Origin of the sequence: Amycolatopsis sp. NPDC088138 (genome assembly GCF_044741685.1) — a bacterium.
GTDB lineage: Bacteria > Actinomycetota > Actinomycetes > Mycobacteriales > Pseudonocardiaceae > Amycolatopsis.
Window position 1 is genome coordinate 217,967 of record NZ_JBIUTB010000002.1, and the last position, 87,673, is coordinate 305,639.

Consider the following 87,673-nt stretch of genomic DNA (forward strand, 5'->3'; position numbering starts at 1 on the left):
CGCTCCGCGGTGCGGGACGGCATGGCGACCCTGACCTCGCTGGTGCCGCACGTGATCGACGAGCTTTCGGGCCTCGAAGAGGTGTAACTCCCTCGGCGTCGCCGAAATGGTGATCGTGGACTTTCACATCGGCGGGACCTGCGCGTGCGCCGGCTCGGCTTCGGGGCGATGTACCTGCCGACGGAGCCCGGGGCGACGCGCGAACAGGCGATCGTGGTTGCCCGTCGAGCTGGGCGTGACGCTGATCAACATCGCCCACCTCTCTGGCGGCGGCGCCAACGAGGAGCTGCTTGCCGAGGCGCTGTGCCCGTGTCCCGACGAGCTGGTGATCCCCACCAAGGCCTGAACTTCGCTCTTGAGTTGTCAAGGAACGCCTCGTGGGACACTGGGGGCATGCCGGGCACTGAACGCGACCCCCAGACCAGCAGCGAGCGGCGCCGCCGGGTCGACGAGATCTTCGGGGACGTGCTGCCCGAGACCACCTCGGACGAGTGTGACCCCGACCGGCGCACCGGCCTCCCGGACGACTGGTACCGGGAGAACCGGCCGCCGCACCACGACCGCTGAGCCGTCAGTCGCGGCGGTGGTTGCCGCCCTGGGCCTGCGCACGCAGCAGGTCGCGGATCTCGATGAGCAGCTCGACGTCGGTCGGCTCCGAGGGGCCCGGCTCCTGGCCGCGCTTGCGCCGCTCCTGCACGTGCTTCACCGGCAGCACGATCACGAAGTAGACGACCGCCGCGACCAGCACGAAGTTGATCGCCGCGTTGATCACGCTGCCGAAGTCCAGGAACGTGGCCTTGTTGTTGTCGAAGATCTGGTAGCCGAGGCCCTGCGCGGCGTCCGTGCCGCCGATCGTGCTGATCAGCGGCTTGATGAGGCCGGTGGTGAACGCCGTGACGATGGCCGTGAACGCCGAGCCGATGACCACCGCGACGGCGAGGTCGACGACGTTGCCGCGCATCAGGAAGTCCTTGAAACCCTTGAGCACTTGTTCTCCTCACGAACGGGGACGGTTGCTCCACCGCCCCGAAGCCTGCCGGGGGATGCCGTCGCCCGTCTCGGCGGGCGCGGGCTAGCGGAGAGTAACCGTTACCGGACGGTCCAGTGAAATCGCCGCCACCCGCGTCGCGATCGCCTCGGGGAGCCTCAGCAGAACGAGTGGTCCCTTGGCCGGACCGGCCATTGGACGCGCCCCGGCCGGGTCCGGCGACCCGATCGTCACCACCATCGCGCCACTGGCCAGCACGGAGGCGGACGCTCCCGGCTCCGGCGCGGCCACGACGTCGACGCGCTGTCCGGGCCGCAGCAGATCGGCGACAGCCGAATCGGCCAGCCGGACCGGCACGGTCGCCGTCGCGGGATCACCCGACGCGGGGATGGTCGTCGCCAGCCGGACGTCGGTCAGCGGTTCACCGGCGCGGACAGCGCCCGCGAGCAACCGTCCTTCGACGGCGTCGAGGGAGATCAGCGCACCCGACGGGCGTGCGTCGCCGGGGAGCTCGGTGAGCCGGACGTCGGACGCGCGGAGCGTGGCGCCGGAGGGAAGGTCGCGGGCCGCGACGACGGTCGGGGTCGTCGGTGCGCCGCGTGCGGAGCCGGGGTGCGCGACCAGCAGTGCCCCGGTCAGGACCAGGCCGACGGCGAGCCAACGGCGGAGCAGCCGTGTTCGCCGGCCCAGCAGCCGGGTGAGATCGAGTGTGCGGAGCTTCGCCAAGACGTCCACAGGTCCCCCTCGGTCGGATCGAGTGCGGCCACGTGCCGCACAAGATCGACGTTAGGAGCAGCGGACGGGCCGCCGGAAGGGCCTCGTCCGCAGCCTGTGGACAACTGGGGTGCTGTGAATAACTCCGGGCTCAGGAAGCCGCGGCGGCGGTTTTCGTCGTACCCGAGGAGGAGGATGCCGCGCCCGAGTCGGACTTGGGCTTCGACTCCGACTTGGTCTCCGACTTCGACTCGGACTTGGTCTCGCTCTTCGCCGGGGCCGCCGTGGTGCTCGACTTGCTCGCCTCACGCGAGTCCGTGCGGTAGAAACCGCTGCCCTTGAAGACGACGCCGACCGAGCTGAAGACCTTGCGGAGCGGGCCGGAGCACTGCGGGCAGACCGTCAGGCTGGGGTCCGAGAACGACTGCACGGCTTCGAACCGGTGGTCGCATTCTTTGCAGGCGTACTGGTACGTAGGCACTGAGGGCTCCTTTGCTGGCACTCATCCGACAAGAGTGCCAACTAGATTGTGCTTGAAAGCATTCCCCGAAAGCAATTCCGCGTTGCTCACATCGGCAGCTCGAGCACGCCTCGACCAGGAGTCAAGGCGCCGCTCATCCGCACGTCGTGAGGTTGCCCGGGCAGCCGGTCGACCAGCTCTTCGTCGCGGACGACGGCGAGCAGGTCCGCGCCGGCCGCGGCGAACACCAGCGAGCGATCGTAGTGGCCGGCACCCCGGCCGAGGCGGACACCCTGGCGGTCGACGGCCAGCGCGGGCACCAGGATCACCTCGGCCGCGCCCACGGCCTCGATACCCAGGCGCTTTCCGGTCGGCTCGAGGATGCCGCGCAGCCGGCCGGGCCGGAGATCGGCCTCGCCGGTGTACTCGGCCCAGTCGAGCGGACCCGGTTCCGGCCGGATGACCGGCAGCAGGACCCGGGCCCCGCCGGCGGCCAGCGCGTCGGCGAGCGCCGTCGTGCCCGGTTCGGTGCCGAAGGGCAGGTAGGCGCACACGGTCGTGGCTGTGACCTTCAACACGGCGCTGACCAGCGCGGACGCCTCCTGGGCGTGCGATTCGGGGGTCTGTTCCGCCCGCGCGCGGGTCAGCCGGGTACGCCACTCCGCCTTGCTCAGGTGCTCATTGCCCAGCGCATGCATGGCCTCACGTTAGGCTTTGCGCCCATGACGGGCGCCGCAACCTCCAAGACGTTCAGAACCGCCATCGTGCCTGCAGCCGGGCTCGGTACTCGCTTCCTCCCGGCGACGAAGGCCGTGCCCAAGGAACTGCTGCCCGTGGTGGACACACCGGGGATCGAGCTGGTCGCGGCCGAGGCGGCCGCCGCCGGGGCGGAACGCCTGGTCATCGTGACCTCGCCGGGCAAGGAAGCCGTCGTCAAGTACTTCGAGACCCAGCCCGAGCTGGAGGCGAACCTCGAGGCCAAGGGCAAGACCGAGCTGCTGGAGAAGGTCCGCCGCGCCCCCGCGCTGCTGTCCGTCGAGACCGCCATCCAGGAGCAGGCGCTCGGCCTCGGCCACGCCGTCGCGCAGGCCGAGCCGAACCTGACGCCCGAGGACGAGGCCGTCGCCGTGCTGCTGCCGGACGACATCGTGCTGCCGACCGGCGTGCTCGAGCGGATGAGCGAGGTGCGGGCCAAGCACGGCGGCAGCGTGCTCTGCGCGTTCGACATCCCGAAGGCCGAGATCTCGCCATACGGCGTCTTCGACGTCACCGACACCGATGACGAAGACGTCAAGCAGGTGCACGGCATGGTCGAGAAGCCGAAGCCGGAGGACGCGCCGTCGACGTACGCCGCGGCGGGCCGTTACCTGCTGGACCGGGCGATCTTCGACGCGCTGAAGCGCATCACCCCGGGCTCCGGCGGCGAGCTCCAGCTGACCGACGCGGTCGCGCTGCTGATCACCGAAGGACACCCCGTGCACATCGTCGTGCACCGCGGCGGACGCCACGACCTGGGGAATCCGGGTGGTTTCCTGCGCGCCGCGGTCGATTTCGCGCTTGAAACGCCCGAGTACGGTCCATCTTTACGGGCGTGGTTGACGGAACGGATCGGGACAGATCGCCCATGACGGAATCCCTCGACGAGGCGCGGCCCGAGGTGGCCGAGGAGGAGGCCGAGTTCCGCTCGGTCGACGCCCAGATCGCGATGACGCTGGACGCCGCCGTCCGGCCCCGGCCGGTGCGGGTGGCGATCTCCGAGGCCCAGGGCCTGCTCTGCGCCGAGGAGGTGGTCGCCGAGCACGCGCTGCCCGGGTTCGACCAGGCGGCGGTCGACGGGTACGCGGTGCGCAGCGTCGACGTGCGTGCGGCCGGGCAGGAGGAGGTACAGCTGCCGGTGGTCGGCGAGATCGCGGCGGGCTCGCGCCAGCCGCGGCGCCTCCAGCCGGGCCAGGCCGTGCGCGTCGACACCGGCGCGCCGCTGCCGACGCTGGCCGACGCCGTCGTGCCGCTCGCCTACACCGACGGGCACCAGGCCAAGGTCACCGTGCACCGCTCGGTGCCCTCGGCGGGGTACGTGCGCCGGGCCGGCGAGGACGTCCAGATCGGCGACGTCGCGGTCCGCAGCGGTGACACGATCGGGTCGGCCCAGGTCGGCCTGCTCGCCGCGGTCGGCCGCGCGAAGGTGCTGGTCTACCCGCGGCCGCGGGTCTCGATCGTGTCGGTCGGCGACGAGCTGGTCGACATCGACCGGACGCCGTCGGTCGGGCAGGTCTACGACGTGAACTCCTACGCCCTGGCCGCGGCCGCGCGGGACGCGGGCGCCGAGGTCAGCCGGGTCGGCATCGTGTCGAGCGAGCCCAAGCGGCTGCGCGAGATCGTCGAAGGCCGGCTGCTGATGTCGGAGATCGTGGTGGTCGCCGGTGGTGCCGGGGGCAGCACCGGCGACGAGGTCCACTCGGCGCTGTCCGACCTCGGCCGGATCGACTCGACGCGCGTCGCGATGCACCCCGGCTCCGTGCAGGGGTTCGGCAGGCTCGGGCCCGACTCGGTGCCGACGTTCCTGCTCCCGGGCAACCCGATGAGCGCGCTGGTGGTGTTCGAGGTGCTCGTGCGGCCGCTCATCCGGGCCGCTCGCGGCACGCGCAACCCGCACCGGCGGATCGTCGGCGCGCGGCTGCTTTCGCCGATCACGTCGACCGAGGGCCGTCGCGGCTTCCTGCGCGGGCAGCTCCTGCGCGACGAGGCCAACGGCGAGTACCTGGTCCACCCGCTCGGCCAGTCCGGGGCGCACCTGCTCGCGTCGCTGGCCGAGGCGAACTGCCTGATCAACGTGCCGGAGGAGATGACCGAGGTCGCCGCGGGCGAGCAGGTGCAGGTCACCTTCCTGGCGCAACGGGCCTGATGAACTCCGTGTCGGGCGTCTCCTACCCGGTCGAGAGCAGGCACCCGGGCTGGCCGGCGCGTCTCGGCCCGCTGCGGGTGCCCGCGGGGGAGGTCGCGATCCGGCCGGTCCGGCTGCGCGACGCCGGCGAGTGGAGCCGGATCCGGCTCCGGGACCGCGCGCACCTCGAGATGTGGGAGCCGACCGGCATCGGGCCGTGGCCCGAGCGCAACGCGTTCTGGTCGTGGCCGTCGCAGTGGGCGGCGCTGCGGTCGCTCGCGCGGCGCGGGCTCTGCCTGCCGTTCACGATCACCCTCGACGGCCGGCTCGCCGGCCAGATCACGGTCGGCAACGTCGTCCGGGGGTCACTGCGGTCCGCCTGGATCGGCTACTGGGTCTCGTCCGACGTCGTGCGCGGCGGGGTCGCCACAGCCGCTGTCGCCCTGGTCACCGACCACGCCTTCGTCTCGGCCGGGCTGCACCGGCTGGAGGCCACCGTGCGGCCCGAGAACGCCGCCAGCCTGCGGGTTCTCACCAAGGCGGGATACCGGCAGGAGGGGCTGTTCGAGCGCTACCTCGACGTCGCCGGCGCCTGGCGGGACCACTACTGCTTCGCGGTCACGCGCGAGGAGACCGGCGCCGGGCTGGTGTCGCGGCTGGTCGCGGCGGGTCGCGCCGACTACGCCTGACGGTGATTACCCGCCCGGGGCTGCGAGCGCGTTACCACATGCTGTGAGATTCACCTAATCCGGTGAGGCATTTCCGTGATCCAACCCGGCGAGCCTCCGTCCGATCTGTTACTCCTGTGACTAGCGTGATTTCAGGTGAAGGATTCGGGGGAGGTGACGGGGGATGCCCAGCTCCGTGATCATCGTCGCGCTCGCCGCGGCATGGCTCGTCGTACTCGTGCCCATGGTCGCGCGTCGGCGGCAGCAGGTCGCGAGGACCGCTGACTCCGCGTTGGCGGCCAGGGTCGTGCGCAGTGGTGGTGGACGCAACGAAGACCGGGAGGAATTCGCCATGTCCGACAATCCCGTGAAGTCCCGGCCCTCGGTCGAGGACGACCTCGCGGAGCTGGAGGCGGACCTCGAACTCGAGGACGACCTCGACGACGAAGAGGAGCCGGATCCACTCCCGCAGCCGACCCGCGCCGAACGGCGGGCCGAACGCGACCGCCCCGGCTACCGGCCGGGCCGAGGCGGCTTCGACCCCGAAGCCGCGGAGATCGCGGCCCGCGCGAAGTACAGCTTCCGGCAGCGCGTCGTCGTCATCCTGCTCGTCGTCGCGGTGGCCACGGCCGTCGTCGCCGGCTTCCTCGTCCCGCTCGTGTGGTGGGGCCACGGCCTCGCCGACGTCGTGCTGGTCGGCTACCTCGTCTACCTGCGCCGCCAGGTGCGCATCGAGGAGGAGATCCGCCAGCGCCGTCTCGCGCGGTTCAACAGCACCCGCGCGCCGCGTCACCCGTCGGGTCCGGCACCGGCACCCCGGTCCTCTGTTGAGGACTTCGACGCCGAGGAAGAAGCCGAGGACGCCGATCACGTGGAGGTCGTCGAGCCGGCCCGCCGCGAGGTCGTCGAGCGCCGCCCGTCGCCGACATCCCGCATCCGCCGCAGCGCGGTCGTCGTCGACCTGGACGACGAGGACCCGGCCTTCGAGGAGCTCGACGAGCCCGGGACCGGCCCGTATCGACGCGCGGTAGGCGAGTGACCCCCCGCGTGATGTGCTCGTAGGGCACTGCTAAGCTTTACGAGCACAACCAAGGGGCTGTAGCGCAGTTGGTAGCGCGTCTCGTTCGCATCGAGAAGGTCAGGGGTTCGATTCCCCTCAGCTCCACGGCACGTCAAAGGCCGTCCACAGTAGAGTGGACGGCCTTTTTCGTCGCCGTGATAGCAGCGAAGTACAGCAGTGGCGCTACTCATCGAGGCTCTCGCCAAGGCGCTTGAGCGCGTCCCGCGTCTTCTTCGAGGACGCCTGCGAGTAGATCTCCATCGTCATCGAGAACTGAGCGTGCCGCAGGATGCGCATGATCACCCGGGGGTGCACGTCAAGGTCTACCAGGAGCGTCCCGCAGGACCGCCGGCCATCGTGCACAGTGATCTTCCGGACCCCGGAGCGTGCGACGCGGTTGTCCCAGGACCGGTTGAAGTTCCGGGGTCGATCGGCAGCCCGTACTTGGTGGTGAACACTAGGTCGTTCGGGTGCCAGGCCAGCTCAGCTTCCTTCCGGTCGGCGAGCTGGTCCCGCCGGCGTGCAGGAGCGCATGGACGTGCTGGTCTTCTCTGGTGCGTTCCTGGTCGAGTAGAACGACTTGGTCCCGCTGATCCGCGAGAAAGCCACAGTGGGCGTGCAATTCCGCATCTTGGTCGGCAACGAGACCGCAGAGGCTGTCAAGCAGCGTGCGATCGAAGAGGGGACTCCGGGCGGTTTGGAGGGGCGAGTGCAGCTAATGCGTCGCTATCTCGCGGATCCGCGATAACCAAGGCATCCAATACTGGGCTGTCGGCGAACGGGAATTCGTCCAGTTGCTCGCTCATCCCTCGCTCTCCTGCCTCGAAGCGAGCGCCGGAGTGGTGCGCCACCAAGTTCACGATATCAGCCGGCCAACCGAGGTCCCGGAGGTGTCGCGCGCCGTCGAGGGGATGGAACTTTGTCAGGCCGATCTCGGGGGAGTACCCGATGTCGTGAAGCCATGCCGCGACTACCAGGTGTTCTGCCCTGTAGGGCTGCACAGCACCGGTCAGTTCGCATGCACGTGCTGCCACGGCTTGCACATGCGACCAGCGGCGCCCGAGCGGGCTAACGAGTTGCTCCGCAAGGCGTGCTGCGTCCTCAACGAGTGTGGCCATGGTCCTCGACTCTATCGTCCGTCGCGTGGCGTGATGCGTGCCTTGCGTCGTGCGTTCGCTGTTCCCTGAGCGGGGGCCGGTGGGTGCCCAAACTGGGTTCCAGTCGTCAGGGTCCGCGTCGGTTCACGGCCGTACGGTGGTGCCTCCTGACCTGCATCAACGCGCTTGGCGTACTGCCGTGAACGAGCTGCCCGAGACCTGAAAGCGGAAGGTCGCCGGTTTGACCTCCGGCCTCGGCCACGCGAGCCTTCGTCGCCGCCAAATCAGCGGCCGGTCGACGGGCCACGCGGCGGGATGAGGTGCGGCGTGTCTGGATAGTAGGCGGGTCGGCGGGCGTAAGGGTGCACGGCCCTGTGACTCCGTGCGCTCTTACGCCCTTGACCGCAATCCCGCAGCTCAAGCCCCCGGTTTCGAGGGCTCACTCTTCTGGAGTCGATTAGTCCGCGACGGGCGGAATGAATGCCTTGATCTTTTCGCGAAGTACTCGGTACTCGCGGCGGCCCACTTTTTCGACTAGTCCCATTTTCCATAGCTGGTTCATGTCGCGAGCGGGCGTTCTTTCGCCGCATACGGCGTACTTCTTTGCGAGATGAATGGTCGCTTCTGTGACTTCTTCCGGCGTGTAGACCTTCTCGGGAACCATTCTTAGCGCTACTTCTCGCTGTCGATCCCGTGCAGGGCTGGTCTGAAGACGGCTAAAGCGCTCAAAGACGTAGCTCTCCCAGTGAATTGCCAGATTTTCGGCTCGAACTCGGCCGATCTGTTCACGAATCTCGTCGACAAAACCGCGTAGTGCGTACGTGATAAAGCTGCGCACATCCTTCTGGGCTGCGTCCAGTGCCAAATAGTACGCGTTACGAGTCTTGTTGTAGTGGTCTGACAGCAGATTTGTAGTGACGATCGGAATTACGCCGGACTCGGAAAGTATTTGGACTTCGACGAGTCTGGCGAGGCGTCCGTTGCCATTGCCAAAGGGGTGGACCCATGCAATATAGAGATGTGCAAGGATTGCAGCGAGAACTGCGTTGATAAAGCGCTCTTCGCGTCGCGATTTCTTGGTGACTGTTCCGCGTAGTTCCTCTAGCCAGCTAACGAGCTGCTTGGCGAGGTCTGGTACGTCCTGCCAATCAGGCGCTCGGTATGTGCCAGCTGCCACGTTGTGTTGCCGCAACTTTCCGGGAATAACCTCCGGCTTATCAGGGATTCCTTCGAGAATTTTTCCGTTAAGGTAACACAACCTGTCTACATCAATAGGAAGACGCTCGCCGCGCTCTAATGCGTTATCTATTTCCTCCAAGCATAATGCGATATTCTTTACCTCGCGTTCCTGGTATTCACGCGATTCTGGAACCTGAGTGGAACCCTTTTGGACAATCTCTTTCACCTGCTCTTCGGAGAGCGTGTTTCCCTCTATTGCTGTGGTTGCCTGGACTCCTCGGGCGAGGTAGATAGCCGCCAGCTCCTGAGCGGCCTGGGGCTTCAGTGGGACGCCGCCAAGGTGTTCGCACTTGCTCATGGCTTCGCCGAGCATGAGCCAGTCCTCAGGCAGCAGGCTTGAAGTCGTGAACGCGAACGAGACGAACGCGTGCGTGCGTGGCGCGGGGGTCATGCAAGTAAGCTACCTAGGTTTCCGCTGGTCAGCTACCCCTTAATCCTAATCGAGATGGTTTTTCGTCCACTTAGCTGTCTAGGAGAACGTCCATAGGCCTGTACGAGCGACGGAGCGTCAGAGGGCACACAGCCACTTCACTCGTCGTGCACCCGTAAGTGAACAAGCGAACACCTAGTGTATCCGTCGACGCACCGGCTAGTCTTCGCCCTAGATCAACACTCTCGGGCGATTCGACGGGCGGAGGAGGTGGTGGACGCGTCGAAGTTGCCGCCTGAACGTCGTAGCCAGCTGCTCACCGATGTGAGCACGAGGCTGTAACCCAACGGCAAACGCGGAACGCTCTAGCGGCCCCCGCGCTTCCCCTGCGCCACCGTCTGCCAATTCGAAGGCCTAGGCGGCGCTAAGGGCGTACGGTCCGTCCTTCGGGTCGGCTCGGAGGATGCAACGGCCTGGCCGTCTGCTGTACAGCAGCGAAGTACGGCAACCACGCTGGCGCTCTGCGACCACGACCGACCAAGTTCAGCCCTGTGACCCAGGCAAAGACTGGCAGCGACCACTCCGCTGATAGTTCGCATCGAGAAGGTCAGGGGTTCGATTCCCCTCAGCTCCACGCTTTGGAGGCCCGTGCCCGCGGACCCCGCCCGGGGGCACGCCCCCGGACCCCCAGTGTGGTTGCGTTCTCGTGGTGGGTGCGGCGGGTTCGTGTGGTGGTTATGCCGGGTCTCGGTATTGGTGCAGCATTTTGTTGAAGCGGCGTAGCTTGTCCACTGCGTCTTCCGGTACTGGGTCCGGGTGGAAGTGCATGACCTTGTTGCGGACGAACCGGATCTCTTCCAGGCGGGCAATGAAGGTTGGGCGGTCCAGTGGCCACCCCAGCTTGTCCCAGACCTCTTTGTTCTCCAGGACACGCTGGTAGTCGCCCATCGAGAGCTGGTCGAAGCTGGTGATCTTCCGGTTGCACAGCCGCTGGATGGTCGGGAGGTCGACGGCTCGGTTCAAGACCCAGCGGAGCGTCTGGTCCAGCTCGCCCACCTGGAAGAACGGCGTTGCCATCTCGCCGTAGCGCTGCGCCACGTCCGCCGTGGTGACGATGCCTTTGACCGCCTGGCTTTCGTCCAGGACGAACACGAACTCGCGCTGCTGCAGTGTGGGGAGCACCTCGAAGAGGTCCCGGTCATACGCGACGAGTTCGACGTGGGGGTCGATCGCGTCGGCGACGGTGGCGTCCGGCTTTTGGTGCATGGCCTGGGCGATCGAGCGCCACGTCAGCGCGCCGCGCACGTTGCGAGGGCCATTGAGGACGGCGAGCTGCGAGTAGTCGTTCAGAAGCATCTTCGTGATCGCTTCTGTGAGCGTGCTGTTGGGATTGACGGCTTCCACGCCTTCGAGCGGGGACAGGTTCCCGACCGTGAGCCGGACGTTCAGGTCGCTGCCGCCTTCGTCGTCCTCGACGCCGGGCAGGTCGTCGACTTCCGGTGCTCCGGCCGGCGTCGTCTCCTCCGGTTCGTCGGGCGGGGTGATCAGCGATACCAGCGTGTCCAGGGTTACCGCCCGGAAGCTGGGTGACGTCATCAGGCCGTGGTTGGCCAGATCCGCTTCGATCTGACTGACCTGGTCGCCACGCTCCTTCGCGCCCCAGAGCGCCAGGAGTTCGCGAACGGAGATGCGCTCCGGGGCGCGCTCCTCGGCGCGACTGCGCGCTTGCCTCAGACGGTCGTGAACGCGCTGACGGTCGATGTCCTCGCTCTGCCGGTGCGCCACCCGGGAAATCGCCCGGTCGAGCAACTCCTGGCGTACTCCGTCCAGCAGCCGGTCCTGGCTGTCCACCCACCACGCCCGCCAGCCGTCGACCGCCCGCATGCCGGCGGCCACCATGGCGGCCCGTGACGGCGAGCGGAACTCCTCGCCTCCGGGCTCGAGACGAATCCGGCCCCGGTCGGTCACGGTCGCGTGGTAGGTCGCGCCGATGCGGACGCGTTTGAACCTGAGCTTCGTCCCGGCTTCGATCAGCCCGGCTTCCAGGAGGTCCGAGACCGTGACGCGGCGGCCGTCGATCAAGTACATGGCGCGACCGCCGAACTCGTCGCCTTCTCCTGCTGTTGTCTCAGCAGTCACTGGTGCTCACCACTTCCGCAAGCCGGCGAACCTGCGCCGGGCGCCGATCGCCTGCCTGAGGATCTTCTTCTGGAGCTCGGACTGAGACAGGCGTTCCACGCGCGTGAGCTGCAGTTCGGCTGCGACGGCGAGCAAGGTTTCCCGGTCCAGGTGCTGTGCCTTGAGGTAGGTGGCGCCTTCTGGCTCGGTCTCGATTTCGCTCAGGCGTGCGGTGATGGCTGTGACGTCGGCGCTCGGCTCCGCGGGGGCCGGCGGTGGCGGCTCCGGTGGGGCGGGCGGTTGTTCGGGCTTCTCGGCCATCGGCTCGCTCGTGGCAGGCTCCGGTTGGTCTTGGCGGGCCAGAAGATCCACTAGGGCAGGCTTCTTGAGACTCTTGTAACCGGTCAAGCCAAGCTGTTCGGCCATTTCCTTCAGCTTGGGCACCGTCAGCTTCTGAAGCTCCTGTGACCGGTCGTCGGAAGGGGCGGGGCGGTGCACCGTCAGCTTTGCCTCTCCGCTGACGATCGCCCGCAACGTCGTCTCGTCCTGTTGTTCCAGGAACTCGTAGATCCTGGCCTGCAGAACGGCGAAACTCTTCAGGTCACTCATCAACGATCACCCGACAGCGTGAGTGCGCGCAGCACCTCGTCGGTCAGCTGGTCGAACTCCTTGACGACCTCGTCCTTTCCGGACGTGCGCAGCATGGCCGGGACGCCGGTCTCGCCCGCGTCGCCGAAGTGCTTCGGGCTGTTGCGGATCTTGTTCTTCAGCACCGGCACCACCGAGTACCCGTTCACCTGCTCGATGTAGCCGTGCTGGGCCAGCGTCACCTGTTGCGAGTAGATCTGCACCATGGTGAAGACGACTCCGAGGAACGTCGGGTCTATCGGCCGGTACGTTCCGGAGTCTCGTTTGTGGTTGACGTATTCGTTGAATTGCTGCACCAGCCCCGCGCAATTGCCGGCGAGGTAGTCCAGGCCCAGCGTGGACAGGTAGTCCGCCTTGGCGGGTACGAGGATCTGTTCGCTGGCCACGATCGCCGTCTTGGTGACGAGGCCGAAGTTCGGGGCGCAGTCGATGAGCACCAGGTCGTAGTCGTCGAAGCGGTTGTCCTCCAGCGCATCCCGGAGGCAGCTGTGCAGGTCCAGGAACTTCCGCTTCGACCCGTCGAGGGTGGTGCTCCCGCCCAGCCGGGCGGCCAGCTCGAGGTCGATGTCGATCAGGCCGAGGTGGGAGGAGATCAGGTCGAGCCGGCCGGCGGAGTTCCGGAGAACGTGGTTGACCCGTTCCGGTGTGACGACCAGGTCGGCCAGGGCGATGTCCCGTCCGAGGATTTCGGAGTCGTACCACTGCTTGATCGTGCGGTTGTCCTTGAGCCGGTTTTGCCAGTCGTCGACGGTGAAGAACGAGAAGGTCAGGTTGGTCTGCGGATCGAGGTCGATGAGGAGCACACGCAGGCCGCGGGCGGCGGCCACCGCGCCCAGGTTGGCGGTGAGGGTCGTCTTGCCCACGCCGCCCTTGTAGTTCATGACCGCCACGACCCGCATACGCCACTCCCCGCTCGCCGATCCGGTCTACGACTTTCGCAGAAACCGGGCCGACGCGCGCGGGTGTCATCGAACTGACAATGCGTTGTCCCGTTTGTGTCACTATCAGGAAAGGGTCTTGAGCCAGTTCGTCACCTGGGCGAAGTACGTTCCCGCGTTCGGGGCGTAGTTGATCGCGTGGCCGTAGCCGTTCAGGATGTACGTTTGCAGGCGGGCTGCCGGAGCGAAGAACGGGGCTTCGGACGCGCGCAACGCCTCCGGGGACGAGCAGTCGCTCGCCAGGGGGCCGCAGAAGTGGGGGTCGTTGCCCACCACCAGAAAGACAGGCACCGTGATCTGCTGGGATGCCGGGATGACCACCGTGGTCATGGCGATCGTGTCCACCGCTTCTGTTGCTGCGAAGACGTCCTTTGTGGACTCGTCGTACGCGATTGCTCCCGGGTCGTTCGGGCCTGGGGTGTGGAAGGCCGTGTAGCGGGTTCCTGGCGACGTCGTCAGGTAGCCGGCGTCCAGACCTCGGCTGCCCAGCTGGGGGTCCAGCGGCGCGGGAATCATGTTCGCCAGTACCGGGATCACCGTGATGTAGTTCATCCGGTGGGTCATGTCCGTCACCAGGACGCCGTCGACGTCGTGGAACTTGGCTGCCTCGATCATGGCCATGGCCGAGCCGATCGAGTGGCCTCCGATGATCACCTTGGGGAAGCGGGCACGGATCGACTGGATCACCTGGTGTACCGCGTTCGCTTGGGCTGTTGCCGACAGCAGGGCACTCAGGGGTTTGGAGCTTGAGCCAGTGCCCAGGCGGTCGACCGCCAGCGCTGCGACGCCTGCCTGGTTCATCGCCAGGCGGAACGAGCGGAGCTCCGGGGTGTAGCCGATGTCCCAATAGGACGCGTTGTACGTCCCGCCCGGGATCAGGACCACCACCGTCTTCGCCTGGGACGGGGCGCAGAGGCGGCCGTGCATCGTGCCCAGTGGGACGGGGACGTAGAGGTCCTGGCAGGTGACCGTGTCCGCCTGGGCCGGGGTCGGCACGGACAGCGCCGCCGCGGTCAGCAGCAGGGCAGCACAAAGGCGGCGGAAGACTTGGCGAAGCAAGGAGAACTACCTCCAACTAGCGACGGACTGCCGTCATCGGCAGGCTTTCGGGGTAGGCGGCCGAGGTGAACTTCACGCGCACCGGCCGGTCCGACACCGGGACCAGCCGCCAGCGCGCGGCCACCGTGGCCACCGTGATGACGATTTCGTTCTGGGCGAAGACGTTCCCGATGCACTGGCGGGAACCCGCCCCGAACGGGACGAACGCGCCCTTCGGCGGCTGCTTCGCCCGGTCCGGGGACCAGCGATCCGGGTCGAACCGCTCCGGCGCCTCGAAACTGGCGGCGTCGTGGTGCAGGGCGTGCGGGCTGACGATCACCTCGGCACCCTCCGGGAGCCGCGTGTCGCCGAGGTCGACGTCGGTGAGGGTGCGGCGCATCAGCATCCAGAGCGGGTACTGGCGCAGCACCTCGTCGACCACCTGCCGGACGTAGGTCAGCCGGAACAGGTCGTCACCGGTGACCGGACGGCCGCCGAGCACCTCGTCGAGCTCGGCGTGCACCCGCTCCTCCACCTCCGGGTGCCGGCCGAGTTCGTGGAACGTCCAGGACAGGGCGAGCGCGGTGGTCTCGATGCCGGCCGTGAGCAGGGTGAGCACCTCGTCGCGCGCCTGCTCGTCGGTCATGCCGCCCAGCAGCAGCATCGACAGCAGGTCGCCGCGGTCGACGCCGTCGGTCCGCCACTCGCGGATCACCTCCAGCACGATCGCCTGCATCCGGGTGATCGCTTCGTCGAACCGGCGGTTGCCGGGGATCGGCAGCTTTTCGACGAATTTCGGCGACAGTGCGCGAATCATTCCCTGCTGGATGATCAAATAGATGGACCGGCGGGCTTCGGTGATCGCCGCTTTCCCCAGCTCGGTGGAGAACAGGGCCTCGCCGACGATCGTCACGGCGAGACCTTGCAGGTCTTCGTCGAGCATCCGGACGTCGCCCGGCTGCCACGAGTCGCCCATGTCGGCTGCCGCGCGGCGCATGGTCTCCACGTACCCGGCCAGGCGGTCGCGGTGGAACGCCGGCTGCATCAGCCGCCGCTGCCGCATGTGGAAGTCACCGTTCGAAAGCACCAGGCCATTGCCGACGAACGGCCGGAACTTGTCGAACATGGCGCCCTTGCGGAACTTCGGCCCGGACGTGACCAGCACTTCGTGGCTCAGCCGCGGGCTGGTGACGAAGTAGGTGGGCGAGGGGCCGAGGTAGATCTTGACGATCTCGCCGTGTTCGTGCAATGCGTCGGTGAATACGAAGCGTCGCCGCAGGAGCGCCGGGGTGTGCCCGAGAAAAGGCCACCGGCCCGGTGCGACCGGGACGGTCATGAGGACTCCTCGTTACGCCATTGTGTGGATTCCGCCAACGAGACGGCCTACGGTAGGCGCGTCCGGTCGAGTGTGACAGTGCCCGATCGGGTGGTCTGCCGTCATGCATATGGCGCAGCGAAGGAACCGTGAGGGGTCGCTAAACTCGTTGCCATTCCCGATGTGACTAGAAGGTGTTCTCTGTGACACGATCACCGGAATGGGTGCCACCGGGTGTCGATATCTCCGTGCCGAGCATGGCTCGTACGTACGACTTCATGCTGGGCGGAGGACACAACTTCGCCGTCGACCGCGCGGTGGGTGTGCAGATCGAGCGCGCGATGCCCGGCCTGCGCGAGGCCGCGCGCGTGAACCGCGCGTTCCTCGGACGGGCGGTGCGGTTCATGGTCGACCACGGGATCCGGCAGTTCCTCGACGTGGGCTCGGGGATCCCGACGGTGGCGAACGTGCACGAGGTGGCGCAGGCCTGCGACCCGGGATGCCGTGTGGTGTATGTGGATCGCGACCCGGTGGCGGTCGCGCACAGCGAACTGATGCTGGCGGGCAACGATCATGCCGCGATCGTGCAGGCCGACATGCGGGATCCGGAGAAGATCCTCGAGTCGCCGCAGGTCCGCGGCCTGCTCGACCTCGACGAGCCGGTCGGGTTGCTGATGTTGCTGATGCTGCACTGGATTCCGGACGAGTCGGATCCGCGGGACCTCGTCGGACGTTATCGCGCGGCGATGGCGGACGGCAGTCTCCTCGCCATCACCCACGTCACCGGCGACCACCAAGGCGACAATCTCACCGAGGCGACCGACGTGATCAAGGAAAGCCGCAGCCCGGACCAGGTGACTTTACGGACGCACGCACAAGTGACCGAGTTGTTCGCCGGTTTCGAAATCGTCGAACCCGGTCTGGTCGGTTGTGGCGAATGGCGGCCGGCGGGTCCGGCGGACATCTCGGACGCCTCCGACATGAACATGCTGGTTTACGCGGGAATCGGCGGCAAGAAATCGGCCGGGCACCGATAGTGACCAATTCAAGCACGCGTTTTACAAAGCAGGGCTGAGCACATGCCGAAACCCGATCACCGGCCGGACCGGCCCTCGGTGACGTTCGACCCGGCGCGCGGGCGGAACCTGCTCGCCCGCAAATGGGCGTACCTGCTCAGCGGCGTGACCGTCGTGTCGCTGGGCCGCGAAGGGCTCGAACGGGAGCTGCGCGAGCTGCTCGACACGTTTTGCACGATCTTGCTGGGCAAGCAGGCGGACGCCCCGTCCGCGGAACGGATCGGCGAGCGGCTGGTCGCGCTCGGGTACGTCGGCGAGCCGGGCCTGCGGTGCACGCTCGAGGTCCTCGGGAAGGGCCTGCCGACGCTGCCGGAGCTCCAGCCGCCGGACCGCTACGCCGGGCGGATCGTGCTCGGCCTGGGCGCGCTCTCCTGCGGGTTCCTGCTGGCGCACGAACGCAGCGTCCTCGACCAGCAGGAGATCATGCACCTGGCGCTGCTCAAGGCGGTGCGCGACGCCCAGTGGAACCTCAAGGAGAGCGAAGCCCGCTTCGACGAGGTCGTGACGTCTTCGGCGAGCGGCATCGCGGTGGTCCGGCTCGACGGCCGCATCGTGCGGGCCAACACCGCGCTCGCCGAGATGCTCGGGCATCCCTCCGGCGAGCTGACCGGGACCGGGCTCTACGACCTCGTGCACCCGGATTCCGTCGAGGTCTTCCGCGAAGCCATGCAGACGCTGCTCGAAGACGGCGGCCGCGAGCGGGTCCGGCAGTCCCTGCGGCTGCTGCGCAAGGACGGCGACGTCGCGCGCATCTCGCTCACCGCGTCCCTGCTGCGCAGCGCCGACGACCGGCCCGGCCAGTTCGTGGTGGTGGTCGAGGACGGCACCGAGCTGATGCTGCTGCAGGGCGAGCTGAGCCGGCAGGCCCTGCACGACGTGCTGACCGGCCTGCCGAACCGCCAGTACTTCGGCACCCACCTCGAAGCCGCGCTGCGGCGCGCGGACCCGGTCTTCGGCGTCACGCTGCTCCACGTGGACCTCGACGCGTTCGGCATGGTCTGCAACAGCCTCGGCCGCCGCGTCGGCGAACAGGTGCTCGTGCACTTCGCGAAGCGGCTGAAGGCCGTCGTGGCTCGCGAGCGGGCCATGATCGCCCGCTTCCACAGCGACGAGTTCGGCATCCTGATCGAGAACACGGCGTTGACGCCGGACATCAGCACCATCGTGCGCGCCATCAACGACGAGCTCGCCGAGCCGTTCTTCGTCGAGGGGCACGGACTGGCGCTGTCGGCCAGCGCCGGGGTCGTGCACCGGCCGGTGAAGGGCATCGAGCCGGCCGAGCTGCTGCGGGCGGCCGACCAGACGTTGCGGCGGGCGAAGGCCCGGCGACGCGGACAGTGGAAGATGTTCGACCCGGTGGCCGACGCCGCGGACCGGCGGGCGCAGGGGCTCGCCGTCGGCATGGCCGGGGCGTGGGAGAACGGCGAGATCACCGTGCGGTACCGGCCGATGGTGCGGCTGGCGGACGGCGGGCTGGCCGGCGTCGAAGCCCGGCTGCAGTGGGACCGGCCCGGCCGGACCCCGTTGGCCCACGACCGCTGCGCGGCGCTCGCCGAGTCGACCGGGCTGGTGCTGCCGCTGGGCGACTGGGCGTTGCGGACGGCGAGCCGGCAGGGTGAGTGGTGGCACCAGCGCCTGGACTTCGGGCTGCCGGTGGTCGCCGGCCTGACCGAGCACCAGGCGACGGACGAGGCGCTGGGCACCCGCGTCACCGGCCTGCTGGCGGACTCCGGCCTGCCGCCGGAGCAGCTGATGATCGGCGTCCCGGTCGGTGCGCTGGGGACGGCCGGGGTCGTCGAGAACCTGACCGCGCTGGCCGGGCTCGGCGTCCGCGTGCTGCTCGACGAGTTCGGCCTGGGGCCGGACGACCTGCGGGCGGTCGAGGACCTCCCGGTCGGGGTGGTGCGGGTCGCCCGGCGGCTCGCCGAATGGCAGGCGTGGACGGACTCGACGTTCCTCGGCGCGCTGGTGCCGCTGGTCCGGCAGGTCGGCGCCACGCTGGTCGTCGACGGCATCGACACCGAGGTGCAGGCGAACTGGTGGCGCGACGCCGGCGCGGACCTGGCCACCGGGGACTACTTCGGCACCGCCGGCGAGGCGGGCACGGTGGTGGAGCACTTCGTCGGCGCCTGAGCCTTCCACCGGGTGAGCGCCACCGCGGCCAGCACGACCACCATGCCGCCGACGATCCTCGGGGTCAGCGGTTCGCCCAGGACGAGCGCGCCCAGGGCCACCGAGACGACGGGGAGCAGGTAGCCGACGGTCGCGGCCGCCGTCGGGCCTTCGTCGGTGAGCACGCGGTAGTTCAGGTAGAACGTGACGCCGGTGCCGAAGACGCCCAGGATCGTCACCGCGAGCACCGCCGTCAGGTTCGGCTCGGGCGTGGGGCCGGCCAGCGGGAGGGCGACGGCCGTCAGCGCGGTCGCCGTCATCAGCTGGGCGGCCGACAACGCCATCGGGGCGCCGTTCGGCGGGAGTTTCCGGGCCATGTAGGCGAACGCGATCGCGTAGCTCAGCGCCGCTCCGACGAGCGACAGCGCTCCGGCGCCCAGCAGGCCGGACTGCTGCCAGGGCGCGAAGATCACGAGGACGCCCGCGAAACCTAGGACCAGCCCGAGGATCCGGGGTGCGCCGAGGCGGCGTTCCGTGCCCAGTGCCGCGCCGATCAGCACCGACCACAACGGTGTCGTCGCGTTCATGACGCCCGCGACGCCGGAGTCCACCGTGCGCTCCGCGATGCCGAACAGCGCGAACGGCACGGCGTTGCAGAAGAACGCCGCGACGACCAGACGGCCCCACGTGGCCCGGTCGCGCGGGAGGCGCTGGCGGCCCGCGATCGCCAGCGCCAAGAGCGTCAACGCACCCAGGGCGCACCGGATCAGCGTGAGGTGGACGGGGCTCAGCCCGGTCAGCGCCAGCTTGATCCACAGGAAGCCCGAGCCCCACAGCAGGGCCAGCACTCCGATGCGCACCCATCCACGGTTCACCGCTCCTCCGATCTCCTCCTTTCACGGTGCCGGAGGTGATCTATCAGGACAAGTGAAGAGTTCTGGACTGATCTTTAAGGGTTTCTACAGGTTTCCAGAGGCGGTCGCCGAACAGGGACAGGGCCGCGGGCAGCAGGACACCACGGACGACCGTCGCGTCGAGCAGGATCGCGAAAGCCATGCCCAGGCCCAGCATCTTGTATTCGATCGCCGCGAGGCTCAGGAAGATGCTGAACACGCCCGTCATGATCAACGCCGCGCTCGTCACGACGCCGGAACTGCTCGCCGTGCCTTCGACGATCGCCTCCTGCAGCGTGCTGCCCGCCTGACGGCGTTCGCGGATCCGGCTGAGGATGAAGATGTGGTAGTCCGTGCTCAGGCCGAACAACAGCACGAACAGGAACATCGGCAACCAGCCGAGCACCCCGCCGTAGGGGGTGAAACCCAGTAGTGGCGCGAGAAAGCCGTCCTGGAACACCAGCGTGAGGACGCCGTAGGCCGCGCCGACCGACAGCAGGTTGAGCAGGATCGACACCGCCGGTACCACCACCGACCGGAACACCAGGAGCAGCAGCACGAACGCGAGCAGCAGGATGAACCCGAAGACGTACGGCGCCCGGGCCAGGACCTGCGCGGTGAAGTCGTGCGCCTCGGCGGTCCGGCCCGCGACCGCGAAGTGGACGCCGTCGAGCTGCCCGATCGTCTGGGGCAACAGGGTTTCCCGCAACGCGGTAAGTGTGCGGTCGGCAACCTCGTCGTTCCCGTTGCTGCCGAGCGGGATGCGCACGACGAGCGCGTCGCCCACCGGAACCACGATCGCCGGCTTCGGCGTCCGGGCCGTGAGTTCCTCGACCGCCCGGCGGACGGCGGGGGTGTCGACCGGGCCGCGATCACTCCAGACGACGACGTGCGCGGGCATGGTGACGCCTGGGAAGGCGGCCTGGACGCGCGTGGCCGCGTCGATCACCGGGACGCTGCGCGGCAGGCTTTCGGTCGGCGCCGGGTCCTGCAGCCGGATCCCGGCCGCGGGCAGGGCGAGCAGGACCAGCAGCCCGGCGGCGATCCCGGTCCACAACGCCGGACGCCGCGTCACCGTCGAAGCGACGCCGGCCCAGAAACGCGAGCGCGTGCCGCGCTTGCCCAGCAGCGGGATCCGGAGGCGGTCGACGCGGGTACCGAGCAGCGAGAGCGTCGCGGGGAGCACGGTCACCGAAGCCAGCACCGCGAGCCCGACCACGAGGATCGTGCTCACGGTCAGGCCGCGGAGGTTGTCGAGCCCGGTGAACCACAGGCCCGTCACGCACAGCGCGACGGTCAGGCCCGACACGGCGATCACGTGCCCGGACGTCCGCGCGGCGATCCGGATCGACTCGCCGACACCGTGCGCGCGTTCCTCCCGGACGCGGCGCAGGAAGAACAGCGAATAGTCGACGCCGACCGCCATGCCGATCAGCAGGGTCATCGAGGAAGTGGCGCTGTTGACCGGAATCCAGTTGTCCACTGCGGACAGAAGGCCGAACGTCGCCAGCACGGTGGTGCCCGCCAGCAGCACCGGGATCGCCGCCGCGACCAGCGAACCGAAGACCGCCAGCAGGATCAGCAGGGTGAGCGGGAGCGAGCGCGTCTCGGACCGTCCGATGTCCTCCTTGATGCTCTTGTCGACCGCGCCGGACACGCTGAGGTCGCCCGCCTGCGCGAGCCGGGCGTCCGGGTGCCGGGCGGCCACCGCGTCGACGGCGGCGGTCGCCGTCGCGAGGTTGGCCCGGATTTCCGTACCGGTGCCGAGGATCCGGAAGGTGACCAGGCCGGACCGGCCGTCGGCGGAAACCTGGTCCGGATCGTCCAGCGGGCCGCGGATGTCCGCCACCGCGCCGGAGGCCGGCAACGTCGTCATCAGGTCGGCGACGGCCGGGGAATCCTTGGGTACCAGGACGTTCTCCCAGAACGGCTCGCGGGAGTCCTGGCGGTCGAGGGCGGCTTGGCCGGTGCCGGAGTCGCCGGCGGGACTCGAGCGCGCGTCGGTGCCGGGAGCGAACGTGCCGATGACCCAGGCGAGCGCGACGAGCGCCAGCCAGCCGAAGATCGCCGCGGCGCGGTGGCGTGACGACCAGTGCGCGACGCGTTCGACCACGGGCGTGCCTGCAGGCAGCATGAACTAAGGTCCTTCCGTGAAGGAGTGATCCGATGAGAGCTCGCCTTCGGGCGAGTGGGTGCTTCTTCTTCCTGGGCCGCCGAGTTGCCGCTCGGCGGCCCAGGGCCTCAGGTCAGTCGACCTCCTTGAGCACGTGCTCGATGGATCGCAGGCGGTCCTGGACGTCCCGCAGCTGCCGTTCGGTTTCTTCCTGCGTCCGGACGGCTTTCTCGGCCAGCGACCGGAATTCGGCCTCCCGAGCCAATGCGGCCTTGGCGCGCCAGGTCGAGGCCAGCTGCACGATCGCGACCGTGAGCACGACCGTGATCAGGACGAAGACCCCGGTCACGCCGATGATCTCCTGCCACTGGTGCCAGTTCATGTCCGTCCCTCCTCGCCGTCCCCGTGGACGGACTCCGGTGTGGTCAGCGTCGGCACGGCGGCCGCGATCGCCGTCGGTGTCAGCACGACGGAGAACGGGGTGAGCTCGTAGAAGCGCAGCGTCTTGCCGTCTTCGCCCACCTCGAAGCTGGCCGTGACCAGGCCCGCGGCCTCGAGCTTGCGCAGGTGCACCTGCAGCAGCGCGCGGCTGATCCGCAGCTCGCGCGCCAGCTCGCTGACGTAGGCGCGTTCGGCCAGCAGGGCCGCGACGATCCGCAGCCGGTGCGGGTTCGCCAGGGTCCCCAGCAGCCGGACGAGCTCGTCCCCGGTGGGCTCGGTCACGGCGTCCTCCACATGCAAACAAAAGCTAGCAGGTGGCGTCGCGGGGGACCATCAGGGTGATCCCTGAGTTCACATCGGGTGTTCCATCCAGACGTTCGGCTCGACGTAGGTCGCCGTGTCGTAGGCCGTCGTCGCGTAGACCGGGGCGATGCCGCCGGGGATGAAGTTCTCGCCTTCCCGCAGCTTGACGCCGGTCCACTCGCGCCAGTCGGCCAGCGAGCCCGCCAGCGTGACCGCGAACGGGCAGACCTTGACGACCCGGGCGCCCAGGCGCTCGTGGGTGCGCAGCCAGCGGTCGGCCGGCAGGCCGTCCTCGCGGCGGCGGGCCGCGTACTCCGGCATCGGGACGGCCGGCTCCTGCTCCTTGCCGATCGGGCGGACCGACACGATCAGCTTGCGCAGCTCCGTTTCCGCGGCTCGCGCCTTCAACGCCTTGAGCATCGGCGCGGACAGGCCGCTGCCACGCAGGTGCGGCGCGATCACGACTTCCAGCGCGCACAACGCGTTCGGCGCGCGGCCGTCCAGCACGTCCTGGGCGGCCCACTCGATGGCCTGGTCCCAGCCGTGGTCCGGCAGTTCCGCGCGGTTCTCCGCCGGGAAGGCCAGCGGGACCGAGAGGGCGCGGGCGATCGGGACGCCGTCGTCGTCCAGCGCGATCAGGAAGTAACGCGCCCAGTGGCGCAGGAACCGCTCGCCGGTGATCATCCGGCCGCTCGCGCCCTGGTAGATGAACCGGCCGCCGACGTCGCCGAGGTTCAAGGCCGGTTCGAGCAGGTCAGGGCGTCCGGCAAGATCAACCACGCGCATGCGCCCAGTCAAGCGGAAACGATCAACACCGGGATAGCGGCAACCGGGCGACACTCAGCGGACGGGCAGGGCCCGCCGCCGCCGGGTCAACGCGGAGGGATCGAGGTTCGCCTTCGTGCCGGCGTCGTGGCCGTCGAGGTAGCCGCTGCCGGACAGGCGCCGGGGCGCGGCCGAGCGCAGGTCGCCGTACTCCTCGTCGAACCGGTGCTGGACCAGCGCCGAGCGGTCGCGGACCACCAGCTCCGCCGAGCGCGCGCCGGGCGCGGCCGTGCGGACGGCCTCCTCCTCGGCCAGCGAAAGCCGCTCGTGGACGGCGCGCGCGAAGCCGTGCAGCCACGTGCGCCGGTACGCCGCCAGCGACTCGCCGGGGAAGAACCCGCCGGGCCGGACACGGGTCAGCTGGGTGCTCGCCTGCAGCAGGAGGCTGGTGAACAGCAGCTCGACGCGGCCGAGGTCGGACTGGTAGCCGAACACGGTGACGCTCTCGACCCTCTGGCCGACGCGGTGCAGCAGGGTCCGGCAGCGCAACGGGTAGGCGACCGAGGTGAGCAGGCTCGCCTTGTCGCGGCTGTACGGGTCGTTCATCGGGATGGTGAGCGTGCCGATGTCGTCGACGCTCGCGCCGGTCTCCGCGAGCATCGCCTGGTCGATGCCGTACCGGGCGACGAGCTCGGCGGCCTTCGTGTTGTACGCCTCGGCTTCCGCCTCGGTGACCGCCGGGTCCTCGGCCTTGGCCAGGAGCTTGCGGATGCGCTCGAGCTGCGGGTCTGACTCGGACATGGAGAGAGCTTATTCGATCAGGTGTTCGGACGTGTGCACCGGGTGAGCGTGTCGCGGCTCAAGCGCGGCGGGGGCGCGGGTTTGTCGGCAGAGGCCGGGGCCGGGGCGCCAGGGCTTCGCCGTCGGGAAGCGCTGCCGGACGGTCAGCTGCGTGATTCGGGCAAGTCCGTTCGCGAGGGAGGCGCGGACGGTGTGATGAAAACTCCTGGCCGGGGCCGGCGGGAGGGGTTCCGGCCGCCGGGAGGGCGTCACCGGGTGAGCGTGTCGCGGCTCAAGCGCCCGGGCGGACGAGCCCGGTTTCGTAGGCCACCACCACGGCCTGCGCGCGGCTCGAGATGCCGAGCTTGGTCATCAGCCGGTTGAGGTGGGTCTTCACCGTCGCCTCGCTGACGCGCAGCTCGGCCGCGATCCACCCGTTCGGGACGCCGGTGCCGACGAACCGCAGCACCTCGAGCTCGCGTTCGGTCAGCACCGACAGGCGCGTGGTGGGCAGCTGTGGCGGGGTCCGGGTGAAGGCCTCGACGAGCCGCCGGGTGATCGTCGGGCCGAACAGCATGTCGCCGCGGGCGACCGCGTGGATGCCGGCGACCAGCGTCTCCGTCGGGCTGTCCTTGAGGAGGAAACCCGCCGCGCCCGCGCGCAACGCCGTGTAGACGTACTCGTCGAGGTCGAACACGGTCAGCATGAGCACGCTCGGCCGCGGCGGCACGGCCTCGGCGAGGATCCGCTCGGTCGCCTTGACGCCGTCCAGGCCGGGCAGCCGGATGTCCATCAGGATGACGTCCGGCCGCAGCGCCGCCGCCTTCTCGACGGCCTCGAGACCGTCACGCGCTTCGCCCGCGACCTCGATGTCCGGCACCGCGCCGAGCAGCGCGGCGAACCCCGCGCGGACGAGGTCCTGGTCGTCGACCACCAGCACGCTCGTCACTCGGGCTCCTGCGGTTGGGGGACGGGCCGCGGGTACGGCAGCGTCAGCACGACGGCGAACCCGGCCGGGTCACGGGGACCGATCTCGATCACGCCACCGTACATCCGGGCCCGTTCGCGCATGCCGATCAGCCCGTGCCCGCCCGGGTTCGGCGGCTCGGACGACCGGCCGCCGGGGTCGGTGACGCCGAGGACCAGGTGCTCGGTCCCGTAGTCCAGCGTCAGCTCGGCCGAGGGGCCGCCGTGTTTGAGGACGTTGGTCAGCGCTTCCTGCGCGACGCGGAACGCGCACAGCTGCTGGCCGGGCGGCAGCGTCCGGGCCTCGCCGGTGACGCGGAGGTCGACCGCGACCCCGGCCTCGCGGACCCGGGTGGCGAGGATCCCGAGGTCGCCGAGCCCGGGCTGCGGCCGGTACCCCTCGAGCGGGTGCTGCGGCGGGCGAAGGACGCTCAGGAGGCGTCGCAGCTCGTCGAGCGCTTCGGTCGTGGTGCCGGTGATCGTGTCCAGCGCGGTCCGGGCGGTGTCCGGCGCCGAATCGAAGACGTACCGCGCGAGGTTGGCCTGCACCGCGATCACCGAAAGGTGGTGCGAGACGACGTCGTGCAGCTCGTGCGCGATCCGGACGCGCTCCTCCGCGACGGCCAGCTCCGTGTCGTGCTCGGCGTTGCGGATCCGGTGGCTGCGGACGTGGGCGGTGCGCCCGATCGCCGCGACGCCGACCGCGAGCAGCAGCGAGAGCAGGGTGTCGCCGACCGGGGAGACCGGGCTGCCGAACAGCATCGACGTCTCGTACGCGATCAGGCCGAGCACGGTGACGGCGAGCGCGTCGCGGAAGCGGCAGTGCGCCCAGACCGTGTAGGCCGCGACGATGACGGCGAGCTGGCCGAGCTGCGAGCGGAAGCCGAGCGCGTAGAAGACGCCCATCAGGGCCACGCAGGCGATCAGGGCCGGGATCGGGAACCGGCGGCGCAGCGCGAGCGGCAGTGCGCTGACGGCGGCGAGGACGAGCCCGAGCGGACGCGCGTGGGCGCCGAAGGGGTCGCCCAGCTCGGTGGCGCCGGCGAGCTGGTAGGCCGCGACGAGCACCGCGAGCACGGCGTCCACCAGCCGTGGCCGCGCTCGTAGCTCTCCCAGCAACGCCGTCACAAGGGGAAAGTTACCGGTGTACCGCGAAGGTTTACCCCGGCTACGTCGCCGGTTGCTTCCGCTGCGTGGCCGTTCGCCACTACGGTCGGCCACTGACTCGGCGGAGAGGGTGCCCCACCGGGGCCGGGGGAGGTCTCCGGAGCCCCCTCTCCGCCGGGCGTCACCCGAGGTACGCGTCGAGCGTGACGGCCAGCGCCGATTCCGGCGACGGCGCGAAGCTCGCCCCGGCCAGCCCGCCCCAGAGCCACAGCTGCGCGAGGCCGTGCAACGCGGCCCAGAGCGACGCGGCGACCAGCCGCAGGTCGGCACCGGACCGCGCGAGCGGCGTCGGCACCGCCGCCACCAGCACGGCGAAGGTGTCGAACACCGCGCTCGCCGCGGCGGAGAGCGCCGGGTCGGTCGCGTCCACCAGGTCACGGCGGAACATCAGCTCGAACATCGCCGGGTTCGTCAGCGCGAAGTCGACGTAGCTGTGGCAGGCGGCGGTCAGCCGTTCGCGCGGCGACGTCTCCGGCAGCTTGTCGCCGCGGGCGAGCAGCTCGGCGTACCCGCGCGTGGCCACGGCGGAGAGCAGCTCGGCGCGGCCGGAGAAGTGGCGCAGCGGCGCGCCGTGGGATACGCCCGCCGCCCTCGCGATCCCGCGCAGGGTCACCGCGTCGACGCCTTCGCCGGCCAGCAGCTCGGACGCGGTGTCGATCAGGCGTTGCCGGGTGCCCATGCCTCGTCCAGGCTCATCGGGAGTAGATCGGGGCGCTTCGGGAAGAAGCCGTCGCCGGGCTGGCGGCCGACCAGCCGGTTGCGTGTGCGCGTGACGGCGACCGGCAGCACTTCGCGCACCACCCAGTTCAGGTCCGCGCGCCAGCCGCCGCCGGACGGCGCGCCGGGCAGCGGCGCGAGCCAGCCGGGGTCGTGGTCGACGCCGAGCAGGCCGAGGACGTAGGCGGCGAGCCGGTGGTGCCCGTGCGTGGACAGGTGCAGCCGGTCGGCGCCGAAGTAGCGCGAATCGGTGACGGCCTGGTCCGGCCACAGGTCGACCAGCCGCGCGCCGTAGCTGACGGCGGCTTCGCGGATCGCCTCGTTGAGCGCGACGATCCGCGGCCGCATCCGCGCGCCGAGCGGCATCCGGTTCGAGATGTCGCTGAGGGTGAAGGTGACGACGGTGGGCGAGATCTCGGTGCAGGCGCGGATGGCGGCGTCGACCCGGCGGGCGACGGTCCGCGCGTCCCAGCCCCGGCTCATGACGTCGTTGCCGCCGCCGAAGAGCGCGATCAGGTCGGGTTCGAGCCTGGTCGCGGCGGGGACCTGCTCGGGCACGATCTGGTCGAGCCGCCGCCCGCGCACGGCGAGGTTCGCGTACTGGAAGCTCGGGTCCTCCTCGGCCAGCCGCGTGGCGACGAAGTCCGCCCAGCCGCGGTACTGGTGCCGCCCGGGGTACGGGTCGTCGAGACCCTCGGCGCAGCTGTCGCCGAGGACGACGAAACGGTGGTAGCTCATTCCCGATCTCCGTAACCCGTGGTTCACCTTGTGGACACTGTCTATCAAACTCCTGTAGACGCTGTCTACATCGGGGTGGCCGAGACGTGATCGTGATCCGAAGCGGGAACCCGGGCGCGGATCACGCGTCTTCTGGAGCGTTGGGGAGTTGAAGCCGGGCCATTCTCGCCCGAGCTCATTCAGGGTATTCACGAGGGGGATTCACCATGCGCGAAATCGCTGCCATTGCCGGAATCGCGGCCGGGGTCGCACTGCTCTTCCCGGCGGTCGCTTCGGCCGGGACCGCCGAGCAGAGCCTGTCGGTCAAGGTGTCCGGCACCAGCGTCACGCTGCACGGCACTTGTGTGGGGGAAAACGTTCATGCGGAAGGGAACTACGGCGTGCGCAACGGGCACGAGCCGATCGAAGCCGGTGTCATGAAGGCCGACGGTCACCGGCAGGTGATCACGTTCGAGCACATCAAGCCGGGCAAGTACATCGCTTTCATGTCCTGCGCGGATCAGCCGAGTGGAGAGTCGACGATCGTCGATTTCACCATTTCTTCCGGAAAGCCGACGTCGACGCCGACAGCGAAGCCGAAGCCGGAAACCACGACTGCCGCACCGGCCGCACCGCAGGTCGTCAAGACGCCTGCGGGGGCGCCGCAGACCGGCGGCGGGCCGGCTGACGACGGGTCCGGTCCCGGTGTGCTCGCCGTCGGCGGTTCGGCGGCCGGGCTGGCCGCGGCGGCGGGCGCCGGGTTCTGGTTCGTGCGGCGCAGGCGCGCCTGAGCGGGGGGATCCGGCGAGGTCGTGAGGGGCGGCCTCGCCGGATCAGGCCGTGCGGGCCAGGCGTCGGGACGCTTGTCCCGTGAACTGGGTCAGAGCAAGCGGGCGCGGTGGGCCGAGACCGCCGCGCGGCGGGGGTCCGCGGCCGGGAGCAGCTTCAGCAGCGTGTCCAGGACCTCGAAGTCGTCGGCGCCGCAGGCCGTCTCCCAGAAGGACCACAGGACCGCCGGGTCGGTGCTGTTCAGCGCCACCTGGCGGACCTGGGCGGTGAGCGTCTCGCGCTCCTCGCGGATCGCCGGGGCCTCGGACTCCGGCAGCAGCGGGCCGCGGAACGCCCGCAGGACGTCGGACGGGGAACCGGCGCGCAACGCCGAACGGGCCCGGACGAAGTCCGCGTCCACTTCGGCCGCCAAGCGGTACGGGCGGGTCTGCACCACCGACGCGCCCAGCTGGGAGCGCAGGCGGTGGATCTCCGCGCGGACCGTCACCGGGTTGCCCGTCTCGCCGTAGAGCTGCAGGGCCAGCCGTTCCGCCGAGAGTCCGTTCGGGTGCAACGCCAGCAGCGTCAGGATCTCCGCGTGGCGCAAGGTGAACGGCACGTCCCGACCGTCCACTGTGGTCAATCCGGCGCCGTCGGCCAGGTATTCGAGGCGCAGCCGGGGGCGGTGGCCGCCGCTGCCGCCGGACCGCAGCCGGAGGAGGTAACCCTCGGTCAGCGGTTCCACCGTCGCGAGGCGGCCGTCGGGGAGGGCGACGGTGCCGCCGCCGCGCCGGACGTCCACCGTGGCCGGCAGCAGGCACGCCTGCGCCGCCAGCACCCGCCCGCCCGCCGAAAGCAGGGCGCCGGGACGGCCGCGCAGGGCCTCCAGGTGGGGCATGTTGACGCGCCGCAGCCGTTCGTCGCGGACCGCGAGCTGGGCGCGCAGCTGCCCTTCGGCGAGCTGGGCCGTCGCCGTGACCAGGGACAACATCGCCGGGTGGACCGTGCGCAGCGGGCCGCTGACGTCGATCGAGCCGAGCAGTACGCCGGTCTCGGGGTCGCGCACGGGCGCCGCCGCGCACGTCCACGTGTGGTAACGCCGGACCAGGTGCTCGGCCGAGTAGATCTGCACCGGCTCCCCGGTCGCGAGGGTGGTGCCCATGGCGTTCGTGCCGATCGCCGACTCGCTCCACCGGGTGCCTTCCGACAGGCCGACGTGGTCGGCGCGCACCAGCTGGTTCGCGGCGCCCTCGCGCCACAGGATCAGGCCTTCGGCGTCGGTGACGATCATCACGTGCTCGGCGTCGTCGGCGATGCTCACCAGCATCTGCCGCAGCACCGGCAGCACGGGCGCCAGCGGGTGGGCCTCCCGCAGCGCGGCCAGGTCGTCCGCGTCGTAGACGAACGGGGCCTCGCCCTCGTCCGGGTCGACGTGCGCGGCCAGCGACCGGTCCCAGGACGCCGAGACCACGGAGCGTGGCGGCCGCGGCCCCGGGACGCCGGACAGCACCGCCGCGCGGACGTGCTCGAGCAGCCGCGCGTACGACTCCGGATCGCGCAGCAGTTCCGGCTCGGGCGCCTCTGCCACCTCTCCAGAGTAGAGACCCAGCTCACAGCGCTGCAACGTCCGTGCAACGTTGCCCGGCCTACGTTCGGCGGAGCCAGAGAAGAGCCGTCACTCCGAGCAATGAGGCAGGGAAGATGGTCCAGTACGCCGCACCGAACACCGAAGGCAGCGTCGTCAGCTACGAATCGCGCTACGACCACTACATCGGCGGCGAATACGTGCCGCCCGCCAGCGGCCTGTACTTCGAGAACCCGACTCCCGTCACCGGGAAGACCTTCTGCGAGATCGCCCGCGGTACCGCCCCGGACGTCGAGAAGGCCCTCGACGCGGCCTGGGGTGCGGCACCGGCCTGGGGCAAGACCTCGGTCGAGGAACGCGCCGGCATCCTGCTCAAGATCGCCGACCGGATGGAGCAGAACCTCGAGAAGATCGCGGTCGCCGAGGCGTGGGAGAACGGCAAGGCCGTCCGCGAGACGCTCGCCGCCGACATCCCGCTGGCCATCGACCACTTCCGCTACTTCGCCGGCGCGCTGCGCGCCCAGGAGGGCGGCATCTCGCAGATCGACGAGAACACCGTCGCCTACCACTTCCACGAGCCGCTCGGCGTGGTCGGCCAGATCATCCCGTGGAACTTCCCGATCCTGATGGCGGTCTGGAAGCTCGCCCCGGCGCTGGCCGCGGGCAACGCGATCGTGCTCAAGCCGGCCGAGCAGACCCCGGCGTCGATCCACCTGCTGATGTCGATCATCGGCGACCTGATCCCGCCGGGTGTGCTGAACATCGTCAACGGCTTCGGCGTCGAAGCCGGCAAGCCGCTGGCCTCCAGCAACCGCGTCCGCAAGGTGGCCTTCACCGGTGAGACGACGACCGGGCGGCTGATCCTGCAGTACGCCAGCGAGAACATCATCCCGGTGACCGTCGAGCTGGGCGGCAAGAGCCCGAACATCTTCTTCGACGACGTCGCCGCGCAGAACGACGCCTTCTACAACAAGGCGCAGGAGGGCTTCACGCTCTTCGCGCTGAACCAGGGCGAGGTCTGCACCTGCCCGTCGCGCGCGCTGATCCAGAGCGGCATCTACGACAAGTTCATGGGCGACGCCGTCGAGCGCGTCCGCAAGATCAAGCAGGGCCACCCGCTCGACACGGACACGATGATCGGCGCGCAGGCGTCCAACGACCAGCTCGAGAAGATCCTGTCCTACATCGACATCGGCAAGCAGGAAGGCGCCGAGATCCTGATCGGCGGCGGCCGCAGCGACCTCGGCGGCGACCTGTCCGGCGGTTACTACGTCGAGCCGACGGTGTTCGCCGGTGACAACAAGATGCGGATCTTCCAGGAGGAGATCTTCGGCCCGGTCGTGTCGGTGACGAAGTTCGCCGACTACGACGACGCCATGAAGATCGCCAACGACACGCTCTACGGCCTCGGTGCCGGTGTCTGGTCCCGCGACGGCAACACCGCCTACCGGGCCGGCCGCGACATCCAGGCGGGTCGCGTGTGGGTGAACAACTACCACGCCTACCCGGCCCACGCGGCCTTCGGCGGCTACAAGGCGTCCGGCATCGGGCGGGAGAACCACAAGATGATGCTGGACCACTACCAGCAGACGAAGAACATGCTGGTCTCCTACTCCGACCAGGCCCTCGGGTTCTTCTGATGGACACCCCCCGGCGGGTGGACCTGACCGAGGAATCGGCCGACCTGCTGCGCAAGCTGGTCGCCCTCCACGGTCAGGTGATGTTCCACCAGTCCGGCGGCTGCTGCGACGGGAGCGCGCCGATGTGCTACCCGGTCGGCGAGTTCAAGACCGGTCAGTCCGACGTGCACCTCGGCGACCTGGTCGTCGACGGCATCGACGACGTGCCGGTCTGGATGTCCGGGCCGCAGTTCGAGTACTGGAAGCACACCCACCTGACGATCGACGTCGTCCCCGGCCGCGGGAGCGGGTTTTCCCTGGAGGCGCCCGAAGGCGTGCGCTTCCTGATCCGCTCCCGCCTGTTCAGCGACGAAGAGTCGGCGGCGCTGAACTGAAGGCACTGAACAACGCCGTGGCGAGCACCAGCCCCTCCCGGGCGACCGGGGCGAGCAGGTGCTCGTCCGGCGCGTGCTGCAGGCACCCCGGGTAGGAGTGCGGCAGCCACAGGGTCGCCAGGCCGAGGACGTCGGTGAAGACGTGGTTGGGCAGGCCGCCGCCGAAGTTCGGCAGGACCGCGACGGGCTTGGCGGCGGCCTCGTCCAGCGCGGCCTTCGCCCAGGCGACCCACGGGTCGTCGACCGGGGTGCGGCTGGCGCGGAAGTCGCCGCCGACGCTCACCCCGACCATCGGGAACCCTTGTGCGGCAAGGTGTTCTGTGACGGCGTCGGGGATCGTCTCGACGTCCGTGCCGGCGACGTACCGCAGTTGCAGGACCGCCCGCGCGCGGCCGGGGATCGCGTTGACCGGCCGGTCGGCGTTGCCCGCGTCGAGCGCGAGGACTTCGAGGGTGTTCCAGCCGTAGAGCCGTTCCGCGGCGGTCAGCCCCGGCGCGCCCCAGCCCTCGTCCGGCACCGGGTCGCCGGGGGTGTTCGCGATCTTGAGGCCGTCCAGCGCCGCGCGGACGTTGTCCGGCAGCTCCGGCGGCAGCAGCTCGGGCACCTGGACGCGGCCGTGGCCGTCGACCAGGCTCGCGATCGCCCCGGTGAGCGTGGTGGCCGGGTTGCGCAGGACCCCGCCCCAGTTCCCGGAGTGGTAGGCGTCCGGGCGCAGGTCGACGTCGAGGGTGAACCGGATGGCGCCCCGCGCGCCGAGGAACAACGTCGGTGTCGCCGCGTCCAGGCGCGGGCCGTCGGAGGCGATGAGGACGTCGGCGTTCAGGAGGTCTTTTTCCTGTTCGGCGAACTCGGTGAGGCCGGGTGAGCCGATCTCCTCGCCGGTCTCGAAGAGGAACTTCAGGTTGAAGCCGAGTCTTCCCCGGTCGGCCAGCAGGAGCCGCAACGCCGTCAGGTTGATCAGGTGCTGGCCCTTGTTGTCCGCGGTGCCGCGGCCGTACCAGCGGTCGTCCTCGGCGGTCAGCGTCCACGGGCCGCGGCCTTCACCCCACTCGCCGGCCTCTCCGACGACGTCGGCGTGGCCGTAGCAGAGCAGCGTCGGCAGGCCGGGGTCCTCGACGCGGACGCCGACCAGGAACGGGCCGCCGGCCGGGTCCGGGTTGGCGTGCTGCGTGACCTCGCAGCCCAACGCCGTGAGTGCGGGTGTGAGGACGTCGTCGAGGTAGGCCTGGATGGCGACGCGGCCCTCGGGGGCGTCGCTCACCGTGGGGTAGGCGACGAGCGCGGCCAGTTCGGCGAAGAAGGCGCCGGAGTCGACGTGGGCGCGGGCCTGGTCGAGCAGTTCCATGACCGTCAGCCTAGAGGCAGAAAACAACACGAACGGTCGTGCTACCTTCGAGGTATGAACGTCGACAGCGTCTACGTGGGCGAACCGAGTGTGCTGGGGTACCGGCGCGAGCTGCCCGTGCTGAGCGGGATCACCAAGGCGCTGGTCACGGCGCCGGAGCTGAAGCTCACCGAGCTGAACCTCGACGGCGACCGGCAGGCCGACCTCGCCGTGCACGGCGGGCCCGACAAGGCGGTCTACGTCTACCCGGCCGAGCACTACGCGGCCTGGCGCGAGGACGGTTTCGAGGTGTCGACGGCCGACTTCGGCGAGAACATCTCCCTGTCCGGGCTCACCGAGGACGACGTGCGGATCGGGGACGTCTGGGCCTGGGGTGACGCGCTCGTGCAGGTCTCCCAGCCGCGGTCACCGTGCTTCAAGCTCGCGATGAAGACGGGCCGCAAGGACATCACCCCGGCGATGATCGACACGGGGCGTTCCGGGTGGTACCTGCGGGTGCTGCGGACCGGCATCGTGCCGACGTCGGGCGCGGTCGAGCTGGTCGAGCGCGCGGACGCGCCGACGGTCGCCGAGGTGTACGTCATCACGTTCGCGAACTACGGGCAGCTGCCACCGGAGCACGTCGGGGCCGCGCTGGAGTTCGCCGACCGCGTGCTGGCGACGCCCGCGCTGGCCGAGCAGTGGAGCTACGGGATCCAGTCCACTGTGGACCGCTGGCGGGCGCGGCATGCCGGTTGACGGGCGGCTGGCCCGCGGCGACGCGACCCGCCGCCTGGTGCTCCGGCGCGCGGTGGACGTCGCGTCGGTCGACGGCCTGGACGGGCTGTCCCTCGGCCGGCTGGCCACCGAGCTGGAGCTGAGCAAGAGCGGCGTGTTCGCGCTGTTCGGCTCCAAGGAGGACCTGCAGCTCGCGACGGTCGAAGCGGCGTTCGAGATCTTCCGCTCGCACGTCGTGACACCGGCTGCGGAGGTGCCGCCGGGGCTGCCGCGGCTGCGGGCGATCTGCGAGAACTGGCTGGACTACTCGGAGAAGCGCGTCTTCCCGGGTGGTTGCTTCTTCTTCAACGTCGGCGCGGAGTTCGACGCGCGCCCGGGCCGGGTCCACGACGCGGTGGCGGCGGCGAACGGTTCGTTCGCGACCTTCATCCGCTCGACGGCGCTGGACGCGGTGACCCTGGGCCACGTCGACACGGACCCCGAAGTCCTGGCCTTCGAACTGCACGCGCTGGGCCGCGCGGCGAACGCGGACTCCGTCCTCACGGGCACCACCACCCCCTACGCCGTGGCCCGCCGCGCCATCCACGCCCACCTGGGGTAAAGCCGTGAATGGCCCATTGAGGGACTTAGAGTCCCTCAATGGGCCATTCACGGACTTGGAGCTACTTCCAGTCGACCTGGGGGCTGCGGTAGAAGTTGATGCCTTGGAGGGTCCAGCGGGGGGACTGTTTTGCCAGGCGGAGGCGGTAGGCGTCCCAGTTGTGCGTGGACTTCGGGGACCAGCCGATCTCCGCGATGCCCGGCAGGCGCGGGAACGCCATGTACTCGATGTCGTCGCTCGTGCGGATGGTCTCCGTCCACAGTGGAGCTTCGACGCCCGCGACCTGGCTCTCGCCGACGCCGTCCACCAGCGAGGCCGGGTCCCAGTTGTAGCCGTCCTTCACCTCGACCAGCGCCGCCCAGTCCTGGCCCAGCGGGGTCGACTCGTCGTACTTCATGTCCAGGTAGGCGTAGTTCGCCGGCGACATCAGGATCTTGTTGCCCCGGGCCGCCGCGGCCGCGACGGACGCGTCCTCGCCGCCGAAGTCCCAGTACTGCGGGATCGCCGACACCGGCGGGGTGCCCTTGGCGATCTCGTGCCAGCCGGTGATCTTCTTGCCGTACTTCGCGACGATCGGCTGCACCTTCTGCTGGAAGGTCACGTAGTCGGCGGGCGGGGTCGCGTGGGCCTCGTCGCCGCCGATGTGGATGTACTGGCCCGGCGTGATGGCCGACAGCTCGCGCACGACGTCGTCGACGAACTTGTACGTGATCGGCGACGAGATGCACAGCGAGCTGTAGCCGACCTCGGTGTCGGTGCGCACCGGGACGGCCTTGCCGTCGCAGTTCAGCTCCGCGTAGGTCGACTGCGCCGCGTTCGTGTGGCCCGGCATGTCGATCTCCGGGATCACCGTGATGTGCCGCGAAGCGGCGTACGCGACGATGTCCTTGTACTGCTTCTGCGTGTAGTAGCCGCCCGGGTCGCCGTACGCGGCCGTCTTGCCGCCGACGGTCGCCAGCTTCGGCCAGCTCTTGATCTCGATGCGCCAGCCCTGGTCGTCGGCCAGGTGCAGGTGCAGCGTGTTGAGCTTGTACTGGGCGATCTGGTCGATGTACAGCTTGACCTGGTCCGGCTGGAAGAAGTGCCGCGCGACGTCGAGCATCGCGCCACGCTCGCCGAAGCGCGGGTAGTCGAGGATCGTGCCGCCCGCGACGGTCCACGTCCGGTGCTGCACGCGCTTCGCCTCGATCGCCGACGGCAGCAGCTGCCGCAGCGACTGGACGCCCTCGAAGAGGCCGTCCGCGGTGTTGGCACTGAGCTTGACGCCGTCGCGCGCGACCTTCAGCTGGTAACCCTCGGTGCCGATCCGGGCGTCGTGGCCCAGTTCGAGCGAGATCGCGGGCAGGCCCCACGCGCGGGGCACGACCGGCAGCGGGTAGCCGGTGGCCGGGCGCAGCAGGCCGCGCAGGTAGTCCGCGACCTGGCCGGCGCCGCGGTCGGCGCTGATCACGGTGAACGGCGTGAGCCGGAAGTCCGACCGGGGATCGGCCTTCGCCGACACCGGCGCGGGGACGACGTCGGTCACGCTCCGTTCAGGAGCCGCCGGCGTGGCTTCGGCGGTGGCGGCGGGCAGGCCGACTGCCGTCAGACTCACGACAGCCGCGGTCAAGACGGCTCTGGACAAGCGCATCAGGGCACCTCCGGTCGGGGACTCCCTCGCAAAGGTACAGACCAGCCGGTGAATTTGGAACGGTACTTTACGAAGTGCGCAGCGCGGCCCGGATCGCGTCCAGCACGGCGGGGTCCTCGATGGTCGACGGCACGGCCTCGTCGCGGCCGTCGGCGATCGCGCGCATGGTCTTGCGCAGGATCTTCCCGGACCGCGTCTTCGGCAGCGCGTCCACAATGGACACGTCACGGAACGCCGCGACCGGCCCGATGTCCCGGCGCACCAGCGCCACCAGTTCGTCGCGCAGCTGGTCCTCGGGTGTGTCGACGCCCGCCTTCAGCACGACGAACCCGCGTGGCAGCTGCCCCTTGAGCTGGTCGGCGACGCCGATCACGGCGCACTCCGCGACCGCCGGGTGCGAGGCCAGCACCGCCTCCATCGAACCCGTCGAAAGCCGGTGGCCGGCGACGTTGATGACGTCGTCGGTGCGGCCCATGACGAACAGGTAGCCGTCCTCGTCGAGGTACCCGGAGTCGCCGGTCAGGTAGTGGCCGTCGTAGCGGGAGAGGTAGGCCTCGCGGTAGCGCTCGTCGTCACCCCAGAGCGTCGGCAGCGAGCCCGGCGGCAGCGGCAGCTTGACCGTGATGGCGCCCTCGCGCCCCGCGGGCAGCTCGTCGCCGGCCTGGTCGAGGATCCGGACGTCCCAGCCGGGCACGGGCTTGGTCGCCGAACCGGGCTTGACGTCCATCGGCTCCAGGCCGCGGAGGTTGGCCGCGATCGGCCAGCCCGTCTCGGTCTGCCACCAGTGGTCGATCACCGGCGTGCCCAGCTTCTCGTGCGCCCAGTGGTAGGTCTCCGGGTCGAGCCGCTCGCCGGCCATGAAGAGGGTCCGGAACTGCTTGAGGTCGTACTTCTCCAGTTCGCGAGCGTCCGGGTCGACCTTCTTGATGGCCCGCAGCGCGGTCGGCGCGGTGAACAGCGCCTGGACGCCGTGCTCGGCGATGACCCGCCAGAACGCGCCCGCGTCCGGCGTCCCGACCGGCTTGCCCTCGTAGAGCACGGTCGTCGCGCCCGCGAGCAGCGGCGCGTAGACGATGTAGGAGTGCCCGACGACCCAGCCGACGTCGGAGGCGGTCCACCAGACGTCGCCGGCGTGGACGTCGTAGATCGCGTCCATCGACCAGGCCAGCGCCACGGCGTGGCCGCCGGTGTCGCGGACGACGCCCTTGGGCTTCCCGGTCGTCCCGGACGTGTAGAGGATGTAAAGCGGGTCGGTCGCCTTCACCGGCACCGGCTCGGCCGGCGACGCGTTCGCCGCCAGCTCCCGCCAGTCGACGTCCCGCTCGGACAGCTCGGCCGGGGCCTGGTCGCGCTGCAGCACGACGACGTGGTCCGGCTGGTGCTCGGTCAGCTCGAGGGCGGCGTCGATGATCGGCTTGTACTCGACGACACGCGTCGGCTCGATCCCGCAGGACGCGGCCAGGATGACCTTCGGCTTCGCGTCCTCGATCCGGGCCGCGAGCTCCTTCGGCGCGAACCCGCCGAAGACCACCGAGTGCACCGCGCCGATCCGCGCGCAGGCCAGCATCGCGATCACGGCTTCGGGGACCATCGGCAGGTAGACGATCACCCGGTCACCGCGCGTCACCCCCAGGGAACCCAGCGCACCGGCGAACCGCGCGACCTCGTCGCGGAGCTGCTCGTAGGTGAACGTGTGTTGCTGTCCGGTCACGGGGGAGTCCCAGATCAGCGCGTCCTGGCCGCCGCGGCCGGCCTCGACGTGGCGGTCCAGCGCGTTGTAGGACGTGTTCAGCTCGGCGTCCGGGAACCAGCGGTAGAAGGGCGGGTGGGAGTCGTCCAGGGCCCGTTCCGGGGCCTTCGTCCAGCTGATCGTCCTGGCCGCTTCCAGCCAGAACGCCTCCGGCTCGGCCAGGCTCCGCCGGTAGGCCTCGGAGTACGCGCCCATTCCCGCTCCTTCGCGTCGAACGTCCCGCCTGCCCCCATCATGACCCGGGGACGGCGGGCACGCCGGATTCGCGCGCCGGAAAGACCCGGCAACCCAACGGCGGCCGGGAGCGTCCTAAGCTGGACCGCGGGGAAATGCCCGCGTGAAGGTACGACAAGAACACGGACAGTGAGGGGAGCCCGGCGGTGAACGGACTCGCGAGCGCGTTGCTCTCGCTAGCCCATTCCTTGTTCGGCCCGGGCTTCTGCCCCGGCGAATGGGTCTGGGCGACGAGTGCGGCCGGCGCGCTCGTGGCGCTGCTTCCGCCGATCGGGGCGCTGGTCGTCTCGATCATCCGGAAGGGCACCGGCAACCGGTACGACCTGACGACCCTGTCGGTGTTCGGCGCGATCGGCCTGATCAGCACCCTGGTGCTGCCGTGGCTGTTGTCGAACGGCGTGTCGGGCGTCTACCGCATGGTGTTCGCCGGCGAGAAGTCCGGGCTGTCCGCGAACGAGGTCTCGACGCTGAAGGGGCCCGGTGGCTGCTGGGTCGACTCCCAGGTGAACTACCTGGGCGGCCGTCAGACCGTCTTCGACGTGCTTTCCTCCGGCAGCACCGGCGCCGACGACCTGCCGTTCTTCGTGTACCTGGTGGCTTTCGTCGTGCTGCCGGCCGGTTCGCTGCTGTTCGTGATGCTGCAGGGCCGCACGGCGTTCCGCCGCGGTCCGAAGTGGCCGTCCCGCCTCTTCTGGATCCCGTTCGTCGCGATGGCGCTGTTCAGCGTCGGCATGGAGGCGAACACCGCGCTGCACTTCTGGCTCGGGTTCCTGCCGTTCAGCGTGCTGGGCCTGATCCCGGTCGCGATGGTCGGCCCGCCGCCGTGGTCGGTCATCAACCGGCCGGACGTGCCGCCGCGCCGCGACCAGGAGCCGTACCGCCCGCCGCCGTCGCAGGTCCAGCCGCGGCCCACCCCGCCGCCTCCGCCGCCGCCCCCGATCAACAAGCCGTACCCGAAGACGGCGCTGGCGTCCGCGCCCGAGCCGCCGCCGATGGCGGGCGCGCTGGCCGCGGCGCCGGGCCCGATCCCGCCCCCGCCCGGCTCGCGCAACGCCGGCGGCAGCCGCTACCGGCGCGTCAAGCAGCTCGGCGCCGGTGGCTTCGGCACGGTCTGGCAGGCCGTCGACACCCAGCTCAACCGCACGGTCGCGCTGAAGATCGCGCACGCGCCGGACCGCGACACCGCCGAGCGCATGCAGCGCGAGGCCCGCGCGCTGGCCGTGGTCAGCCACCCGAACTGCGTCAAGGTGTACGACCTGGCCGAGGAGCCCGACGGGCTCGCGCTGGTCATGGAGTACCTCGAGGGCCGTCCGCTGGCCGAGCTGGTCGACGGGCAGGGCCCGCTCGACGACATCGCGGCCGGCCGCCTCTGGGCGACCATGTCGGGCGCGCTCGCCGCGGCCCACGAGAAGGGCGTCCTGCACCGCGACATCAAGCCGTCGAACATCGTGCTCGACCCCAGCGGCCTGGCCCACCTGATCGACTTCGGCATCGCCCGCAGCCAGGGCGACTCCAAGATGACGGCGACCGGGATGATGATCGGCACGCCCGACTTCGTCGCCCCGGAGCAGGCGATGGGCGCGACGGCGTCCCCGGCGTCGGACGCCTGGCAGCTGGCGGCGACGATCAGCTACGCGCTGTCCGGCCAGCCGCCGCGAGGCACCCGTGAGACCCCGATGGCCGCGCTGATGGCCGCGGCCCGGGCCGAACCGGTGTCCCGGCTGCCCCAGCGCAGCGCGCACGCCCGCCTGCTGGCGGCGTCCCTGGACCCCGAGCCGCGCCGTCGCCCGACGCTCAACGCCGTACGGCGTGAGGTGGAGGGCTGGCTGTCGAGGGCGGGCAAGTCCGCGGACGGCCCGGTGACCCGAGTGGTGCCCCGCCAGCACCACCGCTAGCCCGGCTTCACGGCCGAGAAGATCACCAGCTGCTTCGGCTCCAGCTGGACGTCCACCTGCCCGAAGCCGGCCTTCTCGAGGCGGGCCGGGAACGTGCCCGCGTCGACGACGTTCATCGTGTCGCCGATGTGCAGCAGGCGGAACCGCAGGTTGAGCTGGCCGTCGCTGCCGCAGTACGTGCCGCCCGGGCGCAGGACCCGCGCGGCCTCGGCGAAGATCGCGTCCTGCAGCTGCGTGGTCGGGACGTGGTGCAGCATCGTGAAGCAGACGACCGCGGAGAACCGGCCGGACTCGAACGGCATCTCCGCGCCGCTGCCCTCGACGACGTCGGCGCGGTCGCCGTACTTCGCGCGCAGCAGCTCGGTCGAGGCGTGGTCGATCTCCAGGACCGTCAGCTTGGGCACGACGTTGAGCAGCACCTTCGTCGTGGCGCCGAACCCGGGCCCGATCTCGAGGACGTCGTCACCCAGTTCCCGCTCCGCGAGCCACGGCGTCAGGCGCTCCTCGACGGTGGCCGCCCACTTCTCCGAGCTGCAGATCTTGCGGTGGATCAGGTTCATCGGCATGACTGCGACGTTAGGGAGACACCGTGGTGACCGGTAGCCGATAGGCTGCCAACCGATGTCGCAAATCGGCCAACCCCGCGCCATGCTGCTCGGCCAGGTGCCGCTGCCCGCGAGCACCTGGTTCCCGTGGCACCAGCACGAGCTGCACCAGCTCGTCTGGGCCGCCAGCGGCGTCATCGCGGTCAAGGTGGGTGACGCGGGCTGGGTCATGCCGCCGACCCGCGCCCTGTGGATGCCCGCCGGCGTCCGGCACCGGACCGGCGCGCTCGGCCGGGCGGCGCTGCGCGGGATCTACGCCCACCCGGACCGCAGCCCGGTGTCGTGGCCCGAGCCGCGGCTGGTCGCCGTCCAGCCGCTGCTGCACGAGCTGCTGGAGTACCTGACCGGTGACGGCGTGGCCCCGGACGCCCGGCTGCGCGCCGAGGCCGTGGCCTTCGACCTGCTGGAACCGCTCGACGTCGTGCCGATCGTCGTGCCGTCACCCGCCGACCCGCGGGCCCGGGACGTCGAGGCGGCGGTGCTGGCCAACCCGGCCGACCGGCGCGGCCTCGCCGAGTTCGGCCGGGACGTCGGCGCGGCCGAGCGCACGCTCGCGCGGATCTTCGTCCGCGAGTGCCGGATGCCGTTCGGGACGTGGCGCACCCAGGTGCGCCTGCGTGCGGCCCTGCCGTTGCTGGCGCAGGACCTGCCACTGGAGACGGTCGCGCACCGCGTCGGCTACAGCTCGGCGAGCGCGTTCGTCGCCGCGTTCCGGCGCGCGGTCGGCGTCACCCCGAGGGCGTACTTCGCAGGTTGAGCGCTACCGCCAGGACGGCAGCCAGCGCTCGGCCTCCCACTGGCCGTTCGTGATCGCGATGCCGTTGAGGATCGGCCACAGCCAGGCGAAGTTCGCCACCACGAGCCCGACGTACAGGCTGACGACGAGCAGACCGGTCCCGCGTCTTTCGAACCCGCGTTTCGCGCTGCCGAGGATCTGGCCCAGGCACAACGTCAACCCGAGCACGAGGAACGCGGCCAGCGGCGTCGCGTAGAAGAAGTACATCTGCCGGTCGATGTTCGTGTACCAGAAGACGTACCCGCCGAGGTAGCCGACGAGGACGGCGGCGTAACGCCAGTCCGCGCGGAAGATCGAGCGCCACGCCGACCAGGCGAGCATCGGGATGGCCAGCCACCACATCGCCGGCGTCCCGATCAGCATCGTCGCGCTGACGCAGCGGGACTCGCCGCAGCCGGTGACGTCGCCGTCGTAGCTGTAGAGCATCGGGCGCAGCCCCATCGGCCACGTCCAGGGTTTCGACTCCCACGGGTGCGGGTTGTCCTTGGGCGTGACCAGCGTTTCGTGGAAGTGCAGGACGTTCGCCGAGTAGTCGCCGAGCGAGCGCAGCGACGCCGGGATCCAGCCCCAGGCGCCGGGCGCGATGTCCTTGATCTCGGTGTAGTGCCGGTCGGTCGCCGTCTCGCTGGCGAACCACGCCCAGTACGCGCCGAGGTACATCACGAGCGGGATGAGCAGGATCGCCCACAGCGCGGGCGCCACGTCCCGGCGGATCGTGCCCAGCCAGGGCCGCTCGACGCCGGCCGTGCGCCGCGCCGCGACGTCGAAGCCGACGCACAGCAGCCCGAACGCGACGATGTAGTACAGCGCCGACCACTTGACGCCGAAGGTGAGCCCGATCATCAGCCCGGTCGCGAACCGCCACCAGCGGAAGCCGAGCTTGGGCCCCCACACCGACTCGTTGACCCAGCCCTCGCGCACCGCCGTCGCGAGCCGGGTGCGCACCTGGTCGCGGTCGACGAGCAGGCAGGCGAACGCGGCGAGCACGAACAGCGCGATGAAGATGTCGAGCATGCCCATCCGCGACTGCAGGTGCAGGACGCCGTCGCTGATCACGAGGATGCCGGCGATGCCGCCGAGCAGCGTCGAGCGGGTCAGGCGGCGCGCGATGCGGATGGTCAGGAAGATGATGAGCGTGCCGGCCAGCGCCGGCATGATCCGCCAGCCCCAGCCGTTGTAGCCGAACAGCCATTCGCCGACCGCGATCAGCTGCTTCGCCAGCGGCGGGTGGACGACCAGCTCGTAGCCGTAGTTGTCCTCGTAACCGCCGTTGCGCAGCACCTGCCACGCCTGCGGGACGTAGTGCTTCTCGTCGAAGACCGGGCTGCCCTTGTCGGTCGGGCTGCCGAGGTTCTGCAGCCGGACGATGCCGCCGATCACGGTGAGCACGATGGTCACGAGCCAGGCGCGTAGCCGGTCGTCCGGCATGCCGCGGCCGAGCAGGGTCGTCTCGCGGTCGGTCGGCGGCCGGAGCGCCTCGACCGGGCCCGGCCGGACGCTTTCGTCGTCGGGACGGGTCAGCACGGCGGTCACGGGGCGATCCTACGGGCGGGACAGGGCGTACGTCGTCCGGATCCGCCGACCCGCCTAGGCTGGCCCGGTGAGCTCATCGGTGACAACCGGCCGCCTGGTCCTGGCCGCTACCCCGCTCGGCGACGTCCGCGACGCCTCGCCGCGCCTGGCGGAGGCGCTGGCCGAGGCCGACGTCGTGGCCGCTGAGGACACCCGCCGGTTCCGGTCGCTGGCCGCGGCGCTGGACGTCACCCCGCGCGGCCGGGTGGTGAGTTTCTACGAAGACGTCGAGACGGCCCGCCTGCCCAAGTTGCTCGAATCGTTACGAGCGGGCGAGACGGTGGTGCTCGTGACGGACGCCGGTATGCCCAGTGTGTCCGATCCGGGCTTCCGCTTGGTGGCGGCGTGCGTCGAGGAGGATCTCCCGGTGACGTGCCTGCCCGGCCCGTCGGCGGTCACGACGGCGCTCGCTTTGTCCGGTTTGCCGTGCGACCGCTTCTGCTTCGAGGGGTTCGCCCCGCGCAAGCCGGGCGAGCGCACGAAGTGGCTCACCTCGTTGCGCGACGAGCCGCGGACGGCGGTGTTCTTCGAGTCCCCGCACCGGCTGGCCTCGCTGCTGGAGGACGCGGTTTCGGTGCTGGGCGCGGACCGGCGGGCCGCGGTCTGCCGCGAGCTGACGAAGACGTACGAAGAGGTGAAGCGGGGCTCTCTCTCGTCGCTGGCCGCGTGGGCCGAGGAGGGCGTGCGCGGCGAGATCACGGTGGTCCTCTCGGGCGCCGAGCCGCGCTCGGTCTCGGTGGCCGATCTGGTGGGCGAGGTGGCCGACCGCGTGGCATCGGGCGAGCGCCTGAAGTCCGCGGCGGCGGAGGTCGCGGCGGCGACTGGAGTGTCCAAAAAGGAGCTTTACGACGCGGTGCTGGCCGCGCGAAAGGCGTAGCCGCACCGGAATACGGCCATTCGCCAGGACGTAAATGTCCTGTTTGCACGGCTTGTGACGTGTGAGATCAAGATTAAGCCGTTCGGCCGCTACCGCCGGAGTCGATCATCGGCGATCGTTTCTGCTGGGCGCGGCCGGGACTGTCCGGTCGCGGAGTGAGGGGTCATTCGCGTGTCTGTTGTCGTGCGTTCTTCCGGGCTGAGATACAGACCGGGTGTTGTCGTCCTCGTGCTGGCCGTGGCGTTCGGGATCCTTCCCGCCACGGCTTTTTTGCGCCCTCCACCGGCTTCGGCCGACACCAGCGCGCAGGTGCCGGACGCCGCTCCGGACGAAGCGACCGCCGCGCGATTCGCGGGACAGGGCCGCAAACGCGTTCAGGTCACCGGGGAAACGACCGAAACCGCGGAGACCGTCGCCAACCCGGACGGCACGTTCACCACGACCCGGAACGTGCGGCCCACGCGCGTCAAGCGGGACGGCGGCTGGGTGGCCCCGGACTCGACTTTGGCGGCCAAGGACGGTGTGCTCGCCCCCAAGGCCGCGACCACCGGAATCACGCTCTCCCAAGGGAATCAGCGCGCGGTCAAGTCCGCCGGCGCGCAGCCGCTGCTGCGCCTGACGCGTGACGGCACGTCGGCCGGCTTCGACTGGCCCGGCGCGCTGCCCGAACCGGTCGTCACCGGGTCGACCGCCACCTACGCCGAGGTCCTTCCGGGTGTCGACCTGCGGGTGCAGGTCGACATCGACACCGTCCACGAGGTCCTCGTGGTCAAGACGCCCGAAGCGGCGAAGAACGTGGCGAAGTTCGACTTCGGTGTCCCCGTGCAGAACGGCGCCGTGACGAAGGACACCGACGGCTCCCTCCACGTCCGGAACGCCAAGGGCGACGAGAAGTTCACCGCTCCGCCGGCGATGATGTGGGACTCCTCCGGCGCCGAGGCCGGGGCGCAGGACTTCACCCGCGGCCCCGCGCCGGGCGGTCACCGCGCCGCGGTCGGCGTCGACCTGGCCGGGACGAAGCTCACGCTGACGCCCGACCAGAAGCTGCTGACCGGCGCCGAGACGGTGTACCCGGTGTACGTCGACCCGACCTGGCACGACAACTTCTGCACGTGGTGCGGCCGGAACCACTACCTCGTCCAGTACGCCTGCGGCTCGGGCAAGACCCCGGGTGACGCGGTCTGGGACACCGACGACAGCCTCCGCGCGGGGTACTACAACGACCCCAGCTCCAGCTGCAGCGGTCACCTGGTCACCGCGCGGTCCTTCGTCGAGATGAACCTCAGCGGACTGGCCGGGAAGAAGATCTACGGCGCCCAGCTCAGCCTCGGGCTCACCAACCCCGGCAACTGCGGCGCGAGCAACAACATCGTCTGGGCCGGCGGGATCAGCCCGGGGCTGAAGTTCAACAGCGGCCCGGCCTGGTGGCAGACCGTCGCGACCGTGTCGGGCTGCCCGGCGAACGTCGGGTTCGACATCACGGGCACCATCCAGTCCGCGGTCTCCGGCTCGACCTGGACGTTCGGCATCGTCTCGCCGGACGAGGGCAACACCGCGACCTGGAAGCGGTACTCGCCGCAGGTCGGCTTCTCGGTGACCTACAACTCGCCGCCCAACCAGCCGGCGAACCTCGCGCTCTTCAACGGCACGCAGTCCTACCCCTGCGTCCAGGGCGCGTCGCGGCCGGTCCTCGGCCCGACCAGCACCGGTTACATCACCCGCGCCAACGTCTCCGACCCGGACGGCTACGGCCTGGACGCCCGGTTCCGCGTCTACAAGGGACTCGTCAGCCAGGGCGGTTACACCTGGGACGGCCAGGAGTTCGGCTCGGACAACATCGTGAGCGACACCAACCAGGCGAACCGCAACGCGGCCGCGACGCTGCCCAAGACGGAGATGAACGCGAACGGCTTCTACTCCTGGGACGCCCATTCCACCGACGGCCGGGAAACCACGTGGTCGGTGCCGTGCGAGGCCGAGGTCGAACTGACCCCGCCCGCCGCGCCCGTGGTCGCCTCGCAGACGTACCCGTCCGGCGCCTACGGCGGCGGCCCCGGCCGGCCCGGTGACTTCACGTTCACCGCGTCGAACACGGCGGTTCCGGTCGACCACTACGTCTGGAAGATCGACAACACGGCCGCGCCGAGCTGCAACGGCACCGAGGCCGGCTCGGTGAAACCGCAGGCGTTGAGCGGCCCCGGCACCACGGCGATCGCACCCGGCGCCTCCGGCTCGCACGTGCTCAGCGCGTGGGCCTGCAACCGGGCGAAGACGCCGTCGACCCGCGTCGACTACGCGTTCACGGTCAAGGACGCCGCGGCCCCGGTGGCCGCCTGGCAGTTCGAGGGTGACGGGCGGTCCCAGCAGGCGGGCCTGCGTTACGCGGGTGCCGGCACCGGCGCCTACACGGCCGGCAAGCTGGGCCAGGCCGTCACCGTGACCGACCAGCCCGGCGACTACTTCGCGACCAGCGCCCGGGTGCTGGACCTCGGGAAGTCGTTCTCGGTGTCGGCCTGGGTCAACGCCGCCGACCTGAGCAAGCGCCGCGCCGTGCTCTCCGAAGACGGTGACCAGAGCAGCGGGTTCGCCCTGCAGTACCTGGAAACCGGCAAGTGGGCGTTCAGCCTGAGCAACGCCGACGTCGCGAGCCCGACGCTCACCTCTGCGGTCTCGACCGCCGCGCCGTCGGCCGGCACCTGGACCCACCTCACCGGGGTCTACGACGCCACGGCGCACACCGCGACGCTGTACGTCAACGGCCAGGCCCAGCAGACGGTCAGCGCCACGGCGGCGGGCGGCACGGGTCCGCTCGTCCTCGGCGGCGCCAAGTCCGCCGGGGTCCGGGGCACCCTGTTCAAGGGCTCGATCGACGAGGCCGCGGCGTTCGGCCGCGCGCTCACCGCGTCGGAGGTGACGACCCTCTACGGCCAGAACGGCATGCCGACCGGGTTGTCCGCGGTCCGTGAGTACACATTGGACGGTGACACCACCGACGCCACCGGCACCGACGGTGTGCTGACCACGAAGAACCTCACCTACGGCCAGGGGTATTCGGACTCGGCGGGCCAGTCCGCCACCGACGACGGCATCGGCCACGGGAGCGGGCAGGCCCTGGTCGACCAGGGGCCGGGCTACGCCGTGACCTCGGCGCCGGTGGTCGACAGCAAGCAGAGCTTCACGGTCTCGGCCTGGGTGAAGGTGAATTCCGCGACCAGCTACACGATCCTCGGGCAGCAGGGCACGCGGGGCAATTCCTTCCAGTTCAGCAACTCCACGACCACCATGGGCTTCGGCATGAGCACCAGCGACGTCGCCGACCCCAACGCCGCGGGCTGGCGGTGGGCGACCACGCCCATCGCGTCGCACGTGGGCGTCTGGACCCACATGACCGGGACCTACGACACGGTGGCCGGGACGGAGCGGTTCTACGTGGACGGTGTGCTGGCCGCCGAGGTGCCGATCCCGGCCAGTACGGTCTGGCGCAGCACGGGCCCGTTCACCGTCGGGAAGGTGGCCGACCAGGAGCTGGGTGTCTTCAACGGCTCCGTCGACCAGGTCCAGGTCTGGGACCGCGCGCTGCCGGCCGCCGAGGTCGCCGGGCTCGCCAACTCCGCGGTGCTGCGGGCGAACTACCAGCTCGACGGCACCACGACCGACACCGTCAGCGGCACGACGGCGACACCGTCCGGCGGGGTCGCGATGACGACCGACGACACCGGTGCGAACGTGGCGCGGTTCGGCAGCCAGGTGGGCGGCCAGATCCACGGGCCGCGTCCGCAGAACTTCCGGTCCGACCGGAGCTTCACCGTCGAGGCCTGGGTCAAGCACACCTGGACCGCGGCCGACATCGCGGCGGCGAAGCAACAGGACCCGGCGAACACCGCCGGCGTGGACAAGCCCGGTCGCACCGCGCTCGCGCCGAACTCCGCGCAGTTCTCGCCGTACCTGCTCGGTTACCGGGGTGCGCAGGACGCGAACGGCGTCTGGCACCCGCGCTGGAGCTTCGTGCTGCCGGGCGCGGACACGACCACCGCCAAGCCGACTGGGTGGTTCGTGCTGCCCGACGCCGACGCGGAGTCGAACGTCTGGACGCACCTCGCCGGTACCTACGACGCCACCACGCACCGGGTGTGCGTCTACGCGACGACCGACGCGTACATCTACAGCCCCAAGTGCGCCGACAACGTGACCGCCTGGAACGGTGCCAGCGACCTCGAGGACCTGTTCCTCGGCCGGGGCCGCTGGACGGGTGCCGACTCCGACTACTGGTACGGCGATCTCCGCGGCATCCGGGTGTACAGCGGTGTGCTCGACATGCAGCACATCAACGCCGACGTCGTGCTCGACCACCCCTGATCCTTCCCAGTCCTTCCCGACTTTCGCAGAACGGGTAGATCTTCCATGCGCAGAAGTGCCAGATGGGCCAGGCTGGGCCGGTTCTCCCGGCCGACGGCGGCGGTGCTCGCGGCGGTCATGCTCGCCTCCGGCGGGACCGCGGTCGCGGCTCCGGTCAAGCCCGGCGGTAACTGGACGGTGCCGGCGGGCCAGAAGGACAAGAGCGTCCCGGTCAGCCCGGTGGCGGCGAAGAAGCTGCCGCCGATCGCGATCGGCAACGCGCCGATCGCGCAGCCGGTCTGGCCGGCCGCGAAGGACACCGACGTCGACCTGGCGCCGGCCGCGGACACCCAGCAGGTCCGCGCCGCGGACACGCCGGTGCGCCTCGGCCGGGTCAAGGCCGCGGCCCAGCCCGCCAAGGTGCACGTCAAGGTCGCCGACCACAAGGCGGCGGAGGCGCTGGGACTCGACGGCGTCGTGCTGTCGGTCACCGGCGCCACCGACGGCCCGGTCCACGTCGGGCTCGACTACAGCGGGTTCGCGAGCGCGTTCGGCGGTGGCTGGAGCGACCGGCTGCGGCTGTACACGCTGCCGGCCTGCGCACTGTCCACACCGGACAGGCCGGAGTGCCGCGAGCGCACGCCGATCGAAGGCGCGGGCAACGACGCGAAGACGCGGCAGGTGACGGCCGACGTCACCCCGGGCGCGCAGCGGACGCAGGTGCTGGCGGCCGCGGCCGCGGCGTCCGGCTCGGGCGGCTCGACCACGGCGCTGCCGCTGTCGGCCGCCGGCGACTGGTCGGCAGGCGGTTCGGGTGGCGACTTCTCCTACAGCTACCCGCTCGCGACGCCGAAGGCGCCGAACGGCGCGGCCCCGAACCTGTCGCTGTCCTACTCCTCGGGCAGCATCGACGGCCTGACCTCGGCGACCAACAACCAGGCGTCCTGGGCCGGCGACGGCTGGGACTTCACCCCCGGCGGCTTCATCGAGCGCAACTACAAGGGCTGCAGCGAGGACCTGGGCGGCAACAACGGCCAGACCAAGACCGGCGACCAGTGCTGGAGCCTCGACAACGCTTCTCTCGTGCTCGGCGGCCGGTCCACCCAGCTGATCAAGGTCAACGACACCCTGTGGCGGCCCAAGAGCGACGACGGGTCCAAAGTGGAGCTGCTGACCGGCGCGGCCAACGGGGTCTCCCACGGCCAGCACTGGCGCGTCACCACCGGTGACGGCACGCAGTACTACTTCGGCCTCAACCACCTGCCCGGCTGGACCAGCGGGAAGCCGGAGACCCAGTCGGCGTGGACGGTCCCGGTCTTCGGCAACAACGACGGCGAAGACTGCTACAAGGCCAACGACTTCGCGCACTCCTGGTGCCAGCAGGGCTGGCGCTGGAACCTCGACTACTCCGTGGACACCCACGGCAACGTCAGCAGCTTCTACTACCAGCCGGAAACGAACTCCTACGGCCTGAACCAGAACGTCACCACCGCCGGCACGTCGTACGTCGCGGGCGGCTACCCGCTGCGCGTCGAGTACGGCCTGCGCCTGGTGGACGGCAGCGTCTACGGCAGCGGCCCGACGAACCAGGTCACCTTCGACACGGCCGAGCGCTGCGTCGCGGACGCCTCCTTCGACTGCGCCCCGGCGAAGCTCACCGCGGCGAACGCGTCGCACTGGCCGGACGTCCCGTTCGACCAGATCTGCGCCGCGGGCGCGACCTGCGACTACGGCGCACCGGCGTTCTTCACGCGCAAGCGGCTGACCGCGATCCACGCCCAGTACCTCACCGGCACCACGCCGCACGACATCGACCAGTGGGACCTCGTCCAGTCCTACCCGGGCTCGGGTGACGCCGCGCCGCCCGCGCCGTGGCTGAACTCGATCACGCACACCGGCAAGGCGGGCGGCAAGGCGGGCAGCCCGCCGATCACCCTGCCGCCGACGCTGTTCGACCGGTACGTCTTCGCCAACCGCGTCGACACCCTGAACGACAAGTACGCGGCGATCACCCGCAGCCGCCTCAAGGAGATCCGCACCGAGACCGGCGGCCGGATCACGGTCGCTTACTCGGCGCAGGACTGCGTCGCGGGCAGCCGCATGCCCGCCTCGCCCGAGACGGACACCTACCGCTGCTACGCCTCCTACTGGAGCCCGCCGGCGGCGAAGGACCCGGTGCTGGACTGGTTCCACAAGTACGTCGTCGTCGACGTCAAGGAGGAGGACCTCACCGGCGGCTCGGTGCCGGTCGAGACGCACTACGACTACCCCGTCGACGGCGCCGCCTGGCACTACGACGACAGCCAGTTCACGCCGGACACCCGGCGCACCTGGAACCAGTGGCGCGGCTACGACGTCGTGACCACCTCCACCGGAGCCGTCGGGAAGACCCGGACCGTCACCGAATCCCTGTACCTGCGCGGGATGGACGGCGACCACCTGCCGTCCGGCACCCGGCACGTCTCGGTCACCGACTCCGACGGCGGGTCCATCGTGGACCAGGACCCGTTGCAGGGTTTCGTGCGCGAATCGCGGACGAAGCTGGCGGACGGGAAGACGATCGACTCGTCGTCGATCAACGACCCGTGGCTGCGCGGCCCGACCGCGACCAGCTCCGACAGCCGCCTCAAGGCGTACATGACCGACACCGCCACGGTGCGCGGCCGCACCCTGCTCTCCGACGGCAAGACCTACCGCCGCACGCAGGTGAACAAGAAGTTCGACGACAACGGCATGACGACCCAGCAGGAGGACCTGGGCGACACGTCGACGCCGTCGGACGACACCTGCACCAACACGACCTACCTCGCGAACACCGCCGGGATGTTCGACCGGTCGAGCACGGTCACCATGTTCGGCGGCAACTGCGCCGGCACGCAGACGGCGACGAACAACATCACCGACGTCAAGGTGGCCTACGACCACCAGGCCGTCGGGCAGCCGCCGACCAAGGGTGACATCACCGAGCAGGACACCCTCGACACCTGGGACGGCGGGGGCAAGCACTACGTCGCGACCGCCAAGAACAGCTACGACGACCTCGGCCGCGAAACCGAGTCGACGGACGTCTTCGGCAACGTGACGAAGACCGGGTTCGTCCCGGCGACGGGCGGCCCGCTCACCGCGACCACGTCGACCAACCCGCTCGGCTGGACGTCGACGACCAACCTCGAGGTCGCGCGCGGCAACCCGACGTCGTCGGCCGACGTGAACAGCGTCACCACGACCATCGAGTACGACTCGCTGGGGCGCAAGACCGCGGTCTGGAACCCGGGCAGCAGCTCGGCGGCCACGCCGACGGCGAAGTTCGAATACGGCGAGAGCCAGACCAGCCCGACCTTCGTGCGCACGATGACGTTGCAGGACACGGGTTCCTACACCGACGCGTACACGATCTTCGACGGCCTCGGCCGGGCCCGGCAGACCCAGGTGCCGGCGCAGGGCGGCGGCCGGGTCGTCTCCGACACCCTGTTCGACTCGCGCGGCCTGCAGTTCAAGAGCAACGCGCCGTACTTCAACGACGCCTCGGGGCCGAACTCGACCCTGGTGGCGGCCGCGGACAACACCGTGGTGGCGCAGACCGTCACCGAGTTCGACAGCCGCGCGCGGCCCACCGCGTCGATCCTGATGTCCAAGGGCGTCGAGCAGTGGCGGACGAGCACCCTCTACCAGGGTGACCGCACGACGACGATCCCGCCCGCGGGTGGCTCACCGTCCACAGTGGTCACCGACGTGCAGGGGCAGACCGTCCAGCGGCTGCAGTACACCAACGGCTACACCCAGGGCGGGGCGAACCCCGCCGACGTCACGAACTACACGTACAACGCCGCCGGCGCGATGACATCCCTGCAGGACTCCGCGGGCAACGTCTGGTCGACCAAGTACGACCTGCGTGGCCGCAAGATCGAGCAGACCGACCCGGACGCCGGACGCTCGACCTACACCTACGACCAGGCGGGCCAGCTCAAGTCCACCACGGACGCCCGGAACCAGACGCTGGTCTACACCTACGACACGCTCGGCCGGAAGATCCGCGAGAACAAGGACTCCGACACGGGCGCCCAGCTGGCGAGCTGGTCGTACGACACGCTCGCGCACGGTCTCGGGCTGCCGGTGTCGTCGACCCGCTGGAACGGCACGAACGCCTACGTGAACCGCGTCGTCGCGTACGACGGGTTCAGCAGGCCGACCAAGACCGCCGTCGACATCCCGTCGACGGAGGGCGCGCTCGCGGGGAGCTACGAGTTCTCGACGAAGTACACCCCGACCGGGGCGATCGGCGAGACCGTGAGCCCGGCGGCGGGCAACGTGCACCAGGAGCACGTGCTCCACACCTTCACCGACCTCGGCCTGCCGGCGACGAGCTACGCGCTCGACTCCTCGACGGGTGCGCGGACGGACCTGGTGTCGGCGACCGGCTACACGAGCCTCAACGAGATGTCGACGCTGCAGCTGGACGGCGCGACCTCCACGTCGAACGTCGGGCTGACCCAGACCTACGACGAGGTGACGCGGCGAGCGCAGACCACGACGGTCAGCCGGGAGACGCAGGTCGGGGCCGAGCTCAGCAAGCGGACCTACACCTACGACCCGGCGGGCAACGTCCGGAAGATCGCCGACACCCCGTCCGGCGCGGCGGCGGACGTCCAGTGCTTCGACTACGACTACCTGCAGCGGATGACGGACGCGTGGACGCCGTCGTCGAGTGACTGCGCGGCGGCGAAGTCGTCGTCGGCACTGGGTGGCGCGGCGCCGTACTGGGACACCTACACGTTCGACAAGACCGGCAACCGCAAGACGCAGGTCGAGCACAAGGCGACCGGGGACGTCACGACGTCGTACAACTACCCGGCGTCGGGCGCCGCGGCGGTGCGGCCGCACGCGCTGCAGGACACCGGCACGGCCGGCCCGACCGGCACGTCGACCACGGGGTACACCTACGACGAGGCCGGCTCGGTCCGGACGCGCAACGTCGGCGGCAACACCCAGACCTACACCTACGACGCCGAAGGCCACACCGCGAGCGAGACGGACAGCGGCGGCTCGAGCTCGTACGTCTACGACGCGGACGGCAACCGCCTGATCGCCCACGACCCGACCGGCGCGACGCTGTCGATCGGCGACCTGGAGATCTTCCAGACCGCGGGCACACAGGCGGCGACGGCCATCAGGTTCTACTCCCACGGCGGCGCGCAGGTGGCCGAGCGGGTCGGGTCGTCGGGCCTGCGGTGGATGCTGGGCGACCTGCACGGCACGAACGGCCTGTCGATCACGCAGGGGACGCTGCAGCCGAACCAGCGCTACACGGACCCGTTCGGCAACGTCCGCGCGCAGACGTCCACGTGGCCGGACAAGCACGGTTTCGTGGGCGGCTACCAGGACACCACGGGCCTGACGCACCTCGGTGCGCGTGACTACGACCCGACAACGGGCCGCTTCACGAAGACCGACCCGGTGCTCACCCCGGACCTCCCGCAGACGCTGAACGCGTACGCGTACGCCAACAACGCGCCGGCGACGGAATCGGACCCGTCGGGCCTGTCGGCCTGCTACAGCATGGGTTCGGACGGCCTGCTCTGCAACGCGGGCACGCCGCAGGCCGAGGGCTGTTCGTGGAACAAGAACTGCAACGTCCAGGGCCACCACACGGACGCGGAGATCGACCACCGCAACGGCAAGGACCAGTACGACAAGACGGTTCGCGACAAGAACGTCAACATGGCCGGCTACAAAGCCGCCCAGGAAGTGGTGAAGAAGACCAAGTGGGACGTCTTCGTCGAGGCGGCGGGTGAGCTGGTCAAGGGCTTGATCGGCTGGGACGACATCAAGGACTGCGTCACCCAGGGCGCGTTCGGCGCGTGCGTCAAGACGATCATCAACTTCATCCCGTGGGGCAAGGTCCTGAAGGCCGGCGAGATCATCGCGGACTTCTGGCGAGGCGCAAAAGCCCTGGTCACGTTCGGCCGTGAGGTGGAGAAGGCCGAGAAGGTCATCGTCGACACGGAGAAGGTCCTGGCCGACGCGGACAAGGCCGCGAACGCGGCGGCTGATGCGGAGCGGGCCGCTTCGGAGGTGGCCCACGGGGCCGAGGAAGCCAAGGGAGCGGAGAGCGGCGCGTCGTGCGCGTTGCACAGCTTCGTCGCCGGAACGCTGGTGCTCTTGGCGGACGGTTCGACCAAGCCGATCGAGCAGGTCCACGACGGAGACGTGGTCAAGACGACCGACCCGGCGACGGGTCTGGTCGAGCAGCACAGGGTAGTGGGCACGCTCGTCCACAGCGACGAGAACCAGCGCACCGAGATCACCTTGGACTCGGGCGGCACGGTGGTGGCCACGGACTGGCACCCCGTCTGGGTGGAAGAAGCGGGCGGCTGGGTAGCGATCGGTTCGCTGACGCCGGGTGAGCACCTAAGCTCGGCGGATGGTCACCCGGTGGTCGTCAAGGCGGTCCGGCACTTCGAGCAGCAGGCGCCGGTCTATGACCTCACAGTGGACTCGGCTCACGACTACTACGTGGGCGCCAGCGCGGTCGCGATCCTGGTCCACAACTGCGGTGAGAAATCCTACGACGCCAGCGGCAAGCACTTGGGCTCGGAACGCCCCAGCTCGCGAGGCCCCAACAGCGCTGAGCCTGCGAACGGTCAGGCTGCTTTGGAGAACTCGGTGCAAATCAAGGACACGGCACCACGACGTGTGGGCATGAGTGAGGGGGAGGTCGTCATTCTCGACCGCACGAGGGTGGTGCCGTGTGGGTGCACGGTCGAAGACGGGTTCAACGAACTCTTCCACGGCCATGTCCGTTCAAACATCGCCACGGACCCTGGTATGGCCAAGGCGTTCAGCGTGCTGAACAAAGCTATTCGCAAAGGGCTGATCGACCCGAACAGGTAGAGGCTGGCATGACAGAGGGACCTTGGCGCTCGAGGATGGTCGCGCTGGTTCGGCAGGGAAGCGTAGCGGACGCGACGGACGCGTTGCTCGCCCTCACGTACAACGAGCCGGACCGGCGCTGGCTGCAGGGATTCCTGCTGGAGTGCCTCGAGCCAGAAGTCGAAGGGCAGGTTCGAGCGCTCGCGGTCACGTGCGTCGGTCACGTTGCCCGCCTGGATCACGAGGTCGGACCGGCGCTGCTGGGCAGGCTTCGGGAACTGGAGGAAGATCCCGTTCTCGCGGGGATCGTCGAAGATGCATTCAGCGATATTCAGTCCTTTGTGGGCAAATAACATCGCGGCGAGAACTTCGGCGGCGGCTGATCGATTCAGGTCAGCAACGCGGTCACCGCGGCATGCGCCTTCTCCGCATCGGGCGCATCCCCGGTGATCACGTCCGTGTAGACGAACGACTCCCCGATTCGCACCAAGAGGTAGGCCAGATCCGGCACCGGCAGTGGCGGCACCAGCCGCCCTGCCGTGACCTCCGCCGACAGCAGCGACTCCAGTTCCGCGGTAGTCCGCCGCTGGCACACGCTCGCCCGAGTCGTCAACAGCCGCAGAGCCCGCTCAGGTTCCCGCCGCAGGAAGTCCCGGAACGGCGGTGAGTCGTTCGCGAACCGGACGTACCCGCTCACGAAGTCCGCGACCCCGGCGGCCCCGCGCCCCACGCACGAAGGCCACAGCCGGGCGATGGAGGCAGCAGAAAGCGACCACAGGATCTCCCCGAGCAGGAGGTCCCGGGAGCCCACCCTCCGATGCAACGTCGCCCGGCTGATCGACAGCGCCTCGGCCAGTTCGCCCATGTCCACGCGCCGGCCGGTCAGGAACCAGTCGCGGGCGAGGTCGAACGCTGCCGAGTGAGACATATGTCAGAATGTCTCACATCGAGCAGTGAACAGCCAGGAGGGACGGCAGCAATGCGTGCAGTGCAGGTGACCGAGTTCGGCGGGCCCGAGGTGCTCACGCCGGTCGAACTGCCGGATCCCGTCGCCGGGCCCGGTGAGGTGCTGATCGACGTCGAGCGGATCGGGGTCAACTACGCCGACACCCACCAGGCCGAGAACAGCTACCTCGCGCCGTCGAAGCTGCCGCTCGTGCCCGGGGGTGAGGTCGTCGGGCGCACGCGCGAGGGCAAGCGCGTTGTCGCCCTGCTCAACGGCGGTGGCGGGTACGCCCAGAAGGCCGTCGCGCCCGAGGCGACCACCTTTCCGGTGCCCGACGGCATCGACGACCTGACCGCCCTGTCCATGCTGGTCCAGGGCGCGACCGCCTGGGTCCTGCTCCGCAAGAACGCCCACCTCGAGCAGGGCGAGTCCGTCGTCGTGCACGCGGCCGCCGGCGGGGTCGGGACGATCGCCGTGCAGCTCGCCAAGGCGTGGGGCGCCGGCCGTGTCATCGCCACCGCCAGCAACGACGAGAAGCGCGCGCTCGCCCTCGAACTCGGGGCCGACGTCGCGGTCGACTCGCGCGCCGAGGACATGACGGCGACGCTGCTCGAGGCCAACGGCGGCCGCCGCGTCGACGTCGTGCTCGACATGGTCGGCGGTACGACGACCGACCAGAGCATCGCCGCGCTGGCGGCGTTCGGCCGGCTGGCGTTCTACGGCATGGCCGGGCGCGAGTCGCCGAAGCCGGTCGACCTGCGCAACATCCTCGGCCACAGCACCACGATCAGCGGCATGTGGCTGCCGCACGTCTTCCGCCTGCCGGGCAACGTCTTCGGCACCGCGCTGACCGAGCTGTTCGACCTCGTGCTCGCGGGCAAGCTCAAGGCGATCCCGGGCGGCGAGTACTCGCTGTCGGACGCCCGCGGCGCGCACGAGGCCCTGCGCTCGCGCGGCACGGTCGGCAAGCTCCTCCTGGACCCGACGAAGTAAAGCCGTGAATGGCCCATTGAGGGACTTCAAGTCCCTCAATGGGCCATTCACGGCTTTGAAGCGAGGAGTGCCTCCAGAGGCGCCGCCTTGTGGAGGCACTCCTGCCACTCCGCCTCCGGGTCCGAATCCGCCGTGATGCCGCCGCCGACCCCCAACGCGATCTCCCCCGAGCGGATCTCGAACGTCCGGATCGCGACGTTCAGCTCCAGCCCGGCCGCCGGTGAGGCCAGCCCGATCGCTCCCGTGTAGACGCCGCGGCCGCAGGGTTCCAGCGAAGCGATCAGGTCCAGCGCCCGGATCTTGGGCGCGCCCGTCACCGAGCCCGGCGGGAAGGTCGCGGCCAGCAGCGCAGCGTCGGACACCGCGGGGTCCAGCACTCCCGAGACCGTCGACTCCAGGTGCCACACCCCCGGCGCCGGGCGCACCCGCAGCAGCGACGGCACCGTCACCGAGCCCACCTCGCACACCCGGCCGAGGTCGTTGCGCACCAGGTCCGTGATCATCACGTTCTCCGCGACGTCCTTTGCGGACTGACGCAGCAGAACCGCGTTCCCGTCGTCCGAAGGGCCGCGCCGGGGGAGCGTTCCCTTGATCGGCGTCGAGCGCACCGAACGGCCGTGGCGGGCCAGGAACAGCTCCGGCGAGAACGAGACCACCGATCCCCAGTCGCCCGCCAGGAAGGCCCCGCGGCGGGGCGCCAAAGTGGACACCCCGGCGGCGAACAACGCAGCGGGAGAACCCGAGAACGTACCCGTGAAGCGGCTGCAGATGTTCGCCTGGAACAACTCCCCGGCCTCGATCGCGTGCACGCACGCCTTCACCGCGTCCCGGTGCTCCGACGGCAGTGGACGTCGTAGCGGCTCGGCCTCCCAGGAGAGTGACGGAGCAGGCCTGGCCAGCAGGGACTCCATTGTGGACACCGACGGCCCGCCGCCGTCCAGGGACTCCAGGTAGCACTCGCCCGAGGCGGACCACCGCAGCACGTGGTCCGCCCAGCCCCACGCCGACGGCGGCAGCGCACCCGATCGCCGCGACGGGTCCGCCGAGTCGTACGACAGGTACCCGAACCAGCCGCCGCCCAGCACGCCCGGCGGGGCGTCTGCCGGTGCGGGCCAGGTCACGGGCCCGGGAGACACCTGAAGCGACGGCGCGATCACCGCACGTGACCCGAACCACTCGCCCGACAGCATCGCCGGCGGCGGCAGTCCGCGGGAGCGCGCGAAAGCCGTCAGCACCAGCAGCGCGCGCGACGGCGTCACGTTCGTCCGAAGTGCCCTGCTCGTCACGCGCATGGGCACATTGTCACCGGGCCTACAGCAAAAGGTCGCCCAATGTGAACGGATACACGACGGCGTTCTGCTCGACCGGCCCGGCGATGCCCGGCACGTCCGGCGCGCACGCGTGCTGGTGCACGCCGAGCCGCGAGTGGAACCAGCCGGCCCGGCCCGGGATGCCGTTGTGGCGGATCAGCCACAGCACCACTTCGGAGTCGGCCCAGCGGTCCGGGTGCAGCCGGCGCTGCCAGCAGTCGTAGTCGGCGTACACCAGCACGCGCTCGATCCGCGCCGCGTGCCGGACGTACTTGATCCACGCCTTGATGAACCGGTCGTCGACGCTCGGCGCCGCCACCTCCAGCGCCGGCGCCAGCGAGCCGGGCGAGAACGCGCCGAGCCGGCTCGCGGTGCGCACGAAGTGGTCGGCCTGGTCGTGCACCGCGCCGGGCCGCGCGTAGTGACGGCCGCCGACGTGCAGGCCCGCCTCCTGGGCGTCGTGCATGCTCCGCTCCGCGGCCAGGCTGGTCCAGTTGACGTTCTCGCTGATCGTCACCGAGACGAACCGGGCCTGCGCGCCGCGCACGGCCTGCCAGTCCGTGACGCGCTCGCGGTGGGACAGCGAGATGCCGAGTTCGGCTTCCGGCTCCGTCACAGTCCGCCCCCGGCGCGTCGATGAGAGCACACCATACGTCGCCGGAGGCGGACCCGCAGTGACACCACACCGGGTTGATCAGGCGTTTTCTTCTCCAGGTGGCGGGCCGGCGGGCTCCGCGTACCGCCCGACAACGCCGTGGACGGCATCCGTAGGCTAATAAGGTATGAGCACCCCAGTGTTGACTGCGGTGGCCTGGCCCTACGCCAACGGCCCCCGCCACATCGGCCACGTGTCCGGATTCGGCGTCCCGTCCGACGTCTTCTCCCGCTACCAGCGAATGGCCGGCAACCGGGTGCTCATGGTGTCCGGCACCGACGAACACGGCACGCCGATCACCGTCCAGGCCGACAAGGAAGGCCTCACCTCCCAGCAGACCGCCGACAAGTACACCCGCCAGATCGGCAACGACCTGCAGGGCCTCGGCCTGTCCTACGACCTGTTCACGCGGACCACCACCGGCAACCACGCCGACGTGACGCAGCAGATCTTCCTGGCGCTGCACCGCAACGGCTACGTCGTGCCGAAGACCACGCGCGGCGCGATCAGCCCGTCCACCGGCCGCACGCTGCCCGACCGCTACGTCGAGGGCACCTGCCCGATCTGCGGGTACGACGGCGCGCGCGGCGACCAGTGCGACAACTGCGGCAACCAGCTCGACGCCGCGGAGCTGATCAACCCGAAGTCGCGGATCAACGGCGAGACGCCGAAGTTCGTCGAGACCGAGCACTACTTCCTCGACCTCCCGGCGTTCACCAAGACCCTCGGCGACTGGCTCTCGACCAAGACCGACTGGCGCCCGAACGTCCTCAACTTCACCAAGAACCTGATCGACGACATGCGGCCCCGGCCGATCACCCGCGACCTCGACTGGGGCGTCAAGATCCCGCTCGACGGCTGGCGCGACCAGCCGATGAAGCGGTTCTACGTCTGGTTCGACGCGGTGATCGGGTACTTCTCGGCCAGCGTCGAGTGGGCGCGCCGCTCCGGGAACCCGGACGCGTGGCAGGAGTGGTGGAACAACGCCGACGCGCGGTCCTACTACTTCATGGGCAAGGACAACATCACCTTCCACGCCCAGATCTGGCCGGCGCTGCTGTTCGGCCACAACGGCGAGGGTGACAAGGGCGGCGAGGCCGGGAAGTACGGCAAGCTGCACCTGCCGGACGAGATCGTCTCCAGCGAGTTCCTCACCATGAGCGGCTCGAAGTTCTCGACCTCGCGCGGGCGCGTCATCTACGTCGAGGACTTCCTGCGCGACTTCGGCCCGGACACGCTGCGGTACTTCATCTCGGTCGCCGGCCCGGAGACCCAGGACACCGACTTCACCTGGGACGAGTTCGTCCGCCGGACGAACTTCGAGCTGGCCAACGAGTGGGGCAACCTGGTCAACCGGTCCATCTCGATGGCGCACAAGAACGTCGGCTCGATCCCGCGCCCGGAGGCGCCGGCCCCGGCCGACGAGGAGCTGAAGGCGCTGTCCCGCAAGGCGTTCGACACCGTCGGCGGCCACCTGGCCCGGTCGCGCTTCAAGCAGGCGGCCGGCGAGGCGATGCGCGTCGTCACGGCGGCGAACAAGTACCTGTCGGACCAGGAGCCGTGGAAGCTCAAGGACGACCCGGCCCGCCGCGACAGCGTGCTGCACACGGCGCTGCAGGTCGTCAGCGACGCCAACACGCTGCTGACGCCGTTCCTGCCGCACTCGGCCCAGAAGATCCACGAGGCCCTCGGCGGCACCGGCGTCTGGGCCGCGCAGCCGGAGCTCAAGGAGGTCGAGGACCTCGACATCGCAGGCCGGGTCAACCCGATCCTCACCGGTGACTACGCGTCGGAGCAGGCCAAGTGGGAGTCGAAGCCGATCGAGGTCGGCGTCCCGCTCGCCAAGCCGTCGCCGCTGTTCACGAAGCTCGACCCGGAACTCGGGGAGAACGGCCCCGAGTGGGCCCCGATCACGAAGTAAGAGGTACGCGAGTTGGGTGACGAGAAGCGCGAGCTGCCGCCGGTCCCGGACCGGCTCCCGGTATCGGTGGTGGACGCGCACACCCACCTCGACGCGTGCGGCGCGGTCACCGCGGCCGATGTCACGGCCATGGTCGACCGCGCCGAGCGCGCGGGCGTCGCGCGCGTGGTGACGGTCGCGGACGACCTCGCGTCCGCCCGCTGGGCGGCCGAGGCCGCCACGTGGGACCGGCGGGTGTGGGCCGCGGTCGCGGTCCACCCGACCCGGACCAAGGCCTTCGGCGACGCCGAGAAGTCCGAAGTGGAGCGCCTGGCGTCGGCCGAGCGGGTCGTCGCGGTCGGCGAGACCGGCCTCGACTACTACTGGGACTATTCGCCCCGTGACGCCCAGCAGGAGGCGTTCCGCTGGCACATCGACCTCGCGAAGCGGCTGGGCAAGCCGCTGATGATCCACGACCGCGAGGCCCACGAGGACGTGTTGCGCATTCTGGCCGAAGAGGGTGCGCCGAATGCCGTAATCTTCCATTGTTTTTCCGGGGACGCGGAAATCGCGCGCCGCTGCCTCGACGCGGGGTACGTCCTTTCGTTCGCGGGCACCGTGACGTTCAAGAACGCGAAGGGCCTCCACGAGGCGGCGCGGCTCTGCCCGCCGGACAGTTACCTCGTCGAGACCGACGCGCCGTTTCTGACCCCCCACCCGTTCCGTGGGCGGCCGAACGAGCCGTACGGCGCCGCCTACACCGTCCGTCACCTGGCGGCGCTCAGGGGCGAAGCTGTTCACGAGGTCGCAGAATCGGTCCGGACCACTGCGGAGCGGATCTACCGACTCCCCAGTGTCACAACGGGTTGAACGCATTGCGACAACCGGGTTCCTTGATCGCCCACCTGATGGAGTGACCCAGATCACGACACTCCGGGGGGTGTTTGCGCAACCCGGCGGGACCCGTTACTGTCCCGTGATCGTGCCGGTCGGTACTGCACCATGCAGTTGCCGGCTGTTACGCCCTCAGTCACGTCAGTGCACGTCGGGGAAGCGGAACCGGGTTGGTACGACCGGGACCGTGACGATGGCGCCGGCTGCGGGCCCAGACGTAAAGACGCCGCCCCGAACGGTGTCTTGGGAAAGGGAACGACCCGGTGACAGGTAGCAGACAGGCTGGAGCACGCTCCGCCGCCGTCCTCGACCGCAATTACTTCGAGGACACCGCGTACGGCCAGCTCGACTTTTCTGACGACCCGAACATCACGCAGCAGGACATCCTCGCCGCGCTCGGCCCCGACGCCGACGCGATGATGGCGTCGATCGACGTCGACGTCGACGAACTGATCCGCCTCATCAACGCGGAGACCACTTACCTCCCGCCGATCGTCATCCCGGACGAGATCGAGGCGGACCGCACGGCGTCCCCGCAGGCCAAGAAGGCCGCGATGGACGAGAGCATCCGGGCGACCTCCAAGGTCTGGAAGCGCCGCTTCCTCAAGGGCGCCGTCCTCAGCGTCATGATCAGCGTCGCCGGTGGCGGCGCGGCCGCGCTGGCGATGAACAAGAGCGTCACCGTCGACGTCGACGGCCAGCAGACCACCGTGCACTCGTTCGGCGACACCGTCGGCGAAGTGCTGGAGGACGCGGGCCTGTCCGTCGGCGCGCACGACTCGCTCTCCCCGTCCCCGCAGGCCGAGGTCGGCGACGGCGGCGTCATCAAGCTCGAGCGCGGCCGCCAGCTGAAGCTGGTCGTCGACGGCGCGGAGCACACCTCCTGGGTCCGCGCGACCCACCTCGGTGACGCGCTCACCCAGCTCGGCATGAAGCAGGCCGAGCAGGCCGGCACCTGGATGTCGATGCCGAAGGACGGCGAACTGCCGCTCGACGGCGCGACCGTCCAGATCAAGACCCTCAAGCACATCACGCTCTACGACGGCGCGAACCAGCCGAAGCAGGTCACCACGACCGCGGTCACGACGAAGGAGTTCCTGGGCGAGTACAAGCTCACCCTGGGCCCGGAGGACGCGGCCGAAGGCGGCCTGGACGTCAAGCTGACCGACGGCGCCGAGGTTCACATCAGCCGGACCGGCGTCTCGATGGTGAACCAGAAGGAGACCATCGCCCCGCCCGAGCAGAAGGTCGACGACCCGGACCTCGACAAGGGCAAGACCGAGGTCGAGGACCCCGGCGCGCCCGGCGAGAAGATGGTGACCTACAAGGTCACGCAGAAGAACGGCAAAGAGGTCTCGCGCCAGTCGATGTCGGAGCAGGTGATCACTCCGGCCAAGCCGAAGATCACCCACGTCGGCACCAAGAAGGCCGCGACCCCCGACATCGGCGACGGTTCCGCGTGGGACCGCATCGCGCAGTGCGAGTCGGGCGGCAACTGGGCCATCAACACCGGCAACGGCTACTACGGCGGCCTCCAGTTCGACAAGCAGACCTGGAACGCCTATGGCGGCTCCGCGTACGCCGCGCTGCCGAACCAGGCTTCGCGTGAAGAGCAGATCGCGATCGCCGAGAAGGTCAAGGCCGGACGTGGCGGCAGCTACAGCGCCTGGCCGGTCTGCGGCAAGAAGGCCTGATTTTCTATCTTCCCGAAACGGCCCCCGCCTCTCGGCGGGGGCCGTTTCGCGTACCAGGCAAGGCATCACCCGTGTCCGGAGAGACATCACGCGTGTCTGCGGGGGCATCGCGGTGATGCCCGCCCAATCCACGAGTGATGCCCCTCCAATCACGTGAGATGCCCGCCTGATCACGCGAGTCCAGGGTCTGGGCCGAGCCGCTGCGTGCGCGATATTCGGGTGCCTCGCCCTCGGGGCCTGGTCAGACTGGGTCCGTGGAGGGCTACCGGCGGAACCACCTTCGGAACTTCCGCGAGGCGCTCGCCCGGCTGACGTGGCCCGCCGGGCGGCAGCAGGAGTGGCTACGCGAGATCGGCATCCCCGTCTGCGCGGACGAACTCGCCCTGGAGTTCGACGACTTCTACGAGGTCATCGGCGCTTGGGGTGGCCACGGCGAGGCCGCGCCGGCCCTCGCCGAACTCGATCGGCTGCTTGCGCGGATGAGCGGTGAGGTCAACGCACACCTGTGGACGCCCGAAGCCCTCGTGGCCGAACCGGACTGGCAGCGGGTGCGCGAGCTGGCCACCGCCGCCCTCGCGGTGTTGCCGGACCACGCTGGGTAAGCTCACCCGGTGGTTGAACTGCTGGGACCTGCCGAGATCCGCGGGCTGGCGGCCGAGCTCGACGTGCGGCCGACGAAGAAGCTCGGGCAGAACTTCGTGCACGATCCCAACACCGTCCGGCGGATCGTCGAGCTCGCGCACGTCGGGCCGGACGACGTCGTGCTCGAGGTCGGGCCCGGGCTCGGCTCGCTGACTCTCGGGCTGCTCGCCGCCGGCGTGCGGGTCGTGGCCGTCGAGATCGATCCCAAGCTCGCCGAACGCCTTCCGAAGACCGTCGCCGAGCGCGCGCCCGATGCCGCGGGGCGGCTGGACGTCGTCGAGGCCGACGCCATGCGCGTCGCGAAGGGCGACCTGCCCGCCGAGCCCACCTCGCTCGTGGCCAACCTGCCCTACAACGTCGCCGTGCCGGTGGTGCTGCACCTGCTCGCCGAGCTGCCGTCACTCCGGTCCGGCCTCGTGATGGTCCAGACCGAGGTCGCCGACCGGATGGCCGCGGGCCCGGGCAGCCGGATCTACGGCGTCCCGAGCGTCAAGCTCGCCTGGTACGGCCCGGCACGCAAGGTCGCCGCCGTGCCACGCTCGGTGTTCTGGCCGGTGCCGAACGTCGATTCGGCGCTCGTCGCCTTCGAACGCGGTGACGTGCCGGCGTCCGAGGACCGGGATCGGCTGTTCGGCCTGGTGGACGCCGCGTTCTCACAACGCAGGAAAACCCTCCGCGCCGCGCTCGCCGGCTGGGCGGGGTCGGCCGAGCGGGCCGGCGAACTGCTGGTCGCCGCCGGTATCGACCCGAAGACCCGTGGCGAGCAGCTGGACGTGCACGCCTTCGCCCGGCTCGCCGCCGTTCGCTGACGCGTCCACAGAGGTCGCCGTCGCGGCGCGAAAATACGCCCTCCTCGGTGCTGATCCCGCGATTCGGACACCTCCAGTCGTGTGATCTGGCCCAACGGGCTTGCTTTCGCTCCTCGGGATCGGTTTTACTCAATACGTCCATCCCGAGCGACTGAGAGACCTGGCTCGCCGAAGTCGCAGCAACCACCCTCCGCAGGGCAGGTGCTACCGCCAGGACCGATGGAGGCCGTCCCGATGAAGAGGGTTGCTCGCCCGCTGCTGCTGACCAAACGCCGCGTAGTCGACGAGGGTCGCCGCTCCGTGACCGCATGTCGACGCTCCAACTGAGCTTGATCGACCCGTCACACCTCTTCTTCATGCACCGTCCATAGAGGACGGACACTCGCTTGCGGCCGGACGCGTACAGCAACGCGCCCCGTTTTCTGGAGCCTTCGTGATCACCGTCGAAAACCTGTCCAAGTCCTTTGCCCTCAACGGAAATCCGGTCGTCGCGCTGCGCGACGTGAGCGTCGACGTCCAGGCCGGCTCACTGTTCGGCGTGGTCGGCCCGGCCGGGTCCGGCAAGTCCGTCCTCGCCCGGTGCATCGCGCTCCAGGAGCGGCCCGACCGCGGTGTCGTCCGGCTCGACGGCCTCAACACCGGCACTCTCGACGGCCGCCGGCTGCGCGAGATCCGCCGCCAGCTCGGGGTCGTCGGCACCAAGCCGGAGCTGATCGCCGAGCGGACCATCGCCGGCAACATCGCCTCCCCGCTGGAGCAGCTCGGCATCGACGGCCCGCAGCGCCGCAGCAAGGTCGGCTCGCTGCTCGACCTCGTCGGCCTGACCCCGCGTGCCGCGCAGCGTCCGGGCGAGCTGACCGCCGGGCAGCTCCGCCGCGTCGCCGTCGCGAAGGCGCTGGCCGCGGCCCCTGCGGTGCTGCTCGCCGACGACCCGACCGCCGGCATCGACCCGGAGGAGGCCGGTGCCGTGCTGACCGTCCTCGACCGGGCGCGCGCCGAGCTGGGCGTCACCATCGTGGTCACGACGCCGGACGCGAGCGTCGTCCGCCGCGTCTGCGACGACGTCGCGGTGCTCGAAGACGGCACCGTCGTCGAGCGCGGCACCGTCCTCGACCTGGTCTCGGACCCGACGAGCCGCACCGCGCAGGCGCTGCTGCCGGCCATCGAGACGACCCGCTCGCAGGCTTCGCGCTACGACCGCTCGGTCGACGTCGTGCTGGTCGGCTTCGCTTCGGTCGGCGCGCTGCTGCCGGAGGCCGCGGGCCGTTTCGACGTCGAGTTCGCCACCATCGGCGGCGGCCTGACCCGGATCGGCGACACCCCGGTGGGCCGGTTCCGCCTGGGCGTCCGCGGTGAGCGGGCCGACGCGGCGCTGGCGTGGGTCGCCGAGCGCGGCGGCCACGTGACGCACACCGCGCGCGGCCCCCAGGGCGTCGCCGCAGCCTGACCCGAAGGTCCGTGAATGGCCCATTGAGGGACTCTAAGTCCCTCAATGGGCCATTCACGGCTTTCAGCGGGTGCCGCGCGGGAGCAGCAGAAGGGCGGCGAGGGCGGCCGCGCCGACGATGCCCGCCGCCCAGGCCGCGGCCGTCGTGTAGCCGTGGACGATCGCTGTTGACGTCGTGAGCCCGGCCGCCGCCGCGGTGGCGATCGTGTTCAGCGTCGCCGTCCCCAAGGACGCGCCGACCTGCTGCGACGTCGTGACGAACGCCGATGCCGCCCCCGCGTCCCGCGCGCCGACGTCCCGGGTCGCGACGTTCAGCACCACCGGCATGCACAGCCCGGCGCCGAGGCCCAGCAGCAGCTGCATCGGCAGGATCACCGCGGCGTACGAAGCGTCCGGCGTCAGCCGGACGGCCAGCAGCAGCCCGCAGGCGAGCACGAAGAGGCCGCCCGCCAGCAGCGGACGCGGGCCGAACCGCGCCAGGAGCCGTCCGGACAGCTGGGTCGACGCGAAGAGGTTCGCGCCCAGCGTCGGCAGGAACGCCAGCGCCGCGGCGAGCGCGCCGTACCCCATCACCACCTGCAGCTGGTAGGTGAGGAACAGGAACATCCCGAACGCGCCGAACGACGCCGTCCCGACGGTCAGGTACGCGACGGCACGGGCGCGGTCGCGCACCACCGCGAGCGGCAGCAGCGGGTGCGGGTGCCGGGCCTGCCGGACGACGAACGCGCCGAGCAGCGCCACCGCCAGAGCGAGGAAACCCAGTACGGTCACCGAGTTCCAGCCGGACGTGGCCGCTTCGGACAGCGCGTGCACCAGCACGACGACCCCGCCGCAGCTGAGCGCCGCACTGGTCCAGTCCAGTCTCGTCTCGCGGTGCCCGGCCGTGGTCGGCACGGCGAACCAGGCGCCGAGCCCGGCGACCACGGCGAGTGGCACGTTGATGTAGAGCGACCAGCGCCAGTCGAGGAACTCGGTCAGCGCGCCGCCGAGCGTGAGGCCGAGCGCGGAGCCGGACATCATGATCGCGCTGAAGATCCCGTACGCCTTCCCGCGTTCGCGCGGGTCGGTGAAGGTGAGCGACAGCAGCGACATCGTCGACGGCGCGAGCAGTGCGGCGAACACACCCTGGGCGGCGCGCGCGGCGATCAGCCAGCCGGCCGACGGTGCCGCGCCGCCCAGCGCGGAGGCCACGGCGAACCCGGCGACGCCGACGAGCAGCGTCGTGCGGCGGCCGAACCGGTCGGCCATCCGCCCGCCGAGCAGGAGCAGGCCGCCGAACGCCAGCGTGTACGCGGAGATCGTCCACTGGCGGCCGGTGTCGGACATCCCCAGCGCGCGTTGCGCCGAGGGCAGGGCGATGTTCACGACGGTCGTGTCGAGCACGACCATGAGCTGGGCCAGTCCCAGCGCGGCGAGCGCGAGCCAGCGGCTTACGGCGCGTGGTGGCGCGAGTGCGGTCATGGTGGACCCCCGAGGTAGGCTGTGGATGCATTGCTTGACGGCCGACTAGCAATGCCGAAGGTAAGTCATTGCTAGTCGGCCGTCAAGTAAGTTGAGGGGTGGAGCATGGCCGGGCGGCGCACCGACACGCGCGAACGCATCCAGCGCGTCGCGCTCGAACTGTTCGCCGAGCAGGGGTACGAGGGCAGCTCGCTGCGGGAGATCGCCGAGCGGCTGAACGTCACGAAAGCCGCGCTGTACTACCACTTCCGCACGAAGGAGGACATCGTTTCGAGCCTCCTCGAGGACTGGGGAACCGCGCTCGACGACCTCCTCGAGCGCGAGACGCGCCCGGCCGAGCTGCTCACCGCCTACGCCGGTCTGGTGGAGACCCGGTTCGGCCCGGTGATGGGCCTGGTCCAGCGCAACACGTCGGCGCTGAAGGCCATCGCGGCCGGCGCGGGCCTGGCCGATCGGATGCTGCGGCTGCACGAACGGCTCCGCGGCGGTTCGGCCGACCCCGAGTCGGACCTGCGGGCCCGGCTCGCCCTGGTCGCCGTCCAGCTCAACAGCGCCGAGGGTGGTCCGGGCACGCCGCCGGCCGTCGCGCTCGCCGTCGCGCTCGACGTCCTTTCTCCTGACGGGAAGGCGGCCGGTGCGGGCACGTAGGCTGGTCGGGTGCTCGCTGTAGTCCCGCCCCCAGTCACCGTCCGGGTTCCGGCCAAGGTCAACCTGCACCTGGCGGTCGACGACCTGCGTGAGGACGGTTACCACGAACTGGTGACCGTGTTCCAGGCTCTGTCGCTGACCGACGAGGTGACCGTCGCGGTCACCGACGAGCCGGGACTGGAGATCTACGGCGAAGGCGAGGGCTCGGTCCCGGCCGACGCCACGAACCTGGCCTGGCGCGCCGTCGAAGCGCTGGCCGCGCACGTCGGCCGCACCGAGGAGCCGAAGGTGCGCGTGGTGCTGCGCAAGGGCATCCCGGTCGCCGGCGGCATGGCGGGCGGCAGCGCCGACGCGGCGGCGACGCTGGTCGGCCTCGCCTCGCTCTGGAACCTGGAAATCACCCGTGACGAGCTGGCCGGGATCGCCGCCGGCCTGGGCAGTGACGTCCCGTTCGCGCTCTACGGCGGTACGGCGCTGGGTACCGGCCGGGGCGAGCAGCTCGTCCCGGTGCTGTCGCGCCACACGTTCCACTGGGTGCTGGCCTTCGACCAGCGCGGCCTGTCGACGCCGAAGGTGTTCGGCGAGCTGGACCGCCTGCGCGCGGAGGGCAACCCGCCGCGGATCGGCTCGCACACCCCGGTCGTCGAGGCGCTGGCCTCGGGCGACCCGCGTCAGCTGGCGCTCCTGCTGGGCAACGACCTCCAGGCGGCCGCGGTGTCGCTGCGTCCGGGACTGCGCCGCACCCTGCGGGCCGGTGTCAACGCGGGCGCGCTCGCCGGCACGGTCTCCGGTTCCGGCCCGACGTGCGCGTTCCTCTGCGAAGACGCGCAGTCGGCGGTCGAGGTCGCGGCCGAGCTGTCGGGCGCGGGGGTGTGCCGCACGGTCCGCGTGGCCCACGGCCCGGTCCCGGGAGCGCGGGTGGTCGGCGGGGACGACGCACCCAAGCCCGCGCCGCCGCGGGTGCACGCGTGAAGCGCGCCGAGTTCGCTTTCCCGGGGCCGTTGCGGGACAAGCTCGTCGCGGCCATCCTCGACGGCACGAAGACGACGACCTCCGCGCTGGTCGTGGGCTACGAAGCCGACGGCGAGGCGCCGCCCGTGGCCGGCGAACGCGAACTGGTCGTCGACTCCGCCGACCGGGGTGTCGCGATCATCGAGATCCGCGAAGTGCGGGTCATCCCACTGTCCGAAGTGGACCTCGCGCACGCGGTCGGTGAGGGCGAGGGCTTCACGACCGTCGCCGAATGGCGCGCGGACCACACCTCCTTCTGGCACACGGCCGAAGTGCGCGCCGAGCTGGAGGATCCCGAATTCACCGTGGACGACACGACCCCGATCGTGGCGACCCGGTTCACCCTTGTGGAAAGGATCGGCTGAGCGCATGGCCAACCTGGTCAACCTGGAGGCGGTGAGCAAGTCCTACGGGGTGAAGCCGCTGCTGGACGGCGTCTCGCTGGGCGTCGCGGCCGGGCAGCGCATCGGTGTCGTCGGCCTCAACGGCGGCGGCAAGACCACGCTCCTCGAAGTCCTTTCCGGACTCGCCGTGCCGGATTCCGGGCGGGTGAGCCACGTCGGCGGCCTGCGGATGGCCGTGGTCACGCAGCGCACGGAGCTGCCGGACGGCAGCAGCGTCGGTGAGGTCGTGCTCGAACGTTACGGCGCCGAGCACGAATGGGCCGCCGACGCGCGCGTCCGGTCCATTGTGGACGGCCTGGGGATCACGGCGATCGGGCTCGAGACGCCGACCGCCAACCTCTCCGGCGGCGAGCGGCGGCGGGTTTCGCTGGCCGCCGCGCTGACCGGCGAGCTCGACCTCGTCGTGCTCGACGAGCCGACCAACCACCTGGACGTCGAAGGTGTCCAGTGGCTCGCCGACCACCTGCTGACCCGGCGGATCGCGGTTGTGGTCGTCACCCACGACCGGTGGTTCCTCGACACCGTCGCGAGTGTGACCTGGGAGGTCGCCAACGGCCGCGTCGAGAGTTACGAAGGTGGTTACGCCGACTGGATCTTCGCGCGCGCCGAGCGGGCGCGGCTGGCCGCGACGGCCGAGGACAAGCGGCAGAACCTGGCGCGCAAGGAGCTCGCGTGGCTGCGCCGCGGGCCGCAGGCGCGCTCGTCCAAGCCGCGCTACCGCATCGACGCCGCCGAGGCGCTGATCGCCGACGTGCCGCCGCCGCGCGACACCGTCGAGCTGATGGCGTTCGCGAAGCGGCGGCTCGGCAAGACCGTGCTGGAGCTGGAGGACACGACCTACACGGTCGGCGACCGGACGCTGCTCGACCACGTCACCTGGCGGGTCGGCCCCGGCGACCGGATCGGCCTGGTCGGCGTCAACGGCTCGGGCAAGACGTCACTGCTCAAGCTGCTCGGCGGGGACGTCGAAGGCTCGACGGGCCGGCGGATCGAGGGCAAGACCGTCGCGCTCGCGCACCTGCGCCAGGAGCTCGACGACCTGCCCGCGGACCTGCGCGTGCTGCAGGCGATCGAGCAGGTCGCCGGGCGCGTGGTGTTCGGCAAACAGGAGATGACGGCGTCGCAGCTGGGCGAGAAGCTCGGCTTCCCGCAGGCCCGCCAGTGGACGCCGGTCGGCGACCTCTCCGGCGGCGAGCGGCGCCGGCTGCAGCTGTGCCGGCTGCTGATGGCCGAGCCGAACGTCCTGCTCCTCGACGAGCCGACGAACGACCTGGACATCGACACCCTGCAGCAGCTGGAGGACCTCCTCGACGGCTGGCCGGGCACGATGATCGTGGTTTCGCACGACCGGTACCTGGTCGAACGCGTCTGCGACACGATCGTCGCCCTCTTCGGCGACGGCCGGATCACCCACCTGCCGGGCGGCATCGAGGAGTACCTGAGGCGCCGCGCCCTGGCCAAGGAACCGGCGGCCGCGCCGGGCCCGACGGCGGCGAAGACGGAAGCCAAGAAGTCGGCGGCGGACCTGCGCGCGGCCCAGAAGGACCTGGGACGCCTGGAGCGCAAGCTCGACCAGCTGCACTCGAAGGAAGAGAAGCTCCACGCGTCGTTGCTCGAGGCGGCGACGGACCCGGCCAAGCTGATGGAGCTGAACGCGCAGCTGAAGGGCGTCCAGGCCGAGATCCAGGACGTCGAAGCACGCTGGCTGGAGACTTCCGAGCTGCTGGAGTGAGCTGTTCCCGCCGGCCGGCTCGATCCGCCGGGTCGCGGTGGCGGGCCCGGCTGAGTAGCAGGGCGAAGAGAGGTCCGGGAGCGGACGACTGCGCACCTCGACGTGCTGGTGTGGCTCGACCACTCGCGGGCCATGACCATGGCGCGGGTCCCGCAAGGTCGCCATCCCGGGCTCGTCGTCGTCCGGCTGCGTGGGCAGCGGCAGGTGGACGCCTGGCTTCGAGGGCCTGTTTCCGCGTTGGTCGGCGGATGTTGACAGCGAGACAGTAATCTCTGGCCATGAGCAGGTTCGTGGACACGCTCGTCGCCACCGCGGCGGGGCGAGGTCAGCAGCGTGGCATGGTCACCGGGGAGCCCAAGGAGCCGGTGCGCCGGACCTGGGCCGAGGTGCACGAGCAGGCCCGGCGGATCGCCGGTGGCCTGGTCGCCGGCGGGTTCGAGCGGGGCGGGGCGGTCGCGGTGCTGGCCGCGGCGCCGGTGCTGATCGCGCCCACCGTGCAGGCCGTGTGGCTGGCCGGGGGCAGCGTCACCATGCTGCACCAGCCGACCCCGCGGACCGACCTCGCCGAGTGGGCCGAGGACACCGTGCGGGTGCTCGGGATGATCGGGTCGGACCTGGTGCTGCTGGGCGAGCCGTTCGACCAGCTCGCGCCGGTGCTGGCCGAGAAGGGCATCGGCTTCAAGCTGATCAACGAGCTGGCAGGCGCCGAGCCGCTCGCCGACGTCGTCGTCACCGGCGAGGGCGAGACCGCGCTGCTGCAGCTGACCAGCGGGTCGACCGCCGACCCGAAGGCCGTGCGGATCACCTACGGCAACCTGTACTCCAACGTCAAGGCCATGGTCGACCGCGCGGAGTTCGACTTCGACACCGACGTGATGGTCTCGTGGCTGCCGACGTTCCACGACATGGGGATGGTCGGGTTCCTGACCGTGCCGATGACGTTCGGCGTCGAGCTGGTCAAGATCACGCCGGTCGAGTTCCTGACCGGGCCGCTGATCTGGCCCGCGCTGATCACGAAGTACAAGGGCACGACGACGGCCGCGCCGAACTTCGCCTACGCGATCGTCGGCCGCCGGATGGCCCGCGTCGACAACGACGACGAGTACGACCTGTCGACGCTGCGGATCGCCCTCAACGGCGCCGAGCCCGTCGACGAGACCGCCGTCCAGACCTTCGTCGACGCCGGTGCCCGGTTCAAGATGCCCGCCGAGTGCGTGTTCCCGGCCTACGGCATGGCCGAGGCGACGCTCGCGGTGTCGTTCGCGCCGCTGTTCACCGGGCTCACCCTGGACGTCGTCGAGGCCGACGCGCTGGAGGCCGACAACCGCGCGGTCCCGGTCCCCGAGGGTGACGAGCGGCGCGGCACCGACGGCGTCCGGTCGTTCGCGGTGCTCGGCCGTCCGCTGGACGGGCTCGAGGCGGAGATCGTCGACGACAAGGGCGAACGGCTCGGCGAGCGCGAGGTCGGCGAGATCCGGTTGCGCGGCGAGGCCGTCACGCCCGGCTACCTGACCATGGACGGCCCGCTCGACACCCAGGACGCCGACGGCTGGCTCAACACCGGCGACCTCGGTTATCTCATCAACGGCCAGATCGTCATCTGCGGCCGCCGCAAGGACGTCATCATCATGGGCGGCCGGAACCTGTACCCGACGGACATCGAGCGCGCGGCGACGTCGGTCGAGGGGGTGCGCGCGGGCAACGCGGTGGCCGTGCGGCTCGACGCGGGCAGCCGCCGCGAGCGCTTCGCCGTGGTCCTGGAGTCCAAGCTGGCCGGGGACGCCGAGGCCGAGAAGAACCTGGTGAAGCAGGTGTCGGCCCGGGTCCGCGACGCCGTCGACATGCGGCCGTACGCGGTGGTCGTGCTGCCGGCGGGCAGCCTGCCGAAAACGCCGTCCGGCAAGGTCAAGCGCGCGGCGACGGCCACCCAGTTCGCGGACAAGATCAAGAAGAACGCGGACGCCTGAGGCGTCGCTTTCACGTGAAAGTGCCCACCTGGAGGCGGCACTTTCACGTGAAAGTGACGGTCTAGCGCTGCTGGAGGTGGTCCGCCAGCTCGGCCGGCGGGGTAGCGCGTTCCGCCATCGCCTCGTGCTCGGAGCGAGCGCCCGGGAGGTCCGGCGCGCGGCCCGTCCGGGCGGCGAGCTGGTCCTCCACGGAGTCGAGGAACTCGTCGACCTCGCGCTCGTCGTACCCGCGCTTGCCGATCAGGGGCTTCGAGAACATCACGTGGTGCACTTCGGCGGCGGTCAGGTCGTCCTCCTCGGCGAACGTCTTGGCGACGCGCCGGACGAACTCGTCGACCTCGTGCTTGGCGTAGCCACGGCGGCCGATCGGGGCGTTACCGAAAGAGACCTCGGTGAGGTCTTCGGCGGTGAACGACATGGAACTCTCTCCGATTCCGGGGTTGGCGGTGCGAACTCCGTACACCGTCCTAACCCGTGAACAGGCTCCCCGGAAGGGGCAGACCCCAAGCTCACCCCGACGGGCAGCCTCGCGCCCGCCATCGAGTGAGCGGAACTACCGAGCGCCATGTGGCGGGTTTCACACTTCGACCTGGGGGTTCAGCTCCGGCCGAACCACTTCCGGGTGCCCTCGGGACGCCGTTCCTCGACCACCGGCGGCGGTGGCGGGTTCCGCAGCAGGACCAGCGCGGCTTCGGCCTCGTCGAGGAAGAGGTCGACCTGGGCCTGGTCGTAGCTGCGCGCGCCGAGCGGCATGATCGTGAACTCGACGTAGTGGATGTCGTCGGGCGTCAGGATGTTCCGCCCGGCCAGCGCTTCGGCGATGAGGTCGAGGAAGGCGTCGACCTGGTCCTCGTCATAGCCGCGACGGGCGAACCGGGGTTTGCCGAACGCGATCGCCCGGACTTCGTCAGGGGTCATGGCTTCACCTTGCCACCCGTGTCAGCCTGCGTGAAAGGTGTTCTGCGCGGCCGCGAGGCCGGTCTCGACCAGCGCCTCGGTCGCGTCCGCGCACCGGTCGACCTCGAACGGGAGCTCCTTGCGCTCGACCGTCGAAAAGTCCTTCAGCACGAAGTCCGCCGGGTCCTGACGGCCCGGCGGGCGGCCGATCCCGAACCGCACCCGGTAGTACTCGCGGGTGCCGAGCGACTTCGTGATCGAGCGGAGCCCGTTGTGGCCGTTGTCGCCGCCGCCGAACTTGAGCTTCAGCGCGCCGAAGTCGACGTCCAGCTCGTCGTGCACCACGACAACCCCGGTCGGCGGGATCTTGAAGAACTTCGCGGCGCCGACCACCGGCCCGCCCGAGAGGTTCATGAACGTGCGCGGCTTCACCAGCACGACCCGGCGACCGCCGAGACGGCCTTCGAGCACTTCCGCGCCGCTCTTGTGCGCCTTGAACTTGCCGCCGACCCGGCCGGCCAGCTCGTCCAGCACCATGAACCCGACATTGTGCCGGTTTCCGGCGTACTGGGGTCCGGGATTGCCGAGGCCGGCGAGCAGGATCAGCTCGCCGGCCCCGGGCAGGTCTTCGGTCATGCGGAAATGCTATTCGGCGGCTTCGGCCGACTCGCCGCCCACCTCGGTGGCGGCGTCCTCGTCCTCGGCCTCTTCACGCTGCGGCTCGTTGACGGCCACGACGAGGGAGTCCGGGTCGGTGATCAGGACGGCGCCCTGGGGCAGCTCGACCTGGGACGCGGTGATCTGGGTGCCGATCTCGGCGCCCTCGATCGAGACCTCGAACTGGTCCGGGATGTGCAGCGCCTCGACCTCGACCTGCAGGGTGTCGACGTCCTGGTTGACCAGGCCGCCGGGGCCGGGGTTGCCGGTGACGACGACGGGGACGTCGACGACGATCTTCTCGCCGCGCTTCACGACCAGCAGGTCGACGTGCTCGATGTAGTTCTTGAGCGGGTGCACGACGATGGTCTTCGTCAGCGCGAGCTCGTCGGAGCCCTCGATGGCCAGGGTGATGACGGCGTTGGAGCCGTTCTCACGCACGACGCGGGCGAACTCGATGGCCGGCAGCGCGAAGTGCCGGGGGTCCGAGCCGTGGCCGTACAGGACGGCGGGGATCTTGCCGGCGCGACGCGTGCGACGCGCGGCGCCCTTGCCGAACTCGGTGCGCGGCTCGACGGACAGACGTACCTCGGACACGGTGTGGCACTCCTTCAAATCACGAACATGGTGCGGTGAACAGCATGCTGCGGCGGGGATGCGGTGGTCTTGTCGTTCAGGTGGTTGTGTTCGGCGGCGAGATTTCCGGGCGTGCACGACAGCCGGGAGGGCTACTCGAGCCGCCGCGTCGATCACGCCGGGCACCCTGGAAGGGCCCCGCCTCGCCGAGACAACCTCAAGAGTGTAAACCAACCTCATCACGGTGGGTTGCGGCGGGTGCCCGGACCAGGCTAGAACCCTCCTAGAGCCCAGGATGTGACGACACAAATCCGGTGGCGGGACTTCGCCTGCCGAGGTGTGCTCGGCGGAGCGGAAGAGCAGGGGGCGGAAGATGCGGGCTCGAGGCACGGTGGCGGCCGTGTTGGTGCTGAGCGGGCTGCTGGCCGGTTGTCAGGTGGCGGTCCCGGGCACGCCCGGTGTCTCCGCGGCCGACCAGGAGAAGGCGGACCGGCGCGCCGAGCAGCGCACGGCGGTCGACGCCGCACTGGCGGCGCTGGAGCAAGCGCCGGCGCTCGCGTTGAAGTCGACGCTCAAGGGCGCCGAACAGCAGTTCCGGATCACCCGGGGCGGCAGCGCGGTCGGCGCGCTGCCGCTCGAGGGCCGCGCCGTCCAGGTGACGGTCGCTGCCGGCCAGTTCTACCTGCAGGCCGACGCCGACTACTGGAAGGCGCACGCGATCGACGAGGGCACCCAGTTCGGCACGAGCTGGGTGCGCTCGCTCGGCTCCGAGCTGCCGATGGACCCCGCGGCCAAACTCGCTCCCGCCGCCCTCGCCGGCGCGCTGCGCAAGGCGATCGCCGGGATGGACCAGACGCGCGAGCCGGTCAAGGCCAAGCTCCCGGACGGCACCGAGGTGTTCCAGCTCGGGGCCGCGCCCAGCGTCGTGCGCGTCTCGACCGCCAAGCCGAACCGCGTCGTCAGCTTCGCGCCGGCGCTGCTCGACCCGCAGGCCGGGCCGAAGTTCGGCGCCGAGTTCCAGGTCGCCCCGCTCACCGGGGACGCGATCAAGAAGTTCCACACCGACCTCGACAACACCGTCGGCGGCCTCGGGCAGCCGTTCGAAGGGCTGGTGCAGGCGAGCGCCGTCGTCACGAACGACAACCTCGACTGCAAGGACTTCGTCGGCTCGTGCACGACGACGGTGGACGTCTCCAACAGCGTCGTCGGCACGCCGGCGTCGGGTGAGAAGAGCACCGTGCACCTCAACCTCTCGGTCGAGGTGAGCGCCGACTCGCTCGGCTCGCAGATGTGCACGGCGGCGGCCGACGCCGAGCCGTACGCGACGGTCAAGATGTCCTGCACGGTCACCTTCCGGCTGCCGAACCGCACGGCCAGCTACCAGGTGCTGTCCAAGCCGAGCGCGACGGCGGAGGTCCGCGCGGCGCTCGACGTCAACGCGGTGAAGCAGAAGCTGGCCACGGAGTTCGCCGCGCTGGGCGGCTGACCTGGACACCTACCCGGCGGTGCGTTGCTTCCGTTGAAGTAGGTGATCTTCCGTTCCTAGCATCGGCTGTGCTTTATGGGGGCGCGGCCCCCAAACCCCGCTCAAGAGGTGCGGGACAGCCGACTTCGAACGGAGAAAAAGTCATGGCCAAGCTGGTGGTTTTCGGGGGGACCGGGTACGCCGGGGGCAGGATCGGCACCGAGGCGGTGCGCCGCGGGCACGAGGTGGTCGGCGTCGCGCGCAACCCCGGCTCGGTGCCCGAGGGCGTCGAAGCGGTGCAGGGTTCGCTGCACGACGAGGAGTTCGTGGCGCGGGTGGCCAAGGACGCGGACGTCTTCGTGGTCGCCACCCCGGCCCGCGCGATCGACGGCGAGAAGCTGATCGACGCGGTGCCCGGACTGGTCCGGATCGCGCGTGAGAACGGCGTCCGCCTGTCGTTCGTGGGCGGCGCGTCGAGCCTGCTCGTCGCCGAGGGCGGCCCGCGGCTGTTCGACACCCCGGAGTTCCCGGACGAGTACAAGGAAGAGGCCGGCAACCACGCCGAGGTCCTCTACCTGCTGCGCGAGCAGCCCGAGGACCTCGACTGGTTCTACGTCAGCCCCGCCGCCGAGTTCGGCGCCTGGATCCCCGGCGAGCGCCGGGGCGGGTTCCGGGTCGGCGGCGACATCCTGCTGACCGACGAGGACGGCAAGTCGCACATCGGCGGCGACGACTACGCGACCGCGTACGTCGACGAGATCGAGCAGCCGAAGCACCGAGGGAAGCGTTTTACCGTCGCCTACTGAAGCTCTTTCAGCACCGGCGCGAACGTCTCGAGCATCGGCTCGAAGACCGTGATGTACGTGAAGCCGTAACGCTTTCGCCGTTCCTCCAGCTGTCCGGCGATCTCCTCGACCGTGCCCAGCAACAGCTGGGGCGCGTCGAGGAGTTCGCGGGCATCGGCGACGGCGCTGCGCTCGGTCTTCTCGTGCCACCCCTCGGCTGCTTTCTCCCGGTCGCCGGTGACTTCCACGTGCTGGACCAGCATGTTGTACTCGACGTCGCGCGCACCCGCGCGAGCCCGGAAGTACGCGACGCGCTCGTCCATCGCCTCGGCGTTGTCGAGTTTGAAGGTGCCGGGAGGCTTGCCAGGCTGCTGCCGGAGCCCGGCGAACCCGACGACGTCCGCGTGCTCGGCGGCCAGGCCGAGCACGCCATCGCTGTTGCCCGCGATGAGCAGCCGCGGCTGGTCGACACCCTCGTCTTCGCAGTGTTTGCGCAGGTGGCCGAGGCTTTCTTCGAGGTAGCCGATGCGGCCCGCGGCGTTCTGCCACGGCAGCCCGGCGGCGTCGAACTCGCGTTTCATGTGCCCGGAGCCGAGTCCCAGATCCAGGCGTCCGTCGAGCAGCCTGGCCGTCGAGGACACTTCCCGGGCGAAGAGCGAAAGGTTGTAGAAGGGCACGTTGGACACCAGCGTGCCGAGCCGCGGCCGTTCGGTGACGGCGGCGGCCATGGCCAGCGCCGGGAACGGCGCCGGCGACCCGGTACCCAGGTGGTCCGGGATGGTGATGACGTCGTAGCCGAGTTCCTCGGCCCGCCGGCACTTCGCGATCCACGCGTCCCGGCTGTCGATGCGGCGGAGGCTGACACCGAACTTGAAATTCCCCATGCCGGCGACGCTAGCGCCGGGAACCCCCGCCGGGCGCGGGATTTCGCGCCCGGCGGAAGGGTTGGCAGGTCAGGCGTTGCCGTCGAAGAGCGACGTGACCGAGCCGTCCTCGAAGACCTGCTGGATGGCTTCCGCCAGCATCGGGGCGATCGACAGCACGGTCAGGCCGTCGAACCGCTTCTCCTCGGGGATCGGCAGCGAGTTCGTGACGATGACCTCGCGCGCCTTGCACTGCGAGAGGCGCTCGGTCGCCGGGTCCGACAGGATGCCGTGGGTCGTCGCGATGACGACGTCCGCCGCGCCCTCGTCGATCAGCGCTTCGGTGGCCTTGACGATCGTGCCGCCGGTGTCGATCATGTCGTCGATCAGCACGCAGAGCTTGCCCTCGACCTTGCCGACCACGCGGTTCGCGACGGCCTGGTTCGGCTTGTCCGGGTCGCGGGTCTTGTGGATGAAGGCGATCGGGCGGTCACCCAGCTGCTGCGCCCACTTCTCGGCCAGCCGCACGCGGCCAGAGTCCGGCGAGACGACGGTGATGTCGGCGTCGCCGTAGGTCTTCTTGATGTGGTCGGCCAGCACGCTCTGGGCCATCAGGTGGTCGACCGGGCCGTCGAAGAAGCCCTGGATCTGCGCGGTGTGCAGGTCGACCGTCATGATCCGGTCGGCGCCAGCGGTCTTGAACAGGTCCGCGATCAGCCGGGCCGAGATCGGCTCGCGGCCCTTGTGCTTCTTGTCCTGGCGCGCGTACGGGTAGAACGGCATCACGACGGTGATCCGCTTCGCGCTCGCCCGCTTGAGCGCGTCCACCATGATCAGCTGCTCCATCACGTACTCGTTGATGGGCGTGGTGTGCGCCTGGATGACAAAGGCGTCGGTCCCGCGGACGGACTCCTCGAAGCGGACGAACAGCTCGCCGTTGGCGAACGTGTGAGCCGTCTGCGGGGTGATCGTCACGTTGAGGTGCTCGGCGACCTCTTCGGCGAGCTCCCGGTGCGCCCGTCCGGAGAAGAGCATCAAGTTCTTCTTCGGCGTACCTGACTTCGGACTCATGCTGGCGACTCCCCGTCGGTTCCTGCTGCTGAATCGGCGTCGAGGGCGGCCTGGGCCGCCTCCGCCGCGGGTGTACCCGGCCGGCGCCGGATCGCCCAGCCTTCGATGTTGCGCTGCGGCGGCGCCGACACCGCGAGTGTGCCCGGCGGGACGTCCTCGCGGATCACGGCACCCGCACCACTGTAAGCGCCGTCACCGATCCGCACCGGGGCGACGAAGGTGTTGTCGGCGCCCAACCGGACATGCGACCCGATAACGGTCTTGTGCTTGTTCACCCCGTCGTAGTTCACGAACACGCTGGAGCAGCCGATGTTGCTGTTCTCGCCGATCGTGGCGTCGCCGACGTAGGTCAGGTGCGGCACCTTCGTGCCGGCGCCGATGTCGGCGGCCTTCGTCTCGACGAACGCACCGAGCTTGGCCTTGACCCCCAGCTTGGTGCCCGGACGCAGGTAGGTGAACGGTCCGACGTTCACGCGGTCGCCCAGCTCGGAGTCGGAGCCGTGCACCCGCACGACGGAGGCACCGGCCCCGATCGTGACGTTGGTCAGCGTGCTGTCCGGGCCGACCGTGCTGCCTTCGCCGACCGAGGTCGTGCCCTTGAGCTGCACACCCGGCTCGATCACGACGTCACGCGAGAGGGTGACGCCGGCGTCGATCCAGGTCGAGGCCGGGTCCACGACGGTGACGCCTTCGCGCTGCCAGCGGCGGACGATCCGGCGGTTCAGCTCGGCGCCGAGCACCGACAGCTGGACGCGGTCGTTGACGCCCTCGGTCAGCCACGGGTCGTCGACGACCAGCGCGCCGACGTTGAGTCCGTCACCGTTCGCGATGCCCAGGACGTCGGTGAGGTAGAGCTCGCCCTGCGCGTTGTCGGTCGACAGGCGCGAAAGGCCGTCGCGCAGCACCGCGGCGTCGAAGGCGTAGACGCCCGAGTTGATCTCGGTGATCTCCGCTTGCGCCGGGGTGGCGTCCTTCTGCTCGACGATCCCGGTGACGTGGCCGGCGTCGTCGCGCGTGATGCGGCCGTAGCCGCTCGGGTCGCCGACCACGGCGGTGAGCACGGTGACGGCGTTCTTCGCCTCGGTGTGCTCGGCCAGCAGGGCCGAGAGCGTCTCGGTGTCCAGGAGCGGGACGTCGCCGTAGCTGACGATCACCGTGCCGGTGAGGTCGGCGGGCAGGGTCGCGAGGGCGCAGCCCACGGCGTGGCCGGTGCCCTTCTGCTCGGCCTGCACCGCGGTGCCGACCGCGCGGCCGAGGTGCTCCGCGACGGCGGCCAGGTGCTCGCCGACGGCCTCGCGGCCGTGGCCGACGACCACGACGAGGTGCTCGGGCTCCAGGCCGGCGGCGGCCCGGACGGCGTGCTCGACGAGGGGCCGCCCGGCGATCGGGTGCAGCACCTTCGGCGTCGAGGAACGCATGCGGGTGCCTTCACCCGCGGCCAGGATCAACGTGCTCAGCGGGCCGGTCAACGACGCTCCCAACGGTTACCAATGAATGGCTTCTGTCGGGCACCGATCCTACTGTGCCGATTGTTAGCAATCCGACCGGCAGCCACGGCGGAACAGGTGCCGGTGAGCGGGTTCGCTCGCCGAACGTATCCGCCTACTTTCGGCCGGATTGCTAACTGTGCTCTTCAGGGTCCCACGCCGGGTCGGTCGGTAGACCTTCGCTCGTCCACGCCGCAGCGGGGTCCGCGGCCATCGAGTTGGCCGACGCCACCTGGTTGCCGCCGCCGCGTTTGGCCTGGTACATGGCCGCGTCCGCGCGGGCGAGGACCTGTTCGCCCCGCTCCTGCGGGCGCAGGGAGACGAGCCCGATCGACAGCGTGACGCCGTGCGAGAGGTGGTGCGGCAGGCCGGCGACGGACTTCACCGCGCGGCCGAGCGCCATCTTCGCCGCGGACGCCGGGGTGCCCGGCAGCAGCACGATGAACTCGTCACCGCCGTAGCGCGCCACCAGGTCGTCACCGCGCAGGGCGTCACGCAGTGTGCTCGCGACGACACGCAGCACGTTGTCGCCTTCGGCGTGGGACTGCTTGTCGTTGACCCCCTTGAAACCGTCGAGGTCGACGAGCGCGACGGCGAGGGGCTGCGCGTCGGCCGAGGACGCGAGCTGCCGCAGCTTCTCGTCCAGCGCGCGGCGGTTGGGCAGGCCGGTGAGCGGGTCCTGCAGGGCCTGCTGGGTGATCGCGCCGTGCTCGGCCGAGAGCCGTTCGTGCTCGCGGCGGGCGTTCAGCGTGGCGATCTGCGACTCGCGCAGGCTCCACATCTCCGACTCCAGCCGGGTCGCGTAGTCGATCAGCGACTGGCTGGCGCCGGACGCGTAGTCCGGGCTGGTGTCGAGGCGGGCGAGCTCGCGGGCGATGTTCAGCCGCATCGACGGCTGGGAGCCGTCCTCGCCCAGCGACTCGCGGGCCGAGCGGAGCACGTCCAGCGCGTCTTCACGCCGGCCGGCCTTGTCGAAGCAGCGGGCCAAGGCGATCGTGACGATCTCGCGTTCGCCCGGGTAGCCGATGCCCTCGTGGAGCCCGCGGAGCCGGTCGATCTGGTCCTCGCTGGGCCGGTGCAGCGCGAGCGCGGCGGCGAGCACGCCGACCTGCTCGACGGCTTCGACGCCGGCCCGGCGCGGGAACAGCGACTCGCTGTAGGGCCCCTCGATGGCCATCGCCATCGACGCGGCGGTGCGGAACTTGTCGGCGCTCTCGTCGTACTCTTCGATCCGCTCCAGCCGCAGACCCCAGCCGAGCAGCATCTTCACCCGGTTCAGCAGCTGCAGGGTGATCTCGTGCGGGGTCGCGCTCTCGCGGATCGCGGACGCGGCGCGGCTGCTGACCTCTTCGGCCGCTTCGTAGACGCCGAGCTGGTTGAGCACGATCCAGCAGTCGTTCAGCGTCGACCACAGCATCCGGTTCCAGGTGCGGATGCCGACCTGGCGGTCCGGGATCGCGGAGTCGTCGAGGATGGCCAGCGCGCGGGCGATCTCGGTGAGCGCGGCGTCCTCCTGCGCGGCGAGCACGAGGCGGCGCCCGCGCAGGGCGTGCGCGTCGGCCCGCAGCAGCGCCAGGCCGTGACGCCGGGTGTGCGCGAGCATCTCGTCGAGCCGCGGCTCCGCTTCGGCGGCGAGGCCCTTGGTGATCAGCCGGGCGGTGGCGGAGGAGCGCAGCAGCTGCGCGACCAGCAACGGCTCGCCGCGGCGCTGGGTCTCGTCGAGCAGCTCGTCCATCTGCGCGACGATCTCGAGCTGGTGGGGGTAGTCCGAACGCTGGACCGCGGCGGTCAGCTCACGCGCGCGTCCGACGAGCCAGGCGTCGGACATCTCGATCAGCGTGGGCCGCCTGGCCGCTACCGGGTCGGTCGCCTCTTCGGTCAGCGCCAACCTCCCGGTGTCGTGGTTCGGGGTCCTCAGCTTGGTGTTTTCGCTGCTCCGCCGCCAGGATTCGAACCTGAACTGTCAGAACCAAAATCTGAAGTGCTGCCGATTACACTACGGCGGATTGCTCCTGGTCAGGATAGCGACGATCGGGTGTCGTCCGCGCGGGGGATGCGTTACCGGCCAGTCCGCGGGGTACTCCGGTCCGAAGTACCGGTGAGAGGTTCAGCCACTCCCCAGCCGGCGGAACCTCCTGTACCGTAACTTACGGCATCGTAGGTTAGGTAACCCTTTGTAGGGGCACCACGCAGGAAGAAGTGAAGCGTATGACGGCCACGCTCGACCGTTCGCAGCCCGCCGGGGAGCCTTCCGCTCCCAAGGGGCCCAAACCTGTCACCGAAGGCACCCGCGGAATCGGCGTGCAGCTTTCGGTCTACTTCGGCGTGATCGCGCCGTTGGTGGCACTGCTCGTCGCGGTGCCGTTCGCCTGGGGCTGGGGACTGAGCTGGGTCGACGTCGGCATCTTCGTGGTGTTCTACGCGATCAGCGGGCTCGGCATCACGGTGTCGTACCACCGCTACTTCACGCACGGCTCGTTCAAGGCCAAGCAGTGGCTGCGCGTGGTCATGGCCATCGCCGGCAGCATCGCGCTGCAGGGCCCGGTCATCACCTGGGTCGCCGACCACCGTCGCCACCACGCGTTCTCCGACCGCGACGGCGACCCGCACTCCCCGTGGGCGTTCGGCACCTCGCCGTGGGCCATCGCCAAGGGTTTCTGGCACGCGCACATGGGCTGGCTGTTCGAGCGCGACCAGACGAACGCCGAGCGCTTCGCGCCGGACCTGGTGAAGGACCCGGCGATCAAGAAGGTCGACGACCTGTTCTGGCTGTGGGCGCTGGTCAGCCTGGCGCTGCCGGCGCTGGCGGGCGGGCTGATCTCGTGGTCGTTGTGGGGCGCCGTGACGGCGTTCTTCTGGGCCGGGCTGGTGCGCATCTGCGTGCTGCACCACGTGACCTGGTCGGTCAACTCGATCTGCCACATGATCGGCGAGCGCCCGTTCACCGCGCGCGACAAGTCGGCGAACTTCTGGCCGCTGGCGATCTTCTCCTTCGGCGAGTCCTGGCACAACCTGCACCACGCCGACCCGACGTCCGCGCGCCACGGCGTGAAGCGCGGCCAGATCGACATCTCGGCGCGGCTGATCTGGATCTTCGAGAAGTTCGGCTGGGTGCACGACGTGCGCTGGCCGACCCCGCAGCGGTTGGCCCGAATCGCCACGGAGAAGAGCTAGCCTCACTGTAGGGTTCGGCAAGTGGCGGGGAGACGACGTTCAAAGCGTGAGCAGCAGGTCACCGGGGCAAGACCGGCCGCCCCGGTGACCCGCGTCCGGATGACCGGCAGCGAACGGCGTCAGCAGCTGCTGAACGTCGCGCGGGCGTTGTTCGCCGAAAAGGGTTTCGACGGCACGTCGATCGAGGAGATCGCGCACCGCGCCAACGTGTCGAAACCCGTGGTGTACGAGCACTTCGGCGGCAAAGAGGGCATCTACGCGGTGGTCGTCGACCGCGAAACGCAGCTCCTGCTGGAACGCATGGTCTCGACCCTCCACGGCGGTCACCCGAGAGTGATGCTGGAACAGGCGGCGATCGCGCTGCTGTCGTACGTGGAGGATTCCCACGACGGCTTCCGCATCCTGGTCCGCGACTCCCCGGTGGCGAGCTCCACGGGCACGTTTTCCACGGTGCTCAACGACATCGCGAGCCAGGTCGAGCACATCCTGGCCCAGCAGTTCGCGGCCCGTGGGTACGACGAAAAGCTGGCGGCGCTGTACGCCCAGGCGTTGGTGGGCATGGTGGCGTTGACCGGGCAGTGGTGGCTCGACGCCCGGAAGCCGAAGCGCGACGAGGTCGCGGCGCATCTCGTGAACCTGGCTTGGAACGGGCTGTCCCACCTCGAGGACAAGCCCAAGCTCCGGCTGAGATGACGGTCTCCGTCGAGGGTCCGGGCGTGACGGTCACCCTTTCGGACCTCGACCGCTCGGAAGGCGACCTAGTGGTCTTCTCGGTTCGCGCCGAAGGCGCCGGACTGACGGCTTCGGCGCGGGTCGAGACCCTGCACGGCGACGATTTCGGTCTCTTCGTGACCGGTCTCGAACGCGACTTTCGCGGCTGGCCGGGCGAGCGGGTCTGGATATCCTTCCGCGGCGACCTCGAACTACGCGCGGCACACACCGGCGGAGTCGTCGAGCTGGCGTGGACGCTCCGCGGACCCGAGTCGGTGGCGGATCGGGCGCGCGATTGGGAGTGCGTGGCACGCACGTTCCTGACGCCGGGCGAGGAACTGCGCCGCTTCAGCGCCGACGTGACCGAGTTCCTGGCTACTTGAGCAAACCGGACTCGTGCAGGTGGTCGAAGATGAGCTTGTCCACCGCCGACACCCGGTCGCGGTCCGCGTAGCCGAGCCAGGCGATCTCTTCGATCTCGCTGCTCGCCGCCAACGTGCCCGTGTACTCCGCCGTGAAGCACGTCATCCGGACCACCACGCCCGATGCCTTGCCGTCCGCCTGGGCTTCGAAAACTCCGGCCGGCCGGATCGTCGGCTCGTCGATCGCGACGGTGACCTCTTCGCGGATCTCGCGCACCAGGGTCTGCTCGTCCGTCTCGCCCGGCTCGCGCTTGCCGCCGGGCAGGTAGTAGGCCTGCTTGCCGCGGGAGCGCGTGCTCAGGATGCGGCCGTCCACCAGGTGCAGCCAGGCGATCTTGTCGATCACGCCAGCCCCGCCAGCGCCTCGTCGGTGGTCACGACCGTGCCCAGGCGCGGGAAGATCTTCGTGATCGCGTTCTCGTGCGAGATGTCCGACAGGGCGGTCATCGCGTCCGAGACGGCCACCGTGTCGTAACCGTGGTCCGAGGCCGCGCGCAGGGTCGACTCGACGCCGAACTCCGTCGCGATGCCGCCGAACACCACCGTGCGGACGCCCTTGCCACGCAGGTATTCGTCCAGGTCGGTGCCGGCGAAGCCGCCGATCGTGAACTTGGTGACGACCTTGTCGTCCTGCGGGTCGAACACCAGCTCGTTGCCCGGCGGGTTGTCCGGCCGCGACACCTTCACGACCACGACCGGCGCGCCCGCCGCGCGGAACGCCTCCCGCAGCCGCAGCGAGTTCGCCAGGACCGTTTCGCCGGTGTGCGGCGTGGTCGGCAGCACCACGATCCGCTCCTGCAGGTCGACAAGCACCAGGGCGGACGTGGCCGGATCGATCTTCGTCATGCCCCGATCCTAGGCAGTAGGCTCTCCGGACATGGGGAACAGCAGGGAAATTGTGGTGACGGGCGGCGGCACGGGCATCGGGTACGCCGTCGCGGCGGCCTTTGCGCAGGCAGGCGACCGGGTCACGATCACCGGACGCCGGGAGAAGGTCCTCACCGAGGCGGCGACGCTGCTGAGCGCGCGGCCGGTCGTGTTCGACGCGGCCGATCCGGCGGCCGTCGAGACCGCACTGGGCGAGTTGCCGGACCGGGTCGACGTGCTCGTCAACAACGCCGGCGGCAACACGGACTTCGCCGGCGAGGAAAGCGAAGGCCTCGCCGGGTTCGCGGCCGCGTTCGAGCGGAACCTCCGGTCCAATGTGGTCAGTGCGGCGCTGGTGACGCACGCGCTGCGCGACCGCCTCGCCGACGGCGCGCGGATCGTGACGATCGGCTCGATCGCCGCCCACACCGGCGCCGGTTCGTACGGCGCCGCGAAGGCCGCGGTCGAGGCGTGGAACGTCAGTGTGGCGCAGGAGTTCGGCCCGCGCGGGATCACCGCGAACGTCGTCGCGCCGGGACTGATCGGCGAAACCGAGTTCTTCCACGGCAAGCTCAGCGACGGCCGCCGCGAGCGGCTCGTCGGCAACACGATGAACAAGCGTCCCGGCACGCCGGAGGACGTCACCGCTGTGGTGACGTTCCTGGCGAGCCCCGCCGCCGGGCACGTCACCGGACAGGTGGTGCACGTCAACGGCGGGGCTCACCTGGGCGGCTGAGCGTCGCCGATCGGTTCGGGCGCAGCGGCCGTGCGCACGTGACCGTTCGCGTCACCGCTGTGGTGACGTTTCTGGCGAGCTCCGCCGCCGGGCACGTCACCGGGCAGGTGGTGCACGTCAACGGGGGCGCCTACCTGGGCGGCTGAGCGTCGCCGATCGGTTCGGGCGCAGCGGTCGTGCGCACGTGACCGTTCGCGTCACCGCTGTGGTGACGTTTCTGGCGAGCTCCGCCGCCGGGCACGTCACCGGGCAGGTGGTGCACGTCAACGGC

At 70.1% G+C, this 87,673-nt stretch carries 79 protein-coding genes, 2 tRNA genes and 1 riboswitch (1 of these 82 only partly in view); of the genes, 38 read left to right on the forward strand and 43 right to left on the reverse strand.

Going from position 1 to position 87,673, the window contains the following annotated elements; all coding sequences use genetic code 11:
* Together ACIOD2_RS08520 and ACIOD2_RS08525 are read left to right on the forward strand one after the other, a co-directional pair.
* On the forward strand, positions 1–87 hold the 3' end of the coding sequence (locus tag ACIOD2_RS08520; RefSeq protein WP_323323880.1) for a molybdenum cofactor biosynthesis protein B. It extends 414 nt beyond the left edge of the window; only the last 87 of its 501 coding nucleotides appear in the window; the start codon falls outside the window, past its left edge; the stop codon is at positions 85–87.
* A gap of 306 nt (positions 88–393) precedes the next feature.
* Positions 394–567 (forward strand): hypothetical protein, encoded by a 174-nt coding sequence (locus tag ACIOD2_RS08525; protein ID WP_400535914.1) that lies wholly within the window; start codon positions 394–396, stop codon positions 565–567.
* Positions 568–571: 4 nt separating this feature from the next.
* Here ACIOD2_RS08525 and mscL read toward each other — a convergent pair whose 3' ends face one another.
* From mscL to ACIOD2_RS08545, 4 genes are all read right to left on the reverse strand, one after another.
* Positions 572–988 carry a large-conductance mechanosensitive channel protein MscL gene (mscL, locus tag ACIOD2_RS08530; RefSeq protein WP_323323874.1) on the reverse strand — a complete coding sequence of 139 codons (417 nt, stop codon included), beginning with the start codon at positions 986–988 and terminating at the stop codon, positions 572–574.
* A gap of 84 nt (positions 989–1,072) precedes the next feature.
* Positions 1,073–1,723 (reverse strand): SAF domain-containing protein, encoded by a 651-nt coding sequence (locus ACIOD2_RS08535; protein ID WP_400535917.1) that lies wholly within the window; start codon positions 1,721–1,723, stop codon positions 1,073–1,075.
* A gap of 130 nt (positions 1,724–1,853) precedes the next feature.
* Entirely contained in the window at positions 1,854–2,183 is a 330-nt protein-coding gene (locus ACIOD2_RS08540; RefSeq protein WP_323323870.1) for an FmdB family zinc ribbon protein, read from the reverse strand.
* 86 nt (positions 2,184–2,269) lie between these two features.
* Entirely contained in the window at positions 2,270–2,860 is a 591-nt protein-coding gene (locus ACIOD2_RS08545) for a 5-formyltetrahydrofolate cyclo-ligase (RefSeq protein WP_400535920.1), read from the reverse strand.
* Between the two features lie 24 nt (positions 2,861–2,884).
* On the opposite strand from ACIOD2_RS08545, the gene ACIOD2_RS08550 reads away from it, so the two are divergent.
* The 5 genes from ACIOD2_RS08550 (at position 2,885) to ACIOD2_RS08570 (ending at position 6,876) form a co-directional block, all read left to right on the forward strand.
* Positions 2,885–3,790: a UTP--glucose-1-phosphate uridylyltransferase gene (locus ACIOD2_RS08550; protein WP_400535923.1), complete on the forward strand. Its 906-nt coding sequence runs from the start codon at positions 2,885–2,887 to the stop codon at positions 3,788–3,790.
* The gene (gene glp, locus ACIOD2_RS08555; RefSeq protein ID WP_400535926.1) at positions 3,787–5,064 is read left to right on the forward strand and encodes a gephyrin-like molybdotransferase Glp; all 1,278 of its coding nucleotides are present in this window, start codon (positions 3,787–3,789) and stop codon (positions 5,062–5,064) included. The genes ACIOD2_RS08550 and glp overlap by 4 nt, the downstream gene beginning before the upstream one ends.
* Positions 5,064–5,732 carry a GNAT family N-acetyltransferase gene (locus ACIOD2_RS08560; RefSeq protein WP_400535929.1) on the forward strand — a complete coding sequence of 223 codons (669 nt, stop codon included), beginning with the start codon at positions 5,064–5,066 and terminating at the stop codon, positions 5,730–5,732. The genes glp and ACIOD2_RS08560 overlap by 1 nt, the downstream gene beginning before the upstream one ends.
* A 163-nt stretch (positions 5,733–5,895) precedes the next feature.
* Positions 5,896–6,750 carry a gephyrin-like molybdotransferase receptor GlpR gene (gene glpR / locus ACIOD2_RS08565; protein ID WP_400535932.1) on the forward strand — a complete coding sequence of 285 codons (855 nt, stop codon included), beginning with the start codon at positions 5,896–5,898 and terminating at the stop codon, positions 6,748–6,750.
* A gap of 53 nt (positions 6,751–6,803) precedes the next feature.
* Positions 6,804–6,876, forward strand: a tRNA-Ala gene (locus tag ACIOD2_RS08570).
* Positions 6,877–6,954: 78 nt separating this feature from the next.
* Here the strand turns inward: ACIOD2_RS08570 and ACIOD2_RS08575 are convergent.
* The 8 genes from ACIOD2_RS08575 to ACIOD2_RS08610 all read right to left on the reverse strand — a co-directional run bounded on the left by ACIOD2_RS08575 (position 6,955) and on the right by ACIOD2_RS08610 (position 15,555).
* The gene (locus tag ACIOD2_RS08575; protein WP_400535935.1) at positions 6,955–7,134 is read right to left on the reverse strand and encodes a hypothetical protein; all 180 of its coding nucleotides are present in this window, start codon (positions 7,132–7,134) and stop codon (positions 6,955–6,957) included.
* A gap of 296 nt (positions 7,135–7,430) precedes the next feature.
* Positions 7,431–7,889 carry an HD domain-containing protein gene (locus ACIOD2_RS08580; RefSeq protein WP_400535937.1) on the reverse strand — a complete coding sequence of 153 codons (459 nt, stop codon included), beginning with the start codon at positions 7,887–7,889 and terminating at the stop codon, positions 7,431–7,433.
* A gap of 436 nt (positions 7,890–8,325) precedes the next feature.
* Positions 8,326–9,498: a Fic family protein gene (locus ACIOD2_RS08585; RefSeq protein ID WP_400535940.1), complete on the reverse strand. Its 1,173-nt coding sequence runs from the start codon at positions 9,496–9,498 to the stop codon at positions 8,326–8,328.
* Positions 9,499–10,212: 714 nt separating this feature from the next.
* Entirely contained in the window at positions 10,213–11,565 is a 1,353-nt protein-coding gene (locus ACIOD2_RS08590) for a CBS domain-containing protein (protein ID WP_400535943.1), read from the reverse strand.
* 57 nt (positions 11,566–11,622) lie between these two features.
* Positions 11,623–12,204 (reverse strand): Rho termination factor N-terminal domain-containing protein, encoded by a 582-nt coding sequence (locus ACIOD2_RS08595; protein WP_400535946.1) that lies wholly within the window; start codon positions 12,202–12,204, stop codon positions 11,623–11,625.
* Positions 12,204–13,142, reverse strand: coding sequence for a ParA family protein (locus ACIOD2_RS08600; protein ID WP_400535949.1), 939 nt, complete (start codon positions 13,140–13,142; stop codon positions 12,204–12,206). The genes ACIOD2_RS08595 and ACIOD2_RS08600 overlap by 1 nt, the downstream gene beginning before the upstream one ends.
* Before the next feature lie 105 nt (positions 13,143–13,247).
* Entirely contained in the window at positions 13,248–14,240 is a 993-nt protein-coding gene (locus ACIOD2_RS08605; RefSeq protein WP_400535952.1) for an alpha/beta hydrolase, read from the reverse strand.
* A gap of 16 nt (positions 14,241–14,256) precedes the next feature.
* Positions 14,257–15,555 (reverse strand): cytochrome P450, encoded by a 1,299-nt coding sequence (locus ACIOD2_RS08610; protein ID WP_400535955.1) that lies wholly within the window; start codon positions 15,553–15,555, stop codon positions 14,257–14,259.
* A 182-nt stretch (positions 15,556–15,737) separates the two neighbouring features.
* On the opposite strand from ACIOD2_RS08610, the gene ACIOD2_RS08615 reads away from it, so the two are divergent.
* On the forward strand, positions 15,738–16,571 hold the full coding sequence (locus ACIOD2_RS08615; protein WP_400535957.1) for an SAM-dependent methyltransferase: 834 nt from the start codon (positions 15,738–15,740) through the stop codon (positions 16,569–16,571).
* Between the two features lie 42 nt (positions 16,572–16,613).
* A complete protein-coding gene (locus ACIOD2_RS08620) occupies positions 16,614–18,743 on the forward strand; it encodes a putative bifunctional diguanylate cyclase/phosphodiesterase (RefSeq protein WP_400535960.1) in 2,130 nt (709 codons plus the stop codon).
* Here ACIOD2_RS08620 and ACIOD2_RS08625 read toward each other — a convergent pair.
* From ACIOD2_RS08625 to ACIOD2_RS08670, 10 genes are all read right to left on the reverse strand, one after another.
* Positions 18,686–19,582 carry a DMT family transporter gene (locus tag ACIOD2_RS08625; protein ID WP_400535963.1) on the reverse strand — a complete coding sequence of 299 codons (897 nt, stop codon included), beginning with the start codon at positions 19,580–19,582 and terminating at the stop codon, positions 18,686–18,688. The two genes, ACIOD2_RS08620 and ACIOD2_RS08625, sit on opposite strands and share 58 nt — an antisense overlap.
* 58 nt (positions 19,583–19,640) lie before the next feature.
* Positions 19,641–21,749, reverse strand: a complete 2,109-nt coding sequence (locus tag ACIOD2_RS08630) for an MMPL family transporter (RefSeq protein ID WP_400535966.1) — start codon at positions 21,747–21,749, stop codon at positions 19,641–19,643.
* 112 nt (positions 21,750–21,861) lie between these two features.
* Complete coding sequence (locus tag ACIOD2_RS08635) at positions 21,862–22,110, reverse strand: hypothetical protein (protein WP_323323775.1); 249 nt, start codon at positions 22,108–22,110, stop codon at positions 21,862–21,864.
* Positions 22,107–22,451 (reverse strand): ArsR/SmtB family transcription factor, encoded by a 345-nt coding sequence (locus tag ACIOD2_RS08640; RefSeq protein WP_400535969.1) that lies wholly within the window; start codon positions 22,449–22,451, stop codon positions 22,107–22,109. The genes ACIOD2_RS08635 and ACIOD2_RS08640 overlap by 4 nt, the downstream gene beginning before the upstream one ends.
* Before the next feature lie 69 nt (positions 22,452–22,520).
* On the reverse strand, positions 22,521–23,258 hold the full coding sequence (locus ACIOD2_RS08645; protein WP_400535972.1) for a Long-chain-fatty-acid--CoA ligase: 738 nt from the start codon (positions 23,256–23,258) through the stop codon (positions 22,521–22,523).
* A 54-nt stretch (positions 23,259–23,312) separates the two neighbouring features.
* A complete protein-coding gene (locus ACIOD2_RS08650; RefSeq protein WP_400535974.1) occupies positions 23,313–24,038 on the reverse strand; it encodes a DUF2786 domain-containing protein in 726 nt (241 codons plus the stop codon).
* Between the two features lie 271 nt (positions 24,039–24,309).
* Positions 24,310–24,966: a response regulator gene (locus ACIOD2_RS08655; protein ID WP_400535977.1), complete on the reverse strand. Its 657-nt coding sequence runs from the start codon at positions 24,964–24,966 to the stop codon at positions 24,310–24,312.
* Positions 24,963–26,111 carry a sensor histidine kinase gene (locus ACIOD2_RS08660; protein WP_400535979.1) on the reverse strand — a complete coding sequence of 383 codons (1,149 nt, stop codon included), beginning with the start codon at positions 26,109–26,111 and terminating at the stop codon, positions 24,963–24,965. The genes ACIOD2_RS08655 and ACIOD2_RS08660 overlap by 4 nt, the downstream gene beginning before the upstream one ends.
* 160 nt (positions 26,112–26,271) lie before the next feature.
* On the reverse strand, positions 26,272–26,829 hold the full coding sequence (locus ACIOD2_RS08665) for a TetR/AcrR family transcriptional regulator (RefSeq protein ID WP_400535982.1): 558 nt from the start codon (positions 26,827–26,829) through the stop codon (positions 26,272–26,274).
* The gene (locus ACIOD2_RS08670; protein WP_400535985.1) at positions 26,808–27,605 is read right to left on the reverse strand and encodes an SGNH/GDSL hydrolase family protein; all 798 of its coding nucleotides are present in this window, start codon (positions 27,603–27,605) and stop codon (positions 26,808–26,810) included. Before ACIOD2_RS08670 ends, ACIOD2_RS08665 begins: the two co-directional genes overlap by 22 nt.
* A gap of 206 nt (positions 27,606–27,811) precedes the next feature.
* On the opposite strand from ACIOD2_RS08670, the gene ACIOD2_RS08675 reads away from it, so the two are divergent.
* Entirely contained in the window at positions 27,812–28,375 is a 564-nt protein-coding gene (locus ACIOD2_RS08675; RefSeq protein ID WP_400535988.1) for a hypothetical protein, read from the forward strand.
* Between the two features lie 89 nt (positions 28,376–28,464).
* Here ACIOD2_RS08675 and ACIOD2_RS08680 read toward each other — a convergent pair whose 3' ends face one another.
* Entirely contained in the window at positions 28,465–29,940 is a 1,476-nt protein-coding gene (locus ACIOD2_RS08680; protein WP_400535991.1) for a GAF domain-containing protein, read from the reverse strand.
* Positions 29,941–30,053: 113 nt separating this feature from the next.
* Between ACIOD2_RS08680 and adh the strand changes: the two genes are divergently transcribed.
* Positions 30,054–31,577: an aldehyde dehydrogenase gene (adh, locus tag ACIOD2_RS08685; RefSeq protein WP_400535994.1), complete on the forward strand. Its 1,524-nt coding sequence runs from the start codon at positions 30,054–30,056 to the stop codon at positions 31,575–31,577.
* Complete coding sequence (locus ACIOD2_RS08690; RefSeq protein WP_323323755.1) at positions 31,577–31,951, forward strand: DUF779 domain-containing protein; 375 nt, start codon at positions 31,577–31,579, stop codon at positions 31,949–31,951. Before adh ends, ACIOD2_RS08690 begins: the two co-directional genes overlap by 1 nt.
* Here ACIOD2_RS08690 and ACIOD2_RS08695 read toward each other — a convergent pair.
* Positions 31,920–33,296 carry a M20 family metallopeptidase gene (locus ACIOD2_RS08695; RefSeq protein ID WP_400535997.1) on the reverse strand — a complete coding sequence of 459 codons (1,377 nt, stop codon included), beginning with the start codon at positions 33,294–33,296 and terminating at the stop codon, positions 31,920–31,922. The two genes, ACIOD2_RS08690 and ACIOD2_RS08695, sit on opposite strands and share 32 nt — an antisense overlap.
* 54 nt (positions 33,297–33,350) lie before the next feature.
* Between ACIOD2_RS08695 and ACIOD2_RS08700 the strand changes: the two genes are divergently transcribed.
* Together ACIOD2_RS08700 and ACIOD2_RS08705 are read left to right on the forward strand one after the other, a co-directional pair.
* Positions 33,351–34,034, forward strand: a complete 684-nt coding sequence (locus ACIOD2_RS08700) for an MOSC domain-containing protein (RefSeq protein WP_400536000.1) — start codon at positions 33,351–33,353, stop codon at positions 34,032–34,034.
* Positions 34,024–34,614 (forward strand): TetR/AcrR family transcriptional regulator, encoded by a 591-nt coding sequence (locus tag ACIOD2_RS08705; protein WP_400536003.1) that lies wholly within the window; start codon positions 34,024–34,026, stop codon positions 34,612–34,614. Before ACIOD2_RS08700 ends, ACIOD2_RS08705 begins: the two co-directional genes overlap by 11 nt.
* 61 nt (positions 34,615–34,675) lie before the next feature.
* On the opposite strand, the gene ACIOD2_RS08710 is transcribed toward ACIOD2_RS08705, so the two are convergent.
* Positions 34,676–36,244: a beta-N-acetylhexosaminidase gene (locus ACIOD2_RS08710; RefSeq protein WP_400536005.1), complete on the reverse strand. Its 1,569-nt coding sequence runs from the start codon at positions 36,242–36,244 to the stop codon at positions 34,676–34,678.
* A gap of 67 nt (positions 36,245–36,311) precedes the next feature.
* Positions 36,312–38,189 (reverse strand): propionyl-CoA synthetase, encoded by a 1,878-nt coding sequence (locus tag ACIOD2_RS08715; RefSeq protein WP_400536007.1) that lies wholly within the window; start codon positions 38,187–38,189, stop codon positions 36,312–36,314.
* Positions 38,190–38,374: 185 nt separating this feature from the next.
* Here ACIOD2_RS08715 and ACIOD2_RS08720 point away from each other — a divergent pair, with 185 nt between their 5' ends.
* The gene (locus ACIOD2_RS08720; protein ID WP_400536010.1) at positions 38,375–40,123 is read left to right on the forward strand and encodes a protein kinase; all 1,749 of its coding nucleotides are present in this window, start codon (positions 38,375–38,377) and stop codon (positions 40,121–40,123) included.
* Here ACIOD2_RS08720 and ACIOD2_RS08725 read toward each other — a convergent pair.
* Entirely contained in the window at positions 40,120–40,689 is a 570-nt protein-coding gene (locus ACIOD2_RS08725) for a class I SAM-dependent methyltransferase (RefSeq protein ID WP_400536013.1), read from the reverse strand. The genes ACIOD2_RS08720 and ACIOD2_RS08725 overlap by 4 nt on opposite strands.
* 82 nt (positions 40,690–40,771) lie before the next feature.
* Between ACIOD2_RS08725 and ACIOD2_RS08730 the strand changes: the two genes are divergently transcribed.
* Positions 40,772–41,485: an AraC family transcriptional regulator gene (locus ACIOD2_RS08730; protein ID WP_400537955.1), complete on the forward strand. Its 714-nt coding sequence runs from the start codon at positions 40,772–40,774 to the stop codon at positions 41,483–41,485.
* 3 nt (positions 41,486–41,488) lie between these two features.
* Here ACIOD2_RS08730 and ACIOD2_RS08735 read toward each other — a convergent pair whose 3' ends face one another.
* Positions 41,489–43,057 (reverse strand): dolichyl-phosphate-mannose--protein mannosyltransferase, encoded by a 1,569-nt coding sequence (locus ACIOD2_RS08735; RefSeq protein ID WP_400536016.1) that lies wholly within the window; start codon positions 43,055–43,057, stop codon positions 41,489–41,491.
* A gap of 79 nt (positions 43,058–43,136) precedes the next feature.
* On the opposite strand from ACIOD2_RS08735, the gene rsmI reads away from it, so the two are divergent.
* The 4 genes from rsmI to ACIOD2_RS08755 all read left to right on the forward strand — a co-directional run bounded on the left by rsmI (position 43,137) and on the right by ACIOD2_RS08755 (position 55,531).
* Positions 43,137–43,973, forward strand: a complete 837-nt coding sequence (gene rsmI / locus ACIOD2_RS08740) for a 16S rRNA (cytidine(1402)-2'-O)-methyltransferase (protein WP_400537957.1) — start codon at positions 43,137–43,139, stop codon at positions 43,971–43,973.
* 309 nt (positions 43,974–44,282) lie between these two features.
* A complete protein-coding gene (locus tag ACIOD2_RS08745) occupies positions 44,283–48,329 on the forward strand; it encodes a LamG-like jellyroll fold domain-containing protein (protein WP_400536019.1) in 4,047 nt (1,348 codons plus the stop codon).
* A 45-nt stretch (positions 48,330–48,374) separates the two neighbouring features.
* Positions 48,375–55,199, forward strand: a complete 6,825-nt coding sequence (locus tag ACIOD2_RS08750) for an RHS repeat-associated core domain-containing protein (protein ID WP_400536022.1) — start codon at positions 48,375–48,377, stop codon at positions 55,197–55,199.
* Positions 55,200–55,234: 35 nt separating this feature from the next.
* A complete protein-coding gene (locus ACIOD2_RS08755) occupies positions 55,235–55,531 on the forward strand; it encodes a hypothetical protein (RefSeq protein ID WP_400536024.1) in 297 nt (98 codons plus the stop codon).
* 35 nt (positions 55,532–55,566) lie between these two features.
* Here ACIOD2_RS08755 and ACIOD2_RS08760 read toward each other — a convergent pair whose 3' ends face one another.
* Positions 55,567–56,106 carry a QsdR family transcriptional regulator gene (locus ACIOD2_RS08760; RefSeq protein WP_400536026.1) on the reverse strand — a complete coding sequence of 180 codons (540 nt, stop codon included), beginning with the start codon at positions 56,104–56,106 and terminating at the stop codon, positions 55,567–55,569.
* Positions 56,107–56,157: 51 nt separating this feature from the next.
* On the opposite strand from ACIOD2_RS08760, the gene ACIOD2_RS08765 reads away from it, so the two are divergent.
* Complete coding sequence (locus ACIOD2_RS08765) at positions 56,158–57,117, forward strand: zinc-binding alcohol dehydrogenase family protein (RefSeq protein ID WP_400536028.1); 960 nt, start codon at positions 56,158–56,160, stop codon at positions 57,115–57,117.
* Positions 57,118–57,164: 47 nt separating this feature from the next.
* Here ACIOD2_RS08765 and ACIOD2_RS08770 read toward each other — a convergent pair whose 3' ends face one another.
* Entirely contained in the window at positions 57,165–58,409 is a 1,245-nt protein-coding gene (locus ACIOD2_RS08770) for an aminodeoxychorismate synthase component I (RefSeq protein WP_400536031.1), read from the reverse strand.
* Between the two features lie 19 nt (positions 58,410–58,428).
* A complete protein-coding gene (locus ACIOD2_RS08775) occupies positions 58,429–59,043 on the reverse strand; it encodes a glycoside hydrolase family 25 protein (RefSeq protein ID WP_400536033.1) in 615 nt (204 codons plus the stop codon).
* 166 nt (positions 59,044–59,209) lie between these two features.
* On the opposite strand from ACIOD2_RS08775, the gene metG reads away from it, so the two are divergent.
* From metG to ACIOD2_RS08805, 6 genes are all read left to right on the forward strand, one after another.
* Positions 59,210–61,003, forward strand: a complete 1,794-nt coding sequence (metG, locus tag ACIOD2_RS08780) for a methionine--tRNA ligase (RefSeq protein WP_400536036.1) — start codon at positions 59,210–59,212, stop codon at positions 61,001–61,003.
* 12 nt (positions 61,004–61,015) lie between these two features.
* Positions 61,016–61,852: a TatD family hydrolase gene (locus tag ACIOD2_RS08785; RefSeq protein ID WP_400536039.1), complete on the forward strand. Its 837-nt coding sequence runs from the start codon at positions 61,016–61,018 to the stop codon at positions 61,850–61,852.
* A gap of 287 nt (positions 61,853–62,139) precedes the next feature.
* The gene (locus ACIOD2_RS08790; protein ID WP_400536042.1) at positions 62,140–63,570 is read left to right on the forward strand and encodes a transglycosylase family protein; all 1,431 of its coding nucleotides are present in this window, start codon (positions 62,140–62,142) and stop codon (positions 63,568–63,570) included.
* 254 nt (positions 63,571–63,824) lie between these two features.
* Positions 63,825–64,172, forward strand: a complete 348-nt coding sequence (locus ACIOD2_RS08795; protein WP_400536045.1) for a hypothetical protein — start codon at positions 63,825–63,827, stop codon at positions 64,170–64,172.
* 9 nt (positions 64,173–64,181) lie between these two features.
* Positions 64,182–65,021, forward strand: coding sequence for a 16S rRNA (adenine(1518)-N(6)/adenine(1519)-N(6))-dimethyltransferase RsmA (gene rsmA / locus ACIOD2_RS08800; RefSeq protein ID WP_400536048.1), 840 nt, complete (start codon positions 64,182–64,184; stop codon positions 65,019–65,021).
* Positions 65,022–65,156: 135 nt separating this feature from the next.
* A riboswitch (SAM riboswitch) is annotated at positions 65,157–65,247 on the forward strand.
* A 207-nt stretch (positions 65,248–65,454) separates the two neighbouring features.
* Positions 65,455–66,468, forward strand: coding sequence for a methionine ABC transporter ATP-binding protein (locus tag ACIOD2_RS08805; RefSeq protein ID WP_400536051.1), 1,014 nt, complete (start codon positions 65,455–65,457; stop codon positions 66,466–66,468).
* A 63-nt stretch (positions 66,469–66,531) separates the two neighbouring features.
* On the opposite strand, the gene ACIOD2_RS08810 is transcribed toward ACIOD2_RS08805, so the two are convergent.
* Entirely contained in the window at positions 66,532–67,929 is a 1,398-nt protein-coding gene (locus ACIOD2_RS08810; protein WP_400536053.1) for a DHA2 family efflux MFS transporter permease subunit, read from the reverse strand.
* A gap of 105 nt (positions 67,930–68,034) precedes the next feature.
* On the opposite strand from ACIOD2_RS08810, the gene ACIOD2_RS08815 reads away from it, so the two are divergent.
* The 5 genes from ACIOD2_RS08815 (at position 68,035) to ACIOD2_RS08835 (ending at position 73,691) form a co-directional block, all read left to right on the forward strand.
* A complete protein-coding gene (locus tag ACIOD2_RS08815) occupies positions 68,035–68,577 on the forward strand; it encodes a TetR/AcrR family transcriptional regulator (RefSeq protein WP_400536056.1) in 543 nt (180 codons plus the stop codon).
* 9 nt (positions 68,578–68,586) lie between these two features.
* Positions 68,587–69,549 carry a 4-(cytidine 5'-diphospho)-2-C-methyl-D-erythritol kinase gene (locus ACIOD2_RS08820; RefSeq protein ID WP_400536059.1) on the forward strand — a complete coding sequence of 321 codons (963 nt, stop codon included), beginning with the start codon at positions 68,587–68,589 and terminating at the stop codon, positions 69,547–69,549.
* Positions 69,546–69,953: an ASCH domain-containing protein gene (locus tag ACIOD2_RS08825; protein WP_400536062.1), complete on the forward strand. Its 408-nt coding sequence runs from the start codon at positions 69,546–69,548 to the stop codon at positions 69,951–69,953. The genes ACIOD2_RS08820 and ACIOD2_RS08825 overlap by 4 nt, the downstream gene beginning before the upstream one ends.
* A 4-nt stretch (positions 69,954–69,957) precedes the next feature.
* A complete protein-coding gene (locus ACIOD2_RS08830) occupies positions 69,958–71,724 on the forward strand; it encodes an ATP-binding cassette domain-containing protein (RefSeq protein WP_400536065.1) in 1,767 nt (588 codons plus the stop codon).
* Positions 71,725–72,002: 278 nt separating this feature from the next.
* Entirely contained in the window at positions 72,003–73,691 is a 1,689-nt protein-coding gene (locus tag ACIOD2_RS08835) for a fatty acyl-AMP ligase (RefSeq protein ID WP_400536068.1), read from the forward strand.
* A 61-nt stretch (positions 73,692–73,752) separates the two neighbouring features.
* On the opposite strand, the gene ACIOD2_RS08840 is transcribed toward ACIOD2_RS08835, so the two are convergent.
* From ACIOD2_RS08840 to ACIOD2_RS08855, 4 genes are all read right to left on the reverse strand, one after another.
* A complete protein-coding gene (locus tag ACIOD2_RS08840; RefSeq protein ID WP_400536069.1) occupies positions 73,753–74,109 on the reverse strand; it encodes a DivIVA domain-containing protein in 357 nt (118 codons plus the stop codon).
* A gap of 179 nt (positions 74,110–74,288) precedes the next feature.
* A complete protein-coding gene (locus ACIOD2_RS08845) occupies positions 74,289–74,609 on the reverse strand; it encodes a DivIVA domain-containing protein (protein WP_400536072.1) in 321 nt (106 codons plus the stop codon).
* Between the two features lie 21 nt (positions 74,610–74,630).
* Positions 74,631–75,224: an aminoacyl-tRNA hydrolase gene (gene pth / locus ACIOD2_RS08850; RefSeq protein WP_400536074.1), complete on the reverse strand. Its 594-nt coding sequence runs from the start codon at positions 75,222–75,224 to the stop codon at positions 74,631–74,633.
* A 9-nt stretch (positions 75,225–75,233) separates the two neighbouring features.
* Positions 75,234–75,842, reverse strand: coding sequence for a 50S ribosomal protein L25/general stress protein Ctc (locus ACIOD2_RS08855; RefSeq protein WP_400536077.1), 609 nt, complete (start codon positions 75,840–75,842; stop codon positions 75,234–75,236).
* A gap of 370 nt (positions 75,843–76,212) precedes the next feature.
* On the opposite strand from ACIOD2_RS08855, the gene ACIOD2_RS08860 reads away from it, so the two are divergent.
* Positions 76,213–77,307, forward strand: coding sequence for a hypothetical protein (locus tag ACIOD2_RS08860; RefSeq protein WP_400537959.1), 1,095 nt, complete (start codon positions 76,213–76,215; stop codon positions 77,305–77,307).
* 143 nt (positions 77,308–77,450) lie between these two features.
* Complete coding sequence (locus tag ACIOD2_RS08865) at positions 77,451–78,092, forward strand: NAD(P)-dependent oxidoreductase (RefSeq protein ID WP_400536080.1); 642 nt, start codon at positions 77,451–77,453, stop codon at positions 78,090–78,092.
* Here ACIOD2_RS08865 and ACIOD2_RS08870 read toward each other — a convergent pair.
* The 5 genes from ACIOD2_RS08870 to ACIOD2_RS08890 all read right to left on the reverse strand — a co-directional run bounded on the left by ACIOD2_RS08870 (position 78,086) and on the right by ACIOD2_RS08890 (position 83,498).
* On the reverse strand, positions 78,086–78,955 hold the full coding sequence (locus tag ACIOD2_RS08870) for a TIGR03621 family F420-dependent LLM class oxidoreductase (protein ID WP_400536083.1): 870 nt from the start codon (positions 78,953–78,955) through the stop codon (positions 78,086–78,088). The genes ACIOD2_RS08865 and ACIOD2_RS08870 overlap by 7 nt on opposite strands.
* Positions 78,956–79,024: 69 nt before the next feature.
* Entirely contained in the window at positions 79,025–80,005 is a 981-nt protein-coding gene (locus ACIOD2_RS08875) for a ribose-phosphate diphosphokinase (protein WP_400536086.1), read from the reverse strand.
* Positions 80,002–81,474, reverse strand: coding sequence for a bifunctional UDP-N-acetylglucosamine diphosphorylase/glucosamine-1-phosphate N-acetyltransferase GlmU (glmU, locus tag ACIOD2_RS08880; protein WP_400536087.1), 1,473 nt, complete (start codon positions 81,472–81,474; stop codon positions 80,002–80,004). Before glmU ends, ACIOD2_RS08875 begins: the two co-directional genes overlap by 4 nt.
* Positions 81,475–81,625: 151 nt before the next feature.
* On the reverse strand, positions 81,626–83,380 hold the full coding sequence (locus ACIOD2_RS08885; RefSeq protein ID WP_400536090.1) for a diguanylate cyclase domain-containing protein: 1,755 nt from the start codon (positions 83,378–83,380) through the stop codon (positions 81,626–81,628).
* A 46-nt stretch (positions 83,381–83,426) separates the two neighbouring features.
* Positions 83,427–83,498, reverse strand: a tRNA-Gln gene (locus ACIOD2_RS08890).
* Positions 83,499–83,700: 202 nt separating this feature from the next.
* On the opposite strand from ACIOD2_RS08890, the gene ACIOD2_RS08895 reads away from it, so the two are divergent.
* The 3 genes from ACIOD2_RS08895 to ACIOD2_RS08905 all read left to right on the forward strand — a co-directional run bounded on the left by ACIOD2_RS08895 (position 83,701) and on the right by ACIOD2_RS08905 (position 85,760).
* Complete coding sequence (locus ACIOD2_RS08895; RefSeq protein WP_400536093.1) at positions 83,701–84,666, forward strand: acyl-CoA desaturase; 966 nt, start codon at positions 83,701–83,703, stop codon at positions 84,664–84,666.
* 99 nt (positions 84,667–84,765) lie between these two features.
* A complete protein-coding gene (locus ACIOD2_RS08900) occupies positions 84,766–85,359 on the forward strand; it encodes a TetR family transcriptional regulator (RefSeq protein ID WP_400536096.1) in 594 nt (197 codons plus the stop codon).
* Positions 85,356–85,760 carry a DUF6228 family protein gene (locus ACIOD2_RS08905; RefSeq protein ID WP_400536099.1) on the forward strand — a complete coding sequence of 135 codons (405 nt, stop codon included), beginning with the start codon at positions 85,356–85,358 and terminating at the stop codon, positions 85,758–85,760. Before ACIOD2_RS08900 ends, ACIOD2_RS08905 begins: the two co-directional genes overlap by 4 nt.
* Here the strand turns inward: ACIOD2_RS08905 and ACIOD2_RS08910 are convergent.
* Complete coding sequence (locus tag ACIOD2_RS08910; RefSeq protein ID WP_400536102.1) at positions 85,753–86,145, reverse strand: NUDIX domain-containing protein; 393 nt, start codon at positions 86,143–86,145, stop codon at positions 85,753–85,755. The genes ACIOD2_RS08905 and ACIOD2_RS08910 overlap by 8 nt on opposite strands.
* On the reverse strand, positions 86,142–86,645 hold the full coding sequence (locus ACIOD2_RS08915) for an isochorismatase family protein (protein WP_400536104.1): 504 nt from the start codon (positions 86,643–86,645) through the stop codon (positions 86,142–86,144). Before ACIOD2_RS08915 ends, ACIOD2_RS08910 begins: the two co-directional genes overlap by 4 nt.
* A gap of 31 nt (positions 86,646–86,676) precedes the next feature.
* On the opposite strand from ACIOD2_RS08915, the gene ACIOD2_RS08920 reads away from it, so the two are divergent.
* On the forward strand, positions 86,677–87,402 hold the full coding sequence (locus tag ACIOD2_RS08920; RefSeq protein WP_400536106.1) for an SDR family NAD(P)-dependent oxidoreductase: 726 nt from the start codon (positions 86,677–86,679) through the stop codon (positions 87,400–87,402).
* Positions 87,403–87,673 lie beyond the last annotated feature (271 nt).

Excerpts from the sequence above, each read along its gene's own strand:
- ACIOD2_RS08675 (WP_400535988.1), top strand. The coding sequence starts at position 27,812 with ATGCGCGAAATCGCTGCCATTGCCGGAATCGCGGCCGGGGTCGCACTG.
- ACIOD2_RS08585 (WP_400535940.1), bottom strand. The coding sequence starts at position 9,498 with ATGACCCCCGCGCCACGCACGCACGCGTTCGTCTCGTTCGCGTTCACG.
- ACIOD2_RS08595 (WP_400535946.1), bottom strand. The coding sequence starts at position 12,204 with ATGAGTGACCTGAAGAGTTTCGCCGTTCTGCAGGCCAGGATCTACGAG.
- ACIOD2_RS08830 (WP_400536065.1), top strand. The coding sequence starts at position 69,958 with ATGGCCAACCTGGTCAACCTGGAGGCGGTGAGCAAGTCCTACGGGGTG.
- pth (WP_400536074.1), bottom strand. The coding sequence starts at position 75,224 with ATGACCGAAGACCTGCCCGGGGCCGGCGAGCTGATCCTGCTCGCCGGC.
- ACIOD2_RS08705 (WP_400536003.1), top strand. The coding sequence starts at position 34,024 with ATGCCGGTTGACGGGCGGCTGGCCCGCGGCGACGCGACCCGCCGCCTG.
- ACIOD2_RS08525 (WP_400535914.1), top strand. The coding sequence starts at position 394 with ATGCCGGGCACTGAACGCGACCCCCAGACCAGCAGCGAGCGGCGCCGC.
- ACIOD2_RS08670 (WP_400535985.1), bottom strand. The coding sequence starts at position 27,605 with ATGAGCTACCACCGTTTCGTCGTCCTCGGCGACAGCTGCGCCGAGGGT.
- ACIOD2_RS08730 (WP_400537955.1), top strand. The coding sequence starts at position 40,772 with ATGCTGCTCGGCCAGGTGCCGCTGCCCGCGAGCACCTGGTTCCCGTGG.
- ACIOD2_RS08600 (WP_400535949.1), bottom strand. The coding sequence starts at position 13,142 with ATGCGGGTCGTGGCGGTCATGAACTACAAGGGCGGCGTGGGCAAGACG.
- ACIOD2_RS08815 (WP_400536056.1), top strand. The coding sequence starts at position 68,035 with ATGGCCGGGCGGCGCACCGACACGCGCGAACGCATCCAGCGCGTCGCG.
- ACIOD2_RS08750 (WP_400536022.1), top strand. The coding sequence starts at position 48,375 with ATGCGCAGAAGTGCCAGATGGGCCAGGCTGGGCCGGTTCTCCCGGCCG.
- ACIOD2_RS08710 (WP_400536005.1), bottom strand. The coding sequence starts at position 36,244 with ATGCGCTTGTCCAGAGCCGTCTTGACCGCGGCTGTCGTGAGTCTGACG.
- ACIOD2_RS08920 (WP_400536106.1), top strand. The coding sequence starts at position 86,677 with ATGGGGAACAGCAGGGAAATTGTGGTGACGGGCGGCGGCACGGGCATC.
- glpR (WP_400535932.1), top strand. The coding sequence starts at position 5,896 with ATGCCCAGCTCCGTGATCATCGTCGCGCTCGCCGCGGCATGGCTCGTC.
- ACIOD2_RS08895 (WP_400536093.1), top strand. The coding sequence starts at position 83,701 with ATGACGGCCACGCTCGACCGTTCGCAGCCCGCCGGGGAGCCTTCCGCT.
- ACIOD2_RS08765 (WP_400536028.1), top strand. The coding sequence starts at position 56,158 with ATGCGTGCAGTGCAGGTGACCGAGTTCGGCGGGCCCGAGGTGCTCACG.
- ACIOD2_RS08630 (WP_400535966.1), bottom strand. The coding sequence starts at position 21,749 with ATGCTGCCTGCAGGCACGCCCGTGGTCGAACGCGTCGCGCACTGGTCG.
- ACIOD2_RS08835 (WP_400536068.1), top strand. The coding sequence starts at position 72,003 with ATGAGCAGGTTCGTGGACACGCTCGTCGCCACCGCGGCGGGGCGAGGT.
- ACIOD2_RS08870 (WP_400536083.1), bottom strand. The coding sequence starts at position 78,955 with ATGGGGAATTTCAAGTTCGGTGTCAGCCTCCGCCGCATCGACAGCCGG.
- ACIOD2_RS08580 (WP_400535937.1), bottom strand. The coding sequence starts at position 7,889 with ATGGCCACACTCGTTGAGGACGCAGCACGCCTTGCGGAGCAACTCGTT.
- ACIOD2_RS08900 (WP_400536096.1), top strand. The coding sequence starts at position 84,766 with ATGACCGGCAGCGAACGGCGTCAGCAGCTGCTGAACGTCGCGCGGGCG.
- glp (WP_400535926.1), top strand. The coding sequence starts at position 3,787 with ATGACGGAATCCCTCGACGAGGCGCGGCCCGAGGTGGCCGAGGAGGAG.
- ACIOD2_RS08840 (WP_400536069.1), bottom strand. The coding sequence starts at position 74,109 with ATGTCGTTCACCGCCGAAGACCTCACCGAGGTCTCTTTCGGTAACGCC.
- ACIOD2_RS08695 (WP_400535997.1), bottom strand. The coding sequence starts at position 33,296 with ATGGAACTGCTCGACCAGGCCCGCGCCCACGTCGACTCCGGCGCCTTC.
- ACIOD2_RS08590 (WP_400535943.1), bottom strand. The coding sequence starts at position 11,565 with ATGTACTTGATCGACGGCCGCCGCGTCACGGTCTCGGACCTCCTGGAA.
- adh (WP_400535994.1), top strand. The coding sequence starts at position 30,054 with ATGGTCCAGTACGCCGCACCGAACACCGAAGGCAGCGTCGTCAGCTAC.
- ACIOD2_RS08690 (WP_323323755.1), top strand. The coding sequence starts at position 31,577 with ATGGACACCCCCCGGCGGGTGGACCTGACCGAGGAATCGGCCGACCTG.
- ACIOD2_RS08635 (WP_323323775.1), bottom strand. The coding sequence starts at position 22,110 with ATGAACTGGCACCAGTGGCAGGAGATCATCGGCGTGACCGGGGTCTTC.
- ACIOD2_RS08715 (WP_400536007.1), bottom strand. The coding sequence starts at position 38,189 with ATGGGCGCGTACTCCGAGGCCTACCGGCGGAGCCTGGCCGAGCCGGAG.
- ACIOD2_RS08645 (WP_400535972.1), bottom strand. The coding sequence starts at position 23,258 with ATGCGCGTGGTTGATCTTGCCGGACGCCCTGACCTGCTCGAACCGGCC.
- ACIOD2_RS08700 (WP_400536000.1), top strand. The coding sequence starts at position 33,351 with ATGAACGTCGACAGCGTCTACGTGGGCGAACCGAGTGTGCTGGGGTAC.
- ACIOD2_RS08545 (WP_400535920.1), bottom strand. The coding sequence starts at position 2,860 with ATGCATGCGCTGGGCAATGAGCACCTGAGCAAGGCGGAGTGGCGTACC.
- ACIOD2_RS08665 (WP_400535982.1), bottom strand. The coding sequence starts at position 26,829 with ATGGGCACCCGGCAACGCCTGATCGACACCGCGTCCGAGCTGCTGGCC.
- ACIOD2_RS08725 (WP_400536013.1), bottom strand. The coding sequence starts at position 40,689 with ATGCCGATGAACCTGATCCACCGCAAGATCTGCAGCTCGGAGAAGTGG.
- ACIOD2_RS08845 (WP_400536072.1), bottom strand. The coding sequence starts at position 74,609 with ATGACCCCTGACGAAGTCCGGGCGATCGCGTTCGGCAAACCCCGGTTC.
- ACIOD2_RS08550 (WP_400535923.1), top strand. The coding sequence starts at position 2,885 with ATGACGGGCGCCGCAACCTCCAAGACGTTCAGAACCGCCATCGTGCCT.
- ACIOD2_RS08810 (WP_400536053.1), bottom strand. The coding sequence starts at position 67,929 with ATGACCGCACTCGCGCCACCACGCGCCGTAAGCCGCTGGCTCGCGCTC.
- ACIOD2_RS08915 (WP_400536104.1), bottom strand. The coding sequence starts at position 86,645 with ATGACGAAGATCGATCCGGCCACGTCCGCCCTGGTGCTTGTCGACCTG.
- ACIOD2_RS08755 (WP_400536024.1), top strand. The coding sequence starts at position 55,235 with ATGGTCGCGCTGGTTCGGCAGGGAAGCGTAGCGGACGCGACGGACGCG.
- ACIOD2_RS08650 (WP_400535974.1), bottom strand. The coding sequence starts at position 24,038 with ATGTCCGAGTCAGACCCGCAGCTCGAGCGCATCCGCAAGCTCCTGGCC.
- ACIOD2_RS08560 (WP_400535929.1), top strand. The coding sequence starts at position 5,064 with ATGAACTCCGTGTCGGGCGTCTCCTACCCGGTCGAGAGCAGGCACCCG.
- ACIOD2_RS08770 (WP_400536031.1), bottom strand. The coding sequence starts at position 58,409 with ATGCGCGTGACGAGCAGGGCACTTCGGACGAACGTGACGCCGTCGCGC.
- ACIOD2_RS08905 (WP_400536099.1), top strand. The coding sequence starts at position 85,356 with ATGACGGTCTCCGTCGAGGGTCCGGGCGTGACGGTCACCCTTTCGGAC.
- metG (WP_400536036.1), top strand. The coding sequence starts at position 59,210 with ATGAGCACCCCAGTGTTGACTGCGGTGGCCTGGCCCTACGCCAACGGC.
- ACIOD2_RS08760 (WP_400536026.1), bottom strand. The coding sequence starts at position 56,106 with ATGTCTCACTCGGCAGCGTTCGACCTCGCCCGCGACTGGTTCCTGACC.
- ACIOD2_RS08865 (WP_400536080.1), top strand. The coding sequence starts at position 77,451 with ATGGCCAAGCTGGTGGTTTTCGGGGGGACCGGGTACGCCGGGGGCAGG.
- ACIOD2_RS08610 (WP_400535955.1), bottom strand. The coding sequence starts at position 15,555 with ATGACCGTCCCGGTCGCACCGGGCCGGTGGCCTTTTCTCGGGCACACC.
- ACIOD2_RS08875 (WP_400536086.1), bottom strand. The coding sequence starts at position 80,005 with ATGAGTCCGAAGTCAGGTACGCCGAAGAAGAACTTGATGCTCTTCTCC.
- ACIOD2_RS08620 (WP_400535960.1), top strand. The coding sequence starts at position 16,614 with ATGCCGAAACCCGATCACCGGCCGGACCGGCCCTCGGTGACGTTCGAC.